Genomic DNA, 113,937 nt, shown 5'->3' with positions numbered 1-113,937 from the left:
GAAGTGCTTCGGTCCAGAGCGTGCGAGCAGCGGTGCCCAGCAGCAATGCACCAGCCTGCGTAGCCGCTTCGGGGCCGCGCGCAAGAAGCTGGAGAACGGGCATCACGATCGGCCTTGGGTCAACTCCGTCGGCGTGGCGCCCTGCCCCCTCATCGAGCGCGCGACGCCACTGATCGAGTTCGAGCAACGCGGCGCCAGGCCGAAGACCGAGCGACCAGTCCGCCTGCAGGTCCGCCAGCGCACGACTTCGGCCTCGAGCATGCCCGAACAGCCGACGAATGCGATCTTGGCTGAGGCCGTTGAGCAGAACATCGGCGAGCGCTGCACACGCCTGCCCCTCTCGCGACGCAAGGGCCGGCATTCCGTGCGAGAAATGCAGCGGTAGCTCGGAGTCTGCTACCAGCACCAGAAAATGTTCGTCCCACTCCTCGGTCGCCGTGGCGCAGATCGCGATCTCGCTAGGTCTCGCGCGGCCCGAAGCGATCAGTTCGCGCATCCAACGCAGGGCTTCCACGATTTCGGCGCGCGGATTGGCGCACGAAGTCACTGATATGCTGGCAGGCGGGCCGACATCGCTGACGACGATTTGCCCCGGAAACCAGGTCGTCTCAAGTGTGCCGGGGTCGCGCCAGGCGAGTGGAACCGTCTTGGCGAGCGCCGCAAGCAGCGGGCGCCAGACCAAGGCGATCGCAGCTACTCGATCGATCTCGATCGGCCCCAGTGTCGCGGGAGCATGGGTGACGCGCGCGAGTGCGCCATCTCGTAGGTCGCGTGGCGTCAGTACGCCGGCTGGCAGGTTGGCTCGAACACGGCGCTCGATCTCTGCGAGCTCGGCGAGCCGCGCGCTATGATCAGCGAGTCTCTCAAGATCAAGATCGGCCTGCCAAACCCTCGCAAGCGTGCGGGCGATCGAACGTGCGGTACCTGGAAGTCGGCGAACCCCTTCGAGCTCCGCCAATCCGCCGGCATCGAGCGCAGCGCGAATGGCTGGATCGAGGTCCTGCAATCTGGCCGGCCGGCTGAAGCCTCCAGCCAGACGCGCGGCAAGCAGCGGGAATGTGAAAATCTGCAACCCAGATTCCGCGCACTGCGCGGCAATGATCCGCGCAGTGCGGAATGCAAGCGGTCCTTCGACAACTGCCGATCGTCGCTTCATGTCCCCTCAGCCGCGACTTCCTCGCCCGGTTCGAAGACTGTCGGCGCAATCCGAACTTGAGCTGTTCTGCCTTCTTCGTGGAACCACAAGTCCCGAATTCTCGCGTCATCACTTGCGGGCAACGGATTTGCATCACGCACGCGAAAGGTGGTCGGGAGATTCACGGACGTCCCGAAAACCAGAGCATGTTGCTTCGGGAGAGACGGCAGCCGTTTCAAGACCGCCTCGGAGATGAAAGGGGTCATCTGCCGAATATGAGAAAGGTCGTCGGGATTCTGGATACGATGGATCACGAAATTCGAGCACTGCGAAAGAATGGTCTTCGAGAGTTCGCTCGGCCTCTGAGAGGCGGCGAGAATGAACAGTCCGTATTTTCGACCCTCCTTGGCAATTCGTTCATAAACCCGGCTCGCATCGATGGCATAGCGGGATGGCTTCTCCGCGATGTACCGATGCGCCTCTTCGAGAAGGAGATGGATTGGAAACCGGTTCCGCGGCTCTGCTTGCCGGAGCAAGCGGAAGGCCATCCGGGCAAGCACCGACGCTACGAGCTCGACAACCTCGTCCTCGACCGCGTTCATGTCGATGATCACGATCTGGTTGCGTTTGACCCACCCCGCTCCGTCGCGTGCCAAACCGAGGAGCTGCTCAAGAAAGTTCTCCAACGACGGCCCGGCTTGGCCTCCTTGCAGGTCGTAGCGCAGGAACGCATACTCAGGCCGCTCCTCAAGCGACTTGAAGCGCGTCAACATCTGCGAGCAATAGTCACGGATCTGACGGTTGCCGTGAGCCTCCTCGTATAGAATGGCCAAGTCAAGAGCTTCGCCCAACGCGCCAAACTCAAAGGGAAGATTGGCGTATGCAGGGAATTTCAAACCTTCGATGATGAATCCACCGCCCTTGGCGTCTCCCAACAAGTAGGTCGTCAAGCCGGCAGGGTTGGCCATCTGCCCAAAGCCGATTTTGATGAACGGCGCGATCTTCTGGTTGTTGATCTCGGGCGTGTTGAATCTCTGCAACAGGCCGACCATGCGATCATGTTTTGAGGGGCTGCCCGTGTCATCGCGGAGAATCTGGCTCAGGCAGGTCGCAAGAATGTGGTTCTTGATCCCCTTCAACTCCGCTGCGCTGCCGGCCGAGAACAATGTTGCCAAGCCGAGCGCCATCCGGAGTATCGGTAGCTGAGTGCGCTCGCTGGCCTGGAGAAGCAGCTCCCACTCCGACTGTTCCAAAAACCAGTGCGGTAAACGAAAGCGCTCCTTGCTGGCCGTGCCATCAAGAACGACGTGGTCCACGCCGATTTGCTTATCTTTCGCGAGCGGCGACAGCGCCTTCGCATATTCTCCATTGACGTCAAATATGATGAATGTCGCACCGCGTGCATGATGCTCATCTGCCTTTTCGAACAAGGACTGAAGCACCGACGCAACCGTGCAGGACTTTCCGCTGCCTGTGTTTCCGAGGACAGCGGTATGTCCGCCGAAGAAATCATCAATCCGAACCTTGACGTCGTAACCTTCAAAAATGACCGATCTGCCGATCGTTAGCGCCCGATAGCGGGTCGCGTCTGGCGGCGTTGGCGGAACGTCGTTGTTCGGTGGCGTAGGCTCAGAGGGCATATCGGTCTCGAAGACCCGATCCAGTTCTACGTCGAGCGCATACAGCGCGTCGGCATAGAGCGACGGGAACACGGAGACACCGAAGCGAAATCGTTCGCGCCGATCTAGCGGCAGCATCCCAACCGGGACGACATCAAGATATTTCGCCGAGGATGCCTTATCGAGCTCCCCTTCGCTGCGACTGCCACCGCCAACGTCGCGCTCACGCAAGCCGACAACCTCGACAACGACATATTCGGTCTGCACCGGGATCATCAGGAACGAGCCGAGCCTTGCGACATAGTGGACGTCGTCAAACCCAACTACGGTGAAATTGTCCGTGCCCGCATGCATCTCGATCACGAAGCGGTCCGCCGCGACCGAGACCACCTTGCCGATTGCGCGTTTCCGATCGTCCCGGCTCATTCGTCGTCTTCCCCTTTCTGGGGAGGTGCGACCTCCTTCTTCGGCGCCATGGCCTCAAGAACCTTCCGAACAGCGTCATCAATGCGCTCGCTCGGGCGCTGCGGCATGAACTCTTCGACGATGGTATCAAAGTAGTGAGCCTTGCGGCCGGCGACCCGCCCGTCACCGCCGATGATCCAAATTCGAGGATCGTTTAGCGCGCGCAGCTTGGCGATCTCGCCGTCGAGATTTGGATCCGCGAAGATCACGAGCCGGAACGTGGGGATCGTTAGAGCTTGATAGATGATATTGTTGATGTGCTCGTCGCCAAAAGCATACCCCATGGTGAACAGCACACTCTGTTCACGCACAATGCGCGACTGGAATTCGCGAAACAGGTCGGCGTACGGTGAGCCCAAGCTGGAATTCTGCTTGGCGGGCGTCGGATAGATCATCACCTTTCCGGGCTCCGTCGAGACGGCTGTCTCCCGGATCGGGAAAAGCCCGTGGTCGTCCTCCGTCCAGCTAATGGATCCATGAATCTTGCACAGATAGACAAAGCCATCGACCGCAGACCATTTGCGGCTGGTCACATCGAGCTGTTCAGCGAGGGCGTACCGAAACGTCGCTGGATTGAAGCGTCGCTCGACAACACCGGAAAAACCATTCGTGTATGGCAGGCCGAGCCTGTCCATCGCGGTCTCGTTGAAGAGATCGTAGTTCGTGGTGAAAACCCACGGACGCGGAAGAGATCGATCTCGCAGAACAAGCTTGCGGTAGAAGGATTCGTACAAGCCAATGACTGTGCGGTCGCCATTCGCGAAGGCGCCGTTGGTGCATTTGGCCCAAAGAAATTTCTGAACTTTCTTGATGATCGACTCGACAGTCTTGAGTTTTGTCGCCGCGTCATTCAGCGAACTGCGCACCAGGACGAAGCGCAGGCTGAACAGAAGCTCCATCAGCCGTTCCAAATTGCGCGCGTACTCGGCCGCGCCGATGTCAATGCCAAACTGCTTAAGCAGCACGTTGCGTTCATCGGCCGTCGGAAATGATTGATCATCTTTCTTCCGTACCGCCGTGAATTCCTTCGCGAGCGGGGCCATCGTTGGGATGCCGACCTCCTTATCGTTGACCCACGACGACGAGCAGCCGGCCCCCAGCAGGAAGGCCACATTTTTGGCGTTCAGCGACTCCGCTAGCGCCTTTCTGACAATCTCCGCACCATCGGGCCACTCGTAATCAGTCTTCTCGCCGTCAACGCCGCGAATGAACTTGAAGCTGAGCTTCGATGGCTCCGTCTTGTTCGCGTCCCCCATTGCTTATGCCGCCTCTATTTCGCCGCCTCGTTTGCCTTATGCGTGACATCCGCACAGCTCGCCATGCACCCAGACCACCGATACACCCTTCTTAAGGCGATCCGTCGCTCGCCTCGACTCGTCGGCTGCGACACTCAGCAACTCGCGGCGATCGACGACTGAAAAGTGATGAACGGCGTCAGCCATGGGCGGCCTTCCCCACGCTACGTGCCAGCCAGGTCGGAAGCTGCGGCGCTGCGGCGACCAACTCGCTGAAGGCAACCGGCGGGAGCTTCTGCTTTAACATCTTTAAGGCTGCCTCAGCCTGCTCGGGCCCGAGCCAAGCCAGCGCTCGCACCGCCTCGCCGGCCGGCCGATGCGCCATCGCAAGTTGCCAGCGCGGCGCATGTCTAAGCTCGACGACCTGGAATCCGAGATGCATCGTCCGGCTGCGGCCCGAGGTCAGATAGACCGATCGGACCGGCACCTGGGTCGTAAGGCCAAGGGTGTTTGCAGCGGCCGCCCCGCTCGGAACGATGACCTCACCACGCTGGCTCGCCAGCGCCTCAACTGCCTCCGCGACGGAGGGAGCCCTGGTGCCGAACCGGCCCGTGAGTGGGCGCAGGTAGACGCCCCGTCCCGCCCGGATCAACTTGCCGCGGTCGGCCAGACGCGACAAAGCCTGATCCACCGCGGCCCGATTGCCCAGGTGGAGAAGGCTTTTAGCCGCCACCGGCGTGCCCTCTGGCAGCCTCTCAGCGTGTGCTAGAATCTGCTCGGTCAAGCGCTGCATGACCTGTTCTCCTGTCAGAAATATATGCGGTTTTCTGACAGTTCTCAACCAGCAGGTCTTCTCCCTGGCCGATATATACGCTTTGGCGAGCACCGCGCTTCCCACTACGTAAATACCGCCCCAGCGGCCTAGAATATTTGTAAGCTTCGTGCTACATATTCGGCAAATCTGTAGTGCGAAGGTGCCAAATGCCGACCCCCCACAATCCTCCCGCCGCCGTTCGGCGGGCCCTGCGCAAGCTCGGCGCGGACATCCACGATGCCCGGCGGCGTCGGCGGCTGCCGATGGCGGTCGTCGCCGAGCGCGCCTTCACATCCCGCTCGACGCTGCAAAGAGTCGAGGCCGGCGACACCAACGTCAGCATCGGCATCTATGCCGGCGTTCTCCAGGCGCTCGGCCTGCTCGACGGCCTGATCAAGGTCGCCGACATCAGCAACGACAGCGTCGGCCAGGCGCTCGCCAGCGCCGAGCTCCCCAAGCATATCCACCTCAAACGCAAGACCGGAGCCTCTCGCAATGGCTGACTTCGAGGTGCATATCGATCTCGGCGGCCGCACGCGTCGTATCGGATTGGCGAGGAGCAATCGTGCCCGAGGCTCGGAGACCATCCTCTTCGAGTACGATGGCGCATGGCTTGATGATCCGGACCGGTTCTCCCTGGAACCCGCCCTCGCCCTGACGCGCGGCGCCTTCGCCCCACCTGCCGGACTGGCGACGTTCGGCTCCATCGGCGACTCCGCGCCTGACACCTGGGGCCGCCGTCTCATGCAGCGCGCCGAACGCCGCTTTGCCGATCGCGAAGGCCGCGCCGTTCGCACGCTTGCCGAAAGTGACTATCTGCTCGGCGTTGCCGATGAAACGCGGCTTGGCGCACTCCGCTTCCGCTGGGTTGGCGAAGAAACCTTCCAGGCGCCGATCCGCGCCGGCGTGCCCGCCCTGATCGAACTCGGCCGGTTGCTCCAGATCACCGAGCGCATTCTCCGCGACGAGGAAACGGACGAAGATCTCCAGCTCATCTTCGCGCCCGGCTCCTCCCTCGGCGGCGCCCGGCCGAAGGCCTCGGTCGTCGACCAGCACGGCCATCTCTCGATCGCCAAGTTTCCGAAGGAGACTGACGACTACAGCATGGAGACCTGGGAGGAGATTGCGCTGCGGCTCGCCGGCAAGGCCGGCATCACCACCCCACAACACGAACTGATCGAGGTGGCCGGCAAGTCTGTCATGCTGTCACGCCGTTTCGATCGCAATGACGCCGTCCGCATCCCGTTCCTGTCCGCCATGGCGATGATGGGCGCCAAAGACGGCGAGCGCGGCAGCTACCCGGAGATTGTCGACGCTCTTGCGCAGCATGGAGCGCAAGGAAAGACGGACGCCCATGCCCTCTATCGGCGTGTCGTCTTCAACGTGCTGATCTCCAATGTCGACGATCACCTGCGCAACCACGGTTTCCTGTGGCTGGGACAGGCGGGATGGTCGCTCTCTCCAGCTTACGATCTCAATCCCGTGCCCGCCGATGTGAAGGCGCGGGTGCTGACAACGAACATCGACCTCGACGAAGGTACCTGCTCGCTCGATCTGCTCGAGGCCGCGTCGGAATATTTCGGGCTTACGCTGCCGCAGGCCCGCGCGATCATCAAGGAAGTCGCGACCGCAACCGCGACCTGGCGCGACACGGCCAAGGCCGTCGGCGCCCGCGCGGCCGAGATCAATCGCATGGCCAGCGCTTTCGAGCACGATGATCTCAAACGAGCGCTGGCCCTTTGACACGGACCTTTCTTCACAGCTTCGACCCCGCGGCCGCGAGCCCCGTCACCGGCCCGACCGTCGACCTTGAAGTCTCCGATATCGAGGATGCCGGCATTCGGGAGGTGCTGCAGACACCCGGCGCCGCCTATGGTGCGTGGTCCATTCTCGACGCACTCCTGGCGCCGACCGGCACGGGAACGCCTTTCATCTTCAGAGAGCCGCTTGGACAGGCGCGCGAAGTCAAAGTCGCGCTCTCAGGTCTGTTTGGACGCTTCGTCGCCCGCGCCTATCTCGAGCGACACTTCAATCTTTCGATCTTTGCACATCTCGGCAGCCAAACCATCGACCTGGACCGCCGCAGGCAGGTCAAGGTCAAGCGTCTGTTTCGCGGCGACCTGCCCGATTGGATCGCCTGCGCCTCTGACCTTTCCTTGCTGACGGTCGCCGAGGCGAAAGGCTGCCATGATGTCGGAGGCCCCGCAAAGGCGCTGGATCGCGCATGGACGCAGGCCGGACGGATCGATGTCACCGCCCAGGGTCGCAAGGTCACGGTGAAACGCATCGCGATCGCAACGCGCTGGGGAATGGCAGTAGCTGGTCCAGCCGATGTTCATCTCTCGGTCCGCGATCCCGTCGATGAAGGCGAGCCCATCGATCCCGAAGAGAAGAACGCGCTGTTCATCGGCCTTCTTCGGCTGCATATCGCCAACTTGATCAAGCCACTCGGTCATGCCGAATTGGCGGGCGCCCTTCATCGTCTCACGCATCAACCATTTGCGCGAAGGCTCCAGGACGATCTCGGACGCGCGCGAGCCTTGCTCGACGCCGCACCGGTACGGGACGTGGAAAAGGCCAGCGCCATCGGGGGGCTTGTCGGCGGCATCGTTACCCGCGCGGGGCCAGTCACCGACGCCGACGTCGCGCCCGCCGATCAGGAAGCGCTCGCTCGCCTCAACCTCCGACCGGTCTTTGTCGGGATCGAGCGCGATCTTATTCGCGCAGCCATCGACGCGGAGCCTAGTGCCGTGCGAAATCGCCTGGTCACGGCCGTTCATTCTGACGAATTTGCTCGATACGACCGTGCAGGCGGCTGGATTGTGCCGCTCGGCTTGGAGCGACGCATCAGCGGCGAGACTTGAAACCAGCCACGGAAACAGAGTGCGCAAGAATCGTCTGTAATAGCCTTTAGATCAGATTACCCTATGGTTATCGGCTGCGCCATCGCGGTCGGTCGGGACAATTCAAGGCCCGCAGTTCTCGGGCAGGCACAGGGTGGGTCGCACCAAGCTTCGGCTCGCGCTTCTATTCCTGCGCGCGGTGGATACGTGCGGAGGCCCTTGCCGGCAGACGCTGCGGGCCTATTCACAGCGACCTTATTGGCCGGTGGTGCAGATCGCTCAACGGGAGCGAAATGAGCGATTCTGTGACCGCAGGTTGGGTGCTGCGATCTTGCGCCAGTTGAACTCCAGCCGATCTACTCGGCGCCTTTTGCGGGTCGACGCGGCTCGATGCCATGATATACGGGCGTCATGAGCAAACGGCACGTCGGCAAGATCTGCGTCTACTGCGGCATCGCTACTGCCGAGACGATGGATCATGTCTTCGCGCGGGAATTCCTGCTGATTGAGCGTCGGGCGAATCTGCCCAAGGTCCCGGCCTGCCAAGCATGCAATAACGTCAAGAGTGGCCACGAGCACTATTTGACGACCGTGCTACCGTTCGCCAGCAATCACCTGGATGCCACGGCGATGCTGTCTCAGATGGTGGAGCGGCGCCTGAACAAGAACGCGAAGCTGAAGGGGCGGCTGTCGGCTGGCCACCGGCAGGAGCTGACGCTTCAAAACGGTATCCTCGTGTCGGCGATGACGCTGCCCTTTGATGGTGAGCGGGTCGGCGAGCTGTTCAAGTTCATCACGCAGGGTCTGCTCTTCCACCATTGGGGGGTGGTGCTCGATCGGCAGAGGCATGGGATATGGGCCGGCTTTCTCAACCGGCCCGGCGAGGAGGTCCACCGGAGGCTGCTCGCTGGCAATGCCCGGGCCCGCGTCAGGGAAGACATTGGCGCCGGCGCCCTCGTCTATGAGGGAGTGCAAGGCATGGACTTCCCGGAGATGTCAATCTGGGTATTTCAGCTCTTCGGGGGCGTCCGCGTCAGTGGGGATGCCGATGAGCCGGAGGCGATGGTGCGGGTGGTCGGCGGCGTGACCGCCTCGCATAGGGCGCTCAAGCTGCTCGATGGCGGCCAAGGCTCCGCTTCACCCGCAGTTGCCTAGGCGTTTCGCGCGAAAGATCGTCGGCCGATCGCGAATGCGCGGCGCCTGAAGGTCGAGGCCTTGCGAGGTCGGCACCGCATGCCCACATAGGTCAAGCCCCGCTCGTTCGGGGTTATTATTTTCCAAAATCATTATTTTGATCATTTTCTTACGATCCTCATTGGAGAAGCGCCCGCATGACCACATACACCTACGTCGACAATTCTAACCTCTACATCGAAGGCACCCGCGTCTCGGCCGTCAAAAAGGGGATGGCCAAGAACATCGTTGATGCCATGAACAAGGGCGTCGTCGATCACGGCTGGGTGCTGGACTACGGAAAGCTCTACAAATACGTCAGCGGCGAGGACACGGTAGCCAAGCTGTGGGGATCGCCACCTCCCGGCGACTCGTTCTGGAAGATGGTCGGCAAGGCCGGGTTCAAGACCCAAGTCTACAACAAGAACGCTGGCAACAAGGAGAAGAAGGTCGATGTGGCCATCGCGACGGCCATGATGGATGACGCGTTCAACGTCATCGACAAAGACAACGACGATATCCTGCTGGTTGCCGGGGACTCGGACTATGTGCCGGTCGTCGCAAAACTGATCGAGCGTGGCTTTAAGGTCGAGGTGGCCTTCTGGGGCCAGGCGGCAAAGGAGCTCCGCGACACCGCGGCGAACTTCTTCGAACTGGATGGCAAGCTCGATGAATTCACCCGGGCCGCATCGCCAGCGGCTGCGTAGCGCTCGCCTAAACAGGCCGCCGTTTGCCTGCTCCTAAAGTTCAGGCATAACGACGACGGTTTGCCACCCGCTGGTAGGCGCCGGTGACGTTGAGCCGCATTCGGACCAACGGTTCACTCGCGCCGTACATGTCTGAGGCCTTGGCGATCGTCAGCCCAAGCGCGGCGATATGCAGAGCGGCTTCATCCGAGACGAGAAGCGCGGGCCCGAGCCAGTTGGCTTCCTCTTCCATTGCCTTGTCGTAATTCCGGGTGCCCGACGGGTCGAGGATCCTCATTGGCGGGTGCAACAGCAGGCCATGCGCCAGCTCGTGGCTGACGTCGGCAGCCTGACGCTTTTCGTCATGGGCGTCGTTGTGGACGATGAACCGCTCCCGCCCCGCGGCCAATGTCACCGCTGAAAAGTCCTTCTGGCCGTTGACGGTTTGAAGGTAGGCAACGGCTTCAGGCGCCATCTTGGCGTAGTCGCTCAGCGGGAAGACGGGGATTTCGAGATGCTCGGCCAATTGCCAGGGGCAAAGCGGAAGATGGGGTGCGATGTCCAGCTCCTTGCGGAGGCTGCTCGCATACCAATTTGCTTCAGCTTTGAACCCCCGACGTAAGGCCACTTCCCAGCTACTGCCTTTTCCTGAACTGCTGGTACGCGGCCTTGATGAGCGCCTCCAGCGCCTTGGCGCCTTCTTTCGACAGATTGGGATCGGCGCGTAAATGCGCCGTCAGCTCCGCCAGTGGCTCCCGCCCCTCTTTCGGCTTCGGGACGCCACGGGTGAACTGCTCGGCCTTGAGCCCGGACCAGGCGCACAGTGCGGCCAGGCTATCCACATCCGGACGGCGGCCTTGCGACATGCGCGTTAGGCTCGACGCCGGCACGCCCGATTGTTCGGCCACTTTCTTCCAAGTGAGATCGCGCGTAATTCGCACGCTGTCGATTGCAGCAAAGAATGCCTCCCCGTCGAATTTTCCTGACGCCATTAGCCTTGGACTCGCCTGCCTTGATCTTGGGCCCGAATCGGGCCACAATTGCAATCTAGCAATTGATACCGTTCTGGCAATTGTCGATTTGGAGATATCAAGCATGTCGAAATCTTCTAAAGGCGGCGGTCCTTACCGCAGCGCAACGACCGGGCAGTATGTGACTCCCAAGTATGGACGCAGCCACCCGAGCACAACTGTCCACGAGGCCCCAGGCAAGCACGGGTCTAGCGGGCCGCACTACCGCAGCGCGATCAGCGGCCGCTATGTCACGACCAAGCACGGCCAGTCCCACCCCAACACGACCGTGAAGGACAAGTAGCCATGAATTTCCTTCACAACGACTTGGGTTATCTGAGCGGCGGAGAAGTGGTCGAGGTCAGCCTCGACCACGCCGCCACTGTCCGGCTGATGGATGCCGGCAACTTCCAGAGCTATCGGCAAGGCCGGCAGCACCGCTACTTTGGCGGCGCAGCCCGACAGTCGCCGGTGCGGCTGCGGGTGCCGCAGTCGGGTCATTGGCATGTGGCCATCGACCTAGGTGGTCGTGCCGGCGCGATCAGGGCCGGCGTTAGGGTTTTCTCATAGGTTAGGCAGCCACCGATCAACGCGCATGAATTGTTATGGCCTCGTCAAGGCTGCCGCATGGGCTGCCGGTTTGCTCGGAATGTAATAACCGACCTTGGTTTCAGCTGGCCAAAAACACAGGGCGAATAACGGGTGCAACCTAAGAACCGCTGAAGCGAGGGTTGCAACAAGACTCATGGAGCCCCACATCATGTCGTCAGTGGTTGGGGGATTGCTGCATATAGTCCACATCATGACAGGAGGTCGTAATGGGTGTGGGGGTGTCAACTCTGAGTGTCACAGAACGGTTCGGTAAGTTCCTAAATAACATCACGCTAAGCACGACGCAGATTGACGACGGCAAAACGAAGCGGGGAAGCGTCTGCAAGGTGCTCAACCTGAAATATTGGTCGTCAGCATCGGAAACCGACAACAGCTTCTATGTCGGCTCTTGGGGAAAATTCACGCGCATCCGACCGCCTCGCGATGTCGATGTTCTGTTCAAGCTGCCGAAATCAGTCTACGACCGATTTCAATTGCGCAACGGCAACAAGCAGTCCCAGCTTTTGCAGGAAGTGAAAGACGCGCTTAAGGCAAGCTTCCCCAAAACCGACGTTCGGGGCGACGGTCCGGTGATCAAGGTGCCGTTCGCTTCGTACGCCGTCGAGTTGGTGCCGGCGTTTCCGTTGACTACGGGCAAGTTCTGGATTCCACTCACGACCAATGGCGGGAGTTATAAGGAGTTCGATCCTGACGCCGAGTACAAAGCGGTCGCGGACTCGAACAAGACCACCAACGAGAACACGCGCGAGCTGATCCGCATGATGAAGTGCTGGCAAGGCCAGTGCTCGGTGCCGCTCAAATCATTCTGGATCGAGATCCTCGCCGTGGATTTTCTGTCGTCCTGGGAGCACGCCGGCAAGAGCCGCGTCTACTACGACTGGATGGTGCGCGACTTTCTCAAATTCTTAGTCAGCAAAGCCAACAGCCATATTTGGGTTCCTGGCACCTACGAGCTCATCTGGATCGGCGAAGCGTGGAAATCTCGAGCTGAAAGCGGGCATGCTCGCGCCGTCAAAGCGTGCGAGTACGAGTCAAACAATGATTCGATCATGGCGGGGATCGAGTGGCAGAAAATCTTCGGCGACGATATGCCTCTGATATGAGCGATGAAGCAGCGGCGGCTCTCAAAGCGCAGTGTAAAGAGCAGTGGGAACGCTGCCTTTACACATCCAACACCCTCATGGTCTGGCTCCGTGCGCTGCGCATTACGCGTATCGTATTCGTCGTTGTACCTATCATCTTCGGTGCGCTCGCAAGTTGGGAAATTCTGAAGGGCGACAATCGGTACGAATACGTCACTGCCACCATGGCGCTAATCGCCGGGATCGTGCCGGCGGTGTATGCCGCCCTGAAACCTTTCAATTACCCACAATTTTGGGTCCGATCGTGGCGCCCAGCTCGATGTCGGTTAACCGCGATAGCCCGCGCCAGATCACGGTATTTCCTGGAGGCGGATCGCTGGCACGCGCTAAGTACCCTCCAAGCCGCGCGATCTTGACGACATAACGCGAGAGCGTGCTTCGTCGAGAGCGATCGCCACCTCTGTCTTTCACCAAGTGATCAAGAAGCCTGATTTCGGGATCTGTCAGCGCCGTCTGCGGTAGGGTATTCGGCGAGGAACGATTGAGCATCGTCATCCAGAAGACACGCCAACTCACAATGCAAAATACCGCGATCAGATTGACCAGACGCTCAGCGGTTCGCAATTTCGACTCCTCCGCCTTGCAGCCCGATTTGAGGATCTTATGGAAGACTTCGATCTTCCACCTCAACGCGTACCATCCGAGCTTCTCAATAGCGTCCTTGCGCGATTGGACCGGGAGATCAGTGAGGAGCTTCCACTCGATCTTCTTTCGCCGCTTCGGCGTTCCCCGCTCTTGAGCATGGATCACGGTTAGAGTGAGTGCGGGATATTTCTTCTGCTTGCCGATCGGCGGCAGAATTCGAAGCTTGCGGAAACGAATTTCGAGAAGCGCTTCATCCGGATCGCCTTTGTCGTCCTTGACCTCGATCCGATGTAGGCCTTTGACCGTAACCTCGTCCATTTCGTCGGCAATTGTATGATTGCCGTCTCCGGCAAGCCGATCAACACAGGTTCGCACCAGGAAATGCGTTCCAACCTCCTCGGCGAGGCAAAACAGCTCATAGATGTCGCTCTCGCGATCACCGATATGAACACATCGTCCAGGGGCCGCGAGAAGGTCGGTCGATTGCCGTAAATTCTCCAGCCAGCGGATGCTCTCCTTCCGCTCGATCGGAACACGTGTCGGATTGATCTTTCGCTTCAGCGCCGTCGTCCCCTTGAACTTCTTGCGTGTCCAGAACTTGATTGCCGTCAGTCCGAGCGGTAGCCCCTCGGTCGTCACGGCGAGGCTCGAATGCATCAGGATGCCGCACTGTGTACGTACCGCTGTAGGACCTCCTCTGTGTGTTCCAAGGCCGGTCAAGCCCGTAAAGCCAATCAGTTCCGGCCTGTCGCGCTTGAAGCTGAATTCCGTCGTGTCATGGAGCACAAGGATCGGCCCCTCCGTCGTCGTCACGCGACCGCGCGTCGCTTCGAAATGACCGCAAAGAATATCCGCCTCGTTGACCCGCTCGTTGGACAAGAAGCGATAGGCGGCCTTGGTGTTGGCCCAATCCTGACAAACCAGCGGGATGCTCTGACCCATGTCGCTCCCGATTTGTGCGAGCAGTTTGCCGAACCGGCGGCCAAGCCGCTCATCCTTAAACTCGCATCCCGCAACTTCTCGATCAACCCACGTCTCGATACCGGTCCTCGATCGCGGAGCACGCGCCTTCGCGCGCTCCTTCAATACAAAGCCCATCGAGCACCCCGCGCTTCCGAATCAAGTGCTCAACAAGGAATCACAACAGATTCTGCCGATTCAAGATTTTGTCCCGGGAGCGTCGTCTAAATCGGCCGTCAACTGTGGGTAATTGAAAGCCCTGAAACTCGATGAGCATCTGCCAACTGCCACACGGCTTGCAGGTGAGTACAAGAATCTCGAAATCTATTTCGGCGATCTCGCGGCGGTCGGCCCCCACAAACCATTCGACGTGTTCGAGGCTGAGTACAAGGAAGCCCGGACACGGCTGGAAAATGCCAACAACGAGGCGTATACGCCGCCAGAGTGGTGCTTCAAACGCGCGCGCGCCAAGATCCGGACCGGCCACTACACCTTCGGCGACGATCCTCCCAGATAAAAACGGCGCCATGATGGAAGCCCATTGCTTTAGGTCGACCGCGCCAGCTCAGCCATCACCGAACCAGCGTCGGATGGAAACCCCTCATCAGCCTACAGAACCTTTCGACCGCGAGGTCAGCTTTGTTGGGATGACAAGCAGAGCTGGTGTGCAGCGAGGTTATAAGCCTGACAGTAACTTTCCCCAAAGAGATAGGCGCCTTGAGCTGGGCCACTCTGAAGCTTGCCTCAGCCCGCCTAACCCTTCCCGCCATTGAAGCAAACGGAATGTGTCTCAGACGCTTCAATAGCTGCCGGAGATCAAACCTAGCTCGAGGAAAGTCTTGTCCTCCGGTGGAGGCAATCATCTTGGACGCTCATTGTCTCGCTTGTGATCACCCAGATCGGCATCGCCCCCCCGCTCCGTGTTGCGGCGACGGCTATTAGCGAGCTCCGCGAGCTCGTTCTTCAGCGCATGCCGGCGGGTCTCGACAGCGGGCATATCGTTGACGAATTGCCTAATCTGTCGCGCCAGCACATGATCTGCCGCCACTCCGGAGCGCCCTAGCTCGGCGGCATAGTCGAGATAACGCCGCCGGATCGCGTCCTGACGTGACTTGATCTGCTCGTCCCAGGGGTGTTTGGCAGTCCTACCGCCCCTAACCTCCGAAAGCACCTCCTTGCGGGCGAGCCGATCGACCTCGGGCGTGATCTTACGCTTGCGCATCGCGCGGATCGCCCCGCGATCGGCTTTTCGAACCCGTCCGCGGGTTCGCCGCGGCGTTGCCTCCGCCGCTATCCCGCGAAGCCGGAGTTCGCCGGCAAACCGTTCTCGCCAGGCCTGAAGATCCGCCTTGCGCGGATTGAGGCGTTTGCCGTCATGGCCCAGAGACCGAACGGTCAAGTGCACGTGGGGATGCTTGTCGTCGAGGTGCTGGACAAAGACGTAGTCGTGATTGTAGCCGAACGTCTCGATGGCAAATGCCCGGGCTGACTCCTTAACGGCGACCGCATCGGTGCCAGCCGGCATCGACAGAATGATGTTGATCGAAAGCGATCCATCACGTCGACGCCTGTCGTCGAGACAGGCATCATCCTCCCAGCGTTGCTGCAGATCTTTCAATCCGGAACGACCTGACAGCGTTGCGCCCTGCTCTGTTTCCGCATCGAGCTCGCCGTTTCGCGTGATGTAGGCCAAGTGCGACTTGAGATGCGCCACGCCCTTGGTACGACCGGTGATCTTGACCATCACCTCTGGTGCTCGGCGCACGATGCGCTCGAGCTTTGCACGCATCGCCGGCGTGAGGCCGCCGGGAGCGGCCGGATCGGGGATATCCCACTCGGCCCGCCGCGGGCGCCGATTGGGCGTTTCCCAGACATACGAGATCGGCGGAAGTTCGGACGCCAGGTCGTTCGGCCGCGGCGAGCGCCGGCTCATCGCCGTCCATCCCAATAATCTGCGTTGCCGTGTAGGGCATTGCGCAACTGCGCGAGCTCTCTTTCGATGACCAATTTGGCCTCTTGAATTGCGGACGGATCGGGCTCGACCGCCCTGCCCTGCAGCACGCTGGTGTTTGCGGCACGCGCGATCTGGTTGATGTTGCCGCCGACCCGGTTCAGCTCGCGAACGATCGCGCGAAGCGCCTCGTGCTCGCTCGGCGAATGCTGCACCGGTGATGCCAACCGCGAGCGCACCAGGGCGACGATCCAGCCGGTTCGGGTCATGCCGCGCTGATGTGACACTTCAGCGAGCTGCCGCATCTCGCTCTCGCGAAACCGCACCGTCACCTTCTCCGGTCGTCCGACAGGAAACTCCAAGATGCGCGGCGATGGTGCAGCTAGTGCCTCAGCAATGAGGCGCCGCAGCAAGGCGGATTTGCCGCCCTGGGTAGCTGCGAGAGCCGAGAACTCCGCCGCGACTTCGTCGGAGACACGAAGCGAGATTAGAGCCATGCACTCCAATCCCATTCGCGATGTAATACATCGCTGGCGCGAAGCCTATCCTGCACTAGAAAATGCGAATCTCTCCACCCCCTCGATGTTGGTTCAAACCAACCGGCTCGGCAATCAAAGCTCGGCATTTGCTGCAGGTGAGATCCAACCCAGGTGACGATCGATGCGCAACATTCCTCCGGGAGTGGCGCAGCCATCACCGCTAACCTTTGCATTGCTCGAACGCTGCGCGTGCGGATCGGCAACACGGGCACCGAGCATGTGGACCGCGGCTTTCCAGCAGCCTCCGGCTGCTGCGCTAACGCGCCATCCTTCGGATGGGAAATCCGCTCCGCCGGCATGCCAAGCGCAGCAGCCTTTCTGAGGAGACAGTCTAAGGCCAGCTTCATGCGAAAATGATCTCTTCGATCGTGATGGTCGATGCCGGCACCTCTTCCGCTTCTTCTGCGCCATCGATCAATAGCACGGCATGGTGTGAGCCTTGGGACGCGAGCCGATCGACGAGAAGACAGCCGGCGCGATCTTGGTGGCGCACTCTGATCGTCACTGATGAACTTATTCGCTCATTTCGATAGACCGAAGGCTTGGAGCGTTTCTCCGCGGCCGCCGTTACACGGTCTCTCTCTATGGGGCGCAATGCTACTTGCGGCGCGATCGGGCCTCGTGCCGATTGAGCTCCAGCGGCACCTTCGCTATCAGCATGGGAGCCGCCAACTCCGCTGCGAACTTTCCGAGCCAGCTGGCGGGCGTGGGCGTCGGTAAAGCTCCCCTGCGCGGCGCATATAGTCTCGACGGCGTTGGGCTGCTCACGCCAAGCCTGGTAGAGTTCATACACAGCACGAATTGACGAGCCGGCAAGCTTCGACCGGAGAAATTCCGGCATACTTTGGACCGACGCGTAGCGAGACACCCAGTCTCTGGGCTTGCCGAGCTTGCGCGAGATGTCCGCTTGGCTATCACCCTGCCCCAAGCGGTCCGCAATGAATGCCGCAATTTCGGGGGCATTGAGGTCATCGCGCTGGATGTTCTCGATCATCTGAATGTAGCGATCCGCAGAACCAACGGCATGAATCAAGGCCGGGATTTCACGGAGCCCGGCGCGCTTGGCAGCGCGATACCGCCTCGCACCCATGACGATCACGTACCGGCCTTCATCGGTCCCTTGCCGCAGCACGATTGGTTGCAGCACGCCATGCTGAAGGACCGATTCCGCAAGCTCATCGAGCTTCTGCTCGTCGAAGCTGCGACGGGGCTGGCCTGGATCTTCGTCAATGCGATCGATGGAGATGGAAGTCGGTCCCCGGGTTGCGGCGACACCATCTTCCGCGGCGTCGATGAGCTGCTTAAAGCTGAGATCAAGCGCCATGTGCCGTCTCGTTCATCTGCGCGACGATCTTGGCGAGAACATCACGGATTTCGCGACCAGCCTCCTGCGCAGAGCGGCGCTTCAGCTTCCAGACCGGCAGGCGTTCCGCGACCGCTTCGGCGTAGCCATCCCTTGCAACGATCTGGCCGGGGAACACGTATTTGCCGGCCTCGCGCAGCAGTTGCTCAAGATGCGTCCTTTGACGGGGCGATTTCGTATTGAAGTTTGAAGGCAGCAATCCGAGGAACTTCGTATCCTGGCGGCCATAACGTCTCTGCACGCCGATCACGGTCTGCATCAGACCTTTGACGCCCTTGATCGAATAGTCCTCCAGATAGATGGGGGCCAGCACATGCGACGCCGCAACCAAACAACCAACACTGCGTAGTCCAAGTGATGGAGGCGTATCGATGACGCAGGCGTCGAACTGATCTGACGCGATAGCGAGATTCTCTTGCAGAGTCGTTATGGCGGCGGCATTGCTGCGATCAAGATCAGTCAGCGAGCTATCGGCTGGCGCGAGTGTTAGGCCTTCGTCTTCTCGAGGTGCGATCCGTATCCCCGGCTTGAACAGATCCGCGGCTAACGTTGAACCGGCATAGTGCCTCAACGTATCCGACGCGTTACTCTGTGCATCCACGTCGATCACGAGAACGCGGAGATTCGCCTCCGCCATGAACCAAGCCAAATGCACAGCAAGCGTCGTCTTGCCGACCCCGCCCTTTTGATTGTTGATGACAATGGTCTTCATCTCAAAATCCGGAATGGGTCTGGCGGCGCTGGGTTCATGTCCTCGTCCATCGTTTCGTGGAGGTGTTGGTTTGAACCAACAGCGATTGCGAATCCGATCACCGGAACGATCCCGAAATTCGCCCGGCGAATCCCCTGCCAGAAGAGTCAGGTCAGTACATCGCCAACGTAAGGAACAAATTCCGGCAGGGGCGGCTGGGACCGTGCTCGTTGCTGGACCACTGCTGTCGACACCGTCGCGAGAGGATCGTCACGCGAATGCGCGGAGACCGCTTGCGGGCTCCGGGAGCGCCGCCGGGCGGCGCGAGTAGAGCTGTCCCCGGAGGGGCTCGCCCAAACGATCAACACAGTATCACCGGTAGACTGGCCTTATTGGCCGGGGCCCCACTCTCCTTCTTAAGCATTGGCGCCCATTCAATTCGGCCAATTCGGGGGGGCATGTACTGGATGAAAGTCGTGTCTGAGGGCTTAGGCGTTCTGAGTTTTATGCTTTTGCTCGCTAACATTATAGGCATCTGGAGAGCAGTTGCAGTCTACCGAGTTCTAGCTGTCGTACTCATAGCTCAGGCCGTCATGTCCTCTCGGTTATTGCCAGTCCTCGTAAGGATTGGATTGAGCCCGCAATAACCACGGAATTGGTCGCCCTTTGTGCACTCGAAAGGGAACGTGCCTCGGGCGCGAAGGCTCTAGACCCGGCGACAAACCAAGCAATCGTGGGGAAAACCCTATTCTGCAAGCGCTCCGGAAAACTTGCCAATCCTTGCAGAGTAGCGCTGCGAATCCCTGATCTTCGATTCAGCATCGCCGCATCGAGCTATCGGCGAAGCCGACCCTGTTCAGAGAAGTTTCGCTGATCCGCAATTGGGGTCGATCGGCACGAATGGCCAGACCATGGTGCAGACCATCGACGGCAGTGCAGAGGCAGTCGAAGCGTTCGAACGGCTAAAACGTACCAAGCGGAGGCGCGATTATGCTGCTGCGGGCGGAAAACTGTCATAGTCTGGCAATTTTTCGGGGATTACGGCATCTGCTTGTGATGCCGACTCTATCTGTTCCACGACCTTGATGTCAGACGAGCAAAATCGAAACAACACGGAGCTCGTCCGATGACGACTGCCAATGAGATCGCTGAAAAGATTGCAGCCGAGAACGACCTGACAAAGGCTCAGGCGAAGTCCATTGTCGATAGCGTGTTCAAGGCCATCGCTGATGCAGCCGTAAGCGGAGCCGAGACCAGCCTTCCTGGGTTCGGAAAGTTCAAGGTCAAGGATAGCCCTGCCCGTGAGGGTCGCAATCCCTCGACCGGCGCAGCGATTGCGATCGCAGCCTCGAAAAAGCTGACGTTTACACCTGCCAAAGCCATGAAAGATGTTCTGAACGGAGCAGCGGCCCCTAACGACGGTGCCTCCTAAGATGCAAGACGAGGGGGCTTATGCCCCCTTCCCCGGCTGCAAGCGCTTCGTCGCGTTGGCGGATGAGTTCGGCTAGCTCGAGCTCGAGCGTCTTGCGCTCCGCCGACGTGAATACGCAGTCGCGCAGCTCGGCTCGCAATTCTTCAATGATGTCGATGGTCATGATCGCATCTCCAGTCGAAGGGAGCGGGCCCCGCCTTGCGGCGGAGCCCACTGGCTGAGCCTCAGTCCCGGTTCGGCCGGGACCAGATCAGTTGGAGGCCTTCCGCACCTTCGACCTCGGTCAGGGTGGCGTAGATCGGGGCGGGGAAGCTCGGATCGTCCAGCTTGACGGAGAGGTAGTCGCGCTCGGTGTCCTTGGCGGTCTTCTGCCAGGCCGCACCCAGCTCGACGTTGCCTGAGTAGATGCGGAAGTGCGGTCCCTTGTCGGAAGGGTTCTCGACGCGGATCAGCTTGGCCTTGACGTTGAGGTTGAGCGTCTTGATCGCGCCGGAGAAGCCATTGCCGGTGGAGGTGAAGGTGCCGATGGTAGCCATTGTCTCATTTCCTCGGTTTTCTCGGGCCGCGCCTATCGCGACCTCGATGGCGGTCGTGAGACCGGAGGCGATCGACCTGCACCCAAAGGGCCGAAATGAAATGGAGGGCGGCCGGCAGCGACTTTCTTGGACCGCGAGGAATGGCGCGCAGCGCCAGGGGAAGAAAGTCGAGGACGGGCGTTGCAGGGACAAGATCGAGAGCCCGCAAAGCGGGATCGGCCTTCGGTCAGACCAGCCTCTATCGAGGACGCAGATGGGTGCGCCCGTCGCGAAAACACATGGAATAAAGGCAGGTGGCCCTATCGGCTATTCGGGTCTCAACGCAACGGGCGTCGGGCGAAACGTAGTTCACCTCAGCAGGCCACCTAAGTGCCGCGTCATCCCTTACGAAGGGAACCTGTCGCTGTCAGCAACATCGACGCACCTGTCGAAGTGGCCATCCCAAGATCGATATCGAGGCTGCCGACGTTCTCGCCATGCGGCTGCAAGTCCGTCCCCCGCATCCACGCGACCGACACTGCGAGGCGTGAGACAGATGCTAGCGTCGCTGGACTTGCGGGCCGCCGAGTCCGGGGCGATTCCACCGGCACGCGCGATGGAATGAAGCTCGGCGTGCGGGTTGCAACGCCACAGCATTGGTGCGGGTTGTGAGCACGATCGACGTCAACAGCGATCCGGCTGCCAGGCTCGATTTCGGTTCGAACGTTACTTGGCCGGCGGCCGCAGCGGGCTATCCGCCCATTTCCCGGCGGCGGGATCGAGCAGCGGATCGTCTTCGCAGGCCAGGCAGACGTAGCGCGGCCGGCCCGGCGCGATGTCGTCGGGCACAGCCGTCATCGGCTTCCCGCACTTCGGGCACAGCTTCCGGCTCAGGTAGAACGGAGTCATGGTTTTTCCCTGCCGGGCACCAGCTTAGTTCCCAGTGCGCCGCGAGCACAAGTAGATCGCCGAAACTTGTCTGTATGCACCAGACCGCTTGACGTGGAGCGCGTCCAGCATTGAAATCCGGCTTTCAGTGATGTTGCGGGGGGTGGCGTCGTGGAAGAATTTTACAGGAGCTTCGCGAAGCGGGCGCGCGATCTGGCCGAGAACGCGGACCCGTTCACCAGGCGGCGACTACTCGACCTGGCCCAGCGATACGATCTCAAGAGCAAACCAGGATCACCCGGCGGACGGTCCATCCCCCCGCCGCGCGCAACGCCACCGACAGTGCTGTTCGCCGGCTCCGGCGAGTCCTAGCGAAAAGGTCGCAGTGCAGATCGTGGGCCGCTCAACCGCCACATCGTGGGCGCATCGTTAGTCGATGTTCTGCCGCTCCCCGTCTCCTTCCTTCACATCGCACCAGGGTGCCTCCCGCGCCCTCCGGCGGCGGCATCGCTTCTATCGAACCATCGAACACTTCAATCGCGCCCGCAGTGCAGTTCGCGTCCCGCGGTTCCGGAGACGCAGTCGCAGGGCGTCGGAACGCCCGCTCGCTGCTAGGAAACCTGTTTATCATTCGCAGTCTTTTGCTTCTTCCAGAGCGCCATGATCTGCGGTCCGATGGAATAATTGCCGGCCCTAGCTTTCGCCGTAAGACCCCGCAGGTATCCGCCCGGGCTTTTGACTTCCGCCGAGCGTTGCAGGATCGCGGCGACCGTAACCGCTGCATCGCTCTCTCCCATCGCGTCCACGGCGTCTTCCCAGGCGCTCGGGCTGACCCCCAGCGCCGATCGAACAACCGCGGCCGTCGCGATGAATTCGGGCCAGCTTCCGATTCCTGTCCGCGAGTACATCGCGATGTCGGGGCAAGCTTTGAGGATCAGCCCCAACGGGAATCCCGTCGTCTGTTGGCTCCTCCTCTCCGGCACTGGTTGGGTTTCACCGATCGGCCCCCCGCCTTTTTGAGAGGCTGGTTCAAGTTCAATAGAGGGGTCTGGATTTGAATTCTGATAGTGCGCGCCAGAATGGCTGTCATTGCCGTCCGTTTTCTGTGCAGAGAGATGGGAATCCAACAGCTTGCCCGCCTCTGCGGCGAGACGCTCCAGGCTTTCGGCAAGAGGTTCGAGGAGGCCCAGCCCGACCACGCGCGGCAAGCGGCCACTGAGGCCGGCGAAGCGCCTCCGGACACCCACCCAGTCGCCCTGGGCCCCCTCCTCCGCCGCGACGGCAATCATCTTGGCGATATCCCGCCGGAGTATCGAGACACGCTCGCGCGCCAAGGCAATGGTGCGACGCTCGAGCCTCACCTCGTCGGCCAGACGATCGAACTCATCGGCCCGCGCCACGATCGGCGTCAGATCGAACCCGAACGCCTGCTCGATTGTGCCATCGCCAGATCGCCGAGCGTATCGCTTTCCGTTGGGGCTATCGCGGCGGATGATGAGTCCCGCGTTGACCAGCGCGAAGAGATGCCGGCGGAGCGTGGTCCCTGCCATGCCGTGCGTACGCTCGCTCAGAGACGCGTTCGAGGGAAAGACAACGAGGTTGCCAGGGGTGAGAGCCGTCTCCGGTAGACACGTCAGCAAGCCGTTGAGCACGGTCAACGCACGATCCGAGATATCGAGCCGCTCCCTCGCATCGGTGATCGCGCGGAAGATCTTCCACTTGTGAACTACTCTGTCTTCAGGGCATGCCTTCGCGGCCGCCTGGCTCGCCACCATGGCAAGCGTCAGCGTCCGCCGCCCGAAGGGCGTCGTTGGGTGACTGTCGGTCATGTTCTTCGCCTTTCCAGGCAAAGAAAAAGCGCTCGGCGAATCGATACCGCAGCAAATACGCTTGACTGGGATTCGCGTCCGTGATTCTCTAAGGCTGCTTACACGTTAGAGAAGGCTTCCGGGCGGAGACGTTTCGGGGGCCTTTTTCTTTGCGTTCTACTCCTCTGTTAAAAATCGATACGCCTACTGATCGCGCGGCAAGCCTTCTTTGCTGGCTGCGCCATGTTCTGCAGGAGCCTCGGGAAGCGCGCCTACGCAGTTCCCTTGAGGTACTCCACGTAGAGTTCACCTAGTCGCCCTACGACGAATTCGCCGAAGCCCGGGGCGACCTTCTCGTTTACCGCGAGGGTGGTTTTTTCCGTTTTCCGGTCGATCGAGGCGACTGCCTTGCCGTCGGCCGATGTCCAAGACTCGGGTTCCGTTCGCTGCGGCCTGGGCGCAAGCGCTGCGCAAACGGCAAGGAAGCGCGCATCTGAATCTTTACTGCGAAAGGGCTGGCTCGAGATCAGCGGCGCCAAGTCGCCGATTGCATCCCTCCCCTGGAGCAAGGCTTCGAGCTCCATCCACCGTCTCCGGCCAGTTTTCGGCGCTGGGCCGATTGCCTCGATCAACGCACGCGGAATGGCGCGGCCGACCGAGATCAGGCGGGAGAGTTCGGTCTTGTCGACGCTGAGGGCGGAGCCGATCGTGTCGCGCTTGAACTCGCGGTCCTCGAGAGTGACGGCGTATATTGCCCTCTCGATGAACGAAAGATCCTTCCGTTCGCCGTTCTCCTTGCCTTGCGCCACCACGAGCTCTTCGTCGGTCATCTTCCTGATGACCGCACGGACCGGCCTTCCGAGCGCCTTCAGCGCCCTCACCCGGCGATGTCCGTAAGCCGTCTGATAGCGGGCCGGCTGACTCGGATGAGGACGCAGCAGAACGGGAACGAGCTGGCCGTTGGCGGAGATCGATTGGACCAGAGCCTCATGCTCCTCGTCCGTACCAGGCATCCGGTCGGGTACGATCGATGCGTCGATCAGCGAGGGATCGATTTCGAGCACTGTCTCGCCATTGGCGAACCGATCGGCCAGCGCTCTCGCCGCTTCGCTCTCGGCCGACAGTCGCTCAAGCGATCGGCCCATCGCTCCGACGACCCCACGCCCGCCGAGGGTCGGCTGGGGTGCCCTCCCCTCCTCCGTCCGCGGCGCGCTCGGAGCGGCTTGCACGGCATCGTTCAGCAGATCGCTGAGTAGGTTCTTGCGTCCCATCAGGCTCTCCCCCAGGCCGCTTGCATGAGATTCTGGATCTCCCCATTGACGCCGTCGAGCGACTCCATCGCGCGGTCGTAGGTCGATCGCGTGAACTGTTCGCGCGGCACCTCGTAGAGGGTCTGCTTGGTGATGCCGGCGTCGCTGATCGCAGTGCTTTTCAGCATCATGTTTGTGATCATGCGATCGCCGAAAAGCGATCTCATGAATCCGACCATCTGCGCCTGGGGACCATCGCCAGGTTCGTAGCGAGTGACGAGATATCTCATCCAATCGTAATTCATGTTGCCGCCGGCTTTCGCGACGACTTCCAGCAAGTCCGAGGTCATCAGGAGAAATTGCGACATCGACATCACGTCGAGCATCTGGGGATGCACCGGGATGAGGACCGCGGTCGCGGCGCATAGCGCCGACAGCGTGAGAAATCCCAGCTGGGGCGGACAATCAATGACCACGGCGTCGTAATTCGCCTCCACCGACCCGAGCACCGTCGCCACCCTAGCGAAGAAGAGTGGATCTCCGGACTGCCGCTGGGCCAGAGCCTTGGGCGTCTCGTGCTCGAACTCCATCAGTTCGATGTTTGCTGGCACGATATCCAGGAGCGGGAAGTAGGTCCGTCGGATGATGTCGCTCAGTTCGCGGCGGCTGTCGTCGTAGCGGATGGCACCATACAAGGTGCCGTTCTCTTCGACGTCGAATTCGGGCTGGTATCCATGTAGCGCCGACAAGGACGCCTGAGGATCGAGGTCGACGGCAAGAACGCGATATCCCTGCAAGGCGAGGTGCTGGGCCAAGTGTGCCGCGCTGGTGGTCTTGCCGCTGCCTCCTTTGAAGTTGACGACGGCTATGACCTGCAGGTGCTCTCCTTCCCTGCGCGTCGGCAGATATCGGCGCGAGGCCTTTCCGGTCTCGTCGAGATAAGTCCGAAGGGCCTGGATGTCGCCCAAGGAATAGAGTCGTCGGCCGGCCGGCCCGATCTCGGGATCGGGCCCCTTCTTCTCGAGCGACAACTGCCGCAAATAGGAGTCGTTCACGCCGATCAACTTGGCCGCTTCGCCGGACGAGAATCGACGTAAGGTTTTGGCGGCTTTCGGCGGGAAGAGTTTCAGCCTGTGGGCGACAAGCTTCGCCGACAGCTCGCGAGCGTCCGCAGCGATCAGTTCATGGATCGCGCGAGGCTCATTTAACGCCGAATGATCGGCGGCAGTTTGTTCCGTCAAAGACACGGCGGCATCTCGTGGTTACGACATTTTGCCGAAAACTCTACATTCGGCGTTAGTAACTCCGATTCTGTATCGCTCGGCAATGAAGAAAGGGTTAACGAGACATTAAGGCGGGACGGCGCTGGCTAGGCCAACGAACCAGTCGTGCAAAGGCCGAGCTCTGCGTGTATCGCGATTCAACGGGGCAGCGACAATGCGGTCGCAAAGCGGTCCCCCCGCTCTCGGCGAAGTTCGCCCGCAATCACCGTCAGCTATCTAAAACGTGGCGTCGGCCAGACTGCTCGACGTCGAACTCCTCAAGCACCGCAGGAGTCGTTCGGCGCCACCAGCTACAACATCGCGGCTCCCTCGCCGCCAAGCATCCTGCCGTGGAAGACCCCTCCACGTTCAGAAATCATGACGGCGCCATGAAGATTTCTTCCGCCGAGCAGTAGGCGGCTGCCAGCTCAATGCAGTCTTTGTCTGGGATAGAAAATCTTTGAAGCGCGCGTGATGGAAGTTCTCGGCCCGTGACGAGATGAAGGAGCTTACGATCACAAAAGGAAAGCCCTTCTCTCTAGGACTTCCGAGCGACACACCGGGCGTCGCCAACTTTCTTCGTGGGCTGAGCCGGCTTTGGTCCTTTCGAGCCACTCTACTCCCCGCATCGTCTGCACCAACCGCAAGACGATGCCCCATGTCGGCATCGAGCCAGCGCAGAACCTCATCGCCATCAAAGATCGGCCCGACCAGAGAAGGGTGCCTATCGATCTAGTCTCGCACCAGCCGGACATTGGATGACGGCCGCGAGCCGAACACCTTCATGGGCGTATTTCCGAGGACCTCATTCGGACCACCCAAGCGAACTCTCACATCTTCGACCTGCCCGCGGCCCATGCGCCCCATTAGAGTCGAATTCCAAAAGGCTTTCAGCGGAAGGGCCGGCCAGTCAGCGGAAGGGCCGGCCAGGCTCTTACCAGACGTGCCCGCCGCAGCTGTGATCGAACATGTTCCCGAGACCAATCTCGGAATTTTCGATTTTCGGTCGGCCCAGGCCTGCTGGTCAAAGAAACCTTGCCCACAGATTGTCGAGTTTGGCGAACCGGATCGGATGTGGAGGGCTCCACCCATCAAGGTCTGGCCCCTTCTTCCAGCCGCTTTTTTCTAGAGCGAGGGACCGCGTGATGTAGTGCATTGGAAAAGTTGACCGCGGTCAACTTTCCCAAGGCACCGAAGGCCGGACTTCCCTCGTAATCCTGCGCGAAGTCAGCACCTCGCCCAGTGTAGGAACCCTACCTCGCGCGAGCACTATCCGGTATCATGACACCTGTTCGTGCCCCCTTTGCGCTTCCGGACCCGAAAGTTGACCGCGGTCAACAAGCTGGAGAAAATCTGAGCATCAGTGCGCGACCTCGAATCCCAGGGGCAGGCTCTCCTTTGGAGCGAAGATTCATTCCGCGCCCTAGGGGGCCTGGTCCGATTTAGCGAATCTCGAGGTCGCAAGGCCATGGAGCCGCACCAGCGTACTGGTCCGAAGGAAAGTCAAAGGCGGAGGAACTTCAATCGGCGTTAACCATCCGATGCCGCTAAACCACCCGTGAGGAGACAATTGGGGTCGGCCTTCAAGTGGTGTATCCGGCGTGCTATATAAGGATACACAGCGGCGGATAGAGGAGCGCCCGATGGCTTTCCATATCAAGAATCCCGAGACCGACGCGCTGGCCCGCAGGGTCGCCGCGCTCAAGAAGATCGGACTCACCGAGGCCGTGCATACGGCGCTTGCCCACGAGTTGGAGCGCGAGCAGGGCAAGCCCTCCCTGGTCGATCTGGGCGTACAGTTCTGTCGCGATCTCCGGGCCAGGAGCAATCCGCAAAAGGGCAAGCCCGCAGACAAGGCGTTCCGCGACGGCCTTTACGGGGACGATTGATGTTTATCGATGCCTCGGCGCTGACCGCCATGCTGACCGACGAAAATGAAGCGCGGGAGCTGTTGGCGCGCCTTCATCAAGCGGCTACGCGCCTGACCTCGCCGCTGGCAGTGTGGGAGGCTGCGATTGCCGTAGCCCGAGTGCTTGATCTTCCCATCTCTGAGGCTAGCGAAGCGGTCGAGAGTTATCTGGCGCTGATGGAGATCAAGTTGGTGCAAGTGCCACCCGAAACGGCCCGGATAGCGCTCGACGCCTTTGACCGTTACGGCAAGGGGCGGCACCCGGCACGCCTCAATTTCGGGGACTGTTTTGCCTATGCCTGCGCTCGCCACTTAGGGGAGCCTTTGATGTTCAAAGGCACCGATTTCCCGCAGACTGACATCGAAGCTGCATGATGCCGTCGGCGCAGGAGTGCTCAGGGGCAGGTAGGTCGGGAGATACAAATCCTGGCCGACGATCGGCCGGCGTTTAGAAGAGCAGGGGCCTTCCGAAGAAGGCGGGACTGTCTCAAACCATCAAAATCGATGGCAGCACACGACCCTGTCGGATGGCGCAACTGGCTAGGGTTAGCGCTTGATTTCAGGCCCTGGGCCGCGGAAGCCACTGACTTTGTGTTCTGACGTCCAATCTTGTCGATAAGAGAGGCTAGCAAGACAACAGAAAGCGGCTGTCGCTATGACGGAATCTATCTGCCTGATAGATTCCGTTTCAACCGCACCTATTAAGGTTATCAAGCCCTTGCTCTTCGGCTACAAAACGCCAGATCCGTTGCCCTGGGCCGCTATTGCTGGCCCGCTTGCGACCGCCGAGGACGCGCTTGCCCGGCTCGACGAGCGCCTCGCAAAGAGCCCAATTCGGGATGGGTGGATCAGCCGAAACCACTTCACCGATGCCTGCGCCAGTCTATGGCTGGAGGGCGAACTCGTCCACCTCGAAGATCTGGTTCTCCATGACGCCGGCATGGATATCCGCGCACCGACCCATGAGCTGACTCGGGCACGCGCCGTACTGCGCGCCCGCCGTCGCATCGTCCGGGAAAAGCCCAACTGGGCGTTGTCACCGGCGGGCCTTGCCGCCTTGCGCGGCCTGGACGGGACGGGCGACCTGGATGAGGTAGGGGGCGAGCGCGAAGAGGGTGGAGCAGGGGATTGCGATGCGAGGGAGGCCGGCGATGTGCTGGAGGCAGCGCTCGCACCAACCGCAAATGACGATGGGCTGTCTGAGGCGCTCGCTGCCGTCGATGCCGCGATGGCCAAGACCGATCGCGCCCTCGCCAGCGATAGCCCGAGTCAGTTCCGTCGCGCGACCGATCGCGATCCGCTGGTCTACGACATCGATTGGGACGAGGACGCGCGCCTAGCCGCCTGGCGCGACAGCCTTGATGAAGCCCGCAGCCTGCCGCCGACGCTCGCGGCGGCCATTGCCGCCGATGCATGGCGCAGCATCGAACCGCTACAGCACAGGCCATGGCTCGGCCAATTGCTAGCGGCGGCACTGTTGCGTCAACGCGGTAAAACACGCTCGCACCTTGGCTGCCTGCACGACGGGCTGAAAACCATCCCGCGCGAGCGGCGCCGGTCGCGCGACACCGCGACGCGGCTTGTAGCGGAGCTAGATGCGATCACGGCTGCAGCCGAGGCCGGATTGAAGGCGCACGATCGCTGGCTCAACCAGCGCACTCTCCTCCTTCGGAAACTAACCGGTCGCCGATCGACTTCCAAACTGCCGGCGCTCGTCGACTACGTGTTGACCCGCCCGGTCGTCTCTGCCGGCATGATCGCTGAAGAATTGGGAATCACGTCACGCGCGGCGTTGAGCCTGGTGATCGAGCTCGGCCTGCGCGAGGCCACCGGGCGAGGGCGGTACCGGGCTTGGGGAATCGTCTAGGAGACCTCGGGGCGGCCGATACAAACCGCACCGCGCTCGAGCGGTTGGCCGACATGCGCGCGTTCAAGATCTTAAACATCGTCGTCTCTGTCTTTTGTCAGGCGAAGGCCTCGCCAATAGCGAGGCCTTCTTGCGCAGGGTTTCAGTCGCGGCTCGGGCGAGACCAGATGAGCGAGTGGCCTTCCTCGCCTTCGATCTCGACCAGCGTCGCGTAGATCGGCGCCGCAAAGCTCGGGTCATCGAGCTTGACCGAGAGATAGTCGCGGTTCTGCTCCTGAGACTTCTTCTTCCACGCGGCGCCGAACTCGGTCTTATGCGGTGCACCGCAAATAGAGAGCGTTTTTAGATTGGCGGCGCGGCACCTACGCTTCAAAGTGGGCCGCTGTGAGTGCGCCGGTAATCTAAAAACGTGTTGGACGAAGCCGCCTAGTGCGCCGGTGCCGCTATGGAAATTGGATGCTGCTTCCCAGCGGACAGCGCCGTCGCTGTGGCTTCGGGAAATGCTGGATGCGGTCTTGATCGCGAAACATTCTAATCGAGATATGTTCTCCCGTGCGGAAAGACCGGCGGCGCTTGCGCTTGGAGAGCTTGATGCCAGAAGCGCGACAATAGGATGCCTGCTGCCAATCTTGGCAGATTGAAAGAACGGTGATCAATGATTGGAAAATCTCGACCGTCATGAAGTGTCCGGAAAAGGTGGGTCTTGTGACGCAACAGGCGCGAGCACCTCGATGCACACCATCTGCCCTTGACTGCAAAAGGGACATTCCCGCAGGGAAACTCCGGTCAGCTCCTCGACCTTGTCGCGATAATCGCGCTCTTCCTTCGGTTTTACCGGCGTATCGGACTGCTGCATTCCGAGCAGTTCGCGGCAGCGGGCGAGCTTTTGCTTGCGGTAGCGGTTACCCATGAATCCGTAATAACGGATGCGCTGAAATCCCTCGGGCAAGACATGGACGAGGAAACGCCGGATGAACTCGCCGGCCTCGAGCGTCATCACCTTTTGCCGGCTCTCGTTGCGATAGTCTTTCCACCGGAAGCGTACCTCGCCATCCTCGATATCGACGATCCGGTTGTTGGCGATGGCCACCCGGTGTGTGTAGCGTCCGACATATTCCAGAACCTGCTCAGCGCCCGCGAAGGGTGGCTTGGCATAGACCACCCAGTTGACCTGGCGAGCGGGATCCAGATAGCGCCGGAATGCGACGGGATCGTGCAGCCGTTCCAATGACGAAAAGAAACGCAACTCGCCGGCATCGAATGCCCTTTGCAGACTTTCGAGAAACAGTCGGCGGAAGAGTCGGGAGAGCACGGCGACTGGCAGGAAGAAGCTGGGACGGCACGCGATCCAGCGGCTCCCGTCCGGCGACAGCCCGCCACCGGGCACGACGCAGTGGAGATGGGGATGATGGCTGAGATTCTGACCCCAAGTGTGAAGCACCGCGAAAAACCCGATCTCCGCGCCGAGATGTCGCCGATCGGCAGCGATGGTGCGCAACGTCTCGGCGGCTGCGTGGAACAGGATTTTGTAGACCGTGCTGGCATTCTGGAAGGCAATCGCGGCGATCTCGCCGGGAACGGTGAAGACGACATGGAAATACTGCGTATCGAGTAGCTCTTCCCGCCGAGCCTCGATCCATTCCGCTCGGGCGAGCCACTGACACTTGGGGCAACTGCGAGAACGGCAGCTGTTGTATGCGATCCGTCGTTCGCCACAGCGGTCGCACTGTTCGATATGGCCTCCGAGCGCTGACGTTCGGCAGCGCTCGATGGCAGTCATTGCTGCGCGCCGTTCCGTCGATAGCGAGGCCCAGTGCTGCTCTCGCCAGGCAGCACCGTAGCGGCGGAATATATCCGCGACCTCCGGACCTGAGCGGCCCATGAGATCGGCCGTCAGAAATGTTCTGGCACTGGCGGCGAGGAGGCCTTGGGGATTGGACGTGGCAGCAGTTCAAGCGGACTCGTCGCCGCGCAGACCTTGTTGGTAGAGATCCGAAGATACTGAGCGGTCGTTGACAGGCTGCGATGGCCGAGCAGGAGCTGGATGGTGCGGAGATCAGTTCCGGCTTCGAGCAGGTGCACCGCAAATGCGTGCCGCAGCGAATGCGGCGTTACCGGCTTGGAGAGTTTCGACACCCGATGTGCCTTACGGCAGGTGGCATCCACGGCGCTTGTTGATATCGGCTCTCCAACAGAAGCGCCGGGAAACATCCATACCCCTGTGGGCCGCACGGCGCGCCAATAGTTCGTCAGCACCTCCAGCAACTTGGCCGAGAGCATGACGTAGCGGTCTTTCTGTCCCTTGCCCTGCTCGACGCGCAGCACCATGCGCTGGCGGTCGATAGCCTCAGGCTTCAAGCGGGTGGCCTCAGAAATACGCAGGCCAGCGGCATAGCATGTCGTCAGAATCGCCTGGTGCTTGAGACTTTCGATACAGCCAAGGAAGTGCAGCACCTCCTCGGGGCTGAGAATGACGGCCAGTGTTTTTGGCGCCTTTGGGCACGGAATGATCTGGTCGAAATCCCAATCCAGGCCGAGCGTGACGCGGTAGAGGAATCGAAGCGCTGCGACGGTCACGTGCACCGAACGTGGCGCTAGCTTCTTCTCGTTCGTCAAATAGACCTGGTAAGCGCGGATATCCTCCGGGCCGAGCAAAGCTGGCGATTTAGCGAAATGCCGGGCGAACTGCGAAACCTGCAGCAAATACGAATCCTGCGTGTGTTGCGACAGGTTGCGGACCTGCATGTCTTCCATCATGCGTAACCGAAGCGAGGTCATAGCGAACTCCTTGACAAGAGGGACGCTGCGCGCGGGCAGCAACACCATCTTGCCAAGGGCAAACGCTTCTGAAATGTGGTGGATTACGTCGGTGTCCGGGTGGTGCCGGGGCAGAGGCACAGGCTGGCTTCAAGGGAATACCCCGCGCTCAACGCGGGACACCCTCCCGCGGAGCGGGTTCGTCCAAGGCAGATTATGCGGAGCAGAGCGTTATGCGGAGCGGTGTGCCGTGAACGTAGGTTTTTCGGGACTTTGTCCAGCGCGGCACTCCGCATAATCTCGTGAAGAGGAGCCGCGGCGCCCCGCGCGAGGCGAGGCGTCGCAAGCTTGCGGATCACCGCGACCAGACCAATGCGTAGCCGTCATCGACCGCGACGAGGTTGGCGAAGATCGGCGCCGGGAAGGATGGGTCGTCGAGCTTCACCGAGTGGTAGACGGTGTTGTTGTCCTTGGAGGTCCGCTGCCACGCGGCGCCTATCTCGACGTCGCGGAACATCACGCGCAGGTTCGGAGCCTTCTCGTTCTCGGAGGGTTCGGTCGGAAGCAAGCGTGCCTTGATGTTGAGCGAGAGCGTCTTGATGGTGCCGGTGTACGAGCCGTCTTCGGCGCGGGTGAAGGTGCCAATCTGAGCCATGGTAATCTCCTGTTGCTGTTCCAAGCCCGCGACCATCGCGGCCTTGATGGCGATCTCTGAGCGCCGCAACGACCGTCCCGCAGCCTTGGCCCGCAGCGAAGCGGAGGATGGCGGATTGAGCGATCTTGTTGCCTCGCGAGGAATGCCGCCGCTTGGCGGCAGGGGAAGAAGATCGCGAAGAGCCATTGCGGGTAAAGGTCGGTGAGCGCAGCGAGCGTATTGTGGCGCGCGATCCGCCAGCAAAAAGGCCGCTATGGACGTGGGCCCAACAGCCCGACAGGAGGGCACCGGCTCAAAATCTTCAACCGCGGTGATTGCGACACCACCACGGCAACAGGAGCGCGATCGAGGCACGGCGGTTGGATTCCGCCGTCCCCGATCCAACGGAGAAGTGCGCGATGCTCATCCAGATGAGCACCGGCATGCCGCCGCGTCGGATCTGACCCAAGGAATGCCGCAGTGACAGTAGTCAGCTCGGCGTCTCTCACCCCGAAGATAGAGATGTGTCCTCCAGCAGCGAGGCGATCAGCGCGTCTGGTGCCTTGAACCGTCCGCGGCGCAGCTCGGGCAGAATGACCGCTTCCACCGCCTCGAGCTTTTCGGATGGATCCATGCGGAGGTAGACCTCGGTCGTGCGGATGTCGGCATGCCCGAGCCACAGGGCCCACTTTCCGGATGTCGCGAGTGGCCTGTAGCATGATGACCGCGCAACTATGCCGGAGCTGATGCGGGGAGACGCTCCGATGACGCAGCGATGTGCAGGTCTCGGCCGCCTTGCTGACGTGCTTGTCCAGCACATACTCGAAGCCCGCACGGGTCATGGGCTCATTCTGTGCATTGACGAAGAGCTCCGGGACGCGAACCGCGCCCCTGACGCTCAGCCAGGCGCGGAGATCTCGCGCCGTTTCCTTCCAGAGCGGCAAGCAACGTTCCTTGCGGCCCTTACCCCGGATCATCACGCTCGCGCCGTGTTGGAGCGACAGGTTTTGGGTCAGGACGCCGACCAGCTCCGAGACCCGCAAGCCTCCGGCGAAGCAGAGGTGCATCATTGCCCGGTCGCGCACGCCGGATCGTGTGGCAAGATCGGGGGCGTCGAGGATCGCGCGAACTTCCTCCATCGTCAGATGGCGGATGAGCTTCTGATCGTGGCGTTTGACCGGGATCGCATGGACCCGGCCGATCTGCTCCAAGGCGGAGGGCACCTTGTGTTCCACATAACGCATGAACGTCTTGATGGCGGCGAGTCGCAGGTTGCGCGTGGCAGCTCAGTTCCCTCGCTCCTGCTCGATATGGGCTAAGAAGGCGACGATCAACGGTGCGTCGAGGTCCTCGATCGTCAGCAGTGATGGGCGGGTGCAGAGCCGCTTCGCGGCGAAGTCGAACAGCAGCTTGAAGCTGAACGCGTATGTCTCGCAGCTCTGTGGACTGTAGCCCCGCTGGTGGGGCATGTAGTCGCGCAGGAAGCCGGTGATGAGAGGGGCGAGTTTCGTCATGCGACGCTCTCCCCGACCAGCATTTCCGCCGCCGAGGCGATATCCATCATCATCTCCGGCGTCGCCTGGAGATACCAGTAGGTGTTCCGGATATCGGCATGGCCCAGATAGGTCGACAGGGCTACGAAGTGCCGGGCGACGGCACTACGTTCAATGCCGCATTGCTCCAGAACCCGGGTTGCGAAGGTATGCCAGTAATTCCGCTGGCGGAATTACCGGCATAGTTCCGGCACCGCGATTATTCCGGCAACCGGCGGCGAGCTCCCGCATTTTCCGGGGGATTACGCGAGGGTGAGCGCATCGTTGGCGGGATAATCAGACAACCTGCCGTCTCCCATTGGGGATCGTTCCCCGGTTTTGAGGAGACGGACGATGACGATTACTCACAACGGTGCTGCAACGGCGTCAGGTCAACGCGTCTGCGTCGGGCCGCTGGCTTGTTACATCGATAGATTCGCGGAGTTCCTGGTTTGTGAGGGTTACCCCTCGCGGACGGTAAAGGTGAAGCGAGCTCTGGTGGCGGATCTCAGCCGCTGGCTCGCACGACGTGGACTGCCGCTGGCAAGACTTGATGAGCAGAGGCTCAAGCAGTTTCACGCCTACGATCGCCGCTCGCTCCGGCGCGGCGATGTGTTTACCGGCCATCAGTTGCTGGAGTTTTTACGCCGCCGCCTCGGAGTCATCTCTTCGTTACCACAAAAGATGGACCGAACCGCTCTCGATCGGATCATTCGAGACTACTGCAGATTCCTGAGTTCGGAGCGCGGCCTGGCACGTGCGACGGTGGTTTGCTATCTGCCGATAGTGAGGAGACTTCTGACCGAGCGCTTCGGGACCAAGTCGCTGCGCCTTGAGGAGCTGCGCCCAGCGGACCTGAATCGCTTCATTCTTCGTCAAGGACGGCGCGTCAGTCGCATTCATGCCCGGATGACAGTCACGGCGCTGCGCTCGTTTCTGCGTTTCCTGCGCCAACGTGGGGCCATCAAGACTGACTTGGCCGCCGCGCTGCCCGGGGTAGCTCACTGGCGATTGTCTCACATACCCAAGTCGCTACCGCCGGGACAAGTCGAGCAACTGCTCCGCAGCTGTGATCGCTGCACGCCGTCCGGCCAACGCGACTACGCTATCTTGCTGCTGCTGGCTCGACTGGGCTTGCGCGGTGGAGAAGTCCTGGCGATGACCTTGGACGACCTGGACTGGGAGCACGGCGAGATGATTGTGCGCGGCAAGGGTCAGCGGTTGGAACGATTGCCATTGCCCAGAGATGTCGGGACGGCCCTGGTTCACTATCTTCGTCACGTCCGTCCCGCGTGTTCGTCGCGCAATGTCTTTATCCGATTGAAGGCTCCGCTGCGTGGCCTTCGCCTCACCGCTATTTGCTGCGTGGTTCGCCGCGCCCTCAAACGCGCTGGATTAGATCCGGATTTCAAAGGGGCGCACCTGTTGAGGCATTCCCTGGCGACCACGATGTTGCGCAGAGGCGCATCCTTGGGCGAGATCGGTCAACTCCTCCGTCACAAGCAGCCGACAACCACGCAAATCTACGCCAAAGTCGATATCAAGGCGTTGCGCGGCATTGCCCTTCCCTGGATGGGAGGTGTTTCATGAACTCGTTGCGAACCGCGCTCGATGAGTATCTCGGCGCCCGTCGCGCTTTGGGACACAAGCTCATTCTGACAGGACGTCTGTTGCGGCGATTTGTTGACTTTGCCGAACACGCGCACGCCGATTACATCACGCCTGAACTGGCTTTGAAGTGGGCAACCCAGCCGGCCCACGCACAGCCCTCTCAGTGGGCCAACCGTTTGGGGATGGTGCGCCGTTTCGCCCGGTATTGCTACGGCAACGATCCGCGGACCAAGGTGCCGCCTCCCGACTTGCTTCCCCATCGGTATCGTCGGGTCGCGCCCTATATCTACAGCGACGAGCAGATCATCCGTCTATTGAAGGCGGCTCGACGGTTGCCGTCCACAAACGGCTTGCGACCGCACACCTATGCCACGCTATTCGGGCTGTACGTTGCCACCGGTCTGCGAGCCAACGAAGCATTGTGCCTGCGTCGTGAGGACGTGGACCTCGCTAACGGCGTGCTGACGATCCGGGATACCAAGTTTGGCAAGACGAGATTCGTGCCTGTGCATTTATCCACGCGGCGGGCTCTGGAGCGCTACGCGAAGCTTCGGGATCGCTTGTGCCGCACGCCCGCCAGTCCCCACTTCTTCCTCTCCGACCGCGGAACCCGCGTGACGTATGACATGCTGCGATGGACGTTCGTTAAAGTCTCCCATGAGATCGGCCTGCGCGCTCCCGGCGACTCGCACGGCCCCCGTCTGCATGGATTCCGTCATCGGCTGGCCATCAATACGCTTCTCAAATGGTATCGCGGCGGGATCGATGTCGAGCGCCGTCTGCCCACGCTTGCCACGTACTTGGGGCACGCACATATCACTGATACCCAGTGGTACTTGACGGCGACCCCGCAGTTGTTGCGCTACGCGCTAAGACGAGTGGAACGATCCGAGCGGAGGGCCCGTCCATGAAAGGTGCCAGCCAGTTCCCCGTTCTGTTGGAGTCATTCTTCATGGATCGCCTGATGCGACAGCGGCAGGCAAGTCCCCACACGATCGCAAGCTACCGCGACACCTTTCGCTTGCTGATGCAATATGCACAGCAACGGCTCCGCAAAACCCCTTCGCAGTTGGTTTTACCGGACTTGGACACGGCATTCCTCGGCACGTTCCTCGATCATCTTGAGAAAACACGCGACAACAGCGCCCGTAGTCGCAATGTACGTTTGGCCGCTCTTCATTCGTTCTTTCGCTACGTTGCATTGCATGCGCCCGAGTACAGTGCTTTGGCGCAGCGTGTGCTTGCCATACCCAGCAAACGCTACGTGCGACGACCTATATGCTTTCTCACCGCGGTCGAAATTGATTTTCTGCTTGCCGCGCCAGACCTCAACACTTGGAGTGGACGACGTGATCGAACTCTGTTGCTGCTCGCTGTGCAGACCGGATTGCGCGTATCAGAGGTGACCGGCCTGCGCTGCGAGAACATCGTGCTGGGTACAGGCGCACACGTGCAGTGCTTGGGGAAAGGACGGAAGACAAGATGTACTCCGCTTCGCAGAGAGACCGTTACGGTTCTGCGCGCGTGGTTGCGAGAACGGCGTGGTCAACCCTCTGATCCGGTCTTTCCAACTACCCGCGGTCGGGCCTTGGGCTCCGACGGTCTGGAGTACTTGCTCAAAAAACATCTTGCCGTCGCTCGTCGTCAGTGCCCCACGTTGACCAAAAAACGCGTCACGTTCCACTCCTTGAGACATTCGCTGGCGATGAACCTTCTTCGCCACGGCGTCGATCGCTCCGTCATCGCCCTCTGGTTAGGGCATGAAAATATGGAGACGACTTCCATTTACCTGCAGGCTGACATGCGGCTGAAGGAAAAGGCGTTGGCGATGACTACAGCCACACGGATCCCCGCATCTCGCTATCGGCCGAGCGATCGCGTCCTCGCCTTCCTGCAAGCTCTCTGATTATTCCGCCAACGATGCGCTCACCCTCGCGTGATCCGCCCGGAAAAATGCAGCTCGCCGCCGGTTGCCGGAATAATCGCGGTGCCGGAACTATGGCGAAGATCATGGATGCGAGGCTGCCGGCTTCGCTTCGGCGCAATCCCTGCCTGTCGCAAGATGCAGCGGAATGTGTAGTTCACAGTCGTCGGGAACATCTTTCGGTGCTGGACCGATGGGAACAGCCAATCACTTTCGCCGGCGCGTTGGCGGCGAACGTCAAGATAACGCTCAAGCGCCCCGATGACCGTCGGATGCAGTGGCACGAGCCGGCTCTTGCAGAACTTGGTCTCGCGGATGTACAGCACACCGTCAGGCTGGATGTCGTCGAGCTTGAGCGCGAGCGCCTCCGAGACGCGTAGTCCCGTGGCGGCGATCAACCCGAACAGCATGACGTAGAGCTGGCGCCGCAGCGGATTGGGCCTCTGATGCCGAAGCTTGGCGGCGGCATCGAGGATGCGGGCGATCTCGTCCGGTGTGTAGATATAGGGGATCGGCCGCTTTTCCCGGCCTCGCGTAACGTCGGCGCGTGGGATTTCATGCCGAGAATCTTCGGCATGCAGGAAGCGCGCAAACAGGATCAGGTCTGTCAGGCGCCGTTCGCGCGCGATAGGCGTGCGAGCAACCGTTGCCAGCCAGGCGAGAACCGATGCGGCGCGGATATGGGTTTCGCCGTGCGCTGCAGCGAAGCGCGCGAAGGCGCGAAGATGCCGTTCAGCCTTGACCAGCTTATAGCCGAGCGTTCGGCGCAGAGTAATGTAGCGGTTCGCGTCGTCGCTCAACATGGCAGCCTCCCACCCCAAGGCTGTGCGATCTCCGACAGCAGGCCGATGTCCACCTTGGCATAGAGCGCCGTGACCGACGGCGAACGATGCCGCAGGACGGCGCCGACGCCGGCAAGAGTGGCGCCATTGCGCAGCATTGCTGTCGCGGCGGAGTGGCGCAGAACGTGGGCACCTCGATGAGCGCTCTTGACGCCGGCCCTGTCGAGTGCGCGGCGCACGATGCATTTGACGGCGAAGCGGCTGAGCGGACGGATAGGCGCCGCACTCGTCAGGAACACACGTGTCGTCGCGATGCGTGGTCGTGCCCGCTCGATATAGGCGATGATCGCATCGCCGATCTCCTGGGTCAGCGGGAGGCGCTCTTCGCGCCGGCTTTTGCCGGCAAGGCTTATCCGGCCAGTCGCCCAGTCGATTTCGTCGAGGGCGAGATTGGCAACTTCGCTCGCCCTCAACCCCAGCCGGGCAAGGAGGAGGATGACGGCCCGGTCGCGCAGGCGGTCCTCGCCGTCACACGCGGCAAGAAGGCGATCGAGGTCGCCCTGCCCGAGGAAGCGCGGTGTCGTCGCCAACTGCCAGCTTGCAAAACTCGGAACTGCATGTTCGCGGCCGACCGGGCATTGCCCGATCGCCACAAGATACTTGAGGTAGGCGCGCGTCGCGACGGTGATACCCTGCGCCCGTCCGCGTCCATGAGGCTTCGCGCGATCGAGCACGAAGCTGCGGATGGCGGCGGCCGTGTAGGCGCTCGGAGCAGTACCAAGCGCCACCAACAGATCGACCAGGATCACCTGATAGGTATCGAGCGTGGAGTCCTTGATGCCGCGCTGCTCCCGCATCCACCGGCGGAAGGCAGCGAGCGTCGGCCAGGTCTCCTCCAGCGACGGCCGTCGCTCCGGCGGAAGGACGCCCATCTCGCGCAGATGGGTGATGAACAGGGCGGCCGCGCCCTGCGGTGCACGCGCCGTCTTGCTACCCCGGAACACCGATGCCGATGCAGCGAAGCCGGCGGCGAGCGTTTCGATCTCGAAGCCAGCCGCACGCACCCAATCGCCCCACAAGGCAAGCACGCGCACCACCTCGATTATGGTTGCCGGCGAGTAATTCCGCTGAGCAAGCCAAACCTTGAAGCCGTCGGCATGGGGCTGTAGCCAGTTGATCCGAACATCCACACTCCGGCGATGTCTGCGCTTTCGCTTTGTCACTCTGTTTTCCTTCGATTTGCTTGTTCACGCCGGAGACGTCCGGCGCGTCGAGCAAACCGAAGGTTGCGATGCCATTCCATGCAAAAGGCGTTTCTTCTCGCACAATCCCCGCGTCCGGGCCGTGTGTCCGGCACGCGCCGGAACGGCCTCACTCAGCGGCGTCATGTTATCCTGCCCGTGCCGCACTCTCGCTGTTGCTGCTGGCGCGCATAGGCCGGTTCTTCGCGTTCTTACGGGCGAGGCCTAACGCGTGCATTGCACAGGAGAGCAGAATGCTGCCGCGACGCGTCCGCAATCACCGCGGTTGAAGATTTTGAGCCGGTGCCCTCCTGTCGGGCTGTTGGGCCCACGTCCATAGCGGCCTTTTTGCTGGCGGATCGCGCGCCACAATACGCTCGCTGCGCTCACCGACCTTTACCCGCAATGGCTCTTCGCGATCTTCTTCCCCTGCCGCCAAGCGGCGGCATTCCTCGCGAGGCAACAAGATCGCTCAATCCGCCATCCTCCGCTTCGCTGCGGGCCAAGGCTGCGGGACGGTCGTTGCGGCGCTCAGAGATCGCCATCAAGGCCGCGATGGTCGCGGGCTTGGAACAGCAACAGGAGATTACCATGGCTCAGATTGGCACCTTCACCCGCGCCGAAGACGGCTCGTACACCGGCACCATCAAGACGCTCTCGCTCAACATCAAGGCACGCTTGCTTCCGACCGAACCCTCCGAGAACGAGAAGGCTCCGAACCTGCGCGTGATGTTCCGCGACGTCGAGATAGGCGCCGCGTGGCAGCGGACCTCCAAGGACAACAACACCGTCTACCACTCGGTGAAGCTCGACGACCCATCCTTCCCGGCGCCGATCTTCGCCAACCTCGTCGCGGTCGATGACGGCTACGCATTGGTCTGGTCGCGGTGATCCGCAAGCTTGCGACGCCTCGCCTCGCGCGGGGCGCCGCGGCTCCTCTTCACGAGATTATGCGGAGTGCCGCGCTGGACAAAGTCCCGAAAAACCTACGTTCACGGCACACCGCTCCGCATAACGCTCTGCTCCGCATAATCGATGGTGCCGGCGAAGACACGGTAGTCCGGGGCTTTCTCCGAGGTGCGGTCGGCCGCGACGATCTTGGCCTTCACGGTACCGAGGGCGAGAGTCTTGACGGTGCCCACGAAGCCGTTGCCGTTCACAGTGAAGTTGCCGATGGTAGCCATGTTCGTATCCTCTTCGGTAGTCGGGCCGCGACCACCGCGACCTCGATGGCTGTCGTTGACCGGAGGCGATTGGACCGCACCCGAAGGGCCGCAACGCAGTGGAGGGCGGCCAGGGCGGGGCTTTCTTGTCTCGCGAGGAATGGGCGCGCAGCGACCAGGGGAAGAAAGCTGCGAACGGCCGTTGCGGTCATGGAATCGAGGCGGAGCGCAGCGACGACGGCCTTCGGTTAGACATGCCAAATCGAGGACGCACTGGGCGCGTCAGGCCGACCGCGGGGGATATGACTGGTGACAGGCACGCGCACCGCACGACAACGGCAGAGCCACGTTGACCAAGAGACTCGCCCGCGCCCCTGAGGGTTCTTTCGAGATACGGCCACCGCGAGTGCGATGCCGGACGAACGCAATTCGTGATGCACCGCCCTTACGCCGCTGCGGGAAGACGTCCTTTGAGGAACAGACGAACATCTCGGGATCCCAGCGGCCCCACGCGGCGAATCCCAGCCGCGCTGGACGAGGTGATGGGGGAAGTGCCTCCGCCTCCGGAAGACGCAAGCGCACGACTGTGCACGCAAGAAGGACCTCGCCGCGAGGCGAGGGCCTTGGTGAACTCATGAAGAGCAAGGGCAAGACGCGACGCGGTCGCGCTCATGCCGCCTGGTCGATTTCGGCCGCCTTCGGCTGAAGGTCGTGCAAATACGTAACAGCGCGCTGCGCGTGCGCCGCCGCCGAAAAGATGAAGCGCTTGTCGTTGGCGAGCACTTCCAGCCACGACGCAAGATAGCTCGCGTGGTCGGCACGCGGCTCGAGTTCCGGCACGATGCCGAGGTCCGCGCTAAGGAAGCAGGCGCCGAGCTCCGCTACATATCCTGACAGTCCAGCCCCCTTTTGAAATTTTACTCCGTTGGGGATGGTGCTGATCATGCGGCCATCTCCTCGGTTCGAGGCTGCTGGGCGTGCATCCAATCAGCCGCCTGTTGAGCCTTGCTGGCGGCGGTGAAGATGGCGCGAGGGTCGTCCTTGAGGAGGCGCAACCAGGATGCCACGTACGCCGCGTGATCGGGCCTGGGATGATGGGCGACCGCCAAATCTGCCAGAATGAATGAAGCGGTCAATTCGGCGGTCGCCTCTTCGATCGGCAGCCAATCGCGCTTGAACCGTTCCAGGAAGTTCCGGTCGAGCCTGTGCTTTGCGCCAGTGGCGTGAGCTGCCTCATGTATTAATGTGCCGGCTTGGGCGGCTGGGCTCGTGAACGCCGCATATTCCGGCATGAAGATCGTGTCGAGGTCGATGCGGTAGTGCGCATTGTAATTGCCGGTGACGATAGGGATCTTCAGCGCATCGATGAATTCGCCGACGTGAGTGAGGCGATCGCTCTCTGGAAGCTTCTCGACGACCTGCGGTTCGTAGCCATCGACTTGGGCGACATTGAACACCGTGAATGCGCGTGCAAAGACGCGGCGACGAGCGTCATCGTCACCGTCGTCTGCATCGTCGTTGATGGCCGCCTTTGCCTGCTTCCACAGAACAACCGTCGTTCCTTGTTCGCCCTTGCGCACCTGCGCACCGACAGCCAGCCACTGCCGATAGGTTCCCCAGAGGCCGTTGGCGTAGCCATGAGCTTGCGCAGCAATCCAGAGTGCGAGCACATTGACCCCACGGTATCGGTTGCCTGACGAGATGTTCTGAGGGCGGGTGATGGCGGTGCCGTCGTGATGCCAGGGCATGCGCCATTCGCCGGCGCCAGCTTCGATCGCGGCGACGATCTCGGCGGTGATGCGGGTGTAGACATCGGCGCGCTCCGCCGAACTCGAGGTATGGGACATGGGAGAATCTCCGCGGCCGGCGGAGCAAGCCTCTCTCACTCCCTCAACCGGCCGCCCGATTCCGGCCCTCCTCGTCCTCTCCCGCCGCCCGACAGGGCGGCCGTCTTTGGTTCTGTGCTGTCTCATCATGATGGGTGCTCCCGTTCGGCCGGGGTCCGTCCCCGGCGGCGGAGCAGCCACCTGCGATGCCCGAGAGCGCGACCGCGCACTCGCAGAGCCGAAGCGACAGCGGAGGACGGCGATCAGCCGTTGCGCGGCCGTGCGGGGCATCGCGCGCTCCGACTATGCCGGGACGGACGCCGACGAGAGCCATCCGGCGCGGCCACAACATCAGGCCTGGAGTTCTGACGTCAGTTGCCGCGATCGATATCGTCGAGGACAGCCTCGATGCGCGCGAGATCCTGTTGCAGAGCGGAGCGCTGTAGCGAGGACAATCGCTTCTCTTTAAGGACGGCTCTCGCCTCATCTGCGGAACGCGCCCATGCTGGCCGGTGTCTGGCGGTGATGCAGGCGTTTGGACAACGTGTTGGTTGGCAAAGCGCCGTCAGCGGCGTCTTGTTGTCGGCGTTGGTTGCCTGCTTCAGGCATAGGGCGGTCCCGGGATCGAAGAAGCAATCGGCGAGCACCCCGACGTGCAATGTGCGCGCGAGACTGGCGAGCATCGTGCGAAGCCGCGCGCGATCTGCGATCATGACTGGAAGGGGATCAAGTTCTGCCGCCGCAGCATCAAGCGCCTTTGATATGCGCGGCGCCGCTGGTCCGGACAGCGTCGAGCCAGTCTGTCGCTCATCGAAGTAAACCAGCAGATCATCGAGTTGCCCAAGCGCACGCTGGCTCTCGACCTCGGCGCGAAAGCCGGACTTGCTGGAGCCGGCATAGCCTTCGAAGGCAGCGACGGAGGCGTGCTTATACTGGATCATGCCGGCGATCGTGCCGAAGGGACGGTTGGCGATATGCCACGCGATCGTTCGGCGAAATTGCCGTGTTGTGATGCGCCAAGGCTTGCCTTCGGGGCTGTTGGGAATAACCGGCTCGTTAACCGTGCCGAACAGCTTATTGAGGTGATCGCGATAAAGATTGAGCTGCCGCACGATCTCGGCAGAGAGGTGATCCTTGCACACGGATTTAGCGGCTAGGACCGGCCAGAGTGTCGTGAGTCCGCGGGCGGTTGCCGCCGGGAACGACAGGCGCTCCAATACCTCGACGGCTTTGGCGACGGGTTCGATCGTGATCCATTCGGCCGCTTGGCCATGGCTCGACTTGCCTTTGTAGGCGACCGATCGGACGCGGTGGCGCATGAGCAGACCATCTTCGCTGCGGTTAATGGAGAGACACCCGCGCTGCATTGCTTGAACTTCGCAGTCGCGCATGCCGCTCAGATAGGCGCACAGGACATAGGCCGCTGATTGCAGCATCCGCTCTTCTTGGGCGAGCGTCTTGGCGTCGAAACGGGGTCGCCACGGTCGACCGGTCTCCGGCAGAAGAGAGATGCAGGTGTCCATGCCGCCGGTCTCAACGCCGAGTTCGCGTATGGCTGCATCGATCAGGTCCGGCGCTCCGCTCGCAAGTTGAATATGCATCCTGGACTCTGCGCGGGCATCGATCCCAATATGGAGATGAAGCAGGTGCGAGTTGACAGGAGGCGATACGTCACCTGTCTCTGGATGCCGCCAAATGGTGCCATTGTGAGCAGTCCCCCAGATCGGCACACCGCGCTCTTCACGCCGGCGCCGCTCAAAGTAGTCCGTGAGACACCGGCGCTGTCTGTCACGGCGCTGTTTGCGGTCGAGGACCTGGTCTGATCCAACAAGCTTAGCGCAATGGGCCTCCAACCGATCAAGCTCGTCGCGGGCGGCGAAGATATCGGGCGCAAACTCGGTGACGTAGCGGATCGACCAGGCCAACAGTGGCGCGATGACTTCTTCCGGCATCCGTGGGGTGCGGTTCTCGCGGACGTGGCGATAACCAGCGACGCGGGCTGGAGCGCGTCCGCTCCATGGCTGGAACCGCAGCCCTCCGGAGAGAAGATGATCGCGAAAAGCATAGAGGTCGACCGGCACTTCGAGAAGGTGACCAACAATGACAGGCCGTCGGCTGCAATCGGTCTGGAGATGGCGGGCATAGTGGTCGAGCAATTGCTGATCGACCCGCGAGAGATCGACAGCGCCGAGTTCGCCGCGGACGAACTCGAAGAAACGGCGCGCCCTGTTGAATATCTGCCGGACACAGGCAGGTGGGAGCTTCTTGCGATGACCAGGAAGGTCGACGTTGAGCCGGGCATAGAGGAACTCCCGGATCGCTTCGCGGGTACCGACGTCTTCGACCGACCGGAAATGTACGGTGACATGGCAGCGACGGGCGTTCTCGCGGAATACGGCCGGACCGAGATCCCAGCTTGCGTCGCCATAGCGAGACAGGCAGCTCCGATCGAAGTCCTTCTTCAGCGGGGCAGAAGCGAGGACCGGCCGGTCATCCAGTTCCTGTAGGCTTGGAGCGAGGGCAACTTTGCTCATGGCCGCACCTCCGGCGGAAGATAGAGAGATTGTTGGGTAGCCTCGCTGCGAGCTTGGGCGATCAAACCTTCGGAGAAGACGGGCAGAATCTGCTGGGTGATGCGCGCATGCGCACGACCGAACTTGATGCTCCAGTCGGCAGCAGAGAGCCCGGCCCGCTCGCCCTCGATAAAGTTCAGAAACGCAAGGATCGCGGGTAGCTTGCGAGCGGTGATGACTGCGTTGCGGCATTCCAGGCAACCCCAGAATGGCTGCGGACAGGGCGAACCTGCTTCAGCAAAGGGACTGTTCTGGAAACCCGAGCACGCCGCGAGCCAAACGTCCTGATCTCCATCCAGGAGCGCCGGCACGCTAATGGTCTGCACGGGGACATCAGCACCCTGGCGCCAAAGAGATTCATTGTCGGGTGATAAAACGATCGGTCCTGCCGCCGCGACAACTTCCGTAAGCGCCTCGGCGACGGTGGCTTCATGCAATGGGCGCAATGACGGAATATCCGCATAGTGACGAGCGGCGATCTCCGGCGTGTGGCCGACGGCAAAGCGCGCCATGTGCCCTTCGGTCTTGAGATACCAGAGCGCCTTATGTGTCTTGCGAAGCCGAGAGAGAATGAGGTGAAGCGGACGGCCATCGTCGTCGATGATGCCGTGTCCAGCGACCCAGTTATCCACCAACTGGTGCGGGTGATCGATGCCGGACCGAAACTGTCCTCGTCCTTTATAGTGATAGACCCAGAGAGACTCGACCGGAAGGAAGCGCCTGGTGAAGCCTGTCACTTCGATTAGCTTGCGGATCAGTCCGCCAGGCGTGCCGAGGCCGCCATCACGAACTCGCAGACGCTTCTGCTCGGCGCCACGCGCGCGACGCTTTATGTAGCTGATCTCGATCGTGCCGGGTCCGGGGTTCTGTAAACAGTCGATGGTCAGCGTCTTGCAGCATTCGATCTCGAGCCCTGTCTCCAATGACAGGAACGTCAGCAAGGGCGGCAGATCGGATGCGAGCAAATGATGGCGGTTATGGACGTCCTCGGAAAAGCTGGAGACCGGCAGGCCACGTCGCAGGCGCATGAAGTACAGGCGTTTGAAGGCGAGGTCGGAGTGATCGATCTTGCCTTCTGCGGCAATCCTGGCTTCAACATCGGCAACCGCACTGCGGAGGTTGGAATCACCCGCTTCGTCGAGCGGGCGGCCGATACGCCGGAAGATTTTGCCGATATCGGCCCGAGCCGCGTCACGTAGCTGACGAGCGACGAACGGGCTATATGCGTCGCGGGGCTGCGAACGACCTGCGGATTGCGCGCTCGTGTAGCTCAGGCGACGGCGGAGCCCCTCATCGAGAAGGGCGGGTTGATCTATATCGATGGAGCGCAGCGCAAGAATCGCCTTCGCGAGGACCGTGTGCCGGTGGATCGGCGTCATGCCGGCGGCCTCAAGGGAGGCTTCGAATCCGTCGATATCCTGCGCCCGAAGCTCGGCTGGCTTCGTGGCATGAGAGTGGTCTCTCAGATACGCGAAAAACCGGCGATATGCGGCAATGTGCTGCTTGATGGTGCTGCGCGCTCCCAACGCACCGCCGAGTTCGGCCTGTCGGCGGACAGCGCCGGCAAAGGCTATCGCGAGTGCTCGCGGACGCAGGTTGGTGAGATCGACTTCGACGATCCCACCATAACACGCCTCGATGTTGAAGCGCAGGCCGAGCACCTGGTCACCGGCATGAGCCGGGACGACACCATCTGCGGGCGCAAAACGAACTGGAGTTCCCTTCCGCGGCCGCCGCCTCATAACGAGTGCTCCGAGGGAAGCAGCGCCAGTAACTCCTCGACGGCGGCATCGACGGTATCGGCGCGCGAAGCGATATGATCGAGATAGATGTAGGTCGTTGCGAGGCTGGCGTGGCCAAGGAGGCGCTGGACCTGTTGCAAGGGATCGCCGAGGATCTGCCGATATCCCTCCATCGATCCGGCGGCCAAAGCTGCATCGCGCAGCCGATGCTGGATCAGCATCGCAAGCATATGCACGGCAAAGGTATGGCGGAGCTGGTGCGGGGTGATGTTGATCGAAAAGCCTAGAGACCTGCACCGCTCGGATGCCCGGGCAAAGATCACTTCCCAGGAGTTCGGTTGAACCGGAAATCCGACTTCTGTGAGCCACAGCACTGCCGGCTCGCTCGGTGTACCGTCGTCATCGCAGACGATAATCTTGCTGCGCTCTTCAGGGCTGAGCAGATCAAGGGCGATGTCGCTCCGGTCGAGCAACCGCAATCGGGAGGCTGACCGCTCCCTGTGAACGAAGATCGGACGTTCGAACGATTGCCAGCCGGAGCGTCGCCGGAACTTCGTGACCGCATGAGCACGTTCAACCGCAATGTAGGCTCGCGCCTGTTCAAGCAGTCGACCGGAAAGAAGGATCTGGCGACCACGATCACCCTTGGTCATCGCGTCCGGCAGATCGAGCCACACCTGTCGAGCTGTTCGCCGGTCGACGGCAGCAAGGTCGGATGCAAACAGAAAGGAGGCTTCCTCCAGCCGAAGACCTGTCGTGACAAGGAGATCGGAAAACAACGCATTGCGAATGCCGTTGCGGTCGCGGGCGCCGGGACGCGTTCCGCCATCCGGCAGCAACCCTCTCAGGCCGACGTCCCGAAATATGCGGTAGTCATCGAGCGTGACAAAGCTGACATCCGCTCGACGTGCAGCCGGCTCATAGGCGTCGTTGCGTGCCGTAATCTGCGCTCGCCGGCCGCCGTATGCTTGCCTCCAAATGGAGCGGTGCGTGAACGGCGCCTCAGAGACCAAGCCCTCGTGAACACCCCAGCGATAGAGACGATCGAGACAGGCAACAGATCGATTCCAGGAAGCCGCGGAGATACGTTGGCCAGCCTCGGCCCGGCGACGAACTCGATGGTAGGCAAGGACGTCGCGACGGTCACCTTGCCATACGGACTTGCCGCAGGCTTCCGAAAGGAAGCGGACCCAGACGAGGACGTCATAGCCGTATGCACGAAGGGAGTGCCGCGAGCGAACGCCATTGAGAGGAAGATCACGGAAGAAACGCTCCAGATCAGGATCGTAGAGCACCCCGTCCCGGAGGATCATGGGGACGTGGGCATCAAGCCCGTCTGCTGATCGGCGCTCCTGAATGGTGATGTTCGAAGCCGGCGTTACCTTGTCCACAAGTTCAACCTTCCCCCGGACCCCCATCCGGGGAACCAGCATCAACGAAGGCGTTCAGCTTGCCCGGCGCTATCCAGGCCGGCCGCGGCCAGCTATGTGGGAGCGCTGCGGCCGGCGGTGACCACCGCAAAGCCGTCCGCCCGCTACGGCGCTATTGGATGGCGCGCGTGCGGACGGCTTTGCTCTACCGAGCTACACACAAGTGGCGACACGACCTATCGCCTCCGTCGGTCCTGTTGCATCGACGTCAGCAAGACACTGAGAGTCGGTGCAGACTGTCAAGATAATGCGACAAGCTCCTCGCGGGCACGCTCGCTGCTGTCCTTCGCGTAGCGGCTGAGATCGCGATTGACGCGGTGCGCCGGCGCGGTCCAGTGCACGCACTCATGCGCGAGCGTGGCTGCATAGCTCTCGGCGTCGCGAAAGGCCTCGAACGACGGCATTTGGATGAGGTCGAGCGATGGCGCGAAGAACGCCTTGTCGCCGCCGTGCCGGATGGTCGCGCCGGTGTTGGCGAAGAACGCGTCCACGTGTGTGATACGCTGTGCCGGTGGCGCGCTCGGAGCAGGGCGCGCATAGTAGTGGTCAGGCAGGCCGTCGATCTGCTCGACGCAGAACACAGTGTAGGCCCGCAGAAACGGCACGGTCCGCTCGACGTCGTCGCCGTTGTCGTTCGTCTCGGTCTTGGTGATCTTGTTTGCGTAGACCACCATCGTTCCATTCTCGCCCTTGCGGACGTGGCCGCCGAGCTCGAGAGATTGCTTGAATGTCATCCACATCGGCGACGTGAAGCCGCGCGACAGGGCTTCCGACCACAGCAGCACGACGTTGATGCCCTGGTAGGGCATCCCGTTGTGGCGCAGCGGCCGTGTGATGCGCCCAGCAGCGCTGGTCGCATTCCAAGGTCTGATCCACGGCCGCACGCCGCGCTCCAGGTCCGCGACGATGCGATCGGTGATGCGTGCGTAGATGTCGGCGCGCGGCTTTCCTTCGTTCCTCCTCATTTCAACCTCCATCTCGGAGGCCGCGCCTGCCGCGGCCCCTCACGGGGGTCCTCCGCGGCGGCACCAAGGTGCTCGCGCACCCGGCCGGGCCGCAGCGCAGCGGAGGACGGCGCAGCCGTTGCGCGGGCGCCGTATCCGCCGCACGGACCACCGACCGGGAGGGGCCGCGTTGGCGCGACGTGCCGTTTTCCTGTTGGATTTGCCGGCGACACGAAAAAGGGCCGGTCTCGCGACAAGCCTTCACAGCGGCAAGATGTGGAAGGCGGGGCCGAAGCCCCGCCTTGAGGTCTATTCGAAAGCCGCCATCTGGGTCGCGGCGGCCTTCTTGGTGACGGTTTCGCCGGCGTGCTCCACCTGCCGCTCGAAGGGCTTCCAGGCTTCGCCGATGACCTGCTCGTAGGCGGCGACGGCACCCTCGGCCGCCATGCGGAGCGCGTGCGCCTGGAGTCCCATGTCGGCCGCAAACTCGCGCTTGCGCTGCGCTTGGCTGTCGAAGCCGACAGGGCCGTCGAGGTCCTCGTCGCGAAGGTCGTTGGCAAGCTTGGCGGTGGCTTCGCGCGCCTCGGTGACCGCGCGGGAGTAGAACTGGCCGGCGCCGTGGGCCGAACCGACGTAGGCGCCGACGATGCGCTGAAGGTGGATTTCCATCGCACGCTCGCTGAGCCCGTCCTTGAGGGCGTCGGCGGTCTCGACCACAAGTCGCTCGTGCAGGTCACGGATGCCATCGCTGTCGAGGACCGCAAGGCCGAAGCTCTCGGAGATGCGCAACGTCTGCGCGGAGTCGGGACAGGCGAGACGAACCATTTCGAGCGTCGCGCCGCGGCGAAGCGGAATAACGCGGGCGGTGGCGCGAGAGGAGCGGGCGGTTTTGGTCATGATGAGATCCTTTCTCGGTTTCACCTTGGGAAGCGGTCGGGCCCTTGGCCGTTGCTCCCTCGGATGCGGTCGACCAGAACCGGCACTAGCGGGCCGCTTCAGGGGGCGGCGGCTGCCAGGGCGAGCATGGCGGGCCAAAGGCCGAGCGGGCTTTAGGCCTGCGAAGGACGCGGCCACCCATCGCGAGACGACGGCTGCCAATCGCTTCGCGACTTGCCCTTGAAGCGGACCGCGGACGGTTCAGACCGCAGCACAAACCGAGGGAGCGGCGGCCAAGGATCTGTCCGCCTCCGAAACCGCGGGAGATCGAGGGCAATCCGCGCCACGCTCGACGTCGCGAACGATCTTCGCGTGCTCCGCTTGCGCGGGGATTCGTCACGGCCTCCGTCGTTCACCGCCACGCGGGGGAAGGACGATTGCGCGCCCGAAGCTCGGCGATCGCTGTCTCCTGTCGATCGAGCTTGCGCGTGAGAGCATCGATCTCGCCGCGACGGGCCAAGGCAAGTTCCGCAATGTGCTGGTAAAACAGCCGCTCATCCGCGTTCGTCCAGCTCGATGCGCTTCGGCCGTGCGGCCGGCGCTTCGCCCGATCGGTAATCGTCATTCGCTCAGCGCGAGCCGCGATCTGGCGCTCGATGACGCCGAGATGGCGCTGCGTCTCGGCTTGTGCGGTCTCCATGCGCGCTAGCAGATGGCGTCGGACCAGGGGCTCGATCATCGCAGTGTCCTCATAGGCCACAAGGGCAGGGCAGACTCGTCTGGCGCGTCGTTGTGCGGGAGAGAGACTGCGGCGATGGAGGAGATGTCGCAGCCGGCAGTCACCCAGTCCGCAGCCGCCGAATTGGCGCCTATGTGCTTGCGCCTGCCCGGCGTAAGGGGCCCGTCGAGGGCGCCGACGACGGCACTCTCGGGATTGTCGTGCGCATGCACCGGGAGTTTCACGGCGACGAGATACAATTTCATGACCGGATCCCCTTTCTCTCGGCGCCGGCCAGGTCTTGGCGCGGCGCGTGCACAGAGAGGCGCACGGCGTGTTTCCAGGCGTCGGAGCCGGTGAAATGCCGTCTGAGCCGCGGATGCCAGACGACCAGGACCGGCATTTCGCCGTCCTCGTCAGTGGCCGTGCGCCAGCCGAAGGCTTTGGCAATGAGGCGCCAGGGCATGGGTCACCTCCATCCGACGAAGTCGGAGGGGCCGCCGTAGAGCTGGTGGCGCGCCTCATCGATCACGAAGCCGAAGCGGCCGACGTGATACTCGTTGGACGGAACGAGGAAGCGGCGTTCCTCAGTTCCAGGCCCGCGTTTCGCGCCGAGCGTGGCGACGGTTTCGACGAAGCCGCTCGCGTGTTTGGATGTGATCGCCGATACCACGATCCAGTCCCGCGCGTGCGCCTGCTCGAAGCCGCGGCGATCCTTCTCGCGGGATTCGCCAGGCTGGAGGATCGTACCAAAGATGGCCTCCCAGGCGTCCGGCCACCTGTCCTTAATCGTCTTCTCGGCGCAACGGCGTTCGAACGCCGTAAAGAGATCCGGGAAAGTGATCGCGACAATCGCCCATTCGGCGTCTTCTTCATACCATCCACCCTTTGAGCGCAGCATGTGGTGGACGAAGCGGTTTCGCTCAGCCGAGAGCTTGAAACCGCCGTGGCCAGCCGTGGAGTGCGACGCGACGCCCTCGGCATAGACGGTCGAGCCCTGCGAGAGTCCCCAAGGCGTGTGGGCGCGCGAATATTGCTCGATCCGGCCAAGAAGCCTGCGCTCGCGTTGATGCTCGGCGTTTTCGAGCACGGCGTTGCGAAACGCCGCCTCATCGGCGAGCTCGCCGGAATGTCCGTAGAAGTCGCCGCGCGTCCATTCGCCCATCGGGCGGTTGATGCGCCAGCCCGTCGCGAGAAAATGCCGGCCATCGCCGGCCGGAACCATGGCGAAAGCCGTCTCGCCGACAAGCGCGACAAGAAGGCCATCCGGGCTGCGACCAAAGGCGACGTCGTCGGAAGCAGGAGATGGCGCGTTCATGCCGCGGTCCTCCCCTCGATAATGTCGGCGCCGACCTCGTCGGCCGTCACTTCCGCCAGCACTGCGTGGGGATACCCGTGGCGAGTCAGCCACTCCTCCGCATCGGGCTCGTTGGCCGCGAGATAGACGAGCTCGGCGGCGTCGCCGGCGCGGTCGAACACGCGGACCGAGCCGAGGACCGGACGTTCGATGATGGCGAAGTTGAGCTTCGACTCCAGCGAGAAGGTCCGATGGACGCGCACGGCAATGACGCCGCCAGCGCCATAATCGGCCTCATGCAGGGTGAAACAGGCCGACAGCGAGACATTCCCGATGCCCCGTCCACCCTGCTTGCGGATCAGGCAGCCCCTGCTGTTGTTGGTCTGCCACGCGGCGAGCTTCTTCTTGAAGCGCGTCGGCGGCCGCGGCGTTCCGTCGGACCAGGCGATGATCGAGCCGATGGGTGCGTTGTCGATGATCGTGTGCGCGGACATCATGTCCTCCTTGTGTGCGCGTGCGTGAAAACGAAACCGCCGCCGGGATGACCGGCGGCGGCGGACCGTTCGGAAAAAAGACGCGTGGAGCTATTCGGCCGCCTCCCTGAATGCCTCGGCTACTTCGTCAGAGAGCTCATCGCCGATGCCGGCTGTCTCCTCTTCAGCCCCGTCGTCATCTGCCGTCGTCGCGCTCGACGACAACCACTGCGAAAGCTTCGTGGCGTCCGGCGCAAAGCGCGCGGAGGAATGGACGAAGTGTCCCTCCTTGAAGTGCTCGACGAGCGCGGCACGCGTGTCCTTCACGCGCTGGCGCGGCAGGACAGGGGTGTCCTTGCACGATGCCTCGAGGGCTGGGCGCGACAGGCAGGAGAGGAAGTCCTCCGTGCCCATGTGCGGAAGAAAGCTATCCGCGCCTACCACTGCGCCGGCGATCCGGGCGACGATGCCGCTATTGGTGCCGTTCTCCCGGCAAGAGAAGACATCGACCAACATGTTGCGCGCCGCGACACGAAGCGTATCCATGTCGAACGCGAGCTTGCCATCAGCGTCGAACAGCACAGCTACGTTCTTCGCCAGGCGGCTGTGGCCGTAATAGGTTCCACCGCCTCCCGTCGTCACGGAGACGTTCTGGCCCGCGAAGGCGAGGACCAGAAGCGCCATCAGCGTGTCGTCCTCGATCGGCGCGCGGCCGATCGCTTCGCGCAGCGCGTCGGTGCGGTAGTCGCCGATCATCTCGACGCCCTTGCGCGTCACGTCAGGACGGGGCTTGGAGATCTCGCCTACGTCGTCCGGAGCGGTGTCCGAACCAGTCACACCGTTGCCCTTGAGCTTCTTCGGCGCCGGCATGCGATAGTGCACTGTCTGCACGCGGCCGTCGCGGTCAATATACATCGCCGCACAGTCGGACTTCACCGGCTTGCCATGGACGCGCTCGGCCTTCGGCGGCAGCTTCACCTCGCCGTAGTTGGTGGTCTCGGCGATGATGCCTTTCTTCGGCAGATTGGCCGTCATCCACTCCTGCTGCGCGCCGAGGAAAGCCTCCACGTCCGTGGTGTAGCGGCTGTCCTCGTCGGCGGGCGCGAAGAGATCCTCGACCCAATGAATGCCGTAGGCCTGCGCCAGGTCGTCGCCGAAGCTGGCGTGCCGAGCAAACATCCGGGTCTTCTGCAACGCTTGAGCGACACTCCACCACGAGACCTGCGGATCGGCCTTCGACGGCTTGTGCTTCTTCCAGACCTCCTTCTGCTCATCGAGCGATGCGGCAGCGATCGTGCGGAGCTGCCGCTCGTCGGGCATGTCGCCCTTGGCCATGTGATCGAGCATCGCCGGCAGCACGTTGGCCAGCAACCGCAGTTTCCTGATTTGACGCACCGGCAGCGCGAGCGCAACGCCGATCGCCTCCTCTGTCCAGGCGAGCGCGACCAGACGCTCGATTGCGCGCCACTGGTCGACCGGATTCAGCGCCTCACGGGCGATGTTCTCGACCATCGAGCGCATGGCGCCGTTGTCGTTCGCGGCCTCGTCGACGAGCACGTCGATCTCTTCGAGGCCGGCGGCGATCGCCTGCTTCACACGGCGGTGGCCTGCATTGATCAAGTAGCCGTTTCCGCTGCCGATTTCCGGCGTGATAACGGGCGGCTGCACGATGCCGACGGCCTTGATCGTGGCGAGCAGCAGCGCGTCGGCTTGCGGCGTCGACTTGGTCTGGCGCATGCGGTCCGGATTCTCCTTTAGCGCGCGCGGGTCGACCTTGATGAGTTGCATGGGAACGCTCCTTTGGGGTTGCGGACCGGCGCTGCCGGCCCTCTCTCGTCTTCTTCCCGAAGACATCCCCCGGCCCGCGGAGCGGGGCGGGCCGGCGCAACCGCGGCCGAGCATCCCTGCCCGGCAGCACCAGCAGGGCCGAAGCCCTGCGCAGGATGACGGGCTGGGATCGCGCAGGCGGCGGTTGAGCGCGAGCGTCGGCGGCCCGCTCGATCTGCGAACGGGCCTATTCCCTTCCCCTCTTCCCTTTCTTTCATTTAGGCGGCCGCAGCCAGCTGGCCAGCGCTATCGCCGTCCTCCGCCAAGGCTGTATCCACCTCAGCGAGCTGCTGGCGCTTTTCGGAAAGCTCGCCCGTGAAGGCGAAGTCCCCGCCGTCGCGGGACTGGTAGGAGGCAAGCCGTCGGCGGGCATCCGCCAAACGCTGGCGGTAGCGCTCCCGCCCACCCTCGAAGTCGCTCAGCGCGTGCTCGAGGCGGGCGACCGCACCGAGCGGCGTCGCGGTCATCGGCAACTCGGTCTCGTACTCAGCACCGGTTCGCAGGAGCATCGTGGTGTAGCGATAGCCGTCGCGGCCGACGCGCTCTCCGCTGTACGCAACGTCGAACCCGCCGATCGAAGCGATAACGGTCTCGCCTTCCTGCTGAAGCTGGACCAGCGTCAGGATTTCCTTCATCAATGCGCGTCCAGCGAGCTTGCGTTCCATATACGGCGCTCCAGTCACGGACATGCTGAACGCACCGCCAGCGGTCGGTGTGAGGCGCTCGATGTCCTGCCCGATCTCGCTGATCCGGCGGGCTGAGAGCTGGATGTCGCGCTCGGCATCGCGCATCTGGCGCCGCACCGCATGCTGGTCGTCGATGTGCGCGGCCCGCAGACGTTCGAGCCGCGCGATGTCGGCCTCGAGGCCAGCCTTCTGCATCAGGCGCGGGTCGCCCGAGGCAATCGCCTTCGCCATGGCGAACTGGTTGGCCTGGCTTTCACCCATGTCCTCCAGCCGGCGGATCGAGGTGTCACCGGACAGCGCGGCAGCGATGAAGCGGGCCTTGCGCTCGTTGTTCTGCCACATCTGCGCATCGAGGCTGCCTTCGGTCGCGTAGGCGAAGATATCGACCTCATCATGCTGGTTACCTTGCCGCACGATGCGGCCCTCGCGCTGCTCGATCTGCGACGGCAGCCAGGGGACGTCGAGGTGGTGAAGAGCCTTCAGGCGAAGCTGGGCGTTGACGCCGGTCCCCATCGTGTCGGAGGACCCGATCAGGAAGCGGACTTTGCCGGCGCGCACATCGCCGAACAGCCGCTGCTTCGCCTCGGACTTCTTGTAGTCTTGCATGAAGGCGATTTCGGCCGCCGGCACGCCCATGCGGACGAGCTCATCGCGGATCCAGCGATAGGCGGAGAAGCCGCGGCTCTTCTCGACGCTGATCGTGCCGAGGTCGGAGAAGATCATCTGCGCCGCGCCGGCCAACTCGAAGGGTTTTCCGTCCGTGCGCACGTAGTTGTTCGCGGCCGTCTCGCTCCAGATGCGGAAGGCGTTGCCGACCAGCAGGTTCAGCTTGTTGTCGGCTTCATTGTCGTTGTCCGGGTCCACCAGGCGCAGGTCGATGGCCGCGTGGCGGCCGTCGGTAATGACCGACAGCAGGATGTCGTCGCCGGGCTCGGGTGCGCGGTCGCGCTCCTCGATCGCCTTGATGCGCTCACCGAGCAGGGTCTGGTAGCGCTTGAATGCCAGCGACGGCTTCGCGGTCAGGATCTGCCGCTTTCCGGTCGATATGACTGGCACTTTCACGTACTGGCGCAGGTCCTCAGGCATCACAACGTCCGCGAAGGAGCGGAACATGGCGATCAGCTCCGGCACGTTAACGAAGGTGGCGAACCGCGTGACCGGCTTGTATTTGCCCGAGGGCTGGAGCTCGAGTTCGGTCGTAACATCGCCGAACGTGCTCGCCCAGGCGTCGAACTCATGCAGCCCGCGCTCCGATAGCGCGGCATGTCCGAGATAGCGCTGCACCGAAAACATCTCGCCGAGCGTGTTGGTGATCGGCGTACCGGAAGCGAGCACCATCGCACGACCCGGGTTCTTCGTCTCGATGAAGCGCGACTTGACGTAGAGATCCCAGGCGCGCTGCGAACCGTTGGGGTCGACGCCCTTCAGCGTCGACATATTGGTGGCGAAGGAGAGCTTCCTGAATTCTTGCGCCTCGTCGACGATGATCTGGTCGACGCCGATCTCGGAGATGGTCAGAAGGTCGTCCTTGCGGGTTGCCAGCGATTCTAGCCGTTCCTGCAAGCCCTCCTTCAAGCGCTCGAGGCGCTTGCGCGAAACGCGGTCGTCGCTGTCCACCTTCATCAGGAGCTGCTCGTAGAGCTCGAGTTCGTCCTGGATCATCTGCTGCTCGAAGGCCGAGGGCACGCTGATGAAGCGGAACGCCGAATGGGTGATGATAATCGCGTCCCAGGTCGCTGTCGCGGCGCGCGACAGGAAGCGGTGCCGCTTGTCCTTGGTGAAGTTGGTTTCGTCGGCGACCAGGATGCGCGCGTTCGGGTAGAGTGCAAGGAACTCGCGGGCGGCCTGCGCCAGGCAGTGGCCGGGCACGACGAGCATCGCCTTGGCGACGAGGCCGAGCCTGCGCTGCTCCATGACTGCGGCGGCCATCGTCATAGTCTTGCCGGCGCCGACGGCGTGGGCGAGATAGGTCGAGCCCGCGGCGATGATGCGCCAGATGCCGCGCTTCTGGTGCCCATAAAGAACAAAGGCGCCAGAGGCGCCGGGTAACTTCAGGTGCGAGCCGTCGAATGCTCTGGGCGCGATGTTGTTGAAGCGGTCGTTGTAGACGCGCGCCAGCCGGTCGGTGCGATCGGGGTCGACCCAGATCCAGCGCTGGAAGGCATCCTTGATCTTCTGCAGCTTAGTCTTTGCTGCTTCCGTGTCGACGACGTTGAGCACGCGCCGCTCGCTGTCGCCGTCTTTAATCGTGTCGAAGATCTGCGGCACGCGGCTGTTCAGCGCATCGGCGAGCAGCTCGCCGGCGTGCCGGCGGTCCGTTCCCCATTCCGACGTGCCGGCGGCCATCCATCGGAGCTGCCGGGCTTCCACGGTCCACGACGCCAGTTCCGGCATGTGATGGATCCTGATCTCGGCGTCCATCGTCTCCTTGACGAAGGCGACGATGTCAGTGGCCGGAATCCAGGGCGCGCCGAGACGCGCCGTGATGTCGGAGGGTTTGAGGTCGGCAGGTTGCACGGCTTGCAGCGCCGTGACATTGCGGTCGTAGGACGGATCGAGCGCAGCCGCGGCCTCCGCAGCCCTCAGCTTGTCACGGACGGGACCGGAGAGGTAGGAGTCGGCCGTCTGCCACGAGCCGTCCGCAGGATCGCGGAAGACGGCGCTGCCGAGTTCGGCGATGACGCCGTCGCATTCGCGGTGCAGCAGCTCGGCGACGTGGTCGATGTCGACATGCCCGCGTTCGTTGAGCACGACGGCCAGCGCATCGGCCGCGCTGCCGATGACGGGCGCAGCCGGCGGCGCGATCACCCGCTCGGTGAAGATCGGACCGGGCTTCGCAGTGTTGGTCTCGAGGTCGTAGTCCTCGATCGAGGCGACGAGCCAGCAGTCGGGGTCATCGAGGAAAGGCTGGATATTCGGCCGGCGATGCGTCTCGCGCACCTCAGCGGTCTCCTCGTCTTCCGTCATTGAGACGGTTGTGAAGTTAATCGGGCCGAAGTCGCGGACGAAGTTCGACCAGGCGACGCGCAGTCTGACCTGCGCGTCTTTCCATGGCTGGTCGAGCTCCTGCGCCTTCAACACCTCACGCACCGCATCGCGGATAGGGATCAGCTTCCTGATGATCCGGACGTGCTTTTCCGGAACGCCATCGGCGCTGCGGCCCCTACGGGCCTTCACGGCGGTGGGCTGGCCGTCGAGGACCTGCATCAGGCCGTGTGCCTTATCGAAGAAGTAACTGCCCTCGCGCACATGCCGATCGGACGGCAGATCTAGGACGCTCTGATCATCCGCATCCTCCAGATAGAGCTCGATCTCATCGGGCTCGCCGTCGTAGCGGTCTTCGGGAAGGAGACCGACTACGGCCGCCAGCACCGCTTCGAGATCCTCGTCCTCGTGCGGCAGGCATGTATAGACCTCGCCGAAGGGACCGGAGGCGAGGGTGTGCGTGCCAAGCACGAATTCCGGTTGCTTCGCGAACCAACGGTTCACGCGGATCGCGCCTTCGTCTTCTGTTGCCGGCCGCACCTCGTCGACATCGAGCCACGACAGATTGCCTTCCGGGTCGCTGATCTTGCGCTTGCGGAAGAACAGGATGTCGACGACGACGTCGGTACCGGAGCTGGCGCGAAAACTCCCCTCGGGCAGCCGGATCGCCGCAATCAGGTCGGCCGACTTCGTGATGTGCTCGCGCGCCGATGCATCCGCCTTGTCCATCGTGCCCGAGCTGGTGACGAAGGCGGCCAGCGCCCCCGGCTTCAGAAGGTCGATCGCACGCGCAATGAAATAATCGTGCAACCGCAGGCCCATAGACCGATATGCACGGTCGGAACGCACGGTGCGGTCAGAGAACGGCGGATTGCCGATGGCGAGATCGAAGTTCCCAGGCAATTCGGTGCGCGCGAAGTCTCCCGTCACGATCCGCGCCCGCGGCTGCAACAGGCGCGCGATGCGCGCCGTAACGGGATCCAGCTCGATACCGGTGACGTGCGAGACCTCCCGAAGTCCTTCCGGCATGAGTGCGGGAAACAGCCCGGTGCCAATGCCGGGCTCGAGCACGCGGCCGCCGCGCCAGCCGAGGCGCCGCAGGCCTGCCCAGATCGCGCGGACGATGAACTCGGGCGTGAAGTGCGCATACTGGGTGCAGCGCGCCAGCGAAGCGTGGTCGAGATCGCCGACGGCATCCTCCAGCTCGGCTCCAATCGCCTCCCAACCCTTGCGGAATTCCGCCTCGCCCGGGCGCCGGAATACGAAGTTGGCAAGATCGGTGGCTCCGAATCCGATGAAGCGGATCAGTTGCTCCTGCTCTTCGACAGTCGCCGCACGCCCATCGGCCTCGATCGCCGCGGCGAGCCGGATCGCCACGATGTTGTCGCGTGCGCGGTCCTTCCATCCCTTGCCCAGGGCGCGCTCACGCGCGAGATGGAAGTTCGTCCCGCGCGCTCGCGGAGCGGATGAAGCAGAGCGTGTGACCGCCGCGACCGGAAGCGCCGGAGCCGGCGTCGACGGATCGGGATTCTCGCCGTCGTCCGGGTCGTCGATGATGCCGACGGCGAAGGCGGTGACGCCGAGGCCAGAGGAAAGGGCGGAATTGCTGAAGAGGTCGAGGGTGAAGGGATCGTCTTGAGCCATTGGAAATTGTCCTTGAGATAAGGGCACGTGCCGTCGTCCGCTGCCTCGGCGGGGGGCGGGTGGTCACGGTGGATAGGGATGGGATGCGCTAGCGCACGATGAGCGACAGCGAGATGTCTGTCTCGCTCAGCTGCACCCGCAGATGGGTGTATCGAAAATCACGATTGATGAGCGGGATGAACCGCTCTGCCTCGATGAACTCGATGCTGTCATCGCCGCCGAAATGGCGTCGCTTGTAATCGAACCAGTCCGGATTGCCGACCGGATGGCATTCTTCGGAATAGACAACGAGCGGCCGATCGCCGTCACCGAGCTTGCCGTTCGACATGATGTAACCGCCGTTGTCGCCCACAAGCCAGAGGCCGGGCTTCTCGCCCTCACCTGGTTTTTGGCCGTAATAGGGATTGCGGAACCCGCCGTTGGCGGCGGCGTCGGACTTTCCGCGTTCGATAACCCTGCGGACGGCGGGGATGGGGAATGTGAACATTGCGCTCTCCCTCACGCCGCGATCGCGGGCAGGTAGCGCAGGTGCACCGGCAGTTTCGCGGCGACCTCCGCATCTGTAAGTTGGTCGAGCAGCTTCAGTACCTTGCCGCGCTGGCCACCAAAGAACAGCACCGTGCGCGAGCCGCGCAGATGCTCAGGCTCCCGCTCGCCAGCGTAGCCGCGATAGTCGTCGTGCGTGTTCGACCAGATGTGCTCGAGCCGCTCTTCGCGCGTCATCGCCTTCACGGGTCGCGATTCCCGCTCGACGATGGCGGTGCACATCCGGTCGGGTGAGGAGCAATCCGACAGGTCGCAGTAACCGTGGAAGTAGCGGGTTCGGCCGTCGATCGTCAGCGTGAGAAAGATGCTTGTGATGCTGCCCGTGAGGAATTCGCGCATCGCGAACATCCCACTGCGCATCCAAAGTGGTGGCAGGATCTCGAGCATGTAGTCGTATTCGACTTGGCCAATCTCAAACCATTCGCCCGAATAGAGCGCGGTCGCATCGACTTCGGGGTGGTTCGGCCTCTGCGAATGTCGATCGAACATCCGGAACATCTGCCGGCGGTCGGCGATGCCTTGATAGACCTTGCGGATCGGAGAGGGGATCATGGAAGGGCTCCTTTCAGCCTCGTCGGACTGAAGCGCGGCTCACCCCTTCGGTTCGCCATCTTCTTCAGCTCTTGACCCCTTCTTCGCGGCCGCCTCTCCGGTCCGGAGGGTCAAGGGCCGCGTAGCGGGCGAAGCCTCCCTTGACGCGCCGGCCGGGCATGCGGCACGTCGTTCCTCATTTCCCGTTTTCCTTTCGCGCTCTTCCTGTCTATTCCGCTCGGAATCTCATCCGCTTGCTCAGCCTCGCAGGCCCCCCCGGTGACCGACTTCTCCCGGACATCATGTTGATCATTGATTGGCGGCGAACAGCGCCTCAACCGGTCCGCCAAGCAGACCTCTTAGATCTTCGTTCCAGTCAGTGGCTTGCGGTCGTGACCGCGTACATTCAATGCCAGTTTCGCCGGCAATTCTGAGAATACGCTCGGCGTAGTCGTCACCTTGCCGATTGTTATCGGTCGCAGCCACAAACCGAACGTTCGCGCGCTCAGCCAAACTGCGGATAGCTTGCTCCGTGGCCGGCGACCAGCCACCACCAGTGCTGACATACAGCGTGTGGGAGCGCTGCACTTCGATCGCAGCCAGGCTCATGGCATCGATCGCAGCTTCGGTGATGCAAATCCGCTCAGCGCCCGTCGGCCCGAAACGAAAAAGTTCTTTGGTCCCGGCGGTGGCGAAAGCGCGCCAGTGCGGACCACGCTCTTCCCAACCAATGATGTGGCCGGCAAGATCATCATGTGCCGCCCACATGCTACCTTGCGGGCCCTCCCGCAGCCGGCCTTGAGAAACCGCGGCGGCGACAATGGTGTCGGGAATGCCGCGCCGCTCGGCGAGATAGTTCCAGGTCGCCGAGCCAGGCCTTGGCGGTCGCCGGCGGGCCCATCGGCTGACGATGGATGCCGTCGCCGCCGGTTCGGATGCTCGCTTCCAGACCGGCGCGGTCACAACGAAGCCGACAAGCGCAGCGACGTGATCGCATGCTTCAGGGAATCCGCTCGCGCCAAGGTGCTTTGCTAGATCGAAGACATCCCCTTTGGCAGGCGACAACGGATCGAACCAGCCGCGTCCTTCGTGGATGACGATGATGATGTTGGCACCGCTCCGGTATTTGAGCGCCCGCCGGGTACTCTCCTTCAAGTCGATTTTCCAACCCTCGTTCTCGAGCACGGCGGCGCAAGCCACCTTGCTGCGCAACTCTTCAATGTCCTTCTTTTCCATGTTTTCGCTCCGAGCGCGCTCAACGCATCACCCGGTCCCTTCTTCAATTTTTCTGATCCGCAAATTTCGGAACGGAACTGGCCGGCCGCGGAGCCTTGCCGGAGGCAAGGGCGCGTTGACCAGCTGTCCAATGTGGCAGGTTAGGCCGCGGCGAAGCCTCCCTTGCCGCCGGCATGGCGCCAGCGGCACGCCGGTTACCCGGCTCAATGAGCCGGGGACCAAGGGTCGTACTCGTGCACGATGGCATCCTCTTCGCCGTCGTATTCGCTGGAAACCATGACGCCGAATTCGTCGTCGACCTGGAAGAGAACAACTGGGACCATCAGGCTGCGGGCGAGATCGAAAGCGTGATCCTGAGCGAGGGTGAGATTCTGCGACATTGTGCGGCTCCCGTTTGGGGCGGGGACCATCCCCGCTCGACAGGCGCCGATGTGTTCGGGAGCGGCCGCGGTCACCTCGTAGGCGGAGCCGAAGAGGTCGCACGTTTGCGTAGCGAACCCCTCGCGGGTTGATCGTAGAAGGCCGCACCCGGACCAAGGAAAGCCCATTCGAGAGCGGGGTGGTCCTCCTCCGGAAGCGAGATGCCGGACATCAGAGTCTTCCCGATGGATGCGGGACACCCTTGAGCATTGAGCCGAAAGATCAGTGTTGATGCGGGCTAGTGGAGAGGGGGCAAACCAAGGTGCGGCTGGCGGGATCGACGTTCTGCCGGCAGGGGTCGGTAATGTTGCTCGGTGAGCACGAACCAGAATTCGGAGCCGTGAGGACTGGCTAGTCGCTTTGTCGCGCCAGATCGAAGAAGCGGGTAAACTCGCCCTGAAAGCTCATCGCAACCGTACCCGTCGGACCATGCCGCTGCTTCGCGATGATCACCTCAGCCTTGCCGCGCGCGTCCTGTATTTCACGTTCCCAGGTTGCATGCTCTTCCGTACCCGGCTTCGGCTCTTTGTTCCTGAGATAATACTCTTCGCGATACACAAACATCACGACGTCGGCATCCTGTTCAATTGAACCGGATTCACGAAGATCGGAAAGTTGCGGGCGTTTTTCCTCCCGGTTTTCAACCCCGCGTGAGAGCTGAGATAGCGCAATGACCGGGACGTTGAGTTCTTTGGCCAGGGCCTTCAGACCTGTCGTAATTTCAGTGATCTCCTGCACGCGGTTCTGTGCGGCGCGCTGTGATCTCCCTTGCATGAGCTGAATATAGTCGACGATGATCAGGTGCAGGCCTCGCCGCCGCTTCAAGCGACGTGCGCGCGCCGCGAGTTGGGCAATGGAGATCGCACCAGTCTGGTCGATGAACAGCGGCAGACGTCGCATTCTTTGCCGGTACTCAAGAAGCTTGCCAAATTCACCTTCGCCGATGTCGCCGCGCCTCATGCTGGAAGAGGGCACCTCCGCCTGCTCCGAGAGCACGCGGGTCGCAAGCTGCTCTGACGACATCTCGAGGGAGAAGAAGGCCACGATGCCTCCAGTTGCGGGCCCGGACACATCGCCAAGATGCTGCGCAGGATCGTAGGCGCTTGCGACATTGAACGCGATGTTGGTGGCTAATGATGTCTTCCCCATGCCGGGTCGGCCGGCAATGACGATCAGATCGGTCGGCTGCAGGCCGCCCATTCTGGCGTCAAGATCCAAGAGCCCGGTCGGGAGTCCGGAGAGCTTGCCATCGGACTGATAGGCCTGTGCGGCTCGCTCAACGGCGTTGTCGAGGGCAGCATCGAAGGTCTCAAAGCCCCCACCGTATCGTCCCGTTTCGGCAATTTCATACAGAAGTTGCTCGGCCTGCTGGATCTGATCTTGTGACGAGCAATCAACCGCGGCATCGAATGCGGCGCTGAGCATGTCCTCGGCGACCTTGATCAACTCGCGACGAACCGCGAGATCATAGATGGTGCGACCATAGTCGGGCGCATTGACAATGGTCGTCGCCTCCGCAGCCAGGCGAGCGAGATATTGCCCGGCAGAGAAGCCGGCAATATCCATAGCAACCGGAAAGAAGGTCTTCAGGGTGATCGGGTTGGCAATCTTGTTCGAGCGAACCAAGTTGCCCATGACTTCGAAGAGGTGGCCGTGTAGAGGCTCGAAAAAATGGTTCGGCTTCAAAAACTCGGCGACGCAGTCAAAGGCGTCGTTATTGATGAGGATTGCCCCAAGCAGCGCTTGTTCAGCTTCGATATTCTGAGGAAGCTCTCGCGCGGTTGGGACTTCCAAGCCCGACAGTTTTAATGCTGCTTCTGCCACGTCTGTCCGTCCACAGGCACCAAAGCTGAAGTGTGCAGGATCTACGAACAACGAATTACCGTGCGAGGGACAGCCAACGAATCGGCTCACCCAAACCAAAGGTTAATGCGAATGGGGATATATCCAAGAGCTAACCGCGCCATTTGACACGGCAGGGGCCTCCCCTTCGCCGGCGAAGCCAGTTGATCTTCGAATCAGACCGCGGCCTATCTCCACCGGCCTTTCTTGCGTCAGGGCTGGACGCCCGCGAGGGGAAGACCGCCTTGCGGGCTTCCGCGAAGCCGACAGCCCGGCCCGCAAGGGCGACGCCCTCACAAATTCCCATCTTGATCTGACGTCAAGCCACCCTGTCTCGCTGTCCGGTCCGGACCATATAGGCTCGTCCGGGACTCTCAGAGCAGCCCTTGCCGGAGAGCGAGCGCCACCGCATGCGGAAGAGTTAGCGCAGAAAGATTCTGTCTGGCATTGTCCAGGTGAAATTTCACGCCACGGGGCGACAACTTGAGCATCTCGGCAATATCCTGCATGGTTTTTCCATGAGATGTCCAAGCAAGACATTGACGCTCGCGCTGTGTCAGCGGAATCACTCTCTCGGCGGCAAGCGGGTCAATCTTGGCAGTAACATGCGCATGATAGTTGATCCCCACCATTTGGAGGAGATCCCGAGCGGACTCCATGAAGCGGTCGAGCCCAAGACTGCGATCATCTACCGCCAATGTGAATGCGGCGAACTGGTTCTGGCCTGCCGGAATCCGAATCGTTAGCCCTGTTCTGATTCTGAAGCTCAACGCATCGTCAAACATGCGACGCTCCTTCGGCGAGTTCGCACTTCGCGGATCTCGGCCATCCCACAAGGTAATCGGGTTTGCGAGACGCGGCTTTCGAAGCACTGGGTCAATCTGATCGTACCCTTCTTCGAAATAATGGTCCGTCCAGCGCTTCGGATAGGACGAGATCAGATTAACTCCGTGCGGTTGGCGTCCGAAATAGGCAAACCAGCGGAACCCTAACGAATGGGCCACCCGCTCCGCCACACGCCGAAAATCGTCCTCCGTGATAGCCGTGTGAAGGCATTCCAAGAACTCATTGTACGCTCTATCGACATTATTCATCGCGCCCCTTTTTTGTTTCTTTTGTCGATGCAGCGTTATGGATACACGCGCTGCGTGCAGCACACGTATTCTGACGTTGCGGCAGCTTTTGGGCGAGCGCGCAATTAAACCTGCCTGTCAGAACTGACAGATCAACATCGTGATCGGCGCTGCTTTCTTGGTCTCCAAGTTAATGATTCGTAGCTTGGGGAACCAAAATGAAAGTTGTCGCGCTTTCGCACTCTGCACTTTGGAATCATTCTGATTTGACGTTCGGAATGCACCGCCTCCGTCGGCGCGTTTTCAGCGAGCGTTTGGATTGGGACGTGTCAGTTTCGAACGGACTCGAAATCGATCAGTACGACGCTCTGGCACCCACATATTTGTTAGTCGTCGATCAACGGAGTGTCGTCGGCTGTGTCCGCCTCCTGCCGACCACCGGACGCAACATGCTGGCAAATACGTTTCCAGTTCTGCTGGATGTCCGGCACGCACCGAATAGCCCCACGATCTGGGAGAGCTCCAGATTCTGCGTCGATACCCAGTCTTTGGAAAGTCCAACTACGAATGGCCTGAGGAGCGCAACGTTTCTGCTGTTCGCTGCCATGATCGAGTGGGGGCTACAGCACGATCTCCGAGCAATCGCAACCGTTACCGACTTGCGCATGGAACGCATCCTGCGGCGAGCAGGGTGGCATTTGGATCGTCTCGGCTCTCCCCAGCAAATCGGCAGCACCAAGGCTGTCGCCGGACTGTTGCCTGTCACCGAAGCTGCACTTCGGGCGGTTCAAGAAACCGGGAAGATCAACGAGCGTGCGATCATCACACCATCGAACGTCGCGCTCGCAGCATAGCTGTCGCGTCTTCTTCTCCGATGCCCCTCAAGAGGTTCCAGAATGGATCCGACAGCTTTCGCGGCAATAATCGAGCGGTGCGTTCCAACGGCAGCCCTCGTTCGGCCGTTGACCACGATCGTAGAGAGAGCGAGCGCCTTTGAACCGCTGCTCATCACCATTGTCCATCCCCGACCGGTCCCAATTCAGGCGTCCGACCGCAACGAGGCCATCGAACTTGCGACAGAAGCCATGTCGAGTGGCCAAGCTACTCGAACCGGCCTCGCCCAGCTCGATGCCAGGGACATGCAGAAAGCGGGCCTCACCGTGGCCACGACGTTTGATGCGTGTAAGCACATCGCGGGATTGAGCAGATTGTTCGAGGCGCGATTGCGAGCAGCCGAAACCTCGAAATCCAATCACGACCAGGCAGTCGCCAGCGTCATAGCCAGCTTCACAGCCGCTGCGACCGCCACATCGCAGCCCTCGATGAAAGCGGCCACGTCGACCAGCATCAGCGCCTCTCCGGATGCTGACACGGGAACAAGGGACATCCCCGCGCAACCCAGCACCGCGCCGCAGTGGGACGTCTATCGTGCGGGGCTCGGCGCATCTACGCTGGTCTACACGCGCTGAACTTACTGCTCAACCCGCACCGCCGATTCCAGCCTTCTCACCAACACGGCAACTGGAGACCCATGTCATGATTTCTCGTCTTAAGGACGCCGGCGCCCTGCTGGCTATCGCCGCCGTCCTCAGTATCGCCCTCGTTGAACCCGCGATGGCGCAGACGGCGAACATTGAAGGGGTACTGCAAAACATCGTCAACATGCTCACCGGCAATGTGGCGCGACTGCTGGCCACGCTGGCCGTGATCATCGTCGGCATCGCCTGGATGTTTGGCTACCTCGATCTACGCAAGGCCGCATACGTCGTGCTCGGCGTCGCCATCACCTTCGGCGCCTCCGAGGTGGTCTCGACCTTGACCGGTGGTCACTGATGCTCGGGGCCGCACGTCCGACAGAAGACACTTTGTTCCTCGCCTGCACGCGGCCCGCCATGATCGCGGGGGTGACGGTGGAAGCCATGGCGTTCAACGTCATGTTTTCCTGCATCCTGTTTCTCGCCGCCGGAAGTATCGTCTACGCCCTGATCGCGCTCCCGATCCATGGGCTCTGCCGGATCATCTGCCAGCGTGACCCCAACATGTTCAGAATTCTGCTTGCCTGGCTGGAGACACGCGGCCGCGCCCGGAACTCTCGACTCTGGGGCGGATCATCCTGCACGCCGCTGAGGCTCACCCGCCGGCATCAGGCGACGGACCTCGGCTATGCGTAAGTCAGCCGTGAAAGTCCGGGAGGTCGAGCCCAGCACTTACTTGCCCTTCGGTCGCCATGTGACGGATAGCGTCATCAGCCTCACGACCCGGGCACTGCTGACAGTGATTCGGATCGACGGCATCTCGTTCGAGACAGCCGAGACAGGCGATCTCAACGACCTGCATGCCAAGCTAAACCTGACACTACGCAACATTGCCGACCCTCGGTTGGCACTGTGGACCCATCTGGTGCGCCGGCGCACGGCGATCTACCCGGAAGGCGTCTTCCGCTCGCCCTTCGCCGCTGATCTTAACGCCGAATACCGCGATCGGCTTCAGACAGAAGCGCTGTTCCGCAACGATCTCTACTTGACGCTGGTATTTCATCCCGGGCGCGGGACAACGGATGTCGCGACCGAGTTCTTCAAGCGTCTCGGCCGACGCACCACGAGGACCATCGAAGTCGATCATGATGCTCTGAAGCGATTGAACGATGCGACGCGCGATATCGTCGCGGCGCTCGAACGCTACGGCAGTCGTGTGCCTGGACTGATCGAACGCGACGGCGTTGTCTTCTCGGAACCGATGGAGCTCCTCCACGGCATCGCATCGAGCGAGTGGATACCGATGCCTTTGCCGCAGGGACCGATTGGACCGGCGCTCTATTCAAATCGCATCATCTTCGGTCGCGAATCCCTCGAGATCCGAGGCGCAGGCGGATCGCGCTTTGCCGGCATGTTCGGACTCAAGGAATATCCGGCGTCCACGCGGCCCGGCTTGCTCAGTACGCTGTTGTCCGCCCCGTTCGAACTCATCCTCACGCAGTCCTTCGCATTCCTGTCGAAGGCCGACGCCAAGACGGTATTGACGCGGAAGCAGAACCAGCTGGTGTCCGCGCAGGATCCGGCGGCCTCGCAGATCGATGAACTGTCCGACGCGCTCGACGATCTGGAATCCAATCGATTTGTGTTCGGCGACCATCATCTGTCGCTGCTGATCTACGCCGACACGCCTTCGCAGCTGCAGAACCAGATGAGTATCGCCCGCCGCGCACTAGCCGATGCAGGCGCTGTTGTCGCCCGGGAGGATCTGGGTCTCGAGGCGGCCTATTGGGCCCAACTTCCGGGCCTGTTCAAGTACCGGGCGCGCTCCGGCGCCATCAGCTCGCGCAATTTCGCGGCGTTCTGCCCGTTTCATACCTATCCTATTGGCAAGCCGACGGGCAATCACTGGGGACCGGCGGTTGCGATGCTCAAGACCGCGTCGGGATCGCCATTCTATTTTTCATTCCATCACGGCGACCTCGGCAACACATTCGTCTGCGGCCCGTCCGGCTCGGGCAAGACTGTCGTCCAGAACTTCCTGCTCTCACAGGCCGAACGGCTCGGCGCAACTTACGTCTTTTTCGACAAGGATCGGGGGGCCGAGATTTTTGTCCGGGCTGCCGGCGGAACGTATCTGACACTCCAAAACGGAACTCCGACCGGCTGCGCTCCGCTCAAGGCAATGGAGCTCACGCCGGCGAACCTGTCCTTTCTTGGTGGGCTCGTTCGGCAACTCGTCACGCCGGGTAATCGTCCACTCTCCGTGACCGAAGGAGAGCGGATCGACTCAGGCTTGCGCGCTCTGGGTCAGCTGCGCCGGACTGAACGTTCGTTTGGAGCCCTGCGCACGTTTCTGGGCCAACAGGATCGCGAGGGCATCGGCTCCCGGCTGGAGCAATGGTGCAGGGGCGCACCGTTCGGCTGGGTGCTCGACAGCGAGCACGACGAGATCCAACTGGACGCGCGATCCATTGGCTTTGACATGACCAGTCTCCTAGACCATCCGACCGTCCGCACGCCGCTTATGATGTATCTGTTTCATCGCGTCGAGCAGCTGATCGACGGCCGGCGGCTGATCATCGACATCGACGAATTCTGGAAGGCGCTCGGCGACGACGCATTCCGGGATCTCGCCAACAACAAGCTCAAGACCATTCGCAAGCAGAATGCGCTGATGGTGTTCGGCACGCAATCGCCGCGCGACGCGCTCGCGTCCACGATCGCGCACACCATCGTCGAGCAGTGCCCGACCCAGATCTTCCTGCCCAACGCGCGGGGCACGCGCTCCGACTATGTCGACGGCTTTCATCTGACGGACACCGAGTTTCGTTTGATCAAGGAAGAGCTCTCCCCCGAAAGTCACCGGTTTCTGGTCAAGCAGGGGCACAACTCAGTCGTGGCTGAGCTTGATCTCCGCGGCTTCGACGACGCGCTGGCCGTACTGTCGGGACGCACCGAGACCGTCGAATTGCTCGACCACATTCGCGGCCAAGTCGGCGATGACCCGGCGCAATGGCTGCCGCTATTTCACGCACACCGAAAGACCGCCAAATGATCCGTCAACGCACTTTCTCTGCTTCCATCGTCCTGTCGCTGCTGGGGCCAGCGATGGTCTCGATGGTCTCTCCTGTTGCCGCCGATATCGTGTTCGACCCCAGTGTCTTTGCACGGCAACTCGACCAATTGATGGAGATGAAGAAGCAGGTCGATGCCCTGACCTCCCAGCTCGCGGTCGCCCAGGACCAGCTTAAACAGGCCAAGCAGCTGTACGACAGCTTCAACAAGCTCACGAATACCAACGACATCGCAGCGCTCCTCAATACGCCCCAGTTTCGCAAAGTGTTGCCGCAGCAGTTCTCCGACATCGAACGCCTGACCTCCGGGCAGGGGAGCGGTAACTTCGCCGAGGCGATCGACCATTATCTGTCGCAGAACCGTTACTATTCCGGCAACAGCGGCAACTCCTATTACCAGAGCGAGCTCGATCGTATCGCCCGTCAGACGGGGGCAAAGCACTCGCTCGGCCAGGCCGTCTACGACACAGCGTCCCAGCGCATCGATGCACTCGAAGAACTCAGAACGCGTATCAGCTCGGCAACGGACGTCAAAGAGGTTCTCGATCTGTCTGCGCGACTGCAGGCGGAACAGGCGCTCCTGCAGAACGACGTGCTGCGGATGCAAGGGCTGGCCATGATCCAGCAGGCGCGCACGGATATGGATCAACAGCGCGAGCACGAGAAGCAGCGACAGCTTGTCGATGAAATCAAGGCGGCGCTGAAATGAGGGTGAGAACAGCTCTCCTATTCGCAATCACCGTTGCTCTGTCTGGCTGCGACGAGACCGCCAAGTCCGACACAAAGACGGCTGGCTGGTTCCTGGATCACCGGAATGAACTTTCGGTCACGCTGAAGGCCTGCCGCGACAATCCAGGCGATCTCGGAAAGACCCCTACCTGCGTCAACGCGAATGAAGCGCGCAACAAGATCACCATCCAAGAGATGAAAGACGCTCTGAAGTAAGGACCGCCGCGATGGCCATAAATGTCTTCGACAGTTTCTTGAGGGAGTTCGAGCAACCGATCACGACCTTTGTGTCGACATCCGTCTCGAATTTGGCGTCATATATCGACGGTCCGCTGCGGGTTGGCGTGACGCTCTATGTCGTTCTCTATGGCCTTGCCGTCATGCGCGGATCGATCTCCGAGCCGATCATGGAGTTCGCCTGGCGGGCCATGCGGATCGTGCTTGTGGTCCTGCTCGCGACCAATTCGAGCGCCTTCCAGCAATACGTCACGGCCCTGTTCTTCGACAGCCTTCCGAAGGAGATCGGCAATGCCTTGGCGGGCTCCGGCCTGAACACCAATTCCGGGGCGCCATTCGATCAGCTGCTTTCCAAGGGGATCGACGTCGCCAACAAAATATACGAACAGGCGGGCTTGACTAACATTGCACCTGCGCTGGTTGCGGCCATTCTTCTGGTGTTTGTGGCGATCGGCTCCTTTCTGCAATTTGCGATCCTGCTTTATGCCAAGGTCGGGCTTGGCGTTGTCATTGCGCTTGGCCCCGTCTTCATAGCGATGGCGCTTTTTGAAGCAACGAGGCCCTTCACGGAAGCCTGGCTTCGGCAGGTGGCAAATTTCGTGATCCTGTTGGTCCTGGTGGTGGCCCTTGTCGGTCTCATGCTGACGACCGTCACCGGGTTCATCGACCGGTTCGGCAACAATGCGGGAACAGCCGGCGAGATGGTTGTGGCCGCCGTTGCGATCAGCGCGGTGCTGGGATTGTCCGGCTACATATCGCTGCAGCTGCCGATCATCGCGGGTGGGCTGGCCGGTGGAGGTGCTTCGCTCGCCAGCCGCTTGGTGACGAGCCCGCTGATCGCCAATGCCACGGCCGCGGCCAGCGGTGCATATGCAGGTGCCCGCTGGTCAGCCAGCCGGGGCCTCGCTGCCGTGCGAACAGGCCGCCAGGGCGGCAGCCTCCGTCGTACCCGATCGCAGGGGAGCTCGGCCACATGAACAGGAAGGGCGCATTCTCACGCACGCTGCCCAAGGTGCTGATCGTTTCCGTCATCGCGTGCCAGCTTGGCGGCTGCGCAAGCTGGTCGAAGGCGCCACCATCATGCGATGGCTCAGTCCGCCGGCCGCTCAATCGTTCGCTGTGGGACTGGGAGAGTGGAACGCCGCTGGCGGTCCCCGAACAGGCAGCTCCACCAGCCGCGTCCGCCCACTCATCCGGAAGGGGGATGCCAATTCTTCAGCGCCGTCTACGCGGCTTCACGCTACCGGCAACCACGTCGACATCGCCGCCTCCTACCACGCTTGCGGCAAGGAGGCGTGAGATGGTTGGCCCTGATGACCTAAAGACGTATTTCGACAACGCGCGTCGATGGGAACAGGATCTGTTGCTGTCGGCTCACCGCTCGCGACGAACCGCATGGTTCATCGCAGCGGGCGCCTGTGCACTGGCGATCATCTCCGTGGGAGCCGTCGCAGCGCTGGCGCCACTGAAGACGGTCGAGCCTTTCGTCATCCGGGTAGATAATGCCACCGGCATCATCGACACGGTTTCGGCGCTGACCGCGACGCCGGCGCGCTATGATGAGGCGGTCACCAAATACTTTCTCGGACGGTACGTCCGCGCGCGCGAGGGTTACAGCTATCCCGAAGCGGAGACGAACTTCCGGGCGATCTCTTTGCTCTCTGGGCCGGGCGAGCAGGCCCGTTTCGCGGCGTGGTACCGGGGCTCAAACCCGGAGAGTCCGCAAGTCGTCCAAGGACGGTTTGGGGTCGCCTCGATTCGGATCAAGGCAATTTCGCTCCTGGCCGACAATGTGGCCTCCGTTCGTTTCATGAAGGAAAGCCGAAAAGGTGAGGAGACCCGCATCACCCATTGGGTCTCCACGCTCACCTTTTCCTATGCAAATGCGCCGATGTCCTCCGCCGATCGCCTGGTCAATCCCCTCGGCTTTCAGGTTTCGGAATACCGCGCCGATCCGGAGGTCGTGCCATGAAACGTCTCATCTTTCCGATCGTCTTGTCACTTGGACTTGCAGGCCCGGTCCTGGCGCTGCAACAGCCGTCACCGGGCCAACATGACGCCCGGGTGCGCACCGTCACTTACGACCCCACCAATGTGGTCCGTGTCAACGGCGTTATCCGCGCCTCGACCCAGGTCATGTTCGGCGATGACGAAGAGGTCGCCCATGTCGCGATCGGCGATTCAGTTGCATGGGAAGTTGCGCCGGCCGGCTCCATCCTGTTTCTCAAGCCGCGCGAGAAACATCCGCCGACCAATCTTCAGGTCGTCACCACGCGCGCGGACGGACGCAAGCGTTCCTACCAGTTTGAGCTGTCCATCGCCGAGACCACGCTGGCCGACAGCTACTTCGTCGTCCGCTTCGCCTATCCTGGCGACGAGGTCGAACGACGCCGCGCGGAAACAGCCGCCCGGAGCGCTGAGCGGGAAGGGGCCCTGATCGATCAGACCTTCGACCTCCACCACGCCTATGGTGCGCGAAACTGGCGCTTCTCGGCACAGGGGTCCGTCGATCTCGAGCCCGAAGCCGTCTTCGACGATGGCAAGGAGACCACATTTCGCTTTGCGGGCAACCGCGAAGTCCCCGCCATTTACCTGATCAATTCTGATGGATCGGAAAGCCTGGTGCCGAAGGACGTCCGCGGCGAACTGGTGGTCGTCCACGCAACCGCGCGCGAATTTCGGCTGCGCAAGGGCAACATCGTGCTCTGCATCTTCAATGAAGCGTTCGACCCGGTCGGAATCAATCCAGGGACCAACACCACGAGCCCTTCGATCGAGCGGCGCGCCAGGAAGTCAGCTCCAACCGTAAAGCCCCGATAGGCCGACCAGAATGACCGAGCTTCACAACGAGACAATTGATGGCGATCGTGGCATCACCCCGGTCGGCCAGACCGACCACGCACGAACGACGATGCTCAAGCGCGGATTTGGCGCACTCGGGCTCACCGCATTCGCCTTTCTCATCATATTGAGCACGTGGAAAGGCGATAAGCCTGTCACCGAGTCCGCCCGCAAACTCATGATCCGTCAGGCCGCAGCGTTCGAGCCGGCTACGGAAGCGCCGGGAGCTCCACTCACCACAGATTCAATTCCGGCTGCAGCGCCACCTACCGCGCCGGCGGTCACCCCGCCCGTGCCGGACCAGATGCTCGAAAGCGCACGTCGCGCACCGGTCCTGGCTTACAACCGGCCGGTCTCGGCCGGGCGCGCAACCCACAACGGCATGACTGGGACTGGTGCTGCCGATCCCTATGCCTTTGGACGGGCGGAGCCGCCGAATGAGCTGGCCGACAAGCTCAAGCCCACACCGATTGAAGGCGTCCGCGCAGCGCGGCTTCCCAACCGGAACCTTCTGGTCACGCAGGGCACGTCCATCCCGTGTGTGCTGGAGACGGCAATGTCCTCTGACGTCGCCGGCTTCGTGTCCTGCGTCGTGATCCGCGATGTCATCTCCGATTCTGGCAACGTCGTGCTCATGGAAAAAGGCACCCAGGTGGTCGGCGAATATCGCGGCAATGTCAGGCGCGGCTCGAAGCGCATGTTCGTTCTGTGGTCTCGTGCCAAGACGCCTACGGGGGTCATCGTCGCGCTCGCGTCGCCCGCTACAGACGCGCTTGGTCGAGCTGGGTTTGACGGTGATATTGATACGCATTTTTGGGAGCGATTTGGATCGGCGCTGCTGCTATCCATCGTGGGCGATGCCGGCTCCATCGGGCGTCAGCAGCTTCAGGACAGCTCGATCCAAATCAACAATACCACTGGCTCAGCAAATACTGCCGCCGGCATCGCCGTCGAGCAATCGATCAACATTCCGCCTACGCTGAACAAGAACCAGGGCGAACTGGTCAATATCTTCGTCGCGCGAGATCTTGATTTCTCGTCCGTCTATCAGCTGAAGCGCATTGAAACACGGAGCCAGATATTCGACCGCACGGTCGGGGGCGCAGCGGTCGGGCCGACCGAGGTCATGAAATGACGCGGCTCGCGTCGACCGAGCAGAATGGCGGCCGTTTGGTGCTGGCTCGCTATCTTGAGCCGTTGAACCGATATCTGGCCGACGAGTCCCTTACCGAGATCGTGGTCAATCAGCCTGGCGAAGTCTTCGTAGAAGGACCTGAGGGCTGGACCCGTCACGCGGAGGCAGGGCTCACACACGACTACCTCTCGCATCTGGCAACAGCGGCTGCCGGATACACTCGCCAAGATATCGGACCAGAGTTTCCCGTGGTGTCGACAAGTCTAATCGGCGAAGAGCGCTGCCAAATCGTGGTGCCTCCGGCCGTCCCGGCCGGTCAGGTCAGCCTCACGATCCGCAAGCCGTCGAAACTGACCATGAACCTGGCCGCTCTTGAGCGGACAAGGCTGTTTGACGAGGTCCGATCAGCCGGTGACGAACTTCATCCCGACGAGCACCGGTTGCTCGCTCTGAAGGAAGCCGGTCTTTGGCGTGAGTTCCTGGAGCTTGCCGTGAAGACGCGCCGCAATATCCTGATCTCGGGTGCGACCGGATCGGGAAAGACGACGCTCTCTAAAGCCTTGATTGCGGCAATCCCGGCGCATGAACGGCTGATCACCATTGAGGACACCATCGAGCTTGTGATCCCGCACGAGAATTCCGTCCGTCTGCTCTATGCCAAAGACGGGCAGGGCATGGCCAAGATCGGGCCCCGCGAGCTTCTGGAATCGACCCTACGCATGAGGCCTGACCGGATCCTGTTGCAGGAGCTACGGGACGGCACGGCCTTCTTCTACCTCAGGAACGTCAATTCGGGGCATCCGGGGTCGATCACGACGGTCCACGCGGACAGCGCGCGGCTTGCCTTCGAACAATTGACCCTTCTGGTGAAGGAGAGCGCGGAAGGGCGGGACCTCCATCGCGACGATATCCGCTCGCTGCTGCTGCACCTGGTCGATGTCGTCGTCCAAATGCAAAAGCGCGACGGCCGCTACCGCATCTCTGAGATCTATTATGATCCCATCCGCAAACGCGATCACGGCCGCTAAAGCCGCACGTGGCACTGCGCTCGCGCTTTGCGCCGGGGCGCTCTTCCTGCTGGTCGCCTCAAACGTTCTGCTGCTCGGGCTCAGGGTTCACGATGGTGGATTTCACTGGTTCGAGATCGCGAGCGGCTGGCCCCGGTACGGCACGGATCCGCGGTTCGACCGCTGGCTGACGCTCTCCACTCTCGCCGGCACGATCGCGGTCTTTGGCCTGCTCGGTTTCCTCTTCCGGCAGCGGCCGCCGCCGCTTCACGGCAAGGCGCGTTTCGCGACCGAGCGAGAGATCAAGGCTGCCGGTCTCCGGTCGAAGGATGGCATTCTGCTTGGCCGCAAGGACGGTGCGATGCTTTGCTTCGGTGGATCGGAGCACGTGCTGGTCTATGCGCCGACCCGGGCAGGCAAAGGGGTTGGCTATGTCATTCCGAACCTGCTGAATTGGGCGGATTCGGTTGTCGTGCTCGACGTGAAAAAGGAGAACTGGCAAAAATCGGCGGGTTTTCGCGCGGCCCACGGGCAGGCAGTCCATCTGTTCGATCCCCTCGAAGAAAGCGGTTGTACGGCGAGGTACAATCCTCTCGGCTACGTGCGTAACGATCCGGCCGACCTCTATGATGACCTACAGCGCATCGCGGTCATGCTATTTCCGGCCGAGAGCCGCGGCGATCCGTTCTGGTTTGAGGCCGCGCGGACGGCGTTTGTCGCGATCGGCGGCTATATTGCTGAAACCCCCGGGTTACCTCTGACCATCGGGGAGATCCTGCACCAGCTCTCCGCGGCTTCCGATCTCAAGTCACATTTCGAGAAGATCATCGCCGCGAGACGATCGAGTAGCTCTCCCTTGTCTCGATCTTGCATCACGGCGCTGAACGACTTTCTTGCAGCTTCCGAGAACACCATGAATTCGGTGCGGAAGACCGTGACGGCAAGACTTGGCCTGTGGCTCAACCCTCGCATCGATACCGCGACGTCAGCCAATGACTTCGATTTGCGCGAGCTGCGGCAACAAGCGATGTCGATCTATCTTGGTGTCACGCCGGACAATCTCGAGCGCATGGCGCCTCTGCTGAACTTGTTCTTTCAGCAGGTCGTTGATCTCAATACCCGTGAGCTGCCGGAACATAATCCCAAGCTTAATCGCAAAGTCCTCCTCTTGCTCGACGAATTCCCAGCGCTGGGCAATGTCAATGTTCTGGCGAAATCGGTCGCGTTCGTTGCAGGATACGGGATCCGGCTTCTGACGGTCGTCCAAAGCCCGGCGCAACTTCGTGCAATCTACGGCTCCGACGTCGCCCGCAACTTCATGACGAACCATGCCCTGGAAGTCGTTTTCGCTCCGAAGGAGCAAGACGTCGCCAATGAGCTTTCAGAACGAATTGGCTATGACACGGTGAAGGCGCGCAGCCACAGTGGGCCAAAGGGCTTTTCGGCACGATCGTTGAGCCAAACGGTGTCGGAACATCGGCGCGCTCTCATGCTGCCCCAAGAGCTGAAGCTGCTGCCGAGGTCCAAGGCGTTCATCCTCGGCACCGCGATCCCACCGCTGATCGCCGATAAGCTCGTCTACTACGAAGATAAGGCCTTTCTGCAACGACTGCTGCCGGCGCCGGTTCAGGCGATGCCGAAGGGGCTTTCGACTGCGTTACTTAACGCCGAAATCAAGGAGCTTCGCTCCGAAGTCGCCGAGTTTCGCGCAATATTTCGATCACGACCGATGACCGACGAGGAAGTGGCCGATCCCTCAACGATTCCTGATGATGTCAGTTTCGATTTTGGCGGGGTCGATGTGGATCTCGAAGGCTTGTCCGAAGAAGACATGAAAGCATGGACCCTGAAGTACATCGACTCTCAGGCAATCCCATCAGCTCGATCGTTCACCAGAACGCAGAACGGAGAGCAACATGAGCGACAGGCCTGAAAATGAGGCGGACTTCAGCCTGCTGCGGGCGGATGCCGCCGAGCGCAGTTCTCGCGGTGGCAAGTCGAGCAACGACCCGCGACCGAAATCAAGGCAATCCGGGAGGCCTCCTTCTGCCATCGTCGACGACAAAGAACTTCCAGAGCGGGTCCGTCGGAAATATTACGCGATCGAAAAGGATGGACGGAAGGCACGCACGCATCTCTATGCGGACGCAGCCGGTGAGTATCTGGCCTTTAAGGTGACCGAGGATCGCTTGATCACGCGGTTGGAGGCTACCGAGGTGGTCCGGGACATGGTCATCGTTGCGCAGCATCGGGGTTGGGAGGCCATGCAAGCTCGTGGCTCCCAGGAGTTCCGACGCGAGGCTTGGCTGGAGGCCAGCCTTCGCGGCATCGCCGTGCAAGGATACGAGCCAACCGAGCTGGATCGGCTGAAGCTCTCCGATCGTAGGGACGCCCTGGACCGATCAAATCGCCGCGTAAACGACAGGCCTCCCGAAAGGCTCGACTATGACAGGGGGGTCTCAGGCCGCTTGGTCGAGGTCGGGCGAGCTCCCTATCGCGATCGTCCCGATGCCGAGACCTCCACCTACGCAGTGATAGAACTCGACGATGGTCGGAAGCACAAGATGTGGGGCGTTGGACTTGAGACGGCGTTTGCCGACAGCCAGGCCAAACCGGGCGACCGTCTCCAGGTCGTTCGAGACGCTGTCGAACGAGTCGCAGAAGATATCAAAGTCATCGACGCCACAACCGGTCGCATGGACACGGACCGTCGGGAACTAGATCGCAACCGCTGGCGGGTGACGGCGGAAACGTTTCGCACGGCCGATCGAAAGGCTGCGGCCGCCGACGCCGCCTTGGCCGCGGCGGAGTCCCAAGTCATCGTTATCGAGAAAGCGCTCGAGCGCGTCTTGGCCGGAAATGCCGGCGCGCGACACCGCATCCTAGAGGCCGCGAGGGAGCGTATTGCCAAGCATCTCGAGCATGGACATTCGTTCGCTCGCGCCACAATCAAGCAGCCCGTTCACCGGGGCCATGACCTAGGAACCGAAAAAGACAAACGTGATTTGAGGCAAGAAGGGAGCAAATTGCGAGTTCGAGAGAAACAACGCTAAGGCGCGTTCGATCGAGCGCATCTCCAAACAAACGCTTCCTGGTCGTTCAATTCACGAGTCCTCCAATATTTTAGAGTTGGACCGAGAAAGCAATCAGGCACGAGAGTAGCTGATTCTTGATCTTGCCGTCGCGGATGACAGCGGGCGTCATGGCTACGCCCAATACAAATGCCTTCCAGTGGACGTCAAGGCCCACGATCTCCGAGCGCCGCAAGCCCAGGGCAATGCCGATCAGCAGCATCGCGCCCGCAGCGTGCTGCGGTCGAGCGTCTCGAGCATGCCGATGACGTCTTCCGGCAGCACGGCCTCTTTCTGCCGGGGCGGGGCGGCGTGGGTGTTGCGGATCCCGGCGAGCACGGTCGCGATGTGCCGATCCGTGCGGTCGAGCGGCATCCTGCCGCTGCACATAATTCCAGGTCAGGGCGGAGAGCCGGCGCTCGATCGTCGAGCCCGCATTCGGCTGACGATCGGCCGTCGCCGCGCCCGAAGCACCGGCGGTGATGTAGAGGCCGACCGTCTGCGGTGAGGGCGGCAAGACCTCGAGACCCTGGCGCCGGCACCAACCGCTTCCAGTCTGACGCATAGGCCCAGCGGGTGTTAGCCGAACTCGCCGCGTCGACATAGTCGCGGGCGCGATCGGCGAGGCACTCGAGATGCGCCGGCAGAGCGGGGGAGGGGGTGGCGCGTTCCGCTTCGGCGACGACGATCTCGCCGGAAATGTCCTCATCTAGTCGAGGCAATCACATCGTCATGCGGTCTCAACGTCGGTTTGGACGAAGTCATTGCCCTTGAAGAGCAGCGGCTCGCCGGTGAGCGCGGCGAGTGCATAGGAAAAACAGTCGCCGAAGTTCAGGCCCGCGGGATGACGCCCTTTGCCGTAACGGCGCCACGCGCGGCGGGCCTGATCGGCATGGTCCGCGGTCACAGCGACAATCTCGACATCCGCCTTGTGCAGCCAGAGATCGAGTTCCGCGCCGCCCGGCTCCCCCAGTCGCGTCTCAATGACCATCGCAGCTTCGAGGACGGTCGCTGCCGAGATGAGACGAACGGGGTCGTCCGCGATGCGTTCGCGGAAACTCTTCGCCTCCGGCTCATTGAAGGCAATCGCAACAATTGCAGATGTATCGATGACCATCAGTTTGGAATGCCGTTCTCGTCGTAGCCGACGATCTCCTCGGGGGTGCGGTTGTCGAGAACCGGCAAGGCGTTCCAGCGGCGCTGGATCGCCTCCAAATCCTCCAAAAGGGTCGCCTTACGAGCGTTGGAACCCACGCGCCGCAGGCGCTCCTCAAGGGCTCGCCGCGTGGCAATGGTGATGGATTCGCCCGTGCGCTGCGCAAGCGTGCGGGCAAGTTGTTCAGTCTCGCGATCCTTGATGCTTAGCGCCATCGGCGGCTCCTTGGTTCCTATCTGTCAATATTCTACCTATATAGCCCTTTCCGCTGGCAATTGCACGACATCTGCGGGACGCGCATCGTCGGCGGCGCTTCGAGTTTCGCCGGCCTGGCCCCAAGCTGCTGAATCCCATCAATCCCCGCCGTCCGGCAGAGATTTCGTACGCGCGCCCAATTTGAGTAGATTTCGACCTTCTGCTCGACGAGAGAGGCCATCCGCTGGCTCCGTCCGGGATTTGGGCGTGCACGCGGTCCGCTCATGACTGCGAATTCTCGTCAATCTGACGCCAGAAGGGGGCTGTCCGGCGGTGAAACGCGAGCAACAACGGGTAGGCTCAAGATTGATAAGGCAACATTATCGCTCGTTATTATCCACCGACAGGTGCGGCGGTTTTGGCGATTTTTGATGCCATAAGCGCCGCAATCGGCATAAGCTTCGCCATGCCCCCGCGCGCGCGAACCCTCCCTGAAGCCCCGCCGACCGTCCCGCCGGCACCTAGCTGGGCGCGCCAGGTCGCGTCCGCACAAGCCGCTGATGATGCGATGTTTTTGGCCGGTGGCGCGCTCGCCGCACTCCACCCCATCGCGCGCAGCGAACACCCGCTCGGCCAGCTCTGGCGATATCGATTAGCGCTCGCCAGCGCCGCCGTGCTCGCCCGGAACAGTGGGCGCCGCGAGGACGAGGCTTCCCTGCGCGACGCCTGGTATCTGCGCCGCACGACCGATGATCCCGGCCCGGGCGGGCGCATCCTCGCGGCCTGGCGCCAGCTCGGCGCGCGCGCCGCCATGGCGCCGGACGACTGGCTGATGACGCTGTCCGTTCGGTTCGAGCTGCGCGTCGACGCTGCGCTCAAGGACGTCGTCACAGCCGCGACAAAACTCGCGGCCGGGCAGGGCAGCGCCGTCGCGGCCGCCGCCGAGATCGCGGCGCTGAGCCTGCGCTTTGTGCCGGCAAGCGAGCCGCTGGCCCTGTGGCTGGCCGACGTCGTGCTCGCTCACCGCCTGAACTGGCCGATGGCCGTGCCGCTGATCGCGAGCCAGGTCCGCCGCGCCGATCTGCGCGCTGCCGGCAAGGCGGGCGGCGTTGACGACGCCTGGCTTTAGGCCTGCGCCCTGGCCTATGCGCGCGCCGCCGCGGCCGCATCGGAGCTCTACGCCGACCTCGTGCGACGGGCCAACCGGCTGCTGGCGGTGGCGCCAAAACTGCGCGGCAAGGACGCCGACAGGATGGTGGGGATCCTGCTGATGGAGGACGCGCAAGCCGCCGGCGCCGGCCCGTCCGCGAGCGACCGTTCGACGCGGCGGCTGTTCGAACGGCTGGTGTCGCTTGGTGCGGTGCGCGAGCTCACGGGACGGCCGACCTTCCGACTGTACGGGCTCTGAGATGGGGCGGCGCGCGCGAGCCAAAGCGGATCTCGACACGGAGCTCACCGAGCTGCCGCCGGAGCTGCGCTGGCGCGAATGGATGGGCCGGGTCGAGGCCGTGATCTTCGCCGCGCCCGCGCCGGTGACCCGCGAGACCCTGGCGCGCGTCGTCGGCCGCGACTGCAGCCTCGATCTGATCATCGACGACATCCGCGCCGAGCTGCGCGGCCGGCCCTACGAGCTCGTCACGGTCGCCGGCGGCTGGCAGCATCGCACCCGGAAAAACTTTGGCGATGCGATCCGCGCGGCGATCGGCGGCGCGAGCGACGGCAAGGCGCTGTCGCAGTCCGAGACGCTGATCCTCGTCTGCATCGCCTATTACCAGCCGATCACCCGCAGCGAGCTGTCCGCCTTCTTCGGCAAGGAGGTCAGCCGCGATACCATCGCCCGGCTGCGCGGATTAGACTTCATCGCGCGCGGCCCGCGCAGCCCGCAACCCGGCGCGCCTTACACCTATGTGACCACCAAGGGATTTTTGGTGCAGTTCGGCCTGGAGACGCTGCGCGATCTGCCAAACATGGAGGCGCTGGAGGACGCCGGCCTGCTCAGCAAGGACAAGATGTTGGCGGGAGAATTGCCGGATCCCTTGCCGGCAGATGATGAAGAGCATGACGATGACGAAGACGCTGCAGATTGGACAGAGACAGGCTAGCCCGTCTTATTCATGATTGCCGGGCGGGGCTGGTGGAACATTTCCGCTCGGTGTGAAGGCGCGCGCGAACGCTACGGCTTTTTCGCCGCTTTTCGACCGGACTTCGTGAACGCGTTAGAGGACGGCGACGGGGATGACCGGGGCTCATGCCCCGCGCGTCAGGGTGCTTGCGGGACCAGAGCGTTTGCCAAGCCGCGGAACAGGTCGGCGTCGGGGCACGCTGCAGCGAAGGCCAGACGGACGCGGGTGGCGGTCTCGATGACACGGGCTGCGATTTTGAGAAGCCTGAGCCTGATCGTGTTGAATTCGGCCGTTGCCAGATCACGCGGCTTCGGGATGGCGTCGCGCACGGCGAGGATGAGCCAATAGGCGGCGGTGTGGAAGACGAGGCGGACCTGGTTGGCGAGCGCCGAGCGGCAACTGGTGCGATCGGAGGCGAGCTGGGTCTTGTGCAGCTTGATCAGGTTCTCGGCCTGTCCGCGTGCGCAGTAGAGGCTATCATAGATCCACTCAGCCGAGCCGATATTCAGGCTGGTGACGACGTAGCGGATGTCGAGCCCTTGTTGGGTTGCCTCGATGCGGGCGATGACGCGGCGCTCACGATGCCAGGAGCCTGCCGCGTGGCGGGTCTCGGTGTAGCCGCGAACCACGATCTTGTTCTCGACCGCACGTTCGGTTCGAACTGCATCGCAGACCTCGTCGACCTTTCTGGCGAGCGGCTTCGTGCCGGCCAGCGCGAAGATGTAATCGACGCCGTTTTGCTTGCAAAAAGTCATCGCCTCGGGGCAGGCGTAATGGCTGTCGCCGCGGAAGGTGATACGCGTATCGGGCCAGCGCCGGCGAATGCGCCGAACCAGGCGGCGCAGATGTGCCCGCACCTCGATGCCGCTCGGCGTCTTGCCGGGGCGCAGGATGACCGCAACAGGCCGGCTGTGCTCGGTGTCGTAGACGTGGATCGGTAGGAAGCAGTGTTCGTCATAATGGGCATTGAACAGCGAGAGTTGCTGACGGCCATGCACCACGTCGACCGTGTCGATGTCGAGCGTGATTGCGCTCGGCGCTCGCGCGTAGCTGTCCATCCATAGGTCAACCAGCACATGGCTCAGCCGGATCACCTCGCGCAGGTGTGGTGCATTCTCCAGACGCGATAGCGTCGGCTGCGAACACAGATCCCGGCCAGTGTCCGGCAGCCGGCCGCAGGCCAGCTTGAACGCCGGATCGCCGCGTAAACGATCGAGATCATTGCCATCCTCGTAGCCGCACGCGATGGCGAAGATGCGGGCGCGGATCATATCCGCAAGGCTGTGCACGATGCGTCCCGGATCGCGCCGCTCGGGGAATACGCGGGACAACTTCGCGGTCACGCCGAGGCGCCGGTCCGCAATGGCGAGAAGCATGACGCCGCCATCCGACGTCAGCTTGCCACCGTCGAACGCAGCTGTGATCTTCTTGCGGGAAACGGCTGGAAATGAGAACGACAGACTCGTATCGTCGGTCATGGCGAGTGTGGCGGCCCGGATGCGCGGAGGGTGGGTGTCAGCAACCGAATCCTACGCCACCTCAGCGGCTTACGCCACGCTCGCCAGCCTCTCAACAATCCGCTGATGAATAAGACGGGCTAGGTGCCTCTGTGGGGCGGCCGCTTTCGATTCTATCCCCAACCCGCAAGTGTCCCGCCCCGAGACATAAAACCTTGGCATAGGTTGTGCTGACGAATGGGAGCCGGGATTTTGCATCACCCTCCCGGGCTCGATAAGCGCCGCCTGCAAGCTATTTCTAGCAGGCGGCGTTTTTATTCGGTGTCCCAATTCGATTTTGCGGGTGTGCCAATTAGGACAAGAACTGACGGACGGGGGCGGTGGCCTCGCCCGGGGAATTCTTTAACGCTGCACCTTGCCGATCTCTTAATTCATCCCTAAATTAGGGATGAATTATAGAAGGAGGTCCGCATGTCTTCCGCCCAAGCATTGACACTCACGGAAGCAGGTTACGTGCTGAACCGGTCGGTGGCTGCGCTCAACAAGGCCGTCGATACCGGCATCATTCGCGCACGTCAGCGACGCGCCGGAAGCGGAGTTCAGCGCCTCCTCGGCCGGGCCGAGATGCGCTTTCTGCTGGTCGCCGACAGATTGGAAAGAGATCTCACCCCTACGGGCCGGCGTCGGCTCTATGAGGCGATCCGGCAGCTCTCCTTCGACGCGCACCGAGTCGCGTTCGGCGAAGTGGTGCTTGATCTCGGCAAGATCGACGCCGACCTCAAGAGCCGTCTTCATCGTCTCGACGAACTGCGCCGATGGGTACAAGTCGGAAGTGATCGCAACGAACCTACCATTAAAGGCACCAAAATTCCTGCCTACATGGTGGCGGCCCTGGCCCGTGGGCAATCGGTCGAGCAGATTGTCGACGATTTTCCGTCGCTGACGCGCGATCAGGTTGAGGCTGCGATCGAATATGCCAAGGCGTATCCAAAACGAGGACGCCCCTATCCCCCGCGGAGCCTGAAGCGGGCGCTCGCGGAGCTGGCCGACCTCGGCGCGTTCGATGAAGAAGCCGAGGTGGGCGAGGTTGCGCCGCGCCGGATTCCGTGACCGCGTTTTTGATCGACGAGAACGTGCTTCGCGAGTTTGGTGCGCGGGGCAACGCGAACGTGCGCAAATGGCTTGCAACAGTCGGCGATTCGGACCTCCGTCTGAGCGCCGCCACGCTGTTCGAGAAACGTCGCGGCGCCGAGATGTTGAAGCGACGCGATCCGGACAGGGCCGCAAACTTGCTGAAGACGATCGGCGCGATCGAGAAAGCCTATGCGGACCGGATCATTCCGATAGACGCAAGTGTCGTCGCGGAATGGACCCGAATGCTTGGGTCGAAAAACAAGGATCGCTGGGATCTGGCCCTCGCGGCGACTGCGCGGGTTTACGATCTCATCCTCGTCACCCGCAACATCAAGGACTTCGAGACGCGCAGCGTGCGATTACTTGATCCATTTCGTGACCCGCCGGTCCGGATTGAACCCTGATGTGTTTCGGCGTGGGGTCTCAACCATGATCGGCGTGGGGGTCCCATCATTTCAATTCAATTCAATGAAATCAATGGCCTGAAGGGGTCCCGACGACGCCACCCCACAGCAGCTTCGTGGCCAACAAGCTCGGCCTCGACCATCTGATCGTGCTGCGCGAGGGCAAGGTGGTCCGGATTTCGGAGCTGCAGGCCAGCGACTTCTTCAAGAAGCTTGCAGGGTACGACACCTTGCGCCTGGCTTTGGCCAAGAAGGCGATCCTGGTGGAAGGCGACTCCGACGAACTGGTGGTCCAGCGGGCCTACATGGACGCCAATGGTGGGCGCTTGCCTATTCAGGACGGGATTGACGTTATCTCGGTCGGTACGGCCTTCCTGCGCTTCCTCGAGCTAGCCCTGGCGTTGAAAATCCCGGCGGCCGTGGTGACCGACAACGACGGCGACACCGCTGCAGCGCGGAAGAAGTACGCCGCGTTCGATGGCCAACCGTCGATCAGGATTTGCTTTGACCCCGACGTCGACACCGGTGGGCTGACGGTCAAAGAAAAGCCCTTCAATTACAACACGCTTGAGCCAAAAATCCTGAAGGCGAACGGTCTGGAAACCCTCAACAAGATGCTCGGGACCGCTGCCAAGACAGACGATGAACTCCGCCTTCATATGCGCGCCAACAAAACCGAGTGCGCACTGGCCATCTTCAGTTCGAAAACGGCGATCACATATCCTGACTACATTACTCGGGCAATCGCGCCGTGATTGGCGAGAATAGTCTGGTCATCGCGGCAGCCGGCTCCGGCAAGACCACCTACCTCGTCAAAGAGGCACTTAAGATTAGGGACCAGCGGGTCCTGATCACCACCTACACCGAATCCAACGAGGCGGAGATCCGCCAGAAATTTTTCGACGTCGTTGGCCATGTTCCGTCGAACGTGGTGATCATGACCTGGTTCAGTCTCTTGATTACCCATGGCGTGAAGCCGTTCCAGGGTGCGGTATTTGAATTTCTGGTCAAAGGCATGGCATTGGTCCAAGCCCAGTCGGCCATTCGCTACACCAACAGCCGGGGCATCGCGGTGACCTGGCCCGAAGGAGACATCGCAAACCACTTCTTTGATCGGCGTGGACAAGTCTTCTCGGACAAGCTGTCCAAGCTCGTGATCCGATGCAACGAGCAGAGCGGCGGCGCGGTCGTCGACAGGCTGAGCCGGGTGTTCCCTCACGTTTTCATCGACGAAGTCCAGGACCTCGCTGGCTATGATCTCGACATCATCGAAGCGCTGGCGCGAAGCCCGGTCCGCCTGCTGATGGTTGGCGATCCTCGGCAGGTGACCTACCTGACCCATAACGAGCGCCGCTTCGCAAAATATGCCGACGGCGGCATCGCCGACTTTTTACGGACGCTGCCCAAAAAGCTGAAGATCGAGATTGACGAGGTAAGCCTGAACCGATCGCACCGTAACAGCGAGGCCATCTGTGCGGTTTCGTCACGGCTATTCCCCGGGTTTGCTGCCACTCAGGCTTGCGAGTGCGCCTCGTGCCGTCGCCCTCTGCCGGCCAGCGCTGGCGTCTTCATCTTGAGAATCGCAGACTATGCTCATTATCTGGCGACCGTCAGACCCTGACCCGTGCAGCTGCGCGACAAGGTCACCAGCAGGGGGGTCGACCCGTCGTCGCAGGCGGTGAACTTTGGAGAATCCAAGGGACGTGGCTTCGACCACGTCGTGATCCTGCCAACGGACGCGATGAAGCAATGGCTTGCCGATCCGAACAGCAAGCTGGCGGCACAAAGCCGAGCAAAGTTTTACGTTGCGCTCACGCGCGCGCGTTACAGCGTAGCTATTGCGATGGATTGGAGATCGGCCTCGCTGCCGGCGGGCTTTTCGCTTTACCAAGTGCCAGCAATCTGATTCTGGGATCTCTGAAGTGGACCCCGGATTTTGGACCGGCGGCTTAGGTGGTGCGGATGCCGTTCCGTTTTGATAAACGGAGCGGACCATGAAGAAGACGAGACGGACAATCGATGCGGCGCTGAAGGCAAAGATCGCCTTGGAGGCGCTGCGAGAACAATCAACGGTGACGGATCTGGCGCAGCGCTACCAGGTGCATGTGAACCAGATTTATGCCTGGAAGAAACAGCTTCAGGATCAAGCGGTTCGGGCGTTCGACGCGGGCGCTGGTCGGGATGGCGAGGCGGCCCACGAACTGGAGGTCGAGAAGCTCCACGCCAAGATCGGACAATTGACGGTCGAGCGGGATTTCTTAGCCAGGAGGTCCGAAAGATGAGCGCGCCGGATCGCCGAGGATTGCTTCAGCGCGATCATGCGAGTCTATCGATCCGCCGGCAATGCCAACTGCTGAGCGTTGCGCGATCGAGCGTGTATCGGCCGCCGCGGCCGGCCAATGACAACGACCTTGAGCTGATGCGGCGGATCGACGAGCTGTTCACGGCCTGGCCGTTCTTGGGCTCGCGGCGGATGACGGCGATGCTCAATAGCGAAGGCTGTCGCATCAATCGCAAGCGCGTGCAGCGGTTGATGCGCAAGATGGGCATCGCGGCGCTGGGACCAAAGCCCAGAACCACAAAGCCGGCGCCGGGACACAAGATCTTCCCGTATCTCCTGCGCCATATGGTGATCGACCGACCGAATCAAGTGTGGGCGGCCGATATCACCTATCGTGCGCCTCGCCCCGAGGAATCGGGGGAGCGTATGTTTGGAATGCATTGAGAAAGGAGGAATTTGACGAGCCTGCTTCCTGCTGTGGGGAAGCATGAGCCCAAGCGGCGGTGACCTGCTGTCAGCTGGCAGGGTGACGTAGCCCGCAGGTAAAGGGGACTGAGGCGAAACCGTTACGCCGAGATGGTTCCCGAGGCTGAGTATCGGAAGGTTGAGGAACACGAACCGGTTCATCCGCGTCTGTGGGCTGAAATGTCGCCTCCGCCTACACGGTTTAACAGGCGGAATGCTGAATGGTGTCGAAGGATATGTAGCCGGAGACACCCGAACGCGAGCGTAGATGTAGGGCGTCTTGCGTGGGCCGAGGGGAGAACACAGCCAAACCTGAGGCAACGGCATCGACTTGCAGCAAGCAAGGGAAAAGACTGCGACCGGCAACCTCACCGATGCGCTGGTAGTCCAACATATGAACGAGGGAAGGCATGAGCGGAATGGCAAGGGAGTTGACCCCGATGTCCGTCATGCTGGCAGAGCTCCCGTAGTAGTCCGAGGCCGGGAAAGCCGGTCACATGGCGAAGGGGAGCAGTTTGAGTTGCTTGGAGTGCACGTGATCTGACCTAATGAGGTGAAGACCTTTGATAATCAGTGAAATGCAGCACAAGCTCGCGATATCAGGATGTCGCAATGGCCATGGGCCAGACTTGAACGGAGAGCCGTATGCGCTGAAAGGTGCCCGTACGGTTCGGGGAGGAGAAGCGCTTATGCGCTTCTTACTCCATTGCCGATCGGCCAGGGCTTTCTGTATCTGGTGGCTATCATCGATTGGGCGAGCCGTGCGGTGCTGGCCTGGCGCCTGTCGAACACGATGGACACATCGTTCTGCGTGTCTGCGCTCGAAGAGGCCTTGGCGCGCTTCGGCCGGCCTGAGATCTTCAATACCGACCAGGGCAGCCAGTTCACCAGCGCCGCCTTCACCGGCACGCTGGCCGCCACCGGCGTCAGGATCTCGATGGACGGTCGTGGGCGCTGGATGGACAACGTGTTCATCGAGCGGCTGTGGCGCTCGCTCAAATACGAGGACATCTATCTCAAGGGTTATTCGGATGGTCGCGAGGCCAAAGCCGGAATCGCCCGATGGATCGAATTTTACAATTTCCAGCGCCCTCATCAGGCGCTGGAAAACCGCGCGCCGATGGCGGTCTGGCGGGCCGGTGTCACCGGCGCATTCGGCGAACAGGCTGTGGATATGACGCTTCTCGCAAGCGAGAAGCTTGGACAACGCTGCGCGTTGCCCGCATCCCCACAGCCACAACAGCAGCAGGCAAGAGTAGCGTAAAGATATTGGGAAGAACGAACGGCAGCAGCTCCACTTAAAAAACCGGACCCAGTGGTCCTCAGCATAGGGTCCACTTCAGAGGTCGCATCGGGTCGCGGTAATTGGCTCGGGCACGCTAGACAGCTTGCCTCACAACGGCGCGGTGGTGACGCTTCTGTCCGTATGCGGGTGCACGCATGGCTCGAGCTACAAGGATATTTTCGTCGTCGCTATTCTCGGCGCAATCATCGCTCTCGTCGTGGTCATTGTGCTCGGCTCACTCGTCGGTTCGTTCTGATCTATCCGCTTGGCTACCTGTGATCAGCAATATGAGGCTCCGATGCCGATCTCATCCCGCATCCGCAGCTCAGGCTGGCGTCTTTCCGGCCAGCCAGCGCCAGCACTCGCTGCACTGACACTCATCCTGGTGCTCGCCGGATGCGGGCGCGAGACCGCCGGAGAGGCTCCGCCGCCGCGCCCGGTTCGTACGGTCGTCGTTGAAAAGGGCGGCTTGGGCGAATCGATTGCTCTGACAGGGCAGATCCAGGCGGAAAAGGAAGTCGCACTGGCCTTCCGGATCGGCGGCAGGATCATCGAGCGCTCGGTAGATAGGGGTGATCGCATCACGCCAGACCAAATTGTGGCCAAGCTCGATCCGCAGAACGAATTGAATTCGCTTCGTTCCGCGCGCGCCGCGCTTGCCGCCGCTGCGGCAAGGCTCGAGCAGGATTCCAATCATTTCGACCGACAGGACACGCTGTTGAAGCAGGGCTGGACGACGCGTGCCAATTTCGATCAGGCCCAGCAGGCGCTCCGCACAGCGCAGGCGGCTGTGGATGACACCAAGGCCCAGCTCGAAATTGCGGAGGATCGCGTCAGCTATACCCAGCTCAAGGCGGGCTTGACCGGCACGGTCACCAACCGTGCGGCGGAATCCGGCGAGGTGGTGCAGGCGGGTCAGATGGTATTCATGGTCGCACGCGATGCCGGCTGGGACGCTGTCTTCGACGTTCCGGCTCAAGTGCTGCGCACTGCACCTGGAGACGCCGATGTGGTCATCGCCCTGACCGACGATCCCAATGTCACCGCGAAGGGCCGCGTGCGACAGGTCGATCCGCAGGCTGACCCGGTCACGCGCACGTTCAAGGTGCGCGTTGCGGTCAATGATCCGCCGACCGCGATGCGGCTCGGTGCGACGGTAACGGGCCGGATGGAGATCGACCATGGTCACGGAATTTCGCTCCCTGCGAGCGCCTTGACCGCGAAGGAAAAAAATTCGGCAGTGTGGGTGGTCGATCCCGCCAACCTGACGGTCGCCCTCAAACCGGTCGAAGTCCTGCGCTTTGATCCGGGGACGGTGGTTCTTTCGGGAGGACTTGACGGTGGCGAGATCGTAGTCACAGCCGGTGTGCAGGCGCTTCATCCCGGTCAAAAGGTCAGACCGCTCGGAGTGCGGTCATGATCGGCCCAAACCTTTCCGACTGGGCGCTCAAACATCGTTCCTTTATCGTCTTTACGATGATCGCGATCGTGATCGCCGGCCTGTCGTCCTATTTTCGTCTAGGACGCAGCGAAGATCCGGCCTTCACCTTCCGCACCATGATCGTGCAGGCGGCCTGGCCGGGGGCAACGCTCGACGATACATTGAGCCAGCTGACCGAGCGCCTTGAGCGAAAGTTGCAGGAGACAAGGGGCCTTGATTTCCTGCGCTCCCATACCAGTCCGGGCCTGACGACGATCTTCGTCACTCTGAAAGGCTCGACCTCCGCAAGGGAGGTGCCGGACATCTGGTATCAGGTGCGCAAGAACATCGGCGATATCACGCACACCTTGCCGCAGGGCGTGGTCGGCCCCGGCTTCAACGATGATTTCGGCGACACCTACGGCCTCATCTACGCCTTCACCGCCGATGGTTTCAGCCATCGCGAGTTGCGCGATTACGTCGAAGACATGCGTTCGAAGCTGTTGCTGGTCAAGGACGTCTCCAAGATCGAGATTCTCGGCGCGCAGGACGAGCAGGTCTATGTCGAATTCTCCACGAGCCAGCTTGCGGGCCTGGGGGTCGACCGCGCCGCCCTCGTCGATGCACTCCGGGCGCAAAACACGGTGATTCCGGCCGGGTCGCTCCAGACCGGAGACGAGAAATTGTCGATCCGCGTGACCGGCACCTTCCGGTCCGAGAATGATCTGCTCGATGTCAATTTTCCGTCGAACGGGCGGCTAATCCGTCTGCGCGACATCGCCCAGATTCGCCGCTCGCTGTCCGATCCGCCGCAACCGATGTTCCGCGTCAACGGCAAACCGGCGATCGGCCTTGCCATCGCCATGCGCGACGGCGGTGACATTCTGGCGTTGGGCGACAATATAAAGAAAGCGATCGAATCCGGCATGTCCGATCTGCCGCTCGGCATCGACGTGACGCTGGTGTCCGACCAGCCGGTGATAGTGAAGAATGCCATTGGCAAATTCATGACGTCCCTCTGGCAGGCCATCGCGATCATCATGGCCTGCAGCATCGTCAGCCTTGGAATCCGGCCCGGCGCGGTGGTCGCCTTGTCTATCCCGCTCACGGTCGCGATCATTTTCCCGATCATGGAACTCATCGGGATCGATCTGCAGCGTATTTCGCTCGGCGCGCTGATCATCGCCCTTGGCCTTTTGGTCGACGATGCGATGACGACGGTCGATGTGATGATCTCACGCATGGCGGCGGGTGACAGCAAGGAACGAGCGGCGACTTTCGCCTATGACACGCTGGCATTTCCGATGTTGACCGGCTCATTCATCACCGCTGCGGGCTTTGTGCCAATCGGCTTTGCACGGTCTTCGGCCGGCGAGTACACGTTTTCGATTTTCGCCGTCGTAACGATCGCACTGATCGTCTCCTGGTTCGTTGCGGTGCTGTTCGCACCGCTGCTCGGAGTCTGGCTGCTCAAATCTCCTGAACCGAGAAAGGACGAAAAGCCGAGCCGTATTATGAGCGCATTCCACGGGCTGCTGCTGACGGCCATGCGCCGTCGCTGGACGACCATTGCGATCGCGCTCGCGTGTTTCGCAGCGTCGGTTTTGGCCCTGCCGCTGGTGCCCCGGCAATTCTTTCCGGCTTCGGACCGTCCAGAACTGGTGGTCGACCTTACCTTGCCGCAAAATGCGTCGATCTTCGCCAGTGATCGCGTGGCGGCCAAGCTCGACGCCATCCTCAAGGGCAATCCTGACGTCACCAGCTGGAGCACCTATGTCGGGCGAGGCGCGATCCGCTTCTATCTTCCGCTGAATGTGCAGCTTAACAATGACTTCTTCGCGCAGGCTGTGGTCATCGCCAAAGATGTTGCCGCGCGCAAAAGACTGCAGGCTGCGCTTGAGCAAAAGCTGGCTGACGAGTTCCCTAGCGTTGTTTCTCGCGTTTCGCCGTTGGAGCTCGGACCGCCGGTCGGATGGCCGGTGCAGTATCGCGTCAGTGGTCCGGCTTTGACAGAGGTTCGGACGATTGCCTTGCAACTTGGCCAGCTGCTCGGTTCCGACAACAATCTGCGGGGGGTAAATTTCGACTGGATGGAGCCGGCGCGCAAGGTGCGGATCGAGATCGATCAGGATCAGGCGCGCCTCCTTGGGCTCAACTCGCAGGGGCTTTCGGCTTATCTGAACACAGTGATGACCGGTGCCCCGATCACCCAATTGCGTGACGACATCTATCTTATCGACATCATCACCCGCGCCCAGGACGAGCAGCGTGTCTCGCTCGCCACCATGCAATCCTTGCAGGTGCCGTTGCCAGGCGGCCGCACCGTTCCCTTGAGCCAGATTGCGCGCTTTGAGTTCGGCCAGGAATATCCGCTGGTTTGGCGGCGCGACCGCGTTCCGACTCTCACCGTCCAGGCCGATGTCATCCCCGGCTCGAGCCCCGAGGCGGCGGTGACTTCTTTGGCTCCAGGGGTGGAAAAGCTCCGGGCAAGCTTGCCGGCGGGCTACCGCATCGCCGTGGGTGGTACGGTCGAAGAAAGCGCCAATTCACAGGCCTCGGTCTACGCCATGGTTCCGGCAATGCTGTTCCTGATGCTGCTGTTCCTTATGGCGCAGCTGCACAGCTTCAGTCGGCTCGCGATGGTTCTCAGCCTCGTGCCGATGGGGCTGATCGGTATTGTCGCGGCCTTGCTGGTTTCCGGCCGGCCTCTCGGTTTTGTCGCCATTCTCGGAATCCTGGCGTTGATGGGCATGATTGCGCGCAACGCGGTCATCCTCATCGAGCAGATCGAGGCTGAACGCGCACAGGGGCGCGAGATGTGGGATGCGGTCGTTGAGGGCGCGGCGTCACGTTTCCGGCCGATCATGTTGACGGCAATCTCGACCGTTCTCGGCTTTGTTCCGATTGCACCTACGGTATTCTGGGGGCCAATGGCTTTCGCTATCATGGGTGGCCTGTTCGTGGCGACCGTGCTGACCTTGCTCGTCCTACCCGCGCTCTATGTGATTTTCTTCCGCGTCAATGAACCGGAAAAACGACTAGTGGTTTGAGATGCCCGCCGTCAGCAGAGCCAGGATAATCAGAAGCAAGGAGACGCCTGCCGCCGGCCATTGCCTGAGACGGGCGTCAAGCATGTCGAGGGATGGACCAACACTGAGGAGGCGGCGGAATGCGGCCTCTTCAAGGACTATGCTGTCGCCGACTGGCACAAAAGGCGGAGAGCGACCGATCCGTGCAAGTAACAGCGCGAGGCCCACACCGAGCACCACAGGCAAAAGCCCGTCAAGGAGATTGCCGAATTCAAACGCGTACGACGCATCGCCGACTGCCGGATAGAAGGCCCACGGTAGCAGAACCGCGCCAAGCGCAACGGCGGGCCAGAAGCGGCGGAGGCTGGATGGACATTCCTGTGCGGCGTCCGCCGGCGGCACGGCGAGGCAGATCAGGAAATGTGCCATTAACAGCGCCGTGGTGATTGAAGAAAGGGTGGCGAACACCGCCGCCGATCCGCCGGAGAATTGTGCTTTTGTTGCAGCCTTGGCCAGCGCGCCGCCCGTCAACGGCAGCCCCGCGAGACTGAGGGCAAGCAGGCCGGCAAGTACAAACGTCGTAGGGGAGTGCCTGATGCCTGGTGCGGCCAGCGCGCCAACAGTCAGGAACAGGGCAGCTTTGACCAGCAGATGGTTTGCCGCATAGAAGGCGACGTCGAGCGAGGCGTCAGCCTGTCCTTTGACCAGCGCCATGCCAAGCGCAGCGGTGATGACGCCCATCTGGCTGATGCTGGAGTACGCCAGAATAACCTTGGGGTTTTGCTGGGTCAGGCCGAAAGCCACGCCGTAAAAGGCGGAAAAAAAGCCCACAGCCACCAAGGCGTCGCCCCATCCCCCCAGCGGAATTCCGAGTGGCAGGAAGCGTATCAGCCCGATCACGCCGGCCTTGACGGCTGCACCGCTCAAGAGGGCGGCGGCAGGGATCGATGCGGCACTATAGGTGAGCGGCATCCAGCCGTTGAACGGAATCATCCCGATTTTCATGCCAAAGCCGGCAATGACCAACGCCAGGGTAGCGTCTCGCCAAGGTGAGGCAGGCAAGGCGGCGATGACATCTGCGATGCGCGCGCTGCCTTGCGGCTCGCCTGCCGCAAGCATTGCGAAGGCGAGCAGCAGAAGCGCCTCACCCAGAATGGTGAAAGCCATATAAATCGCGCCGGCGCGTTTCTGTTCGCTGTCGTCGGAGAAAGCGAACAGGCCATAGGCCGGAATGCTGACGAGCGCATAGAAGAGATAAAAGGAAACAAGGTCACCGGCGATGAAGACGCCGATGTTGCCGGTCATGGTGAGAAGCCAGGAAAGGCCAAAACGGTCATCGGGCCGGCGGTCGCGCCAGAGAGCCGCGCTGACGACGATCCAGATGAAGGCCGCGCAGGCGAGGAGCAACGCGCCGGGCGGATCGAGGCGAAGGGTGAAGCCCACGACAGGCAGGTCGCAAACAAGCGGCGCGCGGGTCAAACCGATGAGGCCAGCCCCCAGACCAGGTAACGGAGCAAGCCATTGCAGGGCCGACGCGTGATGCCGCCAGCCTTTGGCGAAGCAGGCAAGGAGGAATGCCAGCGGCGTGGCCAGACTCGCTACCAACAGCGTGGAGGCAAGGTCAGTCATGGCAGTCCTGCCACCGGGCGGCCGATTTCAAGGAAGTCGAAGAAAGTTTGCGGCGCAAAGCCGAGCGCAATGGCGATTATGGCGAGCGCAAGCGCAATCGCCTCCTGGCTGCGCTTCGGAGGCAATACCGGCACGATTTGGTCGCCGGACAATGCGGGCGCAAGAATGCGGTAGACATAGCCGGCCGCAAGCAGGCCGCCGGCGAGGATAGGAAGCGTCCAGAACCATTGGCCCGATTCTACGGAAGCTTGCAGCATCAGCCATTTGGCGGTGAAGCCGCCGCTCGGTGGCAGGCCCACCAGCGACAGCCCGCCGAGCGCGAAGGTTAGGAAGGTCAGCGGCAGAGCGCGCGCCGCGCCGCGGAATTTTGCGATCTGGTCATGGCCGAGTGCTTCGGCGAGCAGGCCGGCTGAGAAAAACATCGCCGCCTTGGCGAATGCATGGGCGAGTATCTGCATCAAGCCGGCACTCCACCCGATGGAGCTCCAGGGCTGCGCTCCCGCCGCGAGCGGGAAAACCAGAAACAGATAGCCGATCTGGGCTACAGTCGAATAGGCGATCAGCAGTTTCAGCCGCGCTTGACGCAAGGCAATGATGCTGCCCACGACCACTGCCGCCGAGCCTAGCCAGCCGAGAACCTCGGCCGCCTTGTCCACGGGAAGGGTGGGAAGGATATAAAACCACAGCCGCAGCGTGAGAAAGAATGATCCTTTGACCACCAGGCCTGAGAGAACGGCGCTCGCTGCGGCCGGCGCGTTGGCATGAGCGGGCGGCAGCCAGAGATGCAGCGGAAAAAGAGCTGTCTTGGCGAGCAGGCCGCTGGTTATCAGAGCAGCCGCCGTCCAAACGACAGGCGTGGCCTGAACCCGTTGTGCGAGAAGCGGTATGTCCAGTGTTCCGTGCGCGCCGTACAGCAACGCGACACCGAGCAGATATGAAATCGACCCGAACAGGGCGAAGAGCAGATAGCGCAGGGCGGCTGCGAGCGTTTCGGCGCGGCCATCGACGCAAACGAGGGGCACCGCAGCGAAGGTGAGCAGTTCCAGCGCGACGTAGAGGTTGAACAGGTCTCTCCCTTCGAAGATCATGATCAGCGCGGCCCAGATGGCCTGAAGCATGATCCAGAATGTCAACGCGCTTCGGCTTTCGCCGACGCCGTCGGGGGTCGTGAATTTCGCGCGGGCATAAAAGGCGGCCGCGGTGACGATCATCGCCGCAGCGATCAGCATGACCGCCGATATGCCATCGGCGCGCAAGGCGATGCCGAGCGGCGGCGACAACCCACCGATTGCATAGACGATGGGCTTGTCTGCCCAAGCGACATGGAATGCGATCGCACAGGCCAGCGCAAATCCGAACGGCGTCGAGCAAAGCGCGACGCGCTCGGCATTCCGACCGCCGAGTGTGAATGAGAGGATCATACCGGCCGCCGGCAGCAGAATCGCAAGAACGAGCAGGTAGCCGCCGGGCGTCCCGAGCTCCGCCGTCACTTTGCGTCCTCGCCATTCGGCCTGATCCAGGCCTCGGGGTCCAACGAGACGTGGCCGCTCTCGGCGGAAAGGCGCAATATCAGTGCCACTGCGAGAGCGCTGGCGGCAAAGGCGACGACAATTCCGGTAATGACCATGGCCTGTGGGATCGGGTCGAAGCGAAATCCAGCAGCCGCGCCGCGCCGCGCGACAATGCCGAAAACGAGAAAAACACCGCTGCCCATCAGATTGAAGGCCAGCAATTTGCGCAGCGGGTGAGGATGGAGAATGAGGCCATAGAGCCCGAGGCCAACCAAAGCCGCGCCGGTCAATCCTGCGAGAACCGACGGGGTCATCGATCGGATCTCCCGACCGGCGGACCGGCGACGAGCATCGGCAACGCCGCCGCAATCGAGAGCAGCATGAACGCTTCGATGAACAGAATGATCGGCTTGGCGAAGCTGTGCGGATAGGCGAAGAAGCTCCCCGCGATCACCGCGCCTGCCAGGCCGATGATGAGGAATACGGCAGGCCCAGCGACCAAAGCCAGGCGGAGCCATCGCGCGTCGATGCGGGGCGGCTCCGCCAGCCGCGCCATCATGGTGACCATCCACATCGCCGCAAGGAGCGCGCCGCCCTGAAAAGCGCCGCCCGGCGCATTGGCGCCGGTCCAGAAAATATGGATTCCAATGAGCACGCCGACAGGCGCCAGCATCTGCGCGAGAAAGACCATGGGAGCGTAGGGTTGGGAGTGGCGGAGCGGCGCCGGTGCGCCGCGCCACGCCTCGTCGGCGCCCACCGACCAAACTCCGACCACAGCCAGGATCAGCACGATCTTCTCGAGCATTGTGTCAAAGGAGCGATAGGACATCAGCACCGCCGTGATGGGGTTGCCGAGACCGGCACCGGCACCGTCGGCGGCGAGGGCTGCTTGCGGGGCGAGCGAGGGAGGCGGATCCGGCAGCGTCAAGATGGCGACGCCGAGCGCGCTGGCGACGAGCACTGCGAGCAAGCCGGCAAGGAGTCGGAGAGGGAGTTCCGGTTGCGCCTCCTGCGCCTCCGGCACAACATTCTTGACCGTTCCCAGCCTCTTGCCGGCGGTAATCAGCAGGACCCCGGTGACGCCACCGCCAACCGCCGCCTCGGTCAAGGCAACGTCTGGAGCGTAAAGGCGAATCCAGACGAAGGCGAGCAACAGCCCATAGGCGACATAGCCGACCACCGAGGCGAACAGGTCCCTCGCAACGACGGTCCATACGGCGACGGCAAGGACCAAAAGGGCAAGGCCGACATCAATATAAGGGAGAACACTCATTTGCGATCTCGCCTCAGCGCGCGGCCGATCAATTGTGCGGCCGAGGCCCCGGAGAGCAGAACCAGAGCCCAAACGACGATCAGTTTGAACGCTGACAGTGCGTTTTCGGCGAGGGGGATCAGGCCCAGTACAACGAGACCAAGGCCGAGATTGTCGGCTTTAGTCAAGGCATGCAGGCGCGTGAGCGAGTCCGGAAAGCGCAAAAGACCAACCGTGCCCGCGAAAAGGAAAAACGTGCCGGCGCCAATAGCGCCGATGCTCATAAGGTCGAGAAGCGCGATCACGCCTCAGTGTCTCCCTGTTGAGCGTCAAGCAGATTGACGAAAGCAACGGTGGCGAAGGCGGCAAGCAAGGCGAGACCGAGCGCCACATCCTCCACGCCGGGAACGTCTGTGGCGTAAGCTATCAACAGCAGCGCGGCGATGCCGCCCGTGCCGAGTAGTTGGACCGCCATCAGTCTTCCCACGTCGTCCGATCCGTACAAAATGCGAGCGAGTCCGATCCCGACAGCAAGGACGATCAGGCCCGCGGCTGCGAGAAGGAGTTCATTCATGCCTGATCGCCTTGCCGAACAGAGCCTCATCCGCCTGGACGGATGCCGCGATGGGCTGCGAAATGTCGAGGCCGTGTACCCGAAGCGTTGCGCCTTCTGCACTCGTGGGCAAGGTTCCCGGCTGAAGGCTTGAATAAACGAGGAAGACGTTGCGGGCGAGGCCGGACGGCAGTGTAAAGGGTAAGGCAACGAATCCAGGGCGCAAATCATGGCGCGGCAGCAGCGCACGTCGCGCGACGTCCACGCCCGCGATGATCGACAAACTCAGGAAGCGAATGATGAGCTTGGCAAGCGGGGCGAGACGCAGACCGACAGCCGTGGGCGGCAAGAGCGACAGGCTGATCCAAAGCGCGAGTACAGAAGCCGCAAATCCGATCGGAAGATCCTCTTCCTTCCAATCGGCGATCATGAGCCAGACGCCCATAAAGAATGTGAAACGTGCGGCTATTGCTTTCGTCATCATCGGAACTCGAAACGGCATCGTGCAGTGAAGTGGACCCTATGCTGAGGACCACTGGGTCCGGTTTTTTAAGTGGAGCTGCTGCCGTTCGTTCTTCCCAATATCTTTACGCTACTCTTGCCTGCTGCTGTTGTGGCTGTGGGGATGCGGGCAACGCGCAGCGTTGTCCAAGCTTCTCGCTTGCGAGAAGCGTCATATCCACAGCCTGTTCGCCGAATGCGCCGGTGACACCGGCCCGCCAGACCGCCATCGGCGCGCGGTTTTCCAGCGCCTGATGAGGGCGCTGGAAATTGTAAAATTCGATCCATCGGGCGATTCCGGCTTTGGCCTCGCGACCATCCGAATAACCCTTGAGATAGATGTCCTCGTATTTGAGCGAGCGCCACAGCCGCTCGATGAACACGTTGTCCATCCAGCGCCCACGACCGTCCATCGAGATCCTGACGCCGGTGGCGGCCAGCGTGCCGGTGAAGGCGGCGCTGGTGAACTGGCTGCCCTGGTCGGTATTGAAGATCTCAGGCCGGCCGAAGCGCGCCAAGGCCTCTTCGAGCGCAGACACGCAGAACGATGTGTCCATCGTGTTCGACAGGCGCCAGGCCAGCACCGCACGGCTCGCCCAATCGATGATAGCCACCAGATACAGAAAGCCCTGGCCGATCGGCAATGGAGTAAGAAGCGCATAAGCGCTTCTCCTCCCCGAACCGTACGGGCACCTTTCAGCGCATACGGCTCTCCGTTCAAGTCTGGCCCATGGCCATTGCGACATCCTGATATCGCGAGCTTGTGCTGCATTTCACTGATTATCAAAGGTCTTCACCTCATTAGGTCAGATCACGTGCACTCCAAGCAACTCAAACTGCTCCCCTTCGCCATGTGACCGGCTTTCCCGGCCTCGGACTACTACGGGAGCTCTGCCAGCATGACGGACATCGGGGTCAACTCCCTTGCCATTCCGCTCATGCCTTCCCTCGTTCATATGTTGGACTACCAGCGCATCGGTGAGGTTGCCGGTCGCAGTCTTTTCCCTTGCTTGCTGCAAGTCGATGCCGTTGCCTCAGGTTTGGCTGTGTTCTCCCCTCGGCCCACGCAAGACGCCCTACATCTACGCTCGCGTTCGGGTGTCTCCGGCTACATATCCTTCGACACCATTCAGCATTCCGCCTGTTAAACCGTGTAGGCGGAGGCGACATTTCAGCCCACAGACGCGGATGAACCGGTTCGTGTTCCTCAACCTTCCGATACTCAGCCTCGGGAACCATCTCGGCGTAACGGTTTCGCCTCAGTCCCCTTTACCTGCGGGCTACGTCACCCTGCCAGCTGACAGCAGGTCACCGCCGCTTGGGCTCATGCTTCCCCACAGCAGGAAGCAGGCTCGTCAAATTCCTCCTTTCTCAATGCATTCCAAACATACGCTCCCCCGATTCCTCGGGGCGAGGCGCACGATAGGTGATATCGGCCGCCCACACTTGATTCGGTCGGTCGATCACCATATGGCGCAGGAGATACGGGAAGATCTTGTGTCCCGGCGCCGGCTTTGTGGTTCTGGGCTTTGGTCCCAGCGCCGCGATGCCCATCTTGCGCATCAACCGCTGCACGCGCTTGCGATTGATGCGACAGCCTTCGCTATTGAGCATCGCCGTCATCCGCCGCGAGCCCAAGAACGGCCAGGCCGTGAACAGCTCGTCGATCCGCCGCATCAGCTCAAGGTCGTTGTCATTGGCCGGCCGCGGCGGCCGATACACGCTCGATCGCGCAACGCTCAGCAGTTGGCATTGCCGGCGGATCGATAGACTCGCATGATCGCGCTGAAGCAATCCTCGGCGATCCGGCGCGCTCATCTTTCGGACCTCCTGGCTAAGAAATCCCGCTCGACCGTCAATTGTCCGATCTTGGCGTGGAGCTTCTCGACCTCCAGTTCGTGGGCCGCCTCGCCATCCCGACCAGCGCCCGCGTCGAACGCCCGAACCGCTTGATCCTGAAGCTGTTTCTTCCAGGCATAAATCTGGTTCACATGCACCTGGTAGCGCTGCGCCAGATCCGTCACCGTTGATTGTTCTCGCAGCGCCTCCAAGGCGATCTTTGCCTTCAGCGCCGCATCGATTGTCCGTCTCGTCTTCTTCATGGTCCGCTCCGTTTATCAAAACGGAACGGCATCCGCACCACCTAAGCCGCCGGTCCAAAATCCGGGGTCCACTTCAGAGCTTCGCGGGACGAGCCTTCAATGTGGACGACGCACTTTGCTGGGTCAGCGGTGCAACCCCATCAGCGGAATGGCTCGGCTCACGTCCCGGCAGGGACACCTCAGTGTTCAGGCTCTGAGCGCTATCGGGATTTATGCGGGGGCTCCGGCCTTCGGATTGAAGAGCTCGCCGGTCTTAAGCATCGTATGCATTATAACCGCCAGTTTGCGCGCCACAGCCACGGCAGCTCTTTTGAAGCCGAGTCTCTCCCGGAGCTGCAGACCCCACGTGCGCAGAGTGCTGTCGGTTGAGCTGCGCGTCAAAATGACCGTCGCCGCTTCGTAGAGAAGCCCTCGCAAATGGCGATCGCCACGCCGGGATATATGACCGTCATAATCGACTTCTCCGGATTGGTAGCGGCGCGTCGTCAGGCCGATCCATGCGCCGACAGATCGGGATTTCTTAAAGTTGTCCGGCTCCTCAATGGCCGTGGCAAAGGCAGTTGCGGTGATCACACCGATGCCGGGAATGGACATAAGGATGCGGCAAGCCTGGCTCTGTCGCGCGTCGCGGACCAACTGGCGTCCGAGTTCGGCCGCGCGGATGCGAATGCCACGCCAGGCTTCCAACAGCGGAAGCACAATCGATGCAAGTCCGTCTTGATCGGCAAGAAGGCTCCGGACGTTCTTCTCGAAGCTGCTTCCCTTTCCGGCTGGAACGACGAGACCGAAGGTTTTCATGACACCGCGGATCTGGTTGGAAAGCTCGGTGGCGATTCGGACAAGCCGCGTGCGCGCCGCCACAAGCGTGCGGGTCAGCATGCTATCGAATCCCTTCACGCGGACCTCGCGAAAGAAACCGACTTCCGCCAGCTGCGCCAGACCATCGGCATCGTTCGCGTCCGTCTTGTTCGCCGCCATATCGAGCGCCGCTTTAGCATGGCGCGCATCGATGCAGATCGCCAGCAATCCTTCAGTGCGCAGAGAATGATAGAACCATACCGACAGCGGTCCGGTCTCGAACACCACTCGTTTCACGGCCGGCGCCCGCTTGCGGATGAGTTCGGCGATGATACTGGGATCCGATGCGCACTTACCGCGCCAGATCCGTTCACCTGCTCGACGGATTGAGACTGCCGTCTCTTTCATCGACACGTCGAGACCGATATACTCTTCCATGGCTGTTCTCCATTCGATGCTTGGGCCCGGCGTCCAGTCGTGAGCCCGTATTTCCATCCTATCGAGGAACAGCCGCCCTCCAAAACTCGTGATTGGCTTTAGGGCAGCTCGCTCCCGCGATTACCCCATGTGGACGCCCCTCTCGACGGCATCAATGTGCCAAGATGGTGGTGTCGAACAGCCACCGCAGAGAAAGGAGCGTCCGCCATGGAAGTTAGCACGATCGGGCTGGATTTGGCGAAGAATGTATTTCAGGCGCATGGGGCGAATGCTGCAGGTGTCACTATTTTCCGCAAACAGCTGCGGCGTAACAAGGTGCTGGAGTTCTTCGCCAAGCAGCCGGCGTGCTTGGTCGCGATGGAAGCCTGTGCGGGCGCGCACCATTGGGCGCGCGAGATCGGCAAACTCGGCCACACAATTCACCTCATCCCGCCTGCCTACGTGAAACCTTTCGTGAAACGGCAGAAGAACGATACGGCCGATGCCGAAGCGATCTGTGAGGCCGCTCAACGGCCAACGATGCGCTTTGTCGCCGTCAAGAGTGCGGAGCAGCAGGCTAGCGCGGTCGTGTTTCGGGCGCGCGACCTCCTGGTGCGACAGCGCACGCAGGTGATCAATGCTCTACGCGGCCACCTTGCCGAGTACGGCGTGATCGTTCCCCAGGGGCCATCTCACGTCGTCAAGCTCATTGAACAGCTGGAGGATCCGAGCAGCGAGTTGCCAGAAGCCGCCCGACTGGCACTCGAGCTGCTGGTTGATACGCTGCGGTTGCTGGATCACAGGATCAAACATCTTGACGTCGAGATCGCACGCCGTGCCCGGGAAGACAAAACTGCGCGGCGGCTGGCAACCATACCAGGTGTGGGCCCGATAACAGCAACAGCATTCGTCGCTCTGGCCCCCGCCGCCACGACATTCAAGAAAGGCCGCGACTTCGCTGCCTGGCTGGGACTGACACCGCGGCAACGCTCGACCGGCGGAAAACAAAAGCTTGGCGCAACGTCGAAGATGGGTGAGCGAACCTTGCGGCGCTTGCTCATCATCGGCGCTTGCGCCGTCGTGCGGCATGCTCGTCGCCGCGGCACTTCTCCCCAAGGATCGTGGTTGGCGAGGATGCTCTCCCGCAAGCCGCCCATGCTCGTGATCGTCGCCCTTGCCAACAAGATGGCCCGCACTGTCTGGGCGCTTTTGGCGAAAGGCGGCGTCTACCAAGCTCCGGCCGCGGCGGCATAGCCGTCCAGCCAGAGGTCGTCGAGAGTGTAGGAAGGTCAGACGGAAAGGAAAGGTATGGCGCAACAGTCGATGAGACGGGATCGGGAAAGCCAGTTCCTCCCACAGTGCCCCAAGTTCGAGCACGCTTCTGTGATTTGGCCTCCGATCCGCGAACTCCCATACGGGCCCGCGAACGCATGACCGGTCGCATCAGAGGCCGGACAGATGTCAGCACCCGACTACGCGCAGAACCTCACGAAAGATTCTACTTGCACTCACGGGGGCGTCCACAGATGGGAGGAGTATTGGCTGAAGCGTTAAGGTGAGCCAGGCGAACGGATCGCGTGGTTCATCTTCGCTGTGTTGCGACGCTCGCTCAGGTCCGCCCACCCCATCACTACCAGCGAAGAGACTACTTTTCTCGTAATTGTTCGCGGGCCCTTGGCGCGCTATTTGCTCGGCTCGCCTTAAACTTATGGAGCTGTGCAATGCTAAACAAACAATTGAGGGTTCCGCTTGTCGGCCGAGAGCATGGCTATGATGGTCAACCGATCATGCGACGAGATCACCACGGAATTATGCGGCCGTGGGGGAGTTGGGCTTGTTGGTATGCTTCCGCTTGCATGGTGTCGTATTACTTTCGCCCGGGGCCCCGCCTGGGCTTGCCCACGCTTTGGCGGGCCGACGCGGGCCTCGACCGAAACTGTTTTCATTATTTGGCTTCGATCGAAGGATTGGAGAGGCTCGTAGAGCCACATGCGGATTTACGCGCGATTTTCTCGTCGAGACGTTGCTGAGGCGAGGACCGATCTGGGCTGCGGTACCTCTGGGATCGGGGGATATGCATGTAGCGGTACTGACCAGCGTGAGCGGATATACGCTACAATTCAATGATCCTTCAACCCCAGAGCGCGCAGAAATTGACTTCTTTGATCTTGAGCTCGACGAGCTTTTCGTCAAGAATCGCGATTGGCTGTGAACGCTCCGCCGCAAGTCCCCTTCGCACAAGACCTAGCCCAGCCGACACCTGACGCGGTCATTTCTGCCTGGCAAACTCTGGCAACACGGCAGCACTTATAGGATTGAACCAGGCGAGAGTTTCTTGTGCACCCAGGAAAACGCCCCTCGTCAGCCAATCGTCAGCTAGGCTGGTCTATCGAGATTGACTGCGCATTCTCGATTGTATCGGATGGAATATGACGGGCAAAGATCGATCGCACGTTGGGACTGTAGGTGCGGACAGCGCGGGAAGATCAAGCAGTTCGGGTTCAGAGTCCACTCTCGACCCTTGGGAAGGCAGCCAATTTTTCGACTCCGTCTTGGAGCGGATGCGCTCTGGGCCTCAAGATGGAGCCGCCGCGGCTGCCATCCAGCCGCGAACTTCGGGTATGGCAGTCCCCATTTCTTCGATGGGCGGCAAGATCAAGGCAACAAAGCAACAAATGGACAGCCTGCTTGAGGAACTTGAAGCTTGCCGTAATGCGGCCAAGCAAGCGCAGAACTCCTCGGAGGCACTAGAGCTGGGCGACCGGCTCGTTAAGGCAGGCTCAAAAGTTCTGGAGTTCTACACTAGCCTGCCCCAGCATGAGGCGCGTGGCATTCTGTCCGACAATCAGGCTCGCCGAGTGCGCGACGAGGCGCTCCATGTTACGGACCAATGCAACGCACTGGCCACCCCGACCATACTCGCCTTGGAGCAGAGCAGAACGACTGCGACAGACGTGCTTGAGCGGATGCTCCAATCCAATGCTCACTCCGATCAAATGAGCCGAGCGGTTTCAAGCGTGGCAAACCGCTATGCGGCCTGCATGGAGTGGTGGGAAAAAAAGGCGTTGCGTTCGGAACGGATGCAAGGCGTCTGCGCCGCTACTGCTAAATTACCCAAGCCAACGACCAAGATGCGGCAGGCCGAAGAGGCCGCACTGCGGCTGCACAGCGGTTGGGCACTTCATACGAAGTGCATGCATCTGCAATCGCGGGTCGCTCTCGCGCAAATCATGATTGAGCCTCACGCGAGCACGTTTCAACCAGTCATGAGGGAAATCCTCATGGCCGAGAACGGACGGGCGCGCCTGTTGGGAACCTTCCTCGGGGACGTCTTTCCGGCATTCGTCTCGACATCGGACGCAGTTCTACACAGCCAAGGACGCGTACTCGACGGAGCGCACTGCGCCGTCCTGGAAGGAGTCATGGAGCGACTCTCGGAATTTGCGTTGGGCGTGCACGACCTTGTTTCAAAGCTAAGGGATGCCGGAACAGGTACCGACCTGCCATTCGAGTTGTTGGGTCAGATCGTGGAAGGCGCGTGGCTCACTGCGCACGACGTTATGCGCCTCCTGGATCTACAGCCCAAGACGCAAGCCATTATTTCACCGGCGCTCGAGGATGGGGCTGCGATACCGGCCAACACTGCCGGCGAGGCTGTAGTGGCTGAAGGCACTACAGCGCGCAGGAAGGGGAAAGGCAAGCGCACGCCGGCCGCCGGCGCCGGGAGTTCGGCGGCCGCGTGGACCCAGCCGCAGGTCGCTATGGCCGACAAGGCCACGGTGCCAGCAGCCAAGGTTGTCGTGCTCTCGGATCTAGGTACGAAGAAGCTCGTGAGCGCGGAGGAGGCGCATGCGAGGGCGTCATCGTCGGCGACGGCACACTTGGCAATCTGGCAGGCTCCGCCGTCGAAGGAGGTAGTCACACGACACCTCGAGCGGTTGGATGAACTTCTGCAATTCGATCTGGCTGGTCAGCAAAAGGCCGCTTCGCAAGCGCGCCAGATGAAACCGGAGGACGCCGACCACCTCGTGGACACCGTGGTCGAGCGCCTGCAGACCCAGGCCGCCGAGATGCAGGCCTGTGTGGCCGCGTTGGAGGAGCCTCGTCGACGCGTCCTACTCGCGCCTGCGCAAGTGCGCGAGGTGCACGACAAAATAGTCCGACTCAAGATGATGGGGTCCGAGGCGCAGGGGCTGGCCAAGGCTTTGAACGAGCGAAAGGCCATGACTAGAATTGATTGCATGAAGACCTACGACTTTCCGTCGCAGAAGTACCTTGAACACTTGCGGGCGGTCGAGGAGTTGGCGCCTGCGGATCTACCGCTCGCGTTAAAGGGCGAGCCAGGAGTGTTGTTTGAGATCAAGCTGCAACCCAAGGCGCTGCGCAATGGTGCAATGCCAAGTCCAATGTGGGTGCACATCCATACGAAGCGGCCGGTACATGCGCGGCAGTTGGCGATGCTGGACGACGCCGATTTCGCCGCTTGCCACGTCAAGTCCAATCAACAGCGCGGCTACAATCAGCAGTGGCAGAACGCCCGGGCTGCCACGGGTCACGAGAACGTCGTGGTCCACCGCGGCAAGCTCACGCCTGCGTTCTGTAAGTCCCTGTTGACCACAGCGCTTAGCGGCGACTCACGCTATCCGCTTGCTGAGGCGGAGCACTGGTCGACGCAGGCCGCTCGACACCTGTAGTTGGGGGGTGTCTCACGGTAAAGTCCGATTGTGGTGACACCATCAGTCAGACCTCTCCGAAATCCGGAGCCCGCGAGCCGTGCTCTCCACAAAGCGCGACCGCAACTCGTCATTGATACGGATGCGCCACGGCGCGCTAGGTGTGATCTGTTCTCCGGCAATGAAGCCATCGTTGAGGCATCGATGCAAAGTAGAGAGTGCGGTCCCGAGAGCGCGTGCTGCTTTCTCGATCGTCATGCACTCGCCGTCCTGCACTTGCTGTTTCGGCTCGAAGCACGGGATCTCCCAGTGCGTCCGCAGGCTCGACACACGATTTGCCGTAAACGACAGTCCTGTGGCCGTTGTACGGCCTTGGCGATTGAGGATGCCGGCGATCTTGGTGTCGGGATAATGTGCAGCCAGTCGCCGCATGTGTTTCGGCGTGGGGTCTCGACCATGATCAGCGTAGGGGTCCCGTCATCTCAAATCAATGAAATCAACGGCCTGAAAGGGTCTCGACGACGCCGATGGGGGTCAATGTTCGATCAGTATTCACAGCAATCTCATACATGCTCTGCAATAAGAGTTAGGTCCGCGTCGCCTCGAAGCAAGACTGAAAAGCGCGCGATGGGGTTTATGCTTCGGCACAATCTGTGCGATAAGGCATCGAGTACTTGGAGGCAACAGCCGTCGAGTGGTTCGCAAATGCGATGGGAGAAATTGGGTTGCATACAGACTTTTCGCGTATCAATCGGTCGAAAGCCGTATTCGATGATATTTATGCTTCGGATGATCCGAGGGCATATTTCTCTGTCCTGGGAGACTTGGATTATATGATCCCGGACGTGGCTGAGCCGGTTGTGCGCCAAATTCTGGCAGCGAAAGCTTCGGCAACCGGCCTTAAGCCGGTTGTGCTTGATATTGGCTGTTCGTACGGTATCAACGCGGCAGTGCATCGGTTTCCACTCACCTTCGGAGGCTTGCGTCACCGCTATGCTCGGCGCGAGATGAGGGCGATCAGTTCTGAGGCATTGGTGCGTCTCGATCGTAATTTTTATGCAGCGTGGCCTGATGTCGGTTTGGCGCGATTTATCGGCCTCGATGTGTCCGCACCGGCAATCAGCTATGCAACGGATGTTGGTCTCCTGGAGCAGGGCATTGTCGCTGATCTTGAAAAGGAGGCGCTATCGACGGACAGCGCGCGCGTTCTCCGCTCAACGGATGTTATTTTGTCGACGGGTTGCATCGGCTACGTTACCGAAAAAACGTTCAGCAAAATTCTCGATGCGACAAAGCGTCCATGGATCATCTCTTTCGTGCTACGAATGTTCCCATTCGATTCTTTGGCAGCGACGTTCGCGAAGCGCGGCCTTGCGACTGAACGTCTTACCGGCGCGACGTTTATCCAACGTCGCTTTCGCGATGCTGAAGAATTTGAATGTTGTTTGGCCAGCTTGGCAGCTCTTGGCGTCGATGCTAGCGGCCTTGAATCCGAAGGGCTGTTTCACGCCGATCTGATCTTGTCCCGCCCTGAGGCGGATGTGCGCGCCATGCCTCTGGAAGACATTGTCACCGTCGCCAGCGGTCGGGGGCGGCCGATCGGGCCCCGTTATGTTCATGTTGACGGCAACGAGGGCTTGCAGGTCGCGCTGGAGCCGTGACCGAGTAATATCGGGCTCGCCGGATTAGGACTTGCCGTGCTCGTGCACGCCGGGCTCATCGCCGCTCGGAGCTGGATGGTAAACGCGTGATCGGCTGAGGCCCACAGCTCCGCATTGCGGCGTACCCACGCCGGCGACCGGCCGGATAATGGGCCGATCGTCGGCCTTTTTCGCCAGCCCTCCGGCGAAGAAGGCTCAAGGCGGTGCCGATGGAGGGCGTGAACTGAGCATCCCCCCCCCCAACGATCAGGGTTATCCCCTTGGTACGCTGAAAGTCGCTATTCGTGTCTTTCCTCTGTTAATTGTATCGATCAGGGTACCGACAAACACGCGCGCTCCCCTCACGACTACAAGACTATAGCGTCCGTTTGTCATTCGTCGTAGATGGAGGGAAGCAGCGATGCTTATTCTGCGAGGAGTCGAGGAAAAATCTAGGAATGAGTTGACTTTGCTCGACCGATTAAGAGTGCCGCCCGTAATCGGTCTGGCAGCGGAAAACCCGGCGAGCGACCATCAAACGGCGCGGATGATCATGCATGCGATGTGGGTCGCCTTGTCAATCGGTCGGCGCTTGCCCAGGATCGGAAGATATGAACGCTGCTGACCCCGAGCACGTAGCCATTGCCGGCCTGACGTCGTTGCTGCTCGATGTCGCCAACACCGCGTCACTCACCGGCCGAAGGGCTCGTCAGCCTCTCGACAGCTAGCCCATGTAGGCACCGTGATTCGGTATGACTTCGGACAGGAATGTTAGTGTGCCCCCAGTTAATTTCGTCCATCCAGATTCTTGGCAAGCGTGGGATGCCATGTTTCAAGAGCAAGAGGTGGAACGGGACAGGCCCGAAAGCTTCGAGCAGCACTTGCACGGGACGCTCCGAGCCGACGCTCTCGTTTCTGGAGGGGCTTCCCCTCAAGACCGATATTGGCCGCATCTATCTGACAAAGATCGTCGCTACATCGAGGGCGCGGCACAGGAGTTTGCACGCCGGGGGCTGCGACCGGGGACCGTTACTAATTATGCTCGAGCACTTCGTAGATTGGGGAATCATCTCGGGGAACAGGGCCAAACGATTCTTGGAGTCGAGCACGGTTTTTTGGTCGCTCACGCCGAAAAGGCTTTCCCGCGTGACCCGCAAATGGTTCTCGCGCTAAACGCCCTTCGGGCGTATCGCGATCCCGGTCCTCCAAATAAGAAACGTCCACGTGACGAAATCTCTGTGGAAGATGCAAGGCTCATCGACGAGGCGGTCCGGGCCGAGGCTGATTGCCGGAATCTGAAACCAAGAACAAGCGAGGGTTACACTACGGCTCTTTGTCGCTTGGGAATGCATCTCAAGGAGCAGGGCCATACGATCGCTGGAGCCGATGGCGACTTCCTGGTCGCCCACGTTAAAAAGTGTTTCCCGCGTGACGCGGAAATGGGTACCGCGTTGAACGCGCTTCGGAAGTATCGCGACCCCGGTGCTCCAGTTAACCAGCGCCCAGTTATGGAAGTCTCTGAGGAAGACGCGCGTCTCATCGACAGCGCGATCCTGGCCGCTACTCCGCGCCGGGGATGGAAACCGAGCACCGTCGAAGTGTATGTTAGGAGCTTGCGCAAGCTCGCGGACTCTCTCGGGCCTCAGCAAACGATAACTGCAATCGATCACAACTCTCTAGTGGTTCATCACAGTGATTTTGACGTTTTGATGCCGAGCCATTGGAGGATGGGCAAGTTTTCGGGTGGCAAGAGGATCTCGATGCTTCGTGCGACGCCAGGCTTGCGACGAATGAACCCGTTGCGTTCGAGGGTGACGATCATCTGGTGAACTGACGGTGGGCTGACGCGGAAGTGGCGCTGGATGTCGGCCTCGGCGGGCGGCTGTCCGAACATGTACGAATAGGTATGGATGAAAGCGAGATAGTGCCCCTGCTTCTCGGTGAAGTGCACGCCTGATTTTTGACTCATAGCTGGATTCGTCCCGGCCTCCGACAAGGAGGCGAAGCATGAATGTACGTTATCGGGTGGAATTGAGCCAAGTCGAGCGGGACGAACTGACGGCGATGCTCGGCGGCGGCAAGCATGCCGCCCGCAAACTCAAACGGGCTCAGATTTTGCTGGCGGCCGATGGGGACAGTTCTGACGCAGAGATTGCCCGAACCGTCCGGGTCAGCCTCTCCACTGTCGGCCGGACCAAGCGCCGCTTCGTGGAAGGCAATCTGGAGCGGGCCTTGAGCGAGGAGCCGCGTCCGGGCGCAGAGCGCAAGCTGACCGGCAAAGAGGAGGCCCTGCTGGTGGCGACCGCATGTGCCAAGCCGCCAGCTGGCCGCAAACGCTGGACGCTGACACTGCTGGCCGACACGATGGTCAAGCTCACCGATCACGACAGCCTGTCGGGCGAAACCGTGCGCCGCCGGCTCACCGAGAACGATCTCAAGCCCTGGCGCAGGGACATGTGGTGCATTCCCCAGGTCGACGGCGAGTACGTCGCCCGCATGGAGGACGTGCTCGATCTCTACGCCGAGGCGCCGGATCCCGAGCGGCCGCTGCTTTGCTTCGACGAGACCCCCGTCCAGCTGATCGGCGAGGTGCGCCAGCCGATCCCGGCCCAACCGGGACAGCGCGAGCGATACGATTACGAGTACCGCCGCAACGGCACCGTCAATCTCTTCGTCACCTTCGATCCGCATCGCGGCTGGCGCAACGTCCAGGTCACCGAGCGCCGCGCCGCCGTAGACTACGCCCACTGCATGCGTGAGCTCGTCGACGTCCATTATCCCGATGCCGCCTGCATCCGGGTCGTGCAGGATAATCTGTCGATCCATACCGCCGGCGCGCTATATCAGGCATTTGCGCCTGCCGAGGCCCGTCGCATCCTGCGCCGCCTCGAGTTCCACTATACCCCGAAACACGCCAGCTGGCTTAATATGGTCGAGTGCGAGATCAGCGTGCTGCAGCGCCAGTGTCTCGGCCGTCGTATCGACGATCCCAAAAGGCTCCGAAAAGAGATCGCAGCATGGCAACGGCAGCGAAACAAAGTCCGAGACCGCATCAAATGGATGTTCACAACCGACAAAGCCCGCGCCAAACTCGGTCGCGCCTATCCGGTTGCTCCCAAAGAGTCAAAACCACAGTGATGAACCACTAGTCGCTCACGTCAATAAGTCATTCCCGAATAGCTGGACGATGAAGACGGCGTTGGTAGCCCTTCGTGAGTATCGTGAGCCCAAAATTTTACCTGATCTCGGGCCCCGAGGTCGTCGCCCCTCCGGGGAAGGCGGGCATGTTACCGATGATGTGGCCCGTTCCAGCGGGCGCCCAACAGAGAACAGGGACTCGATCGATTCTCGGCTTCTAACCGCTCCACGGTCAGAAGCCGACGATATCCCGGAGTTCAGGGGACAATGGGGGGACCCTCACGCGGCGCTCGGGGTGTCCCCGGCGGAACAAGGGCAGGTCCCCGCGGGGGCGCAATTTGCCGATTACGATCAGGAGCAGCTTTGGCGGGATGTGGAGCAAGCCGGATCGCGGGCCACGGCCGGGTGGGACGGTTCTTGGTCAGGACCGTCGTTGCAATCGGATCAAACTGCCGGGTCGCAGATGGTCAGTTACGACCAGGAGCAGCTTTGGCACGAGGCGGACCAAGCCGGAGGGCAGGCGCCTACGGGGTGGGACGGCCCCTGGTCGGGGCCGTTGTCGCAGTCGGATCAGCCTGTCGGGTCGCAGGTGGTCAGTTACAATCAGGAGCAGCTTTGGCACGAGGCGGACCAAGCCGGAGGGCAGGCACCCGCCGGGTGGGATGGTCCCTGGTCGGGACCGTCGTCGCAGTCGGATCAACCTGTCGGGTCGCAGATGGTCAGTTACGGTCCAGCCGAAGCTGGATGGGCGGCGCTTACCGGGTGGGCGGGCCAGCCCTCAGCGCATCCGTCGTCAGACTTCTTCCGCGGTGTTGGCTATCCCGTCGATTTGCCATCCACTCCGCAGGAGCTGCGAGATGATGCTCATGATGTGTCGGCGTTTCCGAGCACAACCTTCGATGCGTTGAAAGCGCCGTCCCCCGACCGCAGCGGGCGGGTGCTCGACGCTAGGGAATGGCTGGGCGACCAGCATATCCTGCGGGACTACGAACTGCTGATGCAGGACTTGCAGCAGAACAATCCGGACCTTGCCGCCCGGACGCGGCTCGTCGATCCCCTCATCGCCCACTATCAACTGCGCCTAGGGTCGGCGAGCGTGATGCTCGCCGCCTTCCAGCGCATTGTAAATGTGGATGGT

General features: G+C 61.6%; 104 protein-coding genes and 11 pseudogenes (2 of these 115 only partly in view). 51 read left to right on the top strand and 64 right to left on the bottom strand.

Features of this window, described 5'->3' with window-relative positions:
- The 4 genes from NLN62_RS49445 to NLN62_RS49430 form a co-directional block, all read right to left on the bottom strand.
- Positions 1-1,072, bottom strand: the beginning of a protein-coding gene (locus NLN62_RS49445; RefSeq protein WP_254114061.1) for a PD-(D/E)XK nuclease family protein. The gene continues 1,499 nt to the left of window position 1, outside the view; the window shows 1,072 of its 2,571 coding nt (coding positions 1-1,072); it begins with the start codon at positions 1,070-1,072; the stop codon falls past the left edge of the window.
- An 80-nt stretch (positions 1,073-1,152) separates the two neighbouring features.
- A complete protein-coding gene (locus NLN62_RS49440) occupies positions 1,153-3,180 on the bottom strand; it encodes an ATP-binding protein (RefSeq protein ID WP_254114060.1) in 2,028 nt (675 codons plus the stop codon).
- Positions 3,177-4,475: an SIR2 family protein gene (locus NLN62_RS49435; RefSeq protein WP_254114059.1), complete on the bottom strand. Its 1,299-nt coding sequence runs from the start codon at positions 4,473-4,475 to the stop codon at positions 3,177-3,179. Before NLN62_RS49435 ends, NLN62_RS49440 begins: the two co-directional genes overlap by 4 nt.
- Positions 4,476-4,653: 178 nt before the next feature.
- Complete coding sequence (locus NLN62_RS49430; RefSeq protein WP_254114058.1) at positions 4,654-5,247, bottom strand: DUF6088 family protein; 594 nt, start codon at positions 5,245-5,247, stop codon at positions 4,654-4,656.
- A gap of 188 nt (positions 5,248-5,435) precedes the next feature.
- On the opposite strand from NLN62_RS49430, the gene NLN62_RS49425 reads away from it, so the two are divergent.
- The 5 genes from NLN62_RS49425 to NLN62_RS49405 all read left to right on the top strand — a co-directional run bounded on the left by NLN62_RS49425 (position 5,436) and on the right by NLN62_RS49405 (position 9,991).
- Complete coding sequence (locus NLN62_RS49425) at positions 5,436-5,771, top strand: helix-turn-helix domain-containing protein (protein ID WP_060907918.1); 336 nt, start codon at positions 5,436-5,438, stop codon at positions 5,769-5,771.
- On the top strand, positions 5,764-7,011 hold the full coding sequence (locus NLN62_RS49420) for a type II toxin-antitoxin system HipA family toxin (RefSeq protein WP_254114057.1): 1,248 nt from the start codon (positions 5,764-5,766) through the stop codon (positions 7,009-7,011). Before NLN62_RS49425 ends, NLN62_RS49420 begins: the two co-directional genes overlap by 8 nt.
- Complete coding sequence (locus NLN62_RS49415; RefSeq protein ID WP_254114056.1) at positions 7,008-8,132, top strand: hypothetical protein; 1,125 nt, start codon at positions 7,008-7,010, stop codon at positions 8,130-8,132. Before NLN62_RS49420 ends, NLN62_RS49415 begins: the two co-directional genes overlap by 4 nt.
- A gap of 390 nt (positions 8,133-8,522) precedes the next feature.
- Positions 8,523-9,266, top strand: coding sequence for a hypothetical protein (locus NLN62_RS49410; RefSeq protein ID WP_254114055.1), 744 nt, complete (start codon positions 8,523-8,525; stop codon positions 9,264-9,266).
- A 176-nt stretch (positions 9,267-9,442) separates the two neighbouring features.
- Positions 9,443-9,991 (top strand): NYN domain-containing protein, encoded by a 549-nt coding sequence (locus tag NLN62_RS49405; protein ID WP_254114054.1) that lies wholly within the window; start codon positions 9,443-9,445, stop codon positions 9,989-9,991.
- A gap of 40 nt (positions 9,992-10,031) precedes the next feature.
- Here the strand turns inward: NLN62_RS49405 and NLN62_RS49400 are convergent, their stop codons facing one another.
- Positions 10,032-10,496: an ImmA/IrrE family metallo-endopeptidase gene (locus NLN62_RS49400; RefSeq protein WP_254114053.1), complete on the bottom strand. Its 465-nt coding sequence runs from the start codon at positions 10,494-10,496 to the stop codon at positions 10,032-10,034.
- A gap of 109 nt (positions 10,497-10,605) precedes the next feature.
- Positions 10,606-10,962: a hypothetical protein gene (locus tag NLN62_RS49395; protein WP_254114052.1), complete on the bottom strand. Its 357-nt coding sequence runs from the start codon at positions 10,960-10,962 to the stop codon at positions 10,606-10,608.
- Positions 10,963-11,065: 103 nt separating this feature from the next.
- Between NLN62_RS49395 and NLN62_RS49390 the strand changes: the two genes are divergently transcribed.
- The 3 genes from NLN62_RS49390 to NLN62_RS49380 all read left to right on the top strand — a co-directional run bounded on the left by NLN62_RS49390 (position 11,066) and on the right by NLN62_RS49380 (position 12,695).
- A complete protein-coding gene (locus NLN62_RS49390; protein WP_254114051.1) occupies positions 11,066-11,284 on the top strand; it encodes a hypothetical protein in 219 nt (72 codons plus the stop codon).
- Between the two features lie 2 nt (positions 11,285-11,286).
- Entirely contained in the window at positions 11,287-11,550 is a 264-nt protein-coding gene (locus NLN62_RS49385) for a DUF1883 domain-containing protein (protein WP_254114050.1), read from the top strand.
- A gap of 248 nt (positions 11,551-11,798) precedes the next feature.
- A complete protein-coding gene (locus NLN62_RS49380; protein ID WP_254114049.1) occupies positions 11,799-12,695 on the top strand; it encodes a hypothetical protein in 897 nt (298 codons plus the stop codon).
- Positions 12,696-12,950: 255 nt separating this feature from the next.
- Here the strand turns inward: NLN62_RS49380 and NLN62_RS49375 are convergent, their stop codons facing one another.
- On the bottom strand, positions 12,951-14,417 hold the full coding sequence (locus tag NLN62_RS49375) for an IS4 family transposase (RefSeq protein WP_254114048.1): 1,467 nt from the start codon (positions 14,415-14,417) through the stop codon (positions 12,951-12,953).
- Between the two features lie 112 nt (positions 14,418-14,529).
- Between NLN62_RS49375 and NLN62_RS49370 the strand changes: the two genes are divergently transcribed.
- Positions 14,530-14,796, top strand: a complete 267-nt coding sequence (locus tag NLN62_RS49370) for a hypothetical protein (protein ID WP_254114047.1) — start codon at positions 14,530-14,532, stop codon at positions 14,794-14,796.
- A gap of 342 nt (positions 14,797-15,138) precedes the next feature.
- Here NLN62_RS49370 and NLN62_RS49365 read toward each other — a convergent pair whose 3' ends face one another.
- The 4 genes from NLN62_RS49365 to NLN62_RS49350 all read right to left on the bottom strand — a co-directional run bounded on the left by NLN62_RS49365 (position 15,139) and on the right by NLN62_RS49350 (position 18,844).
- The gene (locus NLN62_RS49365; protein ID WP_254114046.1) at positions 15,139-16,212 is read right to left on the bottom strand and encodes a relaxase/mobilization nuclease domain-containing protein; all 1,074 of its coding nucleotides are present in this window, start codon (positions 16,210-16,212) and stop codon (positions 15,139-15,141) included.
- Positions 16,209-16,727, bottom strand: coding sequence for a plasmid mobilization relaxosome protein MobC (mobC, locus tag NLN62_RS49360; RefSeq protein ID WP_254114045.1), 519 nt, complete (start codon positions 16,725-16,727; stop codon positions 16,209-16,211). The genes NLN62_RS49365 and mobC overlap by 4 nt, the downstream gene beginning before the upstream one ends.
- Before the next feature lie 385 nt (positions 16,728-17,112).
- Positions 17,113-18,093: a ParB/RepB/Spo0J family partition protein gene (locus NLN62_RS49355; RefSeq protein WP_254114044.1), complete on the bottom strand. Its 981-nt coding sequence runs from the start codon at positions 18,091-18,093 to the stop codon at positions 17,113-17,115.
- Positions 18,083-18,844, bottom strand: a complete 762-nt coding sequence (locus tag NLN62_RS49350; RefSeq protein ID WP_254114043.1) for a ParA family protein — start codon at positions 18,842-18,844, stop codon at positions 18,083-18,085. The genes NLN62_RS49355 and NLN62_RS49350 overlap by 11 nt, the downstream gene beginning before the upstream one ends.
- An 890-nt stretch (positions 18,845-19,734) precedes the next feature.
- Here NLN62_RS49350 and NLN62_RS53795 point away from each other — a divergent pair.
- Together NLN62_RS53795 and NLN62_RS49345 are read left to right on the top strand one after the other, a co-directional pair.
- Positions 19,735-19,842, top strand: a complete 108-nt coding sequence (locus NLN62_RS53795) for a hypothetical protein (RefSeq protein WP_371933161.1) — start codon at positions 19,735-19,737, stop codon at positions 19,840-19,842.
- A gap of 107 nt (positions 19,843-19,949) precedes the next feature.
- Positions 19,950-20,255, top strand: a complete 306-nt coding sequence (locus tag NLN62_RS49345) for an HU family DNA-binding protein (RefSeq protein ID WP_254114042.1) — start codon at positions 19,950-19,952, stop codon at positions 20,253-20,255.
- On the opposite strand, the gene NLN62_RS49340 is transcribed toward NLN62_RS49345, so the two are convergent.
- The 3 genes from NLN62_RS49340 to NLN62_RS49330 all read right to left on the bottom strand — a co-directional run bounded on the left by NLN62_RS49340 (position 20,236) and on the right by NLN62_RS49330 (position 21,679).
- A complete protein-coding gene (locus tag NLN62_RS49340; RefSeq protein ID WP_254114041.1) occupies positions 20,236-20,418 on the bottom strand; it encodes a hypothetical protein in 183 nt (60 codons plus the stop codon). The two genes, NLN62_RS49345 and NLN62_RS49340, sit on opposite strands and share 20 nt — an antisense overlap.
- Positions 20,419-20,479: 61 nt before the next feature.
- Positions 20,480-20,791 (bottom strand): DUF736 domain-containing protein, encoded by a 312-nt coding sequence (locus NLN62_RS49335; protein ID WP_018273795.1) that lies wholly within the window; start codon positions 20,789-20,791, stop codon positions 20,480-20,482.
- A 705-nt stretch (positions 20,792-21,496) separates the two neighbouring features.
- Complete coding sequence (locus NLN62_RS49330; protein ID WP_254114040.1) at positions 21,497-21,679, bottom strand: zinc ribbon domain-containing protein; 183 nt, start codon at positions 21,677-21,679, stop codon at positions 21,497-21,499.
- A 150-nt stretch (positions 21,680-21,829) separates the two neighbouring features.
- Here NLN62_RS49330 and NLN62_RS49325 point away from each other — a divergent pair, with 150 nt between their 5' ends.
- On the top strand, positions 21,830-22,030 hold the full coding sequence (locus tag NLN62_RS49325; protein WP_254114039.1) for a hypothetical protein: 201 nt from the start codon (positions 21,830-21,832) through the stop codon (positions 22,028-22,030).
- Between the two features lie 239 nt (positions 22,031-22,269).
- Here NLN62_RS49325 and repC read toward each other — a convergent pair whose 3' ends face one another.
- From repC to repA, 3 genes are all read right to left on the bottom strand, one after another.
- Positions 22,270-23,487, bottom strand: a complete 1,218-nt coding sequence (repC, locus tag NLN62_RS49320; RefSeq protein ID WP_256576107.1) for a plasmid replication protein RepC — start codon at positions 23,485-23,487, stop codon at positions 22,270-22,272.
- A gap of 251 nt (positions 23,488-23,738) precedes the next feature.
- On the bottom strand, positions 23,739-24,737 hold the full coding sequence (gene repB / locus NLN62_RS49315) for a plasmid partitioning protein RepB (protein ID WP_254114037.1): 999 nt from the start codon (positions 24,735-24,737) through the stop codon (positions 23,739-23,741).
- Positions 24,737-25,957: a plasmid partitioning protein RepA gene (gene repA, locus NLN62_RS49310; protein WP_326905470.1), complete on the bottom strand. Its 1,221-nt coding sequence runs from the start codon at positions 25,955-25,957 to the stop codon at positions 24,737-24,739. Before repA ends, repB begins: the two co-directional genes overlap by 1 nt.
- A gap of 1,664 nt (positions 25,958-27,621) precedes the next feature.
- On the opposite strand from repA, the gene NLN62_RS49305 reads away from it, so the two are divergent.
- From NLN62_RS49305 to NLN62_RS49295, 3 genes are all read left to right on the top strand, one after another.
- The gene (locus NLN62_RS49305) at positions 27,622-27,867 is read left to right on the top strand and encodes a type II toxin-antitoxin system VapB family antitoxin (protein WP_050631543.1); all 246 of its coding nucleotides are present in this window, start codon (positions 27,622-27,624) and stop codon (positions 27,865-27,867) included.
- Positions 27,867-28,262 (top strand): type II toxin-antitoxin system VapC family toxin, encoded by a 396-nt coding sequence (locus tag NLN62_RS49300; protein WP_254114036.1) that lies wholly within the window; start codon positions 27,867-27,869, stop codon positions 28,260-28,262. Before NLN62_RS49305 ends, NLN62_RS49300 begins: the two co-directional genes overlap by 1 nt.
- A 280-nt stretch (positions 28,263-28,542) precedes the next feature.
- A complete protein-coding gene (locus tag NLN62_RS49295) occupies positions 28,543-29,754 on the top strand; it encodes an RHE_PE00001 family protein (protein WP_254114035.1) in 1,212 nt (403 codons plus the stop codon).
- A gap of 142 nt (positions 29,755-29,896) precedes the next feature.
- Here NLN62_RS49295 and NLN62_RS49290 read toward each other — a convergent pair.
- The 7 genes and pseudogenes from NLN62_RS49290 to NLN62_RS49260 form a co-directional block, all read right to left on the bottom strand.
- Positions 29,897-30,061: pseudogene (locus tag NLN62_RS49290) on the bottom strand (DUF736 domain-containing protein); the annotation flags it as partial.
- 136 nt (positions 30,062-30,197) lie between these two features.
- Positions 30,198-30,434: a hypothetical protein gene (locus NLN62_RS49285; RefSeq protein ID WP_254108369.1), complete on the bottom strand. Its 237-nt coding sequence runs from the start codon at positions 30,432-30,434 to the stop codon at positions 30,198-30,200.
- Entirely contained in the window at positions 30,431-31,636 is a 1,206-nt protein-coding gene (locus NLN62_RS49280; protein WP_254108368.1) for an IS91 family transposase, read from the bottom strand. The genes NLN62_RS49285 and NLN62_RS49280 overlap by 4 nt, the downstream gene beginning before the upstream one ends.
- 11 nt (positions 31,637-31,647) lie before the next feature.
- Positions 31,648-32,532, bottom strand: a complete 885-nt coding sequence (locus NLN62_RS49275) for a site-specific integrase (RefSeq protein WP_254108367.1) — start codon at positions 32,530-32,532, stop codon at positions 31,648-31,650.
- Between the two features lie 334 nt (positions 32,533-32,866).
- The gene (locus NLN62_RS49270) at positions 32,867-33,166 is read right to left on the bottom strand and encodes a DUF736 domain-containing protein (RefSeq protein ID WP_254114032.1); all 300 of its coding nucleotides are present in this window, start codon (positions 33,164-33,166) and stop codon (positions 32,867-32,869) included.
- A gap of 484 nt (positions 33,167-33,650) precedes the next feature.
- Positions 33,651-34,659 (bottom strand): annotated as a pseudogene (locus NLN62_RS49265) (tyrosine-type recombinase/integrase).
- Positions 34,656-34,850: pseudogene (locus tag NLN62_RS49260) on the bottom strand (integrase); the annotation flags it as partial. The pseudogenes NLN62_RS49265 and NLN62_RS49260, both read right to left, overlap by 4 nt.
- A gap of 181 nt (positions 34,851-35,031) precedes the next feature.
- On the opposite strand from NLN62_RS49260, the gene NLN62_RS49255 reads away from it, so the two are divergent.
- The 3 genes from NLN62_RS49255 to NLN62_RS49245 are packed head-to-tail and all read left to right on the top strand — an operon-like array spanning position 35,032 to position 38,194.
- Positions 35,032-36,267, top strand: coding sequence for a site-specific integrase (locus tag NLN62_RS49255; RefSeq protein ID WP_254108752.1), 1,236 nt, complete (start codon positions 35,032-35,034; stop codon positions 36,265-36,267).
- Positions 36,264-37,199: a tyrosine-type recombinase/integrase gene (locus tag NLN62_RS49250; protein ID WP_254108751.1), complete on the top strand. Its 936-nt coding sequence runs from the start codon at positions 36,264-36,266 to the stop codon at positions 37,197-37,199. Before NLN62_RS49255 ends, NLN62_RS49250 begins: the two co-directional genes overlap by 4 nt.
- Positions 37,196-38,194, top strand: coding sequence for a tyrosine-type recombinase/integrase (locus tag NLN62_RS49245; RefSeq protein WP_254108750.1), 999 nt, complete (start codon positions 37,196-37,198; stop codon positions 38,192-38,194). Before NLN62_RS49250 ends, NLN62_RS49245 begins: the two co-directional genes overlap by 4 nt.
- Before the next feature lie 20 nt (positions 38,195-38,214).
- On the opposite strand, the gene NLN62_RS49240 is transcribed toward NLN62_RS49245, so the two are convergent.
- Both NLN62_RS49240 and NLN62_RS49235 read right to left on the bottom strand, forming a co-directional pair.
- A complete protein-coding gene (locus NLN62_RS49240) occupies positions 38,215-39,015 on the bottom strand; it encodes a tyrosine-type recombinase/integrase (protein WP_254114034.1) in 801 nt (266 codons plus the stop codon).
- Entirely contained in the window at positions 39,009-40,217 is a 1,209-nt protein-coding gene (locus NLN62_RS49235; protein ID WP_254114033.1) for a tyrosine-type recombinase/integrase, read from the bottom strand. The genes NLN62_RS49240 and NLN62_RS49235 overlap by 7 nt, the downstream gene beginning before the upstream one ends.
- Before the next feature lie 609 nt (positions 40,218-40,826).
- On the opposite strand from NLN62_RS49235, the gene NLN62_RS49230 reads away from it, so the two are divergent.
- Complete coding sequence (locus NLN62_RS49230; RefSeq protein WP_254114032.1) at positions 40,827-41,126, top strand: DUF736 domain-containing protein; 300 nt, start codon at positions 40,827-40,829, stop codon at positions 41,124-41,126.
- Between the two features lie 149 nt (positions 41,127-41,275).
- Here NLN62_RS49230 and NLN62_RS49225 read toward each other — a convergent pair.
- From NLN62_RS49225 to NLN62_RS49125, 21 genes and pseudogenes are all read right to left on the bottom strand, one after another.
- Positions 41,276-41,419, bottom strand: a pseudogene (locus tag NLN62_RS49225) (DUF736 family protein); the annotation flags it as partial.
- Positions 41,420-42,067: 648 nt separating this feature from the next.
- Positions 42,068-42,283, bottom strand: a pseudogene (locus tag NLN62_RS49220) (zincin-like metallopeptidase domain-containing protein); the annotation flags it as partial.
- A gap of 56 nt (positions 42,284-42,339) precedes the next feature.
- Complete coding sequence (locus tag NLN62_RS49215) at positions 42,340-43,245, bottom strand: ArdC family protein (protein WP_254108994.1); 906 nt, start codon at positions 43,243-43,245, stop codon at positions 42,340-42,342.
- Between the two features lie 350 nt (positions 43,246-43,595).
- The gene (locus tag NLN62_RS49210; RefSeq protein WP_254108995.1) at positions 43,596-45,758 is read right to left on the bottom strand and encodes an integrase; all 2,163 of its coding nucleotides are present in this window, start codon (positions 45,756-45,758) and stop codon (positions 43,596-43,598) included.
- On the bottom strand, positions 45,755-47,539 hold the full coding sequence (locus NLN62_RS49205; RefSeq protein ID WP_254114031.1) for a hypothetical protein: 1,785 nt from the start codon (positions 47,537-47,539) through the stop codon (positions 45,755-45,757). Before NLN62_RS49205 ends, NLN62_RS49210 begins: the two co-directional genes overlap by 4 nt.
- On the bottom strand, positions 47,536-48,957 hold the full coding sequence (locus NLN62_RS49200) for a site-specific integrase (protein WP_254113471.1): 1,422 nt from the start codon (positions 48,955-48,957) through the stop codon (positions 47,536-47,538). Before NLN62_RS49200 ends, NLN62_RS49205 begins: the two co-directional genes overlap by 4 nt.
- Positions 48,958-49,217: 260 nt before the next feature.
- A pseudogene (locus tag NLN62_RS49195) lies at positions 49,218-49,934 on the bottom strand (ArdC family protein); the annotation flags it as partial.
- A 288-nt stretch (positions 49,935-50,222) separates the two neighbouring features.
- Positions 50,223-50,810, bottom strand: a complete 588-nt coding sequence (locus NLN62_RS49190) for a hypothetical protein (RefSeq protein WP_254114030.1) — start codon at positions 50,808-50,810, stop codon at positions 50,223-50,225.
- A 391-nt stretch (positions 50,811-51,201) separates the two neighbouring features.
- On the bottom strand, positions 51,202-51,528 hold the full coding sequence (locus NLN62_RS49185; RefSeq protein WP_254114029.1) for a hypothetical protein: 327 nt from the start codon (positions 51,526-51,528) through the stop codon (positions 51,202-51,204).
- Positions 51,525-51,773, bottom strand: a complete 249-nt coding sequence (locus NLN62_RS49180) for a hypothetical protein (protein ID WP_254114028.1) — start codon at positions 51,771-51,773, stop codon at positions 51,525-51,527. The genes NLN62_RS49185 and NLN62_RS49180 overlap by 4 nt, the downstream gene beginning before the upstream one ends.
- Positions 51,770-51,973: a hypothetical protein gene (locus NLN62_RS49175; RefSeq protein ID WP_254114027.1), complete on the bottom strand. Its 204-nt coding sequence runs from the start codon at positions 51,971-51,973 to the stop codon at positions 51,770-51,772. The genes NLN62_RS49180 and NLN62_RS49175 overlap by 4 nt, the downstream gene beginning before the upstream one ends.
- Positions 51,974-51,976: 3 nt before the next feature.
- Positions 51,977-52,825, bottom strand: a complete 849-nt coding sequence (locus NLN62_RS49170) for a hypothetical protein (RefSeq protein WP_254114026.1) — start codon at positions 52,823-52,825, stop codon at positions 51,977-51,979.
- On the bottom strand, positions 52,822-53,298 hold the full coding sequence (locus NLN62_RS49165; protein ID WP_254114025.1) for a hypothetical protein: 477 nt from the start codon (positions 53,296-53,298) through the stop codon (positions 52,822-52,824). Before NLN62_RS49165 ends, NLN62_RS49170 begins: the two co-directional genes overlap by 4 nt.
- A 90-nt stretch (positions 53,299-53,388) precedes the next feature.
- Positions 53,389-55,065 (bottom strand): ParB/RepB/Spo0J family partition protein, encoded by a 1,677-nt coding sequence (locus NLN62_RS49160; RefSeq protein WP_254114024.1) that lies wholly within the window; start codon positions 55,063-55,065, stop codon positions 53,389-53,391.
- A 257-nt stretch (positions 55,066-55,322) separates the two neighbouring features.
- The gene (locus NLN62_RS49155; RefSeq protein ID WP_254114023.1) at positions 55,323-60,419 is read right to left on the bottom strand and encodes an Eco57I restriction-modification methylase domain-containing protein; all 5,097 of its coding nucleotides are present in this window, start codon (positions 60,417-60,419) and stop codon (positions 55,323-55,325) included.
- Between the two features lie 88 nt (positions 60,420-60,507).
- Positions 60,508-60,906, bottom strand: coding sequence for a DUF3085 domain-containing protein (locus NLN62_RS49150; protein WP_254114022.1), 399 nt, complete (start codon positions 60,904-60,906; stop codon positions 60,508-60,510).
- An 11-nt stretch (positions 60,907-60,917) separates the two neighbouring features.
- On the bottom strand, positions 60,918-61,517 hold the full coding sequence (locus tag NLN62_RS49145) for a DUF1419 domain-containing protein (protein ID WP_254114021.1): 600 nt from the start codon (positions 61,515-61,517) through the stop codon (positions 60,918-60,920).
- Positions 61,518-61,805: 288 nt separating this feature from the next.
- The gene (locus NLN62_RS49140) at positions 61,806-62,732 is read right to left on the bottom strand and encodes a DUF3991 and toprim domain-containing protein (protein WP_254114020.1); all 927 of its coding nucleotides are present in this window, start codon (positions 62,730-62,732) and stop codon (positions 61,806-61,808) included.
- Positions 62,733-62,935: 203 nt separating this feature from the next.
- The gene (locus tag NLN62_RS49135; RefSeq protein WP_254114019.1) at positions 62,936-63,112 is read right to left on the bottom strand and encodes a hypothetical protein; all 177 of its coding nucleotides are present in this window, start codon (positions 63,110-63,112) and stop codon (positions 62,936-62,938) included.
- 391 nt (positions 63,113-63,503) lie between these two features.
- Entirely contained in the window at positions 63,504-64,976 is a 1,473-nt protein-coding gene (locus NLN62_RS49130; RefSeq protein WP_254114018.1) for a replicative DNA helicase, read from the bottom strand.
- A gap of 392 nt (positions 64,977-65,368) precedes the next feature.
- Positions 65,369-66,088 carry an autoinducer binding domain-containing protein gene (locus NLN62_RS49125; RefSeq protein ID WP_254114017.1) on the bottom strand — a complete coding sequence of 240 codons (720 nt, stop codon included), beginning with the start codon at positions 66,086-66,088 and terminating at the stop codon, positions 65,369-65,371.
- Between the two features lie 197 nt (positions 66,089-66,285).
- On the opposite strand from NLN62_RS49125, the gene NLN62_RS49120 reads away from it, so the two are divergent.
- The 14 genes from NLN62_RS49120 (at position 66,286) to NLN62_RS49055 (ending at position 79,618) form a co-directional block, all read left to right on the top strand.
- Entirely contained in the window at positions 66,286-66,921 is a 636-nt protein-coding gene (locus NLN62_RS49120; protein ID WP_254114016.1) for an acyl-homoserine-lactone synthase, read from the top strand.
- A 108-nt stretch (positions 66,922-67,029) separates the two neighbouring features.
- Positions 67,030-67,536: a type IV secretion protein gene (locus tag NLN62_RS49115; RefSeq protein ID WP_254114015.1), complete on the top strand. Its 507-nt coding sequence runs from the start codon at positions 67,030-67,032 to the stop codon at positions 67,534-67,536.
- A 67-nt stretch (positions 67,537-67,603) separates the two neighbouring features.
- Positions 67,604-67,900 carry a TrbC/VirB2 family protein gene (locus NLN62_RS49110; RefSeq protein WP_254114014.1) on the top strand — a complete coding sequence of 99 codons (297 nt, stop codon included), beginning with the start codon at positions 67,604-67,606 and terminating at the stop codon, positions 67,898-67,900.
- Positions 67,900-68,238 carry a type IV secretion system protein VirB3 gene (locus NLN62_RS49105; protein ID WP_254114013.1) on the top strand — a complete coding sequence of 113 codons (339 nt, stop codon included), beginning with the start codon at positions 67,900-67,902 and terminating at the stop codon, positions 68,236-68,238. The genes NLN62_RS49110 and NLN62_RS49105 overlap by 1 nt, the downstream gene beginning before the upstream one ends.
- Positions 68,231-70,597, top strand: a complete 2,367-nt coding sequence (locus tag NLN62_RS49100; RefSeq protein WP_254114012.1) for a VirB4 family type IV secretion/conjugal transfer ATPase — start codon at positions 68,231-68,233, stop codon at positions 70,595-70,597. The genes NLN62_RS49105 and NLN62_RS49100 overlap by 8 nt, the downstream gene beginning before the upstream one ends.
- Positions 70,594-71,325, top strand: coding sequence for a P-type DNA transfer protein VirB5 (gene virB5, locus NLN62_RS49095; protein WP_254114011.1), 732 nt, complete (start codon positions 70,594-70,596; stop codon positions 71,323-71,325). The genes NLN62_RS49100 and virB5 overlap by 4 nt, the downstream gene beginning before the upstream one ends.
- Before the next feature lie 2 nt (positions 71,326-71,327).
- Positions 71,328-71,561 (top strand): EexN family lipoprotein, encoded by a 234-nt coding sequence (locus tag NLN62_RS49090; protein ID WP_371933160.1) that lies wholly within the window; start codon positions 71,328-71,330, stop codon positions 71,559-71,561.
- 11 nt (positions 71,562-71,572) lie between these two features.
- Positions 71,573-72,559 (top strand): type IV secretion system protein, encoded by a 987-nt coding sequence (locus NLN62_RS49085; protein ID WP_254114009.1) that lies wholly within the window; start codon positions 71,573-71,575, stop codon positions 72,557-72,559.
- 323 nt (positions 72,560-72,882) lie between these two features.
- Positions 72,883-73,554 carry a virB8 family protein gene (locus NLN62_RS49080; RefSeq protein ID WP_254114008.1) on the top strand — a complete coding sequence of 224 codons (672 nt, stop codon included), beginning with the start codon at positions 72,883-72,885 and terminating at the stop codon, positions 73,552-73,554.
- Positions 73,551-74,402, top strand: coding sequence for a P-type conjugative transfer protein VirB9 (virB9, locus tag NLN62_RS49075; protein ID WP_254114007.1), 852 nt, complete (start codon positions 73,551-73,553; stop codon positions 74,400-74,402). Before NLN62_RS49080 ends, virB9 begins: the two co-directional genes overlap by 4 nt.
- A gap of 10 nt (positions 74,403-74,412) precedes the next feature.
- Positions 74,413-75,558: a type IV secretion system protein VirB10 gene (gene virB10 / locus NLN62_RS49070; RefSeq protein WP_254114006.1), complete on the top strand. Its 1,146-nt coding sequence runs from the start codon at positions 74,413-74,415 to the stop codon at positions 75,556-75,558.
- Positions 75,555-76,586 (top strand): P-type DNA transfer ATPase VirB11, encoded by a 1,032-nt coding sequence (virB11, locus tag NLN62_RS49065; RefSeq protein WP_254114005.1) that lies wholly within the window; start codon positions 75,555-75,557, stop codon positions 76,584-76,586. The genes virB10 and virB11 overlap by 4 nt, the downstream gene beginning before the upstream one ends.
- On the top strand, positions 76,552-78,498 hold the full coding sequence (locus NLN62_RS49060; RefSeq protein ID WP_254114004.1) for a type IV secretory system conjugative DNA transfer family protein: 1,947 nt from the start codon (positions 76,552-76,554) through the stop codon (positions 78,496-78,498). Before virB11 ends, NLN62_RS49060 begins: the two co-directional genes overlap by 35 nt.
- Positions 78,482-79,618, top strand: a complete 1,137-nt coding sequence (locus NLN62_RS49055) for an LPD7 domain-containing protein (protein ID WP_254114003.1) — start codon at positions 78,482-78,484, stop codon at positions 79,616-79,618. Before NLN62_RS49060 ends, NLN62_RS49055 begins: the two co-directional genes overlap by 17 nt.
- A gap of 181 nt (positions 79,619-79,799) precedes the next feature.
- Here the strand turns inward: NLN62_RS49055 and NLN62_RS49050 are convergent.
- The 3 genes and pseudogenes from NLN62_RS49050 to NLN62_RS49040 form a co-directional block, all read right to left on the bottom strand.
- Positions 79,800-80,337: pseudogene (locus NLN62_RS49050) on the bottom strand (integrase); the annotation flags it as partial.
- A 29-nt stretch (positions 80,338-80,366) separates the two neighbouring features.
- Positions 80,367-80,753 (bottom strand): type II toxin-antitoxin system VapC family toxin, encoded by a 387-nt coding sequence (locus NLN62_RS49045; protein WP_254114002.1) that lies wholly within the window; start codon positions 80,751-80,753, stop codon positions 80,367-80,369.
- Positions 80,753-81,007, bottom strand: coding sequence for a type II toxin-antitoxin system VapB family antitoxin (locus NLN62_RS49040; protein WP_254114001.1), 255 nt, complete (start codon positions 81,005-81,007; stop codon positions 80,753-80,755). The genes NLN62_RS49045 and NLN62_RS49040 overlap by 1 nt, the downstream gene beginning before the upstream one ends.
- A 446-nt stretch (positions 81,008-81,453) precedes the next feature.
- Here NLN62_RS49040 and NLN62_RS49035 point away from each other — a divergent pair.
- Positions 81,454-82,395, top strand: a pseudogene (locus tag NLN62_RS49035) (DUF1403 family protein).
- A gap of 1 nt (position 82,396) precedes the next feature.
- The gene (locus NLN62_RS49030) at positions 82,397-83,089 is read left to right on the top strand and encodes an SMC-Scp complex subunit ScpB (protein ID WP_254114000.1); all 693 of its coding nucleotides are present in this window, start codon (positions 82,397-82,399) and stop codon (positions 83,087-83,089) included.
- Positions 83,090-83,247: 158 nt separating this feature from the next.
- Here the strand turns inward: NLN62_RS49030 and NLN62_RS49025 are convergent, their stop codons facing one another.
- Positions 83,248-84,588 (bottom strand): IS1380 family transposase, encoded by a 1,341-nt coding sequence (locus tag NLN62_RS49025; protein ID WP_254113999.1) that lies wholly within the window; start codon positions 84,586-84,588, stop codon positions 83,248-83,250.
- 492 nt (positions 84,589-85,080) lie between these two features.
- On the opposite strand from NLN62_RS49025, the gene NLN62_RS49020 reads away from it, so the two are divergent.
- The 11 genes and pseudogenes from NLN62_RS49020 to NLN62_RS48970 all read left to right on the top strand — a co-directional run bounded on the left by NLN62_RS49020 (position 85,081) and on the right by NLN62_RS48970 (position 94,606).
- Positions 85,081-85,677, top strand: coding sequence for a DUF433 domain-containing protein (locus NLN62_RS49020; RefSeq protein ID WP_254113998.1), 597 nt, complete (start codon positions 85,081-85,083; stop codon positions 85,675-85,677).
- A complete protein-coding gene (locus NLN62_RS49015; protein WP_254113997.1) occupies positions 85,674-86,105 on the top strand; it encodes a type II toxin-antitoxin system VapC family toxin in 432 nt (143 codons plus the stop codon). Before NLN62_RS49020 ends, NLN62_RS49015 begins: the two co-directional genes overlap by 4 nt.
- 116 nt (positions 86,106-86,221) lie before the next feature.
- On the top strand, positions 86,222-86,860 hold the full coding sequence (locus NLN62_RS49010) for an ATP-dependent endonuclease (RefSeq protein ID WP_254113996.1): 639 nt from the start codon (positions 86,222-86,224) through the stop codon (positions 86,858-86,860).
- Positions 86,857-87,726, top strand: coding sequence for a UvrD-helicase domain-containing protein (locus NLN62_RS49005; RefSeq protein ID WP_254113995.1), 870 nt, complete (start codon positions 86,857-86,859; stop codon positions 87,724-87,726). The genes NLN62_RS49010 and NLN62_RS49005 overlap by 4 nt, the downstream gene beginning before the upstream one ends.
- A gap of 3 nt (positions 87,727-87,729) precedes the next feature.
- On the top strand, positions 87,730-88,011 hold the full coding sequence (locus NLN62_RS49000) for a hypothetical protein (protein ID WP_254113994.1): 282 nt from the start codon (positions 87,730-87,732) through the stop codon (positions 88,009-88,011).
- Positions 88,012-88,099: 88 nt separating this feature from the next.
- Positions 88,100-88,387, top strand: a complete 288-nt coding sequence (locus NLN62_RS48995; protein WP_254113983.1) for a transposase — start codon at positions 88,100-88,102, stop codon at positions 88,385-88,387.
- Positions 88,384-88,830, top strand: coding sequence for an IS3 family transposase (locus NLN62_RS48990; RefSeq protein ID WP_254113984.1), 447 nt, complete (start codon positions 88,384-88,386; stop codon positions 88,828-88,830). Before NLN62_RS48995 ends, NLN62_RS48990 begins: the two co-directional genes overlap by 4 nt.
- Positions 88,831-89,548: 718 nt before the next feature.
- Positions 89,549-90,115: pseudogene (locus NLN62_RS48985) on the top strand (transposase); the annotation flags it as partial.
- Positions 90,116-90,200: 85 nt separating this feature from the next.
- Positions 90,201-90,392 (top strand): annotated as a pseudogene (locus tag NLN62_RS48980) (GntP family permease); the annotation flags it as partial.
- A gap of 42 nt (positions 90,393-90,434) precedes the next feature.
- Positions 90,435-91,556: an efflux RND transporter periplasmic adaptor subunit gene (locus NLN62_RS48975; RefSeq protein ID WP_254113993.1), complete on the top strand. Its 1,122-nt coding sequence runs from the start codon at positions 90,435-90,437 to the stop codon at positions 91,554-91,556.
- Positions 91,553-94,606, top strand: coding sequence for an efflux RND transporter permease subunit (locus NLN62_RS48970; protein WP_254113992.1), 3,054 nt, complete (start codon positions 91,553-91,555; stop codon positions 94,604-94,606). The genes NLN62_RS48975 and NLN62_RS48970 overlap by 4 nt, the downstream gene beginning before the upstream one ends.
- Here NLN62_RS48970 and NLN62_RS48965 read toward each other — a convergent pair.
- The 11 genes and pseudogenes from NLN62_RS48965 to NLN62_RS48915 form a co-directional block, all read right to left on the bottom strand.
- Complete coding sequence (locus tag NLN62_RS48965; protein ID WP_254113991.1) at positions 94,595-96,214, bottom strand: complex I subunit 5 family protein; 1,620 nt, start codon at positions 96,212-96,214, stop codon at positions 94,595-94,597. The genes NLN62_RS48970 and NLN62_RS48965 overlap by 12 nt on opposite strands.
- Positions 96,211-97,704, bottom strand: coding sequence for a complex I subunit 5 family protein (locus NLN62_RS48960; protein ID WP_254113990.1), 1,494 nt, complete (start codon positions 97,702-97,704; stop codon positions 96,211-96,213). Before NLN62_RS48960 ends, NLN62_RS48965 begins: the two co-directional genes overlap by 4 nt.
- Positions 97,701-98,039, bottom strand: coding sequence for an NADH-quinone oxidoreductase subunit K (locus NLN62_RS48955; RefSeq protein WP_254113989.1), 339 nt, complete (start codon positions 98,037-98,039; stop codon positions 97,701-97,703). Before NLN62_RS48955 ends, NLN62_RS48960 begins: the two co-directional genes overlap by 4 nt.
- A complete protein-coding gene (locus NLN62_RS48950) occupies positions 98,036-98,998 on the bottom strand; it encodes a hydrogenase subunit MbhD domain-containing protein (RefSeq protein WP_254113988.1) in 963 nt (320 codons plus the stop codon). Before NLN62_RS48950 ends, NLN62_RS48955 begins: the two co-directional genes overlap by 4 nt.
- On the bottom strand, positions 98,995-99,282 hold the full coding sequence (locus NLN62_RS48945) for a monovalent cation/H(+) antiporter subunit G (RefSeq protein ID WP_254113987.1): 288 nt from the start codon (positions 99,280-99,282) through the stop codon (positions 98,995-98,997). Before NLN62_RS48945 ends, NLN62_RS48950 begins: the two co-directional genes overlap by 4 nt.
- Positions 99,279-99,551 (bottom strand): monovalent cation/H+ antiporter complex subunit F, encoded by a 273-nt coding sequence (locus tag NLN62_RS48940; RefSeq protein WP_254113986.1) that lies wholly within the window; start codon positions 99,549-99,551, stop codon positions 99,279-99,281. The genes NLN62_RS48945 and NLN62_RS48940 overlap by 4 nt, the downstream gene beginning before the upstream one ends.
- The gene (locus tag NLN62_RS48935) at positions 99,544-100,014 is read right to left on the bottom strand and encodes a Na+/H+ antiporter subunit E (RefSeq protein WP_254113985.1); all 471 of its coding nucleotides are present in this window, start codon (positions 100,012-100,014) and stop codon (positions 99,544-99,546) included. Before NLN62_RS48935 ends, NLN62_RS48940 begins: the two co-directional genes overlap by 8 nt.
- Positions 100,015-100,117: 103 nt before the next feature.
- A pseudogene (locus NLN62_RS48930) lies at positions 100,118-100,684 on the bottom strand (transposase); the annotation flags it as partial.
- 718 nt (positions 100,685-101,402) lie between these two features.
- A complete protein-coding gene (locus tag NLN62_RS48925; RefSeq protein ID WP_254113984.1) occupies positions 101,403-101,849 on the bottom strand; it encodes an IS3 family transposase in 447 nt (148 codons plus the stop codon).
- A complete protein-coding gene (locus NLN62_RS48920) occupies positions 101,846-102,133 on the bottom strand; it encodes a transposase (protein ID WP_254113983.1) in 288 nt (95 codons plus the stop codon). The genes NLN62_RS48925 and NLN62_RS48920 overlap by 4 nt, the downstream gene beginning before the upstream one ends.
- Positions 102,134-102,343: 210 nt before the next feature.
- The gene (locus NLN62_RS48915; protein ID WP_254113982.1) at positions 102,344-103,369 is read right to left on the bottom strand and encodes an IS110 family transposase; all 1,026 of its coding nucleotides are present in this window, start codon (positions 103,367-103,369) and stop codon (positions 102,344-102,346) included.
- Positions 103,370-103,576: 207 nt separating this feature from the next.
- On the opposite strand from NLN62_RS48915, the gene NLN62_RS48910 reads away from it, so the two are divergent.
- The gene (locus tag NLN62_RS48910) at positions 103,577-104,602 is read left to right on the top strand and encodes an IS110 family transposase (protein ID WP_254113981.1); all 1,026 of its coding nucleotides are present in this window, start codon (positions 103,577-103,579) and stop codon (positions 104,600-104,602) included.
- Positions 104,603-105,777: 1,175 nt separating this feature from the next.
- Positions 105,778-108,042 (top strand): hypothetical protein, encoded by a 2,265-nt coding sequence (locus NLN62_RS48905; RefSeq protein WP_254113980.1) that lies wholly within the window; start codon positions 105,778-105,780, stop codon positions 108,040-108,042.
- A 42-nt stretch (positions 108,043-108,084) separates the two neighbouring features.
- Here NLN62_RS48905 and NLN62_RS48900 read toward each other — a convergent pair whose 3' ends face one another.
- Positions 108,085-108,453, bottom strand: a complete 369-nt coding sequence (locus NLN62_RS48900) for a hypothetical protein (protein ID WP_254113979.1) — start codon at positions 108,451-108,453, stop codon at positions 108,085-108,087.
- Between the two features lie 278 nt (positions 108,454-108,731).
- Between NLN62_RS48900 and NLN62_RS48895 the strand changes: the two genes are divergently transcribed.
- Entirely contained in the window at positions 108,732-109,682 is a 951-nt protein-coding gene (locus NLN62_RS48895) for a class I SAM-dependent methyltransferase (protein ID WP_254114250.1), read from the top strand.
- Positions 109,683-111,348: 1,666 nt separating this feature from the next.
- Here NLN62_RS48895 and NLN62_RS48890 read toward each other — a convergent pair.
- Positions 111,349-111,630 carry a LexA family transcriptional regulator gene (locus NLN62_RS48890; RefSeq protein WP_254113978.1) on the bottom strand — a complete coding sequence of 94 codons (282 nt, stop codon included), beginning with the start codon at positions 111,628-111,630 and terminating at the stop codon, positions 111,349-111,351.
- Positions 111,631-111,668: 38 nt separating this feature from the next.
- On the opposite strand from NLN62_RS48890, the gene NLN62_RS48885 reads away from it, so the two are divergent.
- The gene (locus tag NLN62_RS48885) at positions 111,669-112,799 is read left to right on the top strand and encodes an IS630 family transposase (RefSeq protein ID WP_254113977.1); all 1,131 of its coding nucleotides are present in this window, start codon (positions 111,669-111,671) and stop codon (positions 112,797-112,799) included.
- A 49-nt stretch (positions 112,800-112,848) separates the two neighbouring features.
- Positions 112,849-113,937 carry the 5' portion of a Ulp1 family isopeptidase gene (locus tag NLN62_RS53790; protein ID WP_371933159.1) on the top strand. 405 nt of this gene lie beyond the right edge of the window, so only the first 1,089 of its 1,494 coding nucleotides appear in the window; its start codon is at positions 112,849-112,851; the stop codon falls past the right edge of the window.

This window comes from Bradyrhizobium sp. CCGUVB23 (genome assembly GCF_024199885.1).
Lineage (GTDB): Bacteria > Pseudomonadota > Alphaproteobacteria > Rhizobiales > Xanthobacteraceae > Bradyrhizobium.
Note: the sequence above shows the minus strand (reverse complement) of the source record. Positions and strands in the feature narration are given on the sequence as shown.

Coding starts and splice junctions, on each gene's coding strand:
- NLN62_RS49440 (WP_254114060.1), bottom strand. CDS start 3,180: ATGAGCCGGGACGATCGGAAACGCGCAATCGGCAAGGTGGTCTCGGTC.
- NLN62_RS49435 (WP_254114059.1), bottom strand. CDS start 4,475: ATGGGGGACGCGAACAAGACGGAGCCATCGAAGCTCAGCTTCAAGTTC.
- NLN62_RS49430 (WP_254114058.1), bottom strand. CDS start 5,247: ATGCAGCGCTTGACCGAGCAGATTCTAGCACACGCTGAGAGGCTGCCA.
- NLN62_RS49425 (WP_060907918.1), top strand. CDS start 5,436: ATGCCGACCCCCCACAATCCTCCCGCCGCCGTTCGGCGGGCCCTGCGC.
- NLN62_RS49420 (WP_254114057.1), top strand. CDS start 5,764: ATGGCTGACTTCGAGGTGCATATCGATCTCGGCGGCCGCACGCGTCGT.
- NLN62_RS49410 (WP_254114055.1), top strand. CDS start 8,523: ATGAGCAAACGGCACGTCGGCAAGATCTGCGTCTACTGCGGCATCGCT.
- NLN62_RS49405 (WP_254114054.1), top strand. CDS start 9,443: ATGACCACATACACCTACGTCGACAATTCTAACCTCTACATCGAAGGC.
- NLN62_RS49395 (WP_254114052.1), bottom strand. CDS start 10,962: ATGGCGTCAGGAAAATTCGACGGGGAGGCATTCTTTGCTGCAATCGAC.
- NLN62_RS49390 (WP_254114051.1), top strand. CDS start 11,066: ATGTCGAAATCTTCTAAAGGCGGCGGTCCTTACCGCAGCGCAACGACC.
- NLN62_RS49385 (WP_254114050.1), top strand. CDS start 11,287: ATGAATTTCCTTCACAACGACTTGGGTTATCTGAGCGGCGGAGAAGTG.
- NLN62_RS49380 (WP_254114049.1), top strand. CDS start 11,799: ATGGGTGTGGGGGTGTCAACTCTGAGTGTCACAGAACGGTTCGGTAAG.
- NLN62_RS49375 (WP_254114048.1), bottom strand. CDS start 14,417: ATGGGCTTTGTATTGAAGGAGCGCGCGAAGGCGCGTGCTCCGCGATCG.
- NLN62_RS49365 (WP_254114046.1), bottom strand. CDS start 16,212: ATGAGCCGGCGCTCGCCGCGGCCGAACGACCTGGCGTCCGAACTTCCG.
- mobC (WP_254114045.1), bottom strand. CDS start 16,727: ATGGCTCTAATCTCGCTTCGTGTCTCCGACGAAGTCGCGGCGGAGTTC.
- NLN62_RS49355 (WP_254114044.1), bottom strand. CDS start 18,093: ATGGCGCTTGATCTCAGCTTTAAGCAGCTCATCGACGCCGCGGAAGAT.
- NLN62_RS49350 (WP_254114043.1), bottom strand. CDS start 18,844: ATGAAGACCATTGTCATCAACAATCAAAAGGGCGGGGTCGGCAAGACG.
- NLN62_RS53795 (WP_371933161.1), top strand. CDS start 19,735: ATGGTGCAGACCATCGACGGCAGTGCAGAGGCAGTCGAAGCGTTCGAA.
- NLN62_RS49345 (WP_254114042.1), top strand. CDS start 19,950: ATGACGACTGCCAATGAGATCGCTGAAAAGATTGCAGCCGAGAACGAC.
- NLN62_RS49340 (WP_254114041.1), bottom strand. CDS start 20,418: ATGACCATCGACATCATTGAAGAATTGCGAGCCGAGCTGCGCGACTGC.
- NLN62_RS49335 (WP_018273795.1), bottom strand. CDS start 20,791: ATGGCTACCATCGGCACCTTCACCTCCACCGGCAATGGCTTCTCCGGC.
- NLN62_RS49330 (WP_254114040.1), bottom strand. CDS start 21,679: ATGACTCCGTTCTACCTGAGCCGGAAGCTGTGCCCGAAGTGCGGGAAG.
- repC (WP_256576107.1), bottom strand. CDS start 23,487: ATGACCGACAGTCACCCAACGACGCCCTTCGGGCGGCGGACGCTGACG.
- repB (WP_254114037.1), bottom strand. CDS start 24,737: ATGGGACGCAAGAACCTACTCAGCGATCTGCTGAACGATGCCGTGCAA.
- NLN62_RS49305 (WP_050631543.1), top strand. CDS start 27,622: ATGGCTTTCCATATCAAGAATCCCGAGACCGACGCGCTGGCCCGCAGG.
- NLN62_RS49300 (WP_254114036.1), top strand. CDS start 27,867: ATGTTTATCGATGCCTCGGCGCTGACCGCCATGCTGACCGACGAAAAT.
- NLN62_RS49295 (WP_254114035.1), top strand. CDS start 28,543: ATGACGGAATCTATCTGCCTGATAGATTCCGTTTCAACCGCACCTATT.
- NLN62_RS49285 (WP_254108369.1), bottom strand. CDS start 30,434: ATGACGGTCGAGATTTTCCAATCATTGATCACCGTTCTTTCAATCTGC.
- NLN62_RS49280 (WP_254108368.1), bottom strand. CDS start 31,636: ATGGGCCGCTCAGGTCCGGAGGTCGCGGATATATTCCGCCGCTACGGT.
- NLN62_RS49275 (WP_254108367.1), bottom strand. CDS start 32,532: ATGACCTCGCTTCGGTTACGCATGATGGAAGACATGCAGGTCCGCAAC.
- NLN62_RS49270 (WP_254114032.1), bottom strand. CDS start 33,166: ATGGCTCAGATTGGCACCTTCACCCGCGCCGAAGACGGCTCGTACACC.
- NLN62_RS49255 (WP_254108752.1), top strand. CDS start 35,032: ATGACGATTACTCACAACGGTGCTGCAACGGCGTCAGGTCAACGCGTC.
- NLN62_RS49250 (WP_254108751.1), top strand. CDS start 36,264: ATGAACTCGTTGCGAACCGCGCTCGATGAGTATCTCGGCGCCCGTCGC.
- NLN62_RS49245 (WP_254108750.1), top strand. CDS start 37,196: ATGAAAGGTGCCAGCCAGTTCCCCGTTCTGTTGGAGTCATTCTTCATG.
- NLN62_RS49240 (WP_254114034.1), bottom strand. CDS start 39,015: ATGTTGAGCGACGACGCGAACCGCTACATTACTCTGCGCCGAACGCTC.
- NLN62_RS49230 (WP_254114032.1), top strand. CDS start 40,827: ATGGCTCAGATTGGCACCTTCACCCGCGCCGAAGACGGCTCGTACACC.
- NLN62_RS49215 (WP_254108994.1), bottom strand. CDS start 43,245: ATGTCCCATACCTCGAGTTCGGCGGAGCGCGCCGATGTCTACACCCGC.
- NLN62_RS49210 (WP_254108995.1), bottom strand. CDS start 45,758: ATGAGCAAAGTTGCCCTCGCTCCAAGCCTACAGGAACTGGATGACCGG.
- NLN62_RS49205 (WP_254114031.1), bottom strand. CDS start 47,539: ATGAGGCGGCGGCCGCGGAAGGGAACTCCAGTTCGTTTTGCGCCCGCA.
- NLN62_RS49200 (WP_254113471.1), bottom strand. CDS start 48,957: ATGGGGGTCCGGGGGAAGGTTGAACTTGTGGACAAGGTAACGCCGGCT.
- NLN62_RS49190 (WP_254114030.1), bottom strand. CDS start 50,810: ATGACCAAAACCGCCCGCTCCTCTCGCGCCACCGCCCGCGTTATTCCG.
- NLN62_RS49185 (WP_254114029.1), bottom strand. CDS start 51,528: ATGATCGAGCCCCTGGTCCGACGCCATCTGCTAGCGCGCATGGAGACC.
- NLN62_RS49180 (WP_254114028.1), bottom strand. CDS start 51,773: ATGAAATTGTATCTCGTCGCCGTGAAACTCCCGGTGCATGCGCACGAC.
- NLN62_RS49175 (WP_254114027.1), bottom strand. CDS start 51,973: ATGCCCTGGCGCCTCATTGCCAAAGCCTTCGGCTGGCGCACGGCCACT.
- NLN62_RS49170 (WP_254114026.1), bottom strand. CDS start 52,825: ATGAACGCGCCATCTCCTGCTTCCGACGACGTCGCCTTTGGTCGCAGC.
- NLN62_RS49165 (WP_254114025.1), bottom strand. CDS start 53,298: ATGTCCGCGCACACGATCATCGACAACGCACCCATCGGCTCGATCATC.
- NLN62_RS49160 (WP_254114024.1), bottom strand. CDS start 55,065: ATGCAACTCATCAAGGTCGACCCGCGCGCGCTAAAGGAGAATCCGGAC.
- NLN62_RS49155 (WP_254114023.1), bottom strand. CDS start 60,419: ATGGCTCAAGACGATCCCTTCACCCTCGACCTCTTCAGCAATTCCGCC.
- NLN62_RS49150 (WP_254114022.1), bottom strand. CDS start 60,906: ATGTTCACATTCCCCATCCCCGCCGTCCGCAGGGTTATCGAACGCGGA.
- NLN62_RS49145 (WP_254114021.1), bottom strand. CDS start 61,517: ATGATCCCCTCTCCGATCCGCAAGGTCTATCAAGGCATCGCCGACCGC.
- NLN62_RS49140 (WP_254114020.1), bottom strand. CDS start 62,732: ATGGAAAAGAAGGACATTGAAGAGTTGCGCAGCAAGGTGGCTTGCGCC.
- NLN62_RS49135 (WP_254114019.1), bottom strand. CDS start 63,112: ATGTCGCAGAATCTCACCCTCGCTCAGGATCACGCTTTCGATCTCGCC.
- NLN62_RS49125 (WP_254114017.1), bottom strand. CDS start 66,088: ATGAATAATGTCGATAGAGCGTACAATGAGTTCTTGGAATGCCTTCAC.
- NLN62_RS49120 (WP_254114016.1), top strand. CDS start 66,286: ATGAAAGTTGTCGCGCTTTCGCACTCTGCACTTTGGAATCATTCTGAT.
- NLN62_RS49110 (WP_254114014.1), top strand. CDS start 67,604: ATGATTTCTCGTCTTAAGGACGCCGGCGCCCTGCTGGCTATCGCCGCC.
- NLN62_RS49105 (WP_254114013.1), top strand. CDS start 67,900: ATGCTCGGGGCCGCACGTCCGACAGAAGACACTTTGTTCCTCGCCTGC.
- NLN62_RS49100 (WP_254114012.1), top strand. CDS start 68,231: ATGCGTAAGTCAGCCGTGAAAGTCCGGGAGGTCGAGCCCAGCACTTAC.
- virB5 (WP_254114011.1), top strand. CDS start 70,594: ATGATCCGTCAACGCACTTTCTCTGCTTCCATCGTCCTGTCGCTGCTG.
- NLN62_RS49085 (WP_254114009.1), top strand. CDS start 71,573: ATGGCCATAAATGTCTTCGACAGTTTCTTGAGGGAGTTCGAGCAACCG.
- NLN62_RS49080 (WP_254114008.1), top strand. CDS start 72,883: ATGGTTGGCCCTGATGACCTAAAGACGTATTTCGACAACGCGCGTCGA.
- virB9 (WP_254114007.1), top strand. CDS start 73,551: ATGAAACGTCTCATCTTTCCGATCGTCTTGTCACTTGGACTTGCAGGC.
- virB10 (WP_254114006.1), top strand. CDS start 74,413: ATGACCGAGCTTCACAACGAGACAATTGATGGCGATCGTGGCATCACC.
- virB11 (WP_254114005.1), top strand. CDS start 75,555: ATGACGCGGCTCGCGTCGACCGAGCAGAATGGCGGCCGTTTGGTGCTG.
- NLN62_RS49060 (WP_254114004.1), top strand. CDS start 76,552: ATGATCCCATCCGCAAACGCGATCACGGCCGCTAAAGCCGCACGTGGC.
- NLN62_RS49055 (WP_254114003.1), top strand. CDS start 78,482: ATGAGCGACAGGCCTGAAAATGAGGCGGACTTCAGCCTGCTGCGGGCG.
- NLN62_RS49045 (WP_254114002.1), bottom strand. CDS start 80,753: ATGGTCATCGATACATCTGCAATTGTTGCGATTGCCTTCAATGAGCCG.
- NLN62_RS49040 (WP_254114001.1), bottom strand. CDS start 81,007: ATGGCGCTAAGCATCAAGGATCGCGAGACTGAACAACTTGCCCGCACG.
- NLN62_RS49030 (WP_254114000.1), top strand. CDS start 82,397: ATGGGGCGGCGCGCGCGAGCCAAAGCGGATCTCGACACGGAGCTCACC.
- NLN62_RS49025 (WP_254113999.1), bottom strand. CDS start 84,588: ATGACCGACGATACGAGTCTGTCGTTCTCATTTCCAGCCGTTTCCCGC.
- NLN62_RS48995 (WP_254113983.1), top strand. CDS start 88,100: ATGAAGAAGACGAGACGGACAATCGATGCGGCGCTGAAGGCAAAGATC.
- NLN62_RS48990 (WP_254113984.1), top strand. CDS start 88,384: ATGAGCGCGCCGGATCGCCGAGGATTGCTTCAGCGCGATCATGCGAGT.
- NLN62_RS48975 (WP_254113993.1), top strand. CDS start 90,435: ATGCCGATCTCATCCCGCATCCGCAGCTCAGGCTGGCGTCTTTCCGGC.
- NLN62_RS48970 (WP_254113992.1), top strand. CDS start 91,553: ATGATCGGCCCAAACCTTTCCGACTGGGCGCTCAAACATCGTTCCTTT.
- NLN62_RS48965 (WP_254113991.1), bottom strand. CDS start 96,214: ATGACTGACCTTGCCTCCACGCTGTTGGTAGCGAGTCTGGCCACGCCG.
- NLN62_RS48955 (WP_254113989.1), bottom strand. CDS start 98,039: ATGACCCCGTCGGTTCTCGCAGGATTGACCGGCGCGGCTTTGGTTGGC.
- NLN62_RS48950 (WP_254113988.1), bottom strand. CDS start 98,998: ATGAGTGTTCTCCCTTATATTGATGTCGGCCTTGCCCTTTTGGTCCTT.
- NLN62_RS48940 (WP_254113986.1), bottom strand. CDS start 99,551: ATGAATGAACTCCTTCTCGCAGCCGCGGGCCTGATCGTCCTTGCTGTC.
- NLN62_RS48935 (WP_254113985.1), bottom strand. CDS start 100,014: ATGATGACGAAAGCAATAGCCGCACGTTTCACATTCTTTATGGGCGTC.
- NLN62_RS48925 (WP_254113984.1), bottom strand. CDS start 101,849: ATGAGCGCGCCGGATCGCCGAGGATTGCTTCAGCGCGATCATGCGAGT.
- NLN62_RS48920 (WP_254113983.1), bottom strand. CDS start 102,133: ATGAAGAAGACGAGACGGACAATCGATGCGGCGCTGAAGGCAAAGATC.
- NLN62_RS48915 (WP_254113982.1), bottom strand. CDS start 103,369: ATGGAAGAGTATATCGGTCTCGACGTGTCGATGAAAGAGACGGCAGTC.
- NLN62_RS48910 (WP_254113981.1), top strand. CDS start 103,577: ATGGAAGTTAGCACGATCGGGCTGGATTTGGCGAAGAATGTATTTCAG.
- NLN62_RS48905 (WP_254113980.1), top strand. CDS start 105,778: ATGACGGGCAAAGATCGATCGCACGTTGGGACTGTAGGTGCGGACAGC.
- NLN62_RS48900 (WP_254113979.1), bottom strand. CDS start 108,453: ATGCGGCGACTGGCTGCACATTATCCCGACACCAAGATCGCCGGCATC.
- NLN62_RS48895 (WP_254114250.1), top strand. CDS start 108,732: ATGGGAGAAATTGGGTTGCATACAGACTTTTCGCGTATCAATCGGTCG.
- NLN62_RS48890 (WP_254113978.1), bottom strand. CDS start 111,630: ATGAGTCAAAAATCAGGCGTGCACTTCACCGAGAAGCAGGGGCACTAT.
- NLN62_RS48885 (WP_254113977.1), top strand. CDS start 111,669: ATGAATGTACGTTATCGGGTGGAATTGAGCCAAGTCGAGCGGGACGAA.